Raw genomic sequence first — 112940 nt, 5'->3', positions numbered from 1 at the left:
AGCGACTTGGACGACACCACTTCGCCGAACAGCGAGGTGCGCAGCAGGAACTCGCGATGCTCCAACAGCCGCGAGACGCCCGAGAACACGTCGTTGTAGCGCACGAATTCCAGATAGAGCGAACAGGGGATGGCCAGGGCCTGGACGAAGCTGGCGGCGCGATAGGTCTCGGACGCCTGCGAGCCGAACAGCCCCGACAGCTCGCCGATCAGCGCGCCGGCCGACAGCACCGAACGCATCTCGATCTCGATGGGGATCATCTCGACGCTGCCCGAGAGCAGCAGGTAGATGTGGTCGTTGAGCATGCGCTCCTTGACCAGGATGGTGCCGGGATTGAACGTCACCACCGGATTGTTGAGCAGCACCCGGATCTGATGGCGGGGAATGCCGGGGAAATAGGCGTCCAGCGCCTCGAAGGCGTAAGGCCAGATGAAATCGTGGTTGGACGGGATCAAGACGTCCACCGTGCCGAACGAGGCCGACGAGCCGATGGCCTTCTGAGCGCGGGTGTTGCGCTGCGAGGTGTGCGCCAGGATGATCTTGTCCGACTGGTCGTCGCGGAAATCGTAGGCGTCGCCATGGATCATTCCGCCCCCCACGTCGATCTTCTTGACGTGGGCCGGGGCCAGGTAGTCGGCGGCCACCTTGTCGTACATGGCCTGGCTGATGCCCGGCGCCTCCGCGTCGTCGGTGACGAAGCTCTGCAGCACCGACAGGCGGCAGATATCGGCGAAGTGGGAATAGGTGCGATAGCCCCCCTCCCACATGGCGCGGAAGTGGAAGATGGTGGTCTCCACCGGATGGGGCGAGAAGACCGGCATCACCTCCAGCCCGTCGATGGCGTTCCACTCGCCTTCGACCAGCGGGCAGACGTCGAAATAATCCGAGAACGCGCCTTCCTCGATGGACAGCAGCGCCGCGACCTTCTTGGCCACCGAGGCCCGGACCAGCGGCGTCGAATAGTATTTCAGCTTGTGATCCGAGCGGATCAGCGTGGTCAGCCCGGCGAAATGGTCGTCGTGGGAATGGGTGTGGAAGATGCCCTCGATCTCGTTGACGCCGATGCCCAGCGCGTTGAGCGAGTAGAGGATGTTGGGTCCGGCATCCACCAGGAAGACCTTGCCCTGAAACATGATGATGGACGACATGGAGGGCCGGTTGATGTCCCAGCCGTCGCCCTCGCCCGAATGGATCACCGCGAAATACTCGCGGCGCAGGCGGTAGAAGCCGAGGGGATAGGGCGATTCGTAGGTCTCGAACGGCGGCAGGTTCAAATCCACCACGGCGATCTGGCCCTGGTAGGAGAACTCGAAGACGTTGAACAGCATGCGCCGCACGAAAACGCCGTTTCTGATCTCCACCGGGTCGTTGTCCACCACCAGGGTGTCGAGCAGGTCGCCGGGGTGGCGGATCGAGCCGAAGGCGAAGCGCAGCTTCATGCGCATCAGTTCGCGGGCCCGTTCGGGCGTCTCGCCGGCCTCGACGATCTCTTCCTCGTTCACCAGCCCGTAATTGCCGCGGTAGATGTACTGCATCTGGGCGCGCACCTGGTCGGCGCTGCCGATCAGCATGGGCTTGACCCCGGTATTGCCCGGATGGTCGGGCAGGATCATGCCCTGGCGATACAGCATCTGCAGGACGGGGAATTCGGCCAGATTGGAAAAGCTGCCGTTCTGGACCATGGCGTCGGACAGCAGGATCGCGTTGGGGCCGGTCTCGAACGGCACGCCGTTCTGCTCGGTCGACACGATCAGCCCGCGCTTCATCAGGTGCTTCACGGCGTCGGCCGGGCAGCCGCACAACACCGATACCCCTGCCTGGGGCGCCTCGATCCACCAGACCCCGGTGGTTACCTCGATTTTACGCAGCAAAGGCATGGCCCCCTCACAGTCCTTGCCGGATTCTACCCGAGGGGTTCCCGCCCGCCCAGCAGATCCATAATGCATATATAGCACGCCCGATCCGCCTAACCACCCCTGGGTATCCGCCATTCTTCGACGCTTTACATTTGTCCGGCAATGACCTATCTCAAGTATGTGGTTGATGCAATTCGCTCGCAATTGCATCGTCTGGTGCTATGGATACGATAGAGACCCCACAAAGTTTGCCCCTTCCAGAGTCAAAGAGGCCCCCATGCTGGCGTCAGCCGTGATCGTTTTCCGCGAAGTTCTCGAAGCCGCCCTCATCGTCGGCATCGTTCTGGCCGCGACCAAGGGGCTGGAGGGAAGCCGCCGCTGGGTGGCCGCCGGGGTTCTGGCCGGGCTGATCGGTTCCGCGGCCATCGCCGGTTCGGCCGAGGCCCTGTCCGACGCCCTGTCCGGCATGGGCCAGGAGGTGTTCAACGCCTCGATCCTGGGTCTCGCGGTGATCATGCTGGGCTGGCACACCATCTGGATGAGCAGCCATGGCCGCGAGATGGCCGCCGAGATGAAGCGGGTGGGCCACGCGGTCAGCATGGGCTCGCGCCCGCTGTCGGTCCTGGCGGTGGTGGTCGGCGTCGCCGTGCTGCGCGAAGGCGCCGAGACGGTACTGTTCGTGTTCGGCGTCTCGGCCTCGGGCGAAAGCGGCAAGCTGGCGACCATCACCGGCTGCGCCGTGGGCCTGGGCGCCGGCATCACCGTCGGCATCCTGCTCTATCGCGGCCTGCTGGCCATTCCGTCGCGCCACCTGTTCACCGTCACCACCTGGCTGGTCACCCTGCTGGCCGCCGGCATGGCGGCCCAGGCGGTGACCTATCTGTCCGCCGCCGGGCTGATCGAGATGCCGACCCAGCCGCTGTGGGACACCTCGTGGCTGCTGCCGGAAAACAGCATCGGCGGCCGTCTGCTCCACACCCTGGTGGGCTACATGGACCGGCCCAGCGCCGGCCAGCTGGCCGCCTACGGCGCCACCTTGCTGGGCATCACCGGCCTGGCCCGGGTGGTGAGCCGGCGCACCGCCTGAGGATCATTTTCCACCCAGCAGGCGCGACAGCCCTTCCCTGCCCACCGGATTGGCCGCCTGCCAGGGGACCAGGGCGACGCGGGAGTCCGGCTTGTCCGCCACCTTGCGGATGAACGGCTCCTCGTAGCGTCCCCGCCGGGCCAGAACGGGATGGGTCGTGCCGCTGGCCAGCAGGCTCTGGTTGACCACCCAGGCATAGGGGATGATGCCGGCGCGGGCCAGGTCCTGGCACAGGCGCTCGGCCTCGTGAACCGGGGTGGCCTCGGCCAGGGTGACGATCAGGATGCGGGTGAAGGCCGGGTCGCGCAGCCGGGGCAGCAACTGGCGCACCGATTCGGGCATGTCGGCCTGGGTGCGCATCACCTCGCGGTGATAGGCCTCGGCGGCGTCCAGCAGCAAGATGGTGTGGCCGGTGGGCGCGGTATCCAGGATGACGAAGCGCTCCAGCCCCTCCTCCACCGTGCGGGCGAAGGCGCGGAACACCGCGATCTCCTCGGTGCAGGGCGAGCGCAGATCCTCTTCCAGCATGGCGCGCCCGGCGGAATCCAGGCCAGAACCGGCCTTGGCCAGAACCTCGTCGCGATAGCGTTCCACCTCCACCTCGGGATCGATGCGTTCCACCCGCAATCCCTCGATGCCGCCCTCCACCGCCATGGCCACGTGGGCGGCGGGATCGGTGGTGGACAGGGTCACCGCGTGGCCGCGCGCCGCCAGCGCCACGGCCAGGGCGGCCGCCATGGTGGTCTTGCCCACGCCGCCCTTGCCCATGGTCATCACCACGCCGTGTCCCATGGCTTCCAGACCGTCGACCAGCGGCCCCAGGCCGGGCGGCAGCGAACCGGACGGGGAAACCTCTTCGTCCCCCCGCTCCTCGGCGCGGCCCAGCATCAGGCGCAGGGCGCCCAGCCCCACGGTGCCGCCAGCCAGGAAGGGAATGCTCTGGCGCGACAGGGCGGCCAGCCCCGCCGGCATGGCGGCCAGGGCGTCGGCGCCGCGCCGCTCCATGGCCCGCGCAATAGGATCGTCGCTCTCGCCCGCCGCGAAGATGCCGTTCACGGCCAGGCGCAGATTGCCGATCCCCAGCTCGGCCAGTTCACGCCTTGTGCGCTCGGCCTCGCGCAGGGCGGCGGTCTCGGGCCGCGCCACCAGCATGATGGTGGTGGCCGCCGCCTCGCCCAGTTGCGCCACGGTGGCGGCGTACAGCGCCTTCTGCTTCTCCAGCCCGGCCAGCGGCCCCAGGCAGGACGCGCCGCCGGTCGACGACGCGATGAAGTCATTCCAGGCCGAGGGCAGGGTCAGCAGCCGCAGGGTGTGGCCGGTGGGCGCCGTGTCGAAGATGACGTGGTCGAAGCCGGCGGTGGCATGGCGGTCGCCCAGCAGCTTGGCGAATTCGTCGAAGGCGGCGATCTCGACGGTGCAGGCGCCGGAGAACTGCTCCTCCATGCTGGCGATGGCGGCGGGCGGCAGGATGCCGCGATAGGGGCCGACCATGCGCTCGCGATAGGCATGGGCGGCGGCCTCGGGGTCGATGTTCATGGCGAACAGCCCGGGTGCGCCGACGATGGCGGTGGGGCTTTGCCCCAGCGCGGTGCCCAGCACCTCGTCAAGGTTGGAAGCCGGGTCGGTGCTGACGATCAGCACCTTTTTCCCGCCTTCCGCCAGGGCAAGGCCGGTGGCACACGACAGCGAGGTCTTGCCCACGCCGCCCTTGCCGGTGAAGAACAGGATGCGGCTGTAGCTCACTTCAGCAGCACCCGCTCTTGGGCGAGCAGCAGGACGAACTGCCGTCGGCCTTGATGGTGATGCGCGGCTTGGCCGCCAGTCCCAGCTTGGCGGCCAGCTGGTCGCGGGACAGATGCACGCCGGTGGACACGATATGGCCGTCCACGGCGATGATCGGCAGGCGGTCCATGCCCGCCTCCATTTCCTTGACCACCGCCGGGTTGGCGGCGAAGGCCTGGGGCTCGGTGCCCAGATTGTAGCGCCGCACCTCGATGCCTTGGGTGGACACCCAGGCTAGGTCGGCGGCGAAGGTGACCAGCACCGGATCCACCTCCGGCCCGCACACGCCGGTCGAGCAGCACATGGCGGGATCGTAGACTTCGAGCTTTTTCATGATGAGCTCCTCTCGTACCAGCCCTTGCTGGAATTGACGATTTTCACCACCGACAGCATCACCGGCACCTCGATCAGCACGCCCACCACGGTGGCGAGCGCGGCGCCCGACTGGAAGCCGAACAGCGAGATGGCGGCGGCCACCGCCAGTTCGAAGAAATTGGAGGCGCCGATCAGGGCCGAGGGACCGGCGACGCAATGGGCCACCCCCAGCTTCTTGTTGAGCCAGTAGGCCAGTCCTGAATTGAAATAGACCTGGATGGTGATGGGCACCGCCAGCATGGCGATGACCATGGGTTGCCTGATGATCTGCTCGCCCTGGAAGCCGAACAGCAGCACCAGGGTGGCCAGCAGCGAGACCAGCGACACCGGCCCCAGCCGGGCCAGCGTGACGGCCAGACCGCCGCTTCCCAGCAGCGCCTTGCGCCAGATTTGGGCGACGATCACCGGCACCACGATGTAGAGCACCACCGAGAGCAGCAGGGTGTCCCACGGCACGGTGATGGCCGACAGGCCCAGCAGCAGGCCGACGATGGGGGCGAAGGCCACCACCATGATCAGGTCGTTGACCGCCACCTGGGACAGGGTGAAATGCGGCTCGCCGTTGGTCAGGTTGGACCACACGAAGACCATGGCGGTGCAGGGCGCCGCGGCCAGCAGGATCAGCCCGGCGATGTAGGATTCGATCTGGTCGGCGGGCAGCCAGGGCTTGAACAGATGGCTGACGAAGATCCACCCCAAGAGCGCCATGGAGAACGGCTTGACCGCCCAGTTGATGAACAGCGTCACGCCGATGCCCCGCCAGTGCTCCTTCACCTGATGAAGCGCCCCGAAGTCGATCTTCAGCAGCATGGGGATGATCATCAGCCAGACCAGCACGGCGACGGGCAGGTTGACCTGGGCCACCTCCAGCCGCCCGATGGCCTGGAACGGCCCCGGCAGCCAATGGCCCAGCGCCACGCCGGCCACGATGCAGAGCGCGACCCACAGGGTCAGATAGCGTTCGAACAGGTTCATGCTAGGCCTCCCCGGCCCTCTCGGGCCCGAGTTCGATCAGGCGCTTCACCTTGGCCTCGATCATGGAATAGACCTTGCGGAACTCGGCCAGCCGCGCCTCGTGGCTGCCTTCGGCCGCCGCCGGGTCGGGAAAGCCCATATGGACCTTGGCCGGATGGCCCGGCCAGACGGGGCAGACCTCACCGGCGGCGTTGTCGCAGACGGTGACGACCAGATCCATCTTGGGCGCGTCGGCCCGGGCGAACTCGTCCCACGACTTGGAGCGGTAGCCCTGGGTCGGCAACCCCTTCTCGGCCAGCACCTCCAGCGACAGGGGATTGACCTTGCCCGTCGGGTTGGAACCGGCGCTGAACGCCCGCCATTTACCCCCGCCCAGATGGTTGATCAGGGCTTCGCCCAGGACGGAACGGGCGGAATTGCCGGTGCAAAGGACGAGGACGTTGATCATCGGGGAACCTCACAGCAGGACGAAACGGAAGCGGCACCGGCGGGCAAGGCGGAACGGCCCTGATCGCACAGCACCTGGACCGGAACCTGATTGACCATGGCCAGCAGCCGGCGATCCTCGGCGATGGTGGGGTCCTCGGCCAGCGAGGACCGGATCATGTCGAGGAAAGCGGGCGCGTAAGGATTGAGCCCCCGCCCCGCCAGCCGGTAATAGACCCACTTGCCGTCGCGGCGCTGCTGCAGCAGACCGGCGACCTTCAGGGCCGCTAGATGCTTGGAGATGGTGGCGGTCGCCAGGCCGAGGATCGTGGTGACCTGGCAGACGCACAGCTCGCCCTCTTCCAGCAGCTTGAGGATACGGATCCGGCTTGGGTCGGCGACGGCCTTGGCCACGGTTTCAAAGGTTTCGATCATGGGCGGACACTGCCATCATTTCGCCATACAGCAAAATGATACTTCCATGACGATTCCAATTCAAGAAAAACGGATGCTGTGCTTCGCACCGCTCGCGGATAGGCACGGATACACCTTTGCCTTGGCGATCATCCCGGGTTTGACCCGGGGGCCAGGGGGAGCCGCTCCTGGGGTCCAATATCCAAGTCCGGGACAACGATGAGGGATATTCAATTTCCGTGCTCATCCGTGGCCGCGAAGCGGCATCCGCGTCCATCCGTGTTCATGAAGGGGCCGAAAGCCGCCCTGCTCAGGCCATTCAGGTCTCGCGCCCGAATTTAAACCGGACAGCAGTGGGTCAAGCCCGAGGGTGACGAAACGGAAAATCGATTCCGCAAAACTCAGACAGACTCTAGTCCGTTCAGACGGCGGGAATCAGGCGCTTCAGTTCGGCCAGCAGGCTGTCCTTGTCGGCGGAGCCCTTCTGCAGGACCTTCTGGACGCAGCCGGCAAGGCGGTCGCGGTCTTCCTGGTTGATGTCCTTGGCGGTCAGCACCACCACGGGAATGGCATGCCATTCGGCGTGCCCGCGCAGTTCGGCGACGAATTCGAAGCCGTCCATCTCGGGCATCATCAGGTCCAGCAGGATCAGGTCGGGGGGCGCTTCGGCGACACGGTCGAGCGCGATCCGCCCGTTGGCCGCCTCGACCACCGACCAGCCCTCCTTGGCCAGCATGCGGCGCAGCATTTCCCGGTTGGTGTGGTCGTCCTCCACCACCAGGATGCGCTCGATGGGGCCGCGATCCTTGAAGCGCGACAGCACGGCGGCCAGCTGGTCGCGGTCGATGGGCTTGGACATGAAGTGATGGGCGCCCAGCGCATAGCCCAGCGCCTGATTCTCCACCACCGAGACCATGATCACCGGAATGGCCGCCAGTTCGGGATCGGTCTTCAGCGCCGTCAGCACCGACCAGCCGTCCATGCCCGGCATCATCACGTCCAGGGTGATGGCGGCAGGCTTGAGCGACCGCGCCATCTCGAGGCCCAGCGGGCCGTCGGCGGCGAAGCGGGCGCGAAAGCCGTTCTCCTCGAGGAAACGCCCCAGCAGGTCGCGGGCCACCGCATCGTCGTCGATCACCAGCACCAGGGGCAATTGGGCGGCGCCAGCCTCCGCCGCCGGGCGGGCCGTCTTGGGATCAGCGACCATGGAGGGCAGGCGGACGGTGAAGCTGGTGCCCTTTCCCGGCTGGCTTTCCACCGTGATGTCGCCGCCCATCATGCGGCAGAAGGTGCGGCTGATGGCCAGCCCCAGCCCGGTGCCGCCGAACTTGCGCGTGGTGGAGGCGTCGGCCTGCTGGAAGGCCTGGAACAGCCGGTCCAACTGCTCGGGCGTCATGCCGATGCCGGTGTCGCGCACCACGAACTCCACCCAGGAATCCTGGCGACGTCCCGTCAGGGTGATGGTGCCGTCATTGGTGAACTTGCTGGCGTTGCTCAACAGGTTGAACAGGGTCTGGCGCACCTTGGTGAGGTCGGCCTCCATGGTGCCGATGCCGGGGGCACAATCCACCTCCAGCCGGTTGGCGTTCTTCGCCACCAGCGGCTGGATGGTCGAGACCACGTCGCCCATCATCTGGGCGATGTCGAAGGCCTCGACGAACAGGTCCATCTTGCCCGCCTCGATCTTGGAGATGTCGAGGACGTCGTTGATCAGCGCCAGCAGATGGCGGCCGGCGGAATGGATCTTGCCCAGATCGGGAATCAGGTCGTCCTGTCCCAGATCCTCCATCTCCTCTTGCAGCATCTCGCTGTAGCCGATGATGGCGTTCAAGGGCGTGCGCAGCTCGTGGCTCATATTGGCGAGGAAGCTGCTCTTGGCCTGGTTGGCCGCCTCGGCGGCCAGCTTGGCCCGGTGGGCCTCTTCTTCCGCCCATTTGCGTTCGGTGATATCCATGGCCGCCGCCAGATAGCCCGCGACGCTGCCGTCGCCGTCCTTCAGCGACGTCACCGACAGGCTGACGGGAAAGCGGGTGCCGTCCTTGCGCCGGTAGGTCCATTCCCGCGCCGCGATCAGGCCGTGGCGGACATAGGTGGAGAACAGGTTGTCGGCGGCGACGGGCCGCCCGATCTCGGCGGCCAGTTCCACGGCATGGGCGGCCACCTCCTCGGGCAGCAGGAAGTCCAGCAGGGTGCATCGCCCCACCACCTCCTCGCTGGTATAGCCCAGCAGCGTCTCGGCGCCGCGGTTGAACAGCAGCACGCGCCCCTGGCGGTCGGTGGCGATGATCGACATCTGCAAGGCCGCATCCAGCACCGCCTGACGCTGGGCGTTGGCGCTCTGAAAGCGGTAGAGCAGCCGCTCGGTCTCCTCGAACTGCTTGACCACCAGCCGGGCGGTGATCTCGGCGGCCTCGCGGGCGACGCGGATCTCGTTGCGCAGCAGGGCGTTCTCGGCCGCCAGATCGTCGGTGTTCATGGCCGCAGCGCCTCCTTGAGAGCCCGGGCGGCCACCGCCTCCACCTCGGCCGGATGCCCGGCGCCGATCAGCGTCACCTCGGGCATTTCGCCGTCGCAGGCCAGCGGCAGCATGGCGAACAGATAGGGCAGCCCGGCATCGTGGCCCCAGGCGCCGTCCGCCAGATCCGCCACCTCGCCCCGCGCCAGGGTCACCACCTCGCCCGGCGGGGCGAAGCCCTCGACGCAATCGACGAAAACCGCCCGAGCCGCCCCCTCGACGGCGCGCAGGAGGTCCAGCCCGCGCAATCCGCCATCCACCAACTCGACGCCAACGGGCAGCGCCGACCCGGCCAGCAGGTCGTGGACGCGCGGCCCCAGATCGTCGCCGGGAACCAGCCGATTGCCCACGCAGATGATGCGGGCGGGGCGGGCCATCTCAGGCCCCCAGCCGGGCGCGGCCGATGGTCCGGCCCTTGCGTACCGTATGGACCGAGCAGACCAGGCAGGGGTCGAACGAGCGGATCACATGCCCCACCTCCACCGGATTGTCGGCATCGGCCACCGGCGTGCCGATCAGCGCCTCCTCCCACGGGCCGCGCACGCCGCCCGAATCGCGGGGCGAGCCGTTCCAGCCGGTGGGCGTGATGATCTGGTAGCGCTCGATCCGCCCATTGCGGATGGCGACCCAGTGGCCCAGCGCGCCGCGCGCCGCCTGGATCATGCCGCTGCCCTCGCCATCGGCGATGGGGCCGGGATTGGCGTAGACGTCGCACACGCCCGTGGCGATCACCTCGTCCAGCCAGACACCCATGGTCGGCAGCAAGGTGGCCGGACGGGTGAGGCGCGCCAATTCACGCGCCAGGGCGTTGGGGCCCTGGCGGGTCATCAGGTCGGCGAACAGGGGATCGCCCGCCACCACCCGCTCGGCCAGGGGGCCGGTTTCCGCCGGGCCGCCCCGGTAGCGCGCCGCCTTCACCCAGGAATAGCGCCGCCCCTCCTCGCCCGAGGCATAGGGCTCGGTCTCACCCTCGGACGGGTGCAGGCCGCCGCCATCGCCGGCATACCACGACGCCGCCACATGCTCGGAAATGACCGATTGATCGAAGGGCTCCACCGCGATTCCCCGGGCGAAGCCGGACGGGATCAGCATTCCGTCGCGGCCCCGGGCCGCCGTCTCGGCCGGCAGGTCCAGCGACCCGGCCGACAGGAAGGTCCCATGCCCCGCCCCCAGACGGTCGATGCCGATGGCGCGGCCGAAGCGCAGCAGGAAGCCCACATCGCTGTCGCGGTGCGCCGGGGATTCGTCCAGCCAGGCGTCCAGCGCCGCCAGACTGTCCACCGCCTGCCAGCGTTCGACGGAACAGCCCAGGATGCGCCGCTCGTACCAGGCCCGGTAGGCGTCCAGCACGTGGCGGCATTGCAGCATCTCGGTCACCTGCGGGCCATAGGCCAGCCCGCCCGGCACCATGAAGGACGAATGCGGCCATTGCCCGCCGATCATGGCGATCATCTCGATGATGCGCTTGGTCTCGCGCACCGCCTCGACCACCGTTTCCCCGGCCAGCGGCGCATAGCGGCGCACCGCCTCGTCGTACAGGGCGTGGCCGGCATAGGCGGGATTGGCGAAATCGGCCAGGAACATCAGGATTCCGTGACGCACGTCGCTTTGCACATGCTCGACCATCAGGGCCAGATTGCGCAGCCGCACCCCGTTGTCGGGCACCAAAGCCCCCGAGACGTCGTCCAGGGCCTTGGCCGCCGCCATCAGGTGGGTGGTGCTGCAGATGCCGCAGATGCGCGGCGTCACCACCAGCCCGTCGAGCGCGCCGCGCCCCACCAGCAACCGCTCGAAGCCCCGGAACATGGTGCCGGTGCTCCGGGCATCGACCACCACGCCGTCGGCCACCTCGAGACGGAGCTCCAGGTCGCCCTCGACCCGGTTGACGGGAATGTCGAGCATCTTGCGCACAGCCATGGCCCCCTCCTCAGATTTCCGTGCGGCGCTGGCGCAGGCGCTCGGGCGCAGCCGCCGCGGCCATGACCTTGTAGACCATGTAATGGGCGCGATTGACGCCATTGGGCAGGTCCAGCGGAATCCCCTCGATGTTGCGGGTGTGGAAGAAGGGATGGTTCTGCGGAAAATCCGGGCTGGTGCAGCCGAAGCAGGGCACCCCGGCCCGCGTCTTGGACGAGCGCTGGTTCCACAGGAGCTTGTTGCACGGCCCGGTGACCAGCGGCCCGTGACAGCCCATGTGGAAGAACAGGCAGCCCTTCTCGCCGAAGGTTTCCTCCTCGACGCGGTACTCGTGGTACTCGTTTCTGGTGCAGCCCTGGTGAACCATCATGCTGTACCACGACAGCGGCCGGTTCAGCGGGTCCAGCGCCAGTTCGGCCCCCGTGACCAGCGCGGTCAGGGTGCCCGCCAGCACGTGGGGATGGCAGGGACAGCCCGATAGATTGATCACCGGCAAGCCAGACTTGGAGCGGAAATCCGCCCCCAGGAAACCGCCGGGCTCGGCGCGCAGGAATTGCAGGCCGGTGGCCTCGATCTCGCCTTGGGCCCCGAAGCCGCCGAACGAGGCGCAGGTTCCCACCGCCACCACGAAGCGGGCCTGGCGGGCCAGCGCCGCCACGATATCCTTCTTCGGACGCCGCCCCCTGGTGTCGTACATGCCGGTGCCAGCCGGGCCGCGCAGCACCGCGCCCTCCACCACCAGGATGTCCAGCGGCAACTCGCCCGCCCCAAGAACCTCAAGTTGAGCGGCCTGCTCGGCAGGCGAGCTGTTGGACAGCGACGGGTGATGAAGAAGTGTGATCCCCAAACTTGAAAAGAGTTGCAGGATGTCGGGGCTCTCGGCGTTGAGGAAAGACATGGTATCACCACCACATCCACCACATTGTAACCAGAATAAATTCAACCCCATAGCACCCCCCAAAGGCTCTAATTCGTTAGCCCTATATTGCCTGTATGAAGATCAGGATTCAGAGAAAACGAGCGATTGATTATAGTTGCGCCGAAGGTTTGGATCAAATAGCTTTCCGATGAAATCTATCCCCTGGGTTGAGGGATGGCACCATCGGCTTGGCTGGGGCAGGGATGAACATGGCCAAGATTCTTCTGGTCGAAGACAACGAGATGAACCGGGACATGCTGTCCCGGCGCCTCCAGCGCAAAGGCTACGACGTGGTCATGGCGGTGGATGGCGAACAAGGCGTCGCCATGGCGTCAAGCCAGTCTCCCGACCTGATTCTGATGGATATGAGCCTGCCGGTCCTGAACGGCTGGGACGCCACGCGGCGGATCAAGGCCGATTCCGCGCTGAGCGGCATCCCGGTCATCGCGCTGACCGCCCACGCCATGGCCAGCGACCGCGAACAGGCGCTGGCGGCGGGGTGCGACGCCTACGAGACCAAGCCCATCGACCTTCCTCAATTGCTCGAAAAGATCGAGTCCCTGTTGCGGCGGGCCTGACGCCATGCCCCTTGCCTCCCGGATGAATGCCGTCGCCGAGCGGGTCCGGGCCGAGGTCGGCCCCACGGCCCGCGCCATCGCGGCCGCCGTCGAGGCGCTGGCGGCCGCGCCGTCGGCGGCGGCGCTGGCCGACGAGATCCACCAGATCGACAGCGCGGCCCGCCTGCTGGCCGAGATGGTGCGGACCTGCCGCCCGGAAGCCGACGAAGGCGGGATCGAGGCGGCCCACGCCCGCCTGCGCCATGACCTGCGCACGCCCCTGGTGGCGCTCAAGGGATATGGCGAGCTGACCCTGGAAATCGCCACGGACGAGGGGCTGGACGACGTGGTCTCGGCCCTCGGCCCGCTGCTCGAGCGCGTCGCCGACGTCATGGTGTCCATCGAGCGCGCCCTGCCCGCCCAGTCCCAGGCCATGGCCGCCGAGGATGGGGACGATGGGCAGGTCGGCCCGGTCTCCTATCCCGCCGGCCGCGTGCTGGTGGCCGACGACAGCCAGGCCAACCGCGACGTCCTCGTCCAATACCTGTCGCGGGAAGGACACGAGGTGGTGGCGGTGGGCGACGGCCTCGCCGCCATCGAGGCGGTCTTCGAGCAGCCCTTCGACGTGGTGCTGCTGGACATGATCATGCCCGGCATGAACGGCGACGAGGTGCTGAAGGCCATGAAGGCCGATCCCCGGCTGCGCTCGCTGCCGGTGATCATGATCTCGGCGCTGGACGCGCTGGACCGCATCGCGCGCTGTATCGAGGCCGGGGCCGAGGATTACCTGGCCAAGCCGTTCAACCGGGTGCTGCTGCGCGCCCGCATCGGCGCCTGCCTGGAAAAGAAGCGCCTGCGCGAGATCGAGCTGTCCTACCTCCAGGCGGTGGAGAAGGAGCTGACCATCGCCCGCGAGGTACAGCGCTCGATCCTGCCCAAGGACTTTCCAACCAGCCCGTCCCTGGCCGGCCACGGCCTGATGGACCCGGCGCGCGAGATCGGCGGGGATTTCTATGATTTCTTCGCCCTGGAGGACGGCCGGACCGGCATCGCCGTCGGCGACGTGTCGGGCAAGGGCGTGCCGGCCGCCGTCTACATGGCCATGGTGCGCACCCAGCTGCGCGCCATCGCCCCCTTCGGCCTGTCGCCCGCCGACTGCCTGGGGCGCCTGAACGAGCACTTAAGCGCAGACAATCCCGGCGGAATGTTCGTCTCGCTGTTCTACGGCATCGTCGATTGCGCCGCTGCCACCTTCACCTACGCCAATGGCGGACACAATCCGCCCGCCTTGCTGCGGGCCGGCGGAATGGTGGAGTGGATCAAGGGCACCAACGACATGCTGGTCGGCGTCATGCCCGGCAGCCCCTATCACGACGCCGTGCTGCCCCTGGCCCACGGGGACGGCCTGATCCTCTATACCGACGGGGTGGTCGAGGCCATCGACCCCGCCGAGGACGAATTCGGCAAGCAGCGGCTGGCCGAAGTGCTTGCGGCCCACGCCGCCTCTTCTCCGGCGGCCCTGTGCGAGGGTATTCTGGCCGCCGTCCGCGCCTTCGAGGCGGGGCGCCCCCACAGCGACGACCTGACCTGCGTCGCGCTGCGCTTTTCACACGACCCGAACCATTTGCCCAGGATTTCGCCCACATGAAGATTGCCGTCGCCCGACAGGAGGGCATCGCCATCGTGGCGGTTTCCGGCCGGCTCTCCAGCGCCCACGCCGACGAGTTCCAGGACCGCCTGATGGCCGAACTGGACGACACGCCCAAGGCGCTGGTGGTGGATTTCGCCGACTTGCGCTTCATCACCAGCTCGGGCCTGCGCTCGCTGATCGTCGCCGCCAAGCGGGCCAACACGGACGGCTACAAGATCCATCTGTGCGGCATGGCCGACGCCATCCACGAAGTCTTCGAGGTCAGCGGCCTGTTGCGGATCTTCGCCGTCCACCCGTCACGGGAACAGGCGCTGGCCGCCGTCCCGTAGCCTTCTAGGCGAAGACCTCGCGGGCGCGCTGGGCCAGCCCGGTGGCGACCGAGATGAACTCGCCGCCGGCGCTCAGGCGATCCTCGCCGAAGCGGCTGGCGAAGATGGCGCGCACCGCCGGCACCAGGGACGAACCGCCGGTGAGGAACACCCGGTCCACCTGGGCCAGCCCGGTGCCGGTGGCGGCGAGCAGGCCGTCGACGCAAGCCTCGATGGCGGCCAGTTCCTTGGCGATCCAGCCTTCGAATTCGGCGCGGGTGACGCGGCGCTCGACCAGCACCGGATCATGATCGAACCGCAGCACGGTCTCGTCGGCCAGGGACAGGTCGCGCTTGGCCTGCTCCACCGAGCGGTAGAGGTGATAGCCGAGATTGTGCTCGATCAGGTCCAGCAACTGCTCCAACTGGTCGGGATGCTCCACATGGCGCTTGAGGTCGCGCAGCAGGCGCAGCGTCGAGGGCGTGTTGAGGAAGGCCACGTGGTGCCAGCGCTCCAGCTTGGCGTAAATCCAGGCCGGCATGGGCAGGATCTTGCCGTTGCTGACATAGGTGGTGCGCTTGCCGAAATGCTCGGAGATGCCGTGCTCGACGATGCGGCGGTCGAAGGCGTCGCCGGCGATGCCGACGCCCGCGGTGCCGATGATGGCGTCTTCGGGCCGCGCCAGTCCGGCGCGCCCCGGCCCCAGGCGGATCAGGCAGAAATCGCTGGTACCGCCGCCGAAATCGGCCACCAGCACGGTCTGGTCCCGGCGGAGCGTGCTTTCGTAGTAATAGGCGGCGGCGATGGGCTCGTATTCGAACGCCACCTCGCCAATGCCGGCCCGGGCGAAGGCCTCGACCAGCCGGCCGGTGGCGTAGGAATCCTCCTCCTCGCCACCCTCGGCGACGAAGCGCACCGGACGGCCGGCCACCACCCGCTCGACCTGCCCGCCCCTGGCCTCGGCGGTCCGCCGCAACTGGGCGACGATCAGCGCCACCAGATCTTCCAGGGAATAGGTGGTTCCATAGACCGCGGTGCTGGTGAACGACCGGCTGGTCAGGTAGGACTTGAAGGATTGCAGGAAACGGCATTCGCCGTCGCCATGGAGATAAGCCTCGATGGCGTCGTGCCCGACCAGGGGCAGGATGCGGCGCTGGTCGTCGCGCCGGGCGTTCTCGAAGGCCAGCACCGAGCGCAAGGTCGGGGCCGGCCCCGCCGCCGTGGCGAGGTTCAGGACCTCCACGCCCCCATCGGCCCCGGCCAGGGCGACGGCGCTGTTGGTGGTGCCGAAATCCATTCCGACGAACATGCGGACTGCCTCACGTGTGGTGTAGCGAACCGGGCCTTGCGCGGCCCCGGCAAAAACAGAACGCCCGGCAAGTCGGTGACCTGCCGGGCGTTTCTCTGACTGTCTCGATGGTAGCGGGAGAGGGACTTGAACCCCCGACCCCAGGATTATGATGCCGTTTGGGGTCGTTTGTTTTCAATGGCTTATGGTCGGAATGTACCCTTTGAGTACCCATCAGCCGATTATGCTGCGCTCGGCTCCCCTGGCGATGGCCTGGGCTCCGACAGGGTCGTCCCACAGATGCCCATACCGATCCATGGTGAATTGAATGCTGGCATGCCCGGCCCAGGTCGATACCTGTTTCGGGCTGGCCCCCTGTTCAATCCATAGACTGACGGCGACGTGCCGCAGGGCATGAAGGGCGAAGTGCGGCCGGTGATAGTCGTCCTCCCCTTCCCGCTTCTCGACATCGGCCAGGCCGGCGGCCACCATGAGCGGAACCCAGGTCCGATGGTAAATGTTGGCGTAGCTCTCGACCGTCCCTGCGCCGGTGGGGAAGATCAGGCCGAGCTCGTTCTTGGGGACGGCCAGCACCCACCGCTTTAGCGCGACCACGGCCGCCGGCGGCAACGTGACGCTGCGTCGGGATTTCTTCGACTTCACCGTGCCGATCTTCTGCCAGTTGTCGGCCCGCTGCGACACCCGAACCTTGCTTTCGGAGAGAAGCAGATCGCGCCGCGGCAGCCCGCGCAGTTCCGAGGCGCGAAGACCGCCGAACATCAACAGCGCCACCATGGCGGTTGCACGCCCGGTGCTGTCGAATTTGGCCGCCGCTTCCCATAGGGCTTTGAGCGCCGCTTTGGGCGGTATCTCGACGCCCTCGTCTTCCCGCTCGCCGCTGGTACGGATCGACACCGCGGTGCCCGGATTGCTGGCGATCCAGCCGGCGCCCTGGGCATGTTTGAGGATCAGCCGGAACATGGCGAAGACCCGCGTCGCCATGGCGTCGGAAACGCTGGCCTCGAGCGCACGGCCATAGGTGACACAATCGGGGCCGGTCAATCGAGACAGCTTGAGCGCGGCCACGGCGTATGGCTCGAGGTGCCATTTGACCTGGCGCCGGTACGCCTCGAGCGAAGACCGCTCGCGCTTGCCCGACTGCACCAGATCGGCAAAGTCGGCCAGGAAAGCCTTGGCGGCGTCCAGCACCGTGATCGAAGCCTTGTCGGGGACATGCAGCCCGGTGGCAAGCTGGCCTTCGACCAAGACCCGCTCGGCCTCGGCGTCGGCCTTCCTGGCGAACTGCTTCATGTGGCGCTGGCCGTCCCGGTCATAGTAGCTCAACCGCCAAGCGGTTCTCGCCTCCCCTGCCCCGGTCGTCCATGTCCGCTTGGTGACTTTGGCCATGGTCACGCCCTCCGGTTGGCGTGGGCCCGGTCGGCCAGTCCCCGAAGGTCTTGAACCTTCATGTAGAGCTCGCCCAGCACCCAAGCCAGGCCCTCGGTGGGGCCGAAGCTCGCGCCGCGGCCGGATTGCTTCTGGTGGGCGCGGACATTGGCGAGGATGGTTTCGGTCATCGCATGCACGGCTTCAAAGGCGCATTCAATGTCGGTGACGGTGTAGCCCAACTCAGTGGCAAAGTCGGCGCTGACGGTGGTATCATTCGACTCGAACTTCTTCATGGTATCGCATCCTTGTTTGAGGTTCCCGGCCGGTATGGGGTTGCCGCCCCGTACCGGCCATTTTCGTCCCGGAAACCTCCGGAACACTCAAATAACTGTACGCCGCGATTTGAACGCTTGCAAGCCAAATCTCTTTGTGCTGTTATTAGGCATCCTGAGAGTGAGGTTTGATATGCTGGACCGTGCAAGGGTCTTAAACTGGTGGATCGGAAGGCTTACCGACGCAGAGCTCGCCGAATACGCCGGCATGACGCTTCGGAACGCCCAAATCGTTCTCAACGTCCCGGTGTTGAAGCAGGAGATAATCGGCGGTGGTCGGGGAAGCCGAGCCACCCGCCGCGTTCCGCAGCGAGTGCGCGCGGCAATGGCCTCGGTTCAAGCCCTGCACGACGCCGGCATGACCTTGGAGCTTGCTGCGAAGATCGTCGGAACATTCGGGACGCTTCTTGACGCGATCAATCGAACGTTGGATTTCGACCCGTACCCGGCGCTGGCTGTCCAACTGGCCGACTTGGCGCCCGATGACGGATTCATATCCGTTGACTTGGTTCCGCCGCACATTGCGCGCCACTGTTTCGTCACCGATGACCAGCCCGACACAGGGAACGCATTGGAGCCGAGCCGGGAAACCGGCGAATACGACCCGCTGGGTCTGCTCGCCCCCGATAGTCGCGGCGATGAAGGGTTGCCGTGGGACGTTCACCTCGAGATCATCGACGGTCGTTGGGCCTTCTTCCGGCGGTCAGTTCCGCCCGGAACGACAATTCTCGCCAGCGCGTTGAAAGGCATCGCCTTCGATACCAAGGCACTCAAATACGAATTTCGGTATCTCGGCGCTATATCCGAGGACCGGAAAGAGGTTTTCGTCTGCGACGATGACGACATCGTGCAGCGCGCCGAGCACCACAGGGACCATTTCGAGTCCCGCCTTGTGGTCAATCTTTCCCTCGCTGCACGGCGAATGAAACGGAGAGCCTTGGGCATCCCCACCCCCCGCTAGGAGCTACGAACATGATGGATCAAGCAGCGCACCGCGAGGTGCGAACAGTCGAACTTTGCCCGGAATTGGCCGACGACATCCTCCGCGGTGCCGATCAGATCGCGGCCTATTTGTTCGGCGATGTCCGCCATCGCCGCAAGGTCTACCACCTGGCCGAGAACACCAAGTTTCCGATGTTCCGGCTCGGCTCGATCCTCTGCGCCCGCAAGTCCACCTTGCGGCAATGGATCGAGGACCAAGAGAAGGCGGCACGGCGCTGACCCGAAGGGAACTATGGCCATGACGCCCGATTTCAAGCCACCAAAGCGGCCCGAGGAGTGCGGCAAGCCTGTCGGCGATCTGCTGTATCGCTGGCTGTTCTTCGCCTGGCTGTCGCGTGATCCGAGCTTGCGTCGATCCGACCTCGCTGTCGCATTCGCCATGCTGGACAATTGGTGGGAGAACAGGGGCAAGCCCGGAAACATCGAGGGCGCCGTCCGCTTCCTGGCGGCCAAAGCCGATCTGGCGCCCCGTATTGTCGCCGAGTCCATTAATCGGCTGGTAGACCGCGGCTATTTCGTCCGGACAAAAGAGAGCAAGGGCTGTTCGGCGGCCTGGTATCGAATCGGAGCGTTACCCCCGGGTGATACGCAAATCGAAATTGCGTCACCCCCGGGTGATACACAAGCGTTACCCCCGGGTGATACGCAAATCGAAATTGCGTCACCCCCGGGTGATACAAGAACCACTAAGAGGGTTCCTCGTAGCTCCAGCGGAGAGGAACCCAACTTAGTGGGAACGCCTTCGGCCGTAGGGGTCGGGTCTAAAGACCCTCCCCCCGTCCGGCGTTCCCCTAAAAGCCAAAACAAGACAGCCAAGCCCGCCAGGCCCGCCGACATGTTTGACGGAGTGCCCGGCTATGACGACTGACCACGATGGAGTCCACGCCATGACTGCCAACACCAAGCCGAAGCCTGAGAAGGCCACCACGGTTACGACGAAGATGCCGACCATGTTGGAGCCGCCAAAGAATGAGTTCAACGATTTCCCGGAGCTCATAGACCTTATACAACGCAAGCTGACCAAGCACGATTGGAAGGTCAATGCCGAGGATGTCTATCCCGAAGACCTACAGCCCATAATAGATTGGGTTCGTCGGTGGGAAGAAATCACCGATTGCGAGGCCGAATATGAGGGCCGGCGTGCATACGCTGAAAACCGAGTAGGCAAGCTCGTCGATGTTTTGCCCACGCCCAAGGTGGTTCGTGGCGTATTCGTGGCCGAGGCTGGCAGGGTGTTGGCTCGATATTCTGCCGACATTCTCAGGAAGATTTACGACGACGTTATCGATAGCGAAGTCCGACTTCCGACCATAGCCGAATTGCGGAAGCGAGCCGAGGCCGAGGCCGAGCATCGCCGGGTAATTGGCTGGGCGGCGAGGCGCGCGCTTCCTATCTCGACGAAATGTGAAAATGAGCGGCAGGCACATGAAGCGCATGTGGAGGCCATACTTGCGGATGCCAGAAAGCATCTCGGCGACAAGACCCCAGATGTGTGGGAGTTTGAAGGCGCCGCGTATTTTACCGGCAGGGCTGTAGCGGCGCACGATAGGTTTATCAAATTACGGAGCTGGTTCTGGCCAGCCGTAGAGCGGCGCCTTGCTGCCGGCTGCGCCCATACTGCCGAATGGGTCCGTCTCATGTATAACGAGCACAGGGCCGATTCGAAACTCACGCCCGTCATCGCTGCCGAACTGATGCTCAAGGTGTTCCCGTACATCAAGTCGGAGCGCCCCGCGAATGCCGAATGATCCCTTCTACAAGACGAAGGCATGGCGGGAACTGCGGGCGCAGCGGTTGGCGATCGACAACCACCGATGCACGGTGCCTGGATGCAACAGGGGCGCTGTCGTGGTCGATCATCTGGTGCCGCACTCGCTCTCGCTTGCCGATCTGCGCTCGCTCTGCCGTGAGCACGACAACCAGGTGAAGGAAGACCAGCACGGCCGACGGCGCCGCGGTGGCCAGTTCGTCGTGCATGGATGCGATGCCGACGGCAACCCAATCGACCCCAACCACTGGTGGAAGCGGCCATGAAGATGCACGGAAAAATCTCTAACAGTCGGGCCAAGGGACCGGGCGGGGGGTCGAGCATTCAGTTAGTTTCACTCATGGGGGAGGCTTGACATGGGCTTGCGTGGACCTGGCGCCCGGCCGAAGCCGAAGACAACCGCCCCCGCCACCCGGAAAAAGCGGCCGGCATGGAAGAAGCCGGGCTTGAGCCGTGCCGATCGCATGATCGCCTTCATCGAAGGGCTCAAGATCAGTTCGGGGATGCACGCCGGCCGCAATTTCCTGCTTCGCCCGTGGCAACGGGAGATCATCGCCAAGATTTATGCCACCGATGCCGACGGGCACCGCCCCGTGCGCACGGCGCTGCTGACCATGGCCCGGAAACAGGGCAAGTCTGCACTGGCCGCGGCCCTGGCCCTCGCCCATCTGGTCGGCCCCGAATCGGTGCAGCGTGGCCAGGTGTTCAGCGCCGCATCTGACCGCCACCAGGCCGGCCTGATCTTTCGTGAGCTTGTCGCCTTCATCGAGGCCGACCCCGAATTGATCGCCAGGTGCAACGTCATCCGGCACAACAAGAGCATCGAGGACATGGAAACCGGCAGCATTTACGAGGCGCTGTCGTCCGACGCCCACCGCGCCCATGGCCTGTCTGGCAATTTCGTCATCGCCGACGAGCTCGCGCAGTGGCAGGCCGGTGGCCGCGAACTGTACCAGGCGCTCGACACCGGCCAGGGCGCCCACGACGAACCCTTGATGGTGGTCATCTCGACCAAGAGCGCCGACACCAACAGCGTCATGTCCGAGCTTGTCCAGTATGGCCGCGAGGTGAACGCCGGCACCATCGTCGATCCCCACTTCGCCGCCTTCATCTACGAGGTTCCCGAGGCCATAGACGACGTGCGGCGCCTGCTGACCGACGAAAGCCTGTGGGCACTGGCCAACCCCGCCTTGGGGGACTTCCGGTCGCTTGCTGACCTCCGCAAGGCCGCCAAGATGGCATTGCGCCTCCCGGCCCAGGTGCCGGGGTTCCGCTGCTACTTCCTCAACCAAGAAGTCGATGCGACAGCCGAGCCGATCTTTCCCCGCGATCTGTGGGACGCTTGCGCCGGCCAGGTCGATCGGTCGGAGCTTTACGGCAAACGGTGCTGGGGCGGGCTGGATATGTCGTCGGCCGGCGACATGTCGGCGTTTGTCCTGTTCTTCCCCGACACCGGCGCCGTCATTGCCCGCTATTGGCTCCCCGGAGACGGCCTGGCCGACCGTGTCATGCGGGATAGGGCACCCTACGACGTATGGCGCGACAATGGCGTCCTTGACGCTCCGCCGGGCCGTGCGGTGGATAAGCGATCCATAGCCATGGCGATGGCCGAAGCCGCGGCCGAATTTGACATCGCCGGCATTGCGTATGACCGAGCCCGAATCAAAGACCTGATGAAGCTGCTCGACGACGAGGGCATCGACTTGCCCCTCGTCGATTTCGGCCAGGGGTTCATATCCATGGCCCCGGCGATCGACGCCCTCGAGGAGTGGGTTCTCAAGTGCAAATTGCGCCACGGCAATAATGCCATCCTTCGGTGGAATGTCGCGAATGCGAAAGTCGAGATCGATCCGGCCGGAAACCGGAAGATCACCAAGCGGAAATCGCTCGGTCGCGTCGATGGCCTTGTATCGCTGGCAATGGCAATTGGCTTGTTCACTCGAGAGCCGCCACCGCCGACATATGCCTTCACGGGAATGGTACTGAACGTCTCGTAATAGTCCGTAATCCGACCCTGCCGTCACTTGACTTTGACTTGTGGCGCGCGGAAGGATCAATGCGCTAGCCACGGATTTTCCCGCCGAGAGGCGGCACGTCCCATCGATGGAGTTCAATTCAAATGAAGCTCAAAGACCTCATGGAAACCCGCGCCAAGACCATCACCGCCATGCGCCAGATCGCCGATACCCCGGCCGGCCAGGGCGGTGAACTGTCTGACGAACAGGCCCACCAGTTCGACGAGATGCGCGGCAACCTGGCCCGTATCGAGAAGGAAATCGAACGCGCCGAAATGCTGGACGAAGCCGAGCGCCGTATGCTTGGCCAGACCATCACCGGCACCGGCGACAGCCACCTCGACAACGAGCTCCGCAACTTCTCGCTGATCCGCGCCATCGCCTCCCAGGTTCCCGACCTGGCCGGCAAGGTCGATTGCGGCCGCGAACGTGAGATGTCTGCCGAAATGCAGCGCCGCAGCGGCGTGACCGCCAAGGGCATGATGGTGCCGCTGAACGTGTTCGAACAGCGCGTCACCACCACCACCGCCCCGGTTGGCGGCCCCGGTTCCAATCTGATCGCCACCGACCATCTGGGCGGCCAGTATATCGACCTGTTGCGCGCCAAGCTGGTGATGCGCGGCCTTGGCGCTCGCGTGCTCAATGGCCTGGTCGGCAATGTCGAAATCCCCAAGCTCAAGCAGTCCACCACCTCGGCTTGGATTGCCGAGAATGGCGCCCTGTCGGCCAGCGACCTCGAGCACACCAAGGTGACGATGTCGCCGAAGCATGCCGGTTGCTTGACCGAGTTCAGCCGCAACATGCTGATGCAGTCGTCCCCCGACATCGAGCAGCTTATTCGCGCCGACTTCGCCGCGGTGCTGGCCGAGGCCATTGACCGCGTGGCGATCAAGGGCGGCGGCAGCAATGAGCCCACCGGCATCCTGGGCACCAGCGGCATCGGCAGCGTGGCCATGGGCACCAACGGCGGCGCGATCACCTGGGACAAGGTTATCGACCTGATCGCCGAATTGGAAACCGACAACGTCGAGGGCACCGCCTTCCTGACCAACACCAAGGTTCGGAAGTCTGGCCGCAAGGCTTTGAAGGTGTCCGGTGACGCGGCCGGCGGCTTCATCTGGACCGAGCCGGGCAGCCTGGCCGGCTACAATGCGGCCATCACCAATCTGGTGCCCAGCGACGGCACCAAGGGAACCGGCACCAATCTGTCGAGCATGATTTTCGGCAACTTCTCCGATCTGCTGATCGGCTACTGGTCGGCCTTCGATCTGCTCGTCAATCCCTACGAGGCGACGGCCTATGCCAAGGGCAATGTTCAGGTCCGCGGTATGCTGACCATGGACCTGGCCGTTCGGCACCCGGAATCGTTCGCCGCGATTACCGATCTGGTGACTTGATGAGTGGGGCCAACATTGAGCGGCGCGCGCTCGTCATGGAGATACGCGCCGCCGGCCGCCGCCTGGAAGGTTACGCAGCCACGTTTGGGACCGAGGCCAGGATCGCCGACTTTACGGAGGTGATCCAGCCGGGGGCCTTTCATGGCTCGCTCTCCCCCACCCGCGACGTGCTGGCGCTGGTCGATCACGACCCGAGCAAGGTGTTGGCCCGCACTCGTTCCGGCACGCTCCGCTTGTCGGAAGACCCGCGGGGCCTGTCGTTCTCTCTGGACCTCCCCGACACCCAGGCCGGCCGCGATGTGCTGGCCCTGGCCGAGCGGGGCGACCTGGGCGGGATGTCCTTTGGCTTCACGGTCCCCCAGGACGGGGAGCGGTGGCAAGGGAACCGGCGCGAACTGCGCAGCGTGCTATTGCACGAAATCAGCGTTGTGTCGGCCTGGCCGGCGTACAGCGGCACCAGCGTGCAAGCCCGTTTCGCCACTCCCAGACTGGCCCATGCAATCCGCTTTTTGGAGACATGCCGATGATCGGGCGCCTTATCTCCCGCCTCCGCGGATCGCAAGAAACCCGGTCCCGGTATTCCGGCGATGCCTATTCCCATTTCTCTGGCCACGTCAGCGCGTCCGGGCAACGTGTTGACGGTCGGGCGGCCGAGAACCTATCAACGGTTCTCGCCTGCGTTTCGGCGATCAGCACCGCTATCGCCAGCCTGCCAGCATACGTCTATCTCAAGATCGACGGCGGGCGCCAAGAGGACACGGGTCACCCCCTGGCCCGTCTTATCGCCAACGGGGTAAATCCCTGCCAGTCCTGGGCCGATTGGGTCGAATGGACGATGGCCTCGGCCTTGCTGCGCGGAAACGCGCTGTCCGAGGTGATCGTCGACGCATCCGGCGCCGTGGTCGAGCTTCGGCCGATCCCCTGGGATTGGGTGTCCGTCGTGCTGCTGCCCACCGGCCGCCTGGCCTATGACGTGGTCGAAGTGGCTGGGATGTATGGTGCCACTGGCCGCGTCCGCCGGCTGCTGTCGTCCGAGGTGCTGCACCTCAAGGACCGCAGCGACGACGGCAAGCTGGGCCGCTCGCGCATCTCTCGAGCCGCCGAAACCGTCGGCGGTGCCCTTGCCGTTCAAGACTTTTCCGGCAGCTTGTACCGGAATGGATTGAGCCCGAGCGGCGCTTTCCGCTTCCCTGGGCGGCTGGTGCAAGAGCAGATGGACAACATCCGCGAATCGCTCGACCGGCTGTTCCGCGGGCCGCACCTGGCCGGTAAGGCCATGATCCTCGAGAACGGCGCCGAGTGGCAGCCGATCAGCGTGAGCCCCGAGGATGCCGAGTTGCTTTCGTCCCGGCGGTTCTCAACCGAGGAGCTTGCCCGGCTCTATCAGGTTCCGCCCCCCATTGTCGGCATCTGGGACCATTCGAGCTTCACCAATTCGGAAACGGCCGGCCGGTGGTTCGCGCAATTCACGCTTACCCCCTGGATACGGAAATTCGAGGCCGAGTTTGCCCGATCGGTGTTGAGCTCGGCCGGGCGCGAAAGCCACATGATCGAGATGGACCTTTCCGGCTTCCTCCGCGGTGATCCGGCCCAGCGGTGGCAGGGCTATGACGTGGCCCTCCGCAACAAGGTGCTGACCCCGAACGAGGTTCGCCAGGCCGAAGGCTACAACGTCCGCGCCGGTGGCGACACCTGGGACGCGGGCGCCCAGACCATTGCATAGGGGGCGAAGATGGCCAAAGGGTACACCAACGTCGGCAAGCTGCGCCGTTTGCTGCGTCGCCTTCCTGACGATCTTACGGAACATGTGAAAGTGGCGATCAAGGAGGCCGCCGAAGCGGTTTATACCGACGCCGTATCCGCGGTCCCGAAGGATAGCGGGGAGCTTGCCCGCGCAATAAGCCTTTCGACAAGCCCCGACGGCCTCTCAACGCGGGTCGGGTTCTCAAAGAGGCTTTCCCGAACCGAATGGAACGAGGCCGGATGGCGCGCGAAATTCGTTGAATTTGGGACGAAGGGCTACCAGGCGGCCCCGATGGTCATCAGCCGACGAGTGAAGACCGATGTTCCTGGCGAGCGGAAATCCGAAACCCTGGAAGTCATCGGCTACATAAGGAAACGGGCGAATAGCAAGACGACGAGCATCGGTATGCGAGACGTGCCGGCCAGACCCGCCCAACCGTTCCTTGCGCCGGCGTTTGAAAGAAACAGGGAGTGGGCGGGCGCCCGTATCAGGGAGGCGATCCGGGAAGCTATCGCCCGTGCGGCAGCCGGCTAATCAGTTCTTCCCAGTCGGCGGGGCCGCTCCGCACGCCACGGAGCGGGAAAGCCGAATGCGGCGCAAACCTCCGAATTGCCACTGTCCGCACGGTGCGGACACGCCAATTCGCGGAACCACCCGTGAACAACGGGCCGTTTCCATGTACCCACCATGTACCCAGGAAAATATCGGAACCGATAGAAAGTGGCGGAAATGCTGGGATTTGCTCGATTTTTCTGGGAGGCCCCCAGAACGGAATCTGGGCAACGAAAAAGCCCGTAACTCATTGAAGTTACGGGCCTTTTCGATGGTAGCGGGAGAGGGACTTGAACCCCCGACCCCAGGATTATGATTCCCGTGCTCTAACCAGCTGAGCTACCCCGCCATCGCGTCGAGAGCGGTTCGTATAATAGCCTGGAAGGGCCCTGTCAAGACTCTCGCGCACGGCAAATCCAGCCGCCGCCCAGGACCCGTTCCCCCTGGTAGAAAACGCAGGCCTGGCCGGGGGCGACACCCTGCTCGGGCTCGTCGAGAATCACCAGGGCGCAATCGCCGTCCAGGCGGCGCAGCAAGGCCGGGGCGGGCGGGCGGGTGGAGCGGACCTTGACCGCGACGCGCAGTTCCCTCTCGTCGTCGCCCAGCCAGTTGACGCCCTCCACCTGGATCGTCAGGCAATTCAGGTCCTGGCGGCCTCCCACCACCACGCGGGCGGTTTCGGGCTCCAGCGCCACCACGTAGAGCGGCGGGCCGCCGCCCAGGCCCAGGCCCTTGCGCTGGCCGATGGTGTAGTGGATCAGGCCGGGATGGCGGCCCAGCACATTACCCGCGGTGTCGACGATCTCGCCCGGCCGGGCCGCGTCCGGGTGCAGGCGGGTGACCAGGGCGGCGTAGTCGCCGTCGGGCACGAAGCAGATGTCCTGGCTGTCGCGCTTGGCCGCCACCGGCAGGTTGTGGCGCGCCGCGATGGCCCGCGTCTCGTCCTTGCCCGCCATGTCGCCCAACGGAAAGCGCAGGAAGTCCAGTTGGGCCCTGGTGGTGGCGAACAGGAAATAGCTCTGGTCGCGATTGGGGTCGCGCCCGGTCCACATCTCAGGGCCCCGGGGGCCGGAGCGGCGGCGGATGTAATGGCCGGTGGCCAGGGCGTCGGCGCCCAGATCCCTGGCCACGCCCAGCAGGTCGCGGAACTTGACCGTGCGGTTGCACTCGATACAGGGCACCGGCGTGCGCGCCGCCAGATAGGTCTGGGCGAAGCGCTCGATCACGTCCTTGCGGAAGGTCTCCTCGAAATCCAGCACGTAATGGGGAATCCCCAGCGCGTCGGCCACGGCGCGGGCGTCATGGATGTCCTTGCCGGCGCAGCAGGTGTTGGGACGGCAGGCGCCGGGCTCTATGCCGCTGGCGGCCAGGTCGTAGAGCTGCAGCGTGACGCCCACCACGTCGTAGCCCTGCTCCTTCAGCAAGGCCGCCGTCGCCGACGAATCCACGCCGCCCGACATGGCGACCACCACGCGGGTGGCCGAAGCGGGCTTGTCGATGTCCAGAGTGTTCATGCCCCTGTTGTAGAAGATGGGCGGGGCGCGTTGCAACGGGGCCGTGCTGGCTGTAGAACTGGGCCGTCGGTTTTCCACTCTCTTTCGGATGCGTCATGGCCCCCAAGAAGAAGTCCGCCTCGTCCAGGAAGCTCAACCTCGGCTGCGGCCGCGACGTGCGCGAGGGCTGGATCAACCTGGATGCCATGGCCCTGCCCGGCGTCGACGTGGTCGCCGACCTGTCGAAATGCGCCACCACGCCGCTGCCCTTCGAGGGTTCGAGCATCGACGAGTTCCTGCTGTCCCATCTGCTGGAACACATCCCCGAGCCCCTGCCCCTGATGCAGGAATTGTGGCGCGTCGCCAAGCCCGGCGCCAAGATGCAGATCAGGGTCCCCCACGGCGCCCATGACGACGCCTGGACCGACCCCACCCACGTGAAGCCCTATTTCGCCCGCAGCTTCGGCTATTTCTCCCAGCCCTGGTACTGGCGGGCCGATTACGGCTATCGCGGCGACTGGCAGCCGGAACTGATCACCTATTCCGTCGCCCGCCGGCGCTTCAACGGCATGATGCCGCAGCAGGTCCTGGAGCAGATCGACGCACTTCGCAACGTGGTCAGCGAGATGATTGTCGATCTGGTGGCGGTCAAGCCGCTGCGCCAGCCCAAGAAGGAGCTGATGCAGGCCGCCAACATCAAGATCGCCCTGGTGGAATAGATGGGCTGCCGCCCATGCCCGCTTGGGGCCACGGGCCCCAAACCCCATTCGTGAAATAAAAGGGGGCTCGGGGCATAGCCCCGAATGGGTTTGGGCGATAGCCCAATCAAACCGGCGGCACCGCCGCGTTCAGCGCCTTCAGCGTCTTGGAGCGGAACTCACGGCGGTAAAGCACCGCCACCACGGCCGCCGTGGCGGCGACAAAGGCGCCGGCGTGGAAGAACCAGATCATCATGGCCAGGGCGAAGTAATAGGCCCGCAAACCCCGGTTGAAGCTGTTGGCGGCCAGGGCGTTGAGGCGGGACGCATGCTCGGCGAAGCGGTCCTTGGCCTCGGACGGGGCCGAGGGCTCGGGCGCGGCGCCCAGCAGGATGCAGCAGTAATTGAACTGGCGCAGCGACCAGGTGATCTGGAAGAAGGCGTAGACGAACACGCCGGCCAGCAGCATCACCTTGGCCTCGAAGGCGCCCTGGGCCATGGGCGCCACCAGGGGCAGGTCGCGCACCACCCCGTAGGCCCGCTCGCCCGAACCGATCAGCGCCACCAGACCGCCGAGGATCAGGATGGAGGCCGAGGCGAAGAACGACACGCTGCGCATCAGATTGCCCATCAGGGCGCTGTCGGCGACGCGGGCCTCGCGGTCGCACAGCGCCCGCATCCAGGTGCGGCGGTGTCTGGCCGTGGCGGCCAGCAGCGAGTGGCCACCCAGCGTCAGGCGGTCGGCGATGACGGTATAGCCCACCCACAGTACCAGGAAGGCCGCAAAGGCGGCGGTGTCGATGGGGGGCAGCAGGGCGAAGGGGTTCATTCCCGGTTTCCAATGGCAAGCGTCATGCCCGGATGTGTTCCGGGCATCCACGCCGTTCAGCGAACGCGACGTCTTTCAGGTGGCACCACGCGGATCACCGGGTCAAGTCCGGTGATGGCGACGGATGGGCCGGACGCTAATCCCGCTCGTCGATCCAGGCCATCTGGATGGCCTCGAGGATCTTTTCGTTGGACTTGGCGGGGTCGTCGGCGAAGCCCGGCAACTCGCAGACCCATTTGTGCAGGTCGGTAAAGCGCAGATTGACGTTATCGGCGTCGGGATGCGCTTCTTCCAGGGCGATGGCGATGTCGAGGGTATCGGTCCACTTCATCGCCATGGCCTCCGTCCTACTTCTTGTCCACCTGCATGTTGCGGGTGGCGGCCGGCAGGGTGACGGTCAGGCCGTCCAAATCCTTGCTCATGATGATCTGGCAGCCCAGCCGCGAGGTGGCGGTAAGGCCGAAGGCCAGGTCCAGCATGTCCTCCTCGTCCTCGGTGGCGGGCGACAGCTTGTCGTACCATTCCTTGGCGACGATGACGTGGCAGGTGGAACAGGCCAGCGACCCCTCGCAGGCGCCTTCCAGCTCGATCTTGTTGCGATGGGCCACTTCCAGCACCGACAGCCCCTCGGCGGCGTCGACTTCGTTGCGGGTCCCGTCGGGGGCGATGAACGTCATCTTGGGCATGAGCCGGCTTTCCTATCTATTCGCCGCTAAGGGCGTCGTCGAGCTTTTCCACCGCCATGCCGGCCAGGGCGGCCCGGATGCCACGGTCCATCCGCCGTTCGGCGAAGGTCTTGGTGGCGGCCTCCAGGCCCTCGGACGCGGCCGTCACGGCGTCGCGGTCGCCACCGGCGATGGCGGCATCGACGGCGGCAATAGCGGCATCGATACCCTTTCGCTCGTCATCAGACAAGAGGTCGGCGTCAACTTTCAGCGCCGCCTGCACCGCCAGCACCGAACGCCGCGCCTCCACCGCCGTCTCGGCGAACAGGCGCGACGCCATGTCATCCTTGGCGTTGACCAGGGAATCGCGCAGCATGTTGGCCATTTCGTCCTCGGTCAGACCGTAGGACGGCTTGACCGCCACCTGCTGCTCGATTCCGGTGGTGGCTTCCGAGGCGGTGACGGTCAACAGGCCGTCGGCGTCCACCGTGAAGGTGACGCGGATGCGGGCCGCACCGGCGGCCATGTTGGGAATGCCGCGCAGCACGAAGCGGGCCAGCGAACGGTTCTGGTCCACCATCTCGCGCTCGCCCTGGAGCACGTGGATGGCCATGGCGGTCTGGCCGTCCTGATAGGTGGTGAATTCCTGGGCCATGGCCACCGGGATGGGGGTGTTGCGCGGAATGACCTTTTCTACGATGCCGCCCATGGTCTCGATGCCGAGCGACAGCGGCGTCACGTCCAGCAGCAGGGTGTCCGAGCCGATGGTCAGCGCCTCGGCCTGCAGGGCGGCGCCGACCGCCACCACCTCGTCCGGATTGATGTCGGAGAGCGGCTCGCGGCCGAACAGCTCGCTCACCTTGCGGCGCACCAGCGGCATGCGGGTCGAGCCGCCCACCAGCACCACGCCCTGGACGTCGGCGACCTCGATGCCGGCGTCGGCGATGACGCCCCGGCAGATGGTCATGGTCTTTTCCACCCAGGGAAGGGCCAGGGCCTCCAGCTCGTCACGGGTCATGGCGTGCTTGGACGGCTTGCCGTCCACCTCGATCATCCAGTCGCCGTTGGCCCGGCCCGACAGGCATTCCTTGGCGACGCGGGCGGCGGCCAGGGCCTGCTTGGCCTCGCCCGCCGTGATGGTCTCGGCGCCATGCTCCTTGGCGCGCTCGGCCAGGAAGCGCTCGGCGATGGCGTGATCGATGTCGTCACCGCCCAGCGCGGCGTCGCCACCGGTGGACTTCACCTGGAATACGCCCTTTTCCATGCGCAGGATGGAGATGTCGAAGGTGCCGCCGCCCAAATCGTAGACGGCGTAAAGCCCTTCGGCGGCGTTGTCCAGGCCATAGGCCAGGGCGGCCGCCGTGGGCTCGTTGACCAGGCGCAGCACTTCCAGGCCGGCCAGACGGGCGGCATCCTTGGTGGCCGTGCGCGCCGCGTCGTCGAAATAGGCGGGAACGGTGACCACGGCGCGATCGACGCTCTTGCCCTGGGCCTCCTCGGCGCGGGCTTTGACGGCCTTCAGGATGTCGGCGGAGACCTCCACCGGTGTCAGCGTGCGCCCCGCCACCTTGAGGCGCACCATGCCGCCCTCGGCGGCCACGTCGAGCGTGTAGGGCAGCGTGCCGGCCAGGGTCTTCAGATCCTCGGCGCCGCGGCCCATCAGGCGCTTGACCGAGCTGACCACGTGGTCGGGAGATTCCAGGATCATGCGCCGGGCATCCGAGCCCACGGTGATCTCGCCGTCATCGGCGTAATACACCACCGACGGGATCAGGCCCTTGCCCTCGGCATCGCGCAGAACCTCGGTCTCGCCGTCGCGGGCCAGCGCCACCACCGAATTGGTGGTGCCCAGGTCAATGCCGACCGCCAGGCCGCGCTCGGATTCGTGGGGGGCCGGGCTCTCGCCGGGTTCGTGAAGCTGCAACAGCATTTAGGGAAGCCTCAGGGCACGGGTTTTCTTGGCACGGGCCTCTTCGGCCAGCTTGGCGAGGTATTTCAGGCGGATGGTCAGATGACCCGCCTCTTCCAGATTGTCGGCGTTGATAGCCGCCGAGATGTGGCACTGGCAGGCGATCACCTCGGATTCGGCCTGCATGGCCAGCTTGGCGATCTCGTCGGGCGTGGCGGCCTCGGCCAGGGCTTCGCGCTTTTCCATCTGCTCCATCAGCAACTCGCGGTCGTTGATGGTGCCGCAGGCGGTCAGGTCCACCGGATGGCCCAGATGGTTCAGCAGATAGGCGGCGCGCTTCAACGGATCCTTCAGGGTCTCGTAGGCCTCGTTCAGCGCGGTGGCCTGGGATTGGGACAGCGCCTTCTCCCTGGACGACTTGGCGGCGAAGCGGTCGGGATGCAGACGCTTCTGAAAGCCGAAATACTGGCGCTGCAGGGCGTCCAGATCCAGGTCGAAGGATGGCGGGATGCCGAGACGGGTGAAGTGGTCGATGGTTCCCGGCCCCTGGACGGCGCCGCACACCGAGCAGAACAGGGCGCGCGTCGCCACCGGCCCCTTGCAGGACCAACAGGAAACGATCTGGGCGGCGGCGGGGGCGTTCATCGTCCTCTCCGGTTCCTTCTTCTTCGAGCGATCGATTTCAAACGTGGCCGACTTCAAACGTGGAAAGACTCGCCGCAGCCGCAGCGCCCCTTCTCGTTGGGATTCTTGAAGACGAAGCCCGACTGCATCTTGTCCTCGACGAAGTCCATCTCGGTGCCGAGGATGAACATGGTCGCCTTGGGGTCGATCAGCACGGTGACGCCCTTGTCCTCGAGAATCTCGTCGAACTGCGACTTCTCGTCGGCATATTCAAGCGTATAGGACATGCCCGAGCAGCCCTTGGAGCGCACGCCGATGCGGATGCCCACGCTGGGCTTGCCGCGCTTGGCCAGCAGCGCCTTGACCCGCTCGGCGGCGGCGTCGGTGATGGTCATGGGAGCAGGAGGCATGATCTTCCCCTTCTTCTCGTATACCCGCGTTCCGCCGCTCAGCCCGACTTCTTCTTGTAGTCGGCGATGGCGGCCTTGATAGCATCCTCGGCCAGCACGGAACAATGGATCTTGACCGGCGGCAGGGCCAGTTCCTGGGCGATGTCGGTGTTCTTGATGGAAGCCGCCTCGTCCAGGGTCTTGCCCTTGACCCATTCGGTCACCAGGGAGCTCGACGCGATGGCCGAGCCGCAGCCGAAGGTCTTGAACTTGGCATCCTCGATGATGCCCTCGGCGCTGACCTTGATCTGCAGCTTCATCACGTCGCCGCAGGCGGGCGCGCCCACCAAGCCGGTGCCCACCGCGGAATCGTCCTTGTCCAGGGCACCCACGTTGCGGGGGTGCTCGTAGTGGTCGATAACCTTGTCGCTGTAAGCCATTACCGTTCTCCAACTTTACCATCGGGCCTCAGCCCGGAATCATTCTAAGGCAATTCGGTACCGAATTGCGCAGAAATTTAACTCAGTGCTCGGCCCATTCGATGGACTTGAGGTCGATGCCTTCCAGGTGCATGTCCCACAGGGGGCTCATGGCGCGCAGATGCTCGACCGCCTCGACGATGTGGTCGATGGCGAACTCGATGTCCTCGTCGGTGGTGAAGCGGCCCAGGCCGAAGCGCAAGGACGTGTGGGCCATTTCCACGTCGACGCCGAGCGCGCGGAGCACGTAGGAGGGCTCGAGCGAGGCCGAGGTACAGGCCGAGCCCGACGACACCGCCAGATCCTTGACCCCCATCATCAGCCCCTCGCCCTCGACGAAGGCGAACGAGATGTTCAGGTTGCCGGGGATGCGGTGGTCCAGGTCGCCGTTGACGTAGATTTCCGGCAGACGCTGCTTCAACCCACCCAGCAGGCGGTTGCGCAAGCCCATCAGCCGCTCGGCCTCGGCCCCCATCTCGGCCTTGGCGATGGCGCAGGCCTCGCCCAGGCCGACGCACAAGGGGGTCGGCAGGGTGCCCGAGCGCATGCCGCGCTCCTGGCCGCCGCCGGTGATCAGCGGCACCAGGCGGACGCGGGGGCGGCGGCGGACATACAGCGCGCCGATGCCCTTGGGCCCGTAGATCTTGTGACCCGAGATGCTCATCAGGTCGATGTTCATGGCGTTGACGTCCAGCGGGATCTTGCCTACCGCCTGGGCACAGTCGGTATGAAAGAAGGCACCCTTCTTGCGGCAGATGGCGCCGATCTCGGCCAGGGGCTGGATCACGCCGATCTCGTTGTTGACGGCCATGACCGAGACGATGGCGGTCTTGTCGGTGACGGCGGCCTCCAGTTCGGCCAGATCCACCAGACCGTCGGACTTCACCGGCAGATAGGTCACCGAGAAGCCTTCCTGCTCCAGGTGGCGACAGGTGTCGAGCACGCATTTGTGCTCGGTCACCACGGTGACGATGTGGTTCTTCTTGTCCTTGTAGAAGTGGGCGACGCCCTTGATGGCCAGGTTGTTGGACTCGGTGGCGCCCGAGGTGAAGATCACCTCCTTGGCATCGGCGCCGATGATCTCGGCGATCTGCTCGCGCGCCTTCTCCACCGCCTCCTCGGCTTCCCAGCCGTAGCGGTGGTTGCGCGAATGGGGATTGCCGAACTTCTCGGTGAACCAGGGCAGCATGGCCTCGACCACGCGGGGATCGCAGGGCGTCGTCGCCTGATAGTCCAGGTAGACCGGCGCCCCCGGCGCGCGGGGAAGGCTGGGGCGGGTCGTCTTGCCGAGAGCTGTCATTTGCAAAGATCCCTTACCTTTAGTCGTTTTGCTCAAGACGGCCGTCAGGCCGCCTCCGAAACCTTCAGTCCCCTGCGAGGCGGCTCAGGCCGCCTCGGAAACCTTTAATCCCTTGTGCCGGGCCAGATCGGCCCAGGCGGCAAGGAACGTGTCCACATCTTCCGGCCGGCTCGACCAGCCCAGGCTGACCCGGATGGCCGACCCCTTGAGCCGCTCCTCCAGGCCCATGGCCGCCAGCACGTGGCTGGGAGCGACCTTGCCCGAGGAACAGGCGGCTCCGGCGCTGACCGCGACGCCCGCCAGATCCAGCGCCATCACCTGGGTCCGCCCCTCGACGCCCGGCAGGACCAGGCACGAGGTGTTGGGCAGGCGGGGGGCGCCGGCCCCGATCACCACCGCGTCGGGAACCAGGCGCAGGGCGCCCTCTTCCAGACGGTCACGCAAGACCCGCACACCACATGTGGTGTCGGCTCCGGCCAAATCATCCCCCGCCAATTGGGCGGCGGTCCCTAATCCGACGATCCCCGCCACATTCTCCGTTCCGGCCCTGCGGCGGCGTTCCTGGCCGCCACCCAGCAAGATCGGTGCCAGTATCCGGCCGGATTCGGCGAGAATCAGCGCTCCCACGCCGGCCGGGCCACCCATCTTGTGGGCAGAAAGGGTGAGGATATCCGCCCCCAGCTGTCCGAGGGAAACCTTGATGCGCCCCATGGCCTGGGCGACATCGCAATGAAGCCATGCGCCGCGCGCATGAATGATGCGGGCGGCTTCCGCCACCGGCTGGACGATGCCGGTCTCGTTGTTGGCCAGCATCAGCGACACCAGGGCGGGACGGGTATTGGCGGCCAGCAAGGCGTCCAGGGCAGCCAGATCGATGATGCCGTCGGGGGTGACCGGCACCCGTTCGGCCTCGGCCGCCGAATCGAGAACGGAGGGGTGCTCGATGGACGACACCAGCAGGCGGGAGCGTCCGCTGCCCCGCAGCGCCAGGGCGTTGGCCTCGGTGCCGCCCGAGGTGAAGACGATGCCGGCGGGGTCGGCGTCGACCAGCCCGGCCAATTGCCGCCGGGCCGCCTCGACCTTGGCCCGCGCCGCCCGGCCATAGGCATGAACCGATGACGGGTTGCCGGGCTCGGCCAGCGCCTCGACCATCGCGGCCGCCACCTCGGGGCGCACGGGGGCGCCGGAATTGTAGTCGAGGTAGACGGCCCTGCTCACTTCACCTTGTCCTTTCGCTTGGACCCTATTGCGCGGCGGCGGTGCCGTGGAACATGCCCGAGCTGCCCAGGATGCGCCGCTCGCACACGTCGGCCAGCGAGACCGAGCTGAGATAGAGATAGATCTGGTTGCCCAGCTCTTCCCACAGGTCGTGGGTCAGGCAGCGGCCCTTGTTGTTGTGGCAGCCGGCCGGCGAACCGGGCGAGCACCGCGTGGTCTGGATCGGCTCGTCCACCGCCAGGATAATGTCGGAAATGCGCGTCTGTTGTGGGATTCGCGACAAAAGATAGCCGCCGCCCGGCCCGCGCACGCTTTTCACCAGACCGCCCTTCCTGAGCTTGCCGAACAGCTGCTCGAGATAGGAGAGCGAAATTTCCTGCCGCTCGGCGATGTCGGCCAGAGCCACCGGGCTTCCCTCGGAATGGCTGGCGAGATCGACCATGGCCATCACGGCATAGCGTCCCTTGGTGCTGAGCTTCACGATATGGTCTCCCGTTCCAGATGCCGGCCTGATGTCCCGCTGGCCGGCGTGTTTACCGCTTCGATGTGAATGGACTTTTCGCCCTTTTCAGCCCCATCGGGCTGGGAGAAGCGGGCGCAGGCCTGGGTCGGGTGGCCGTGCAGCTCGGTCTCCAGTTCCTTGACCCGCTCCATCAGGGTCGCAACCTGCGAGCGGACCGAATCGATGGCCCGGACCACCGGATCGGGCATATCCTCGCCCGGCAGGCCGTAGGCGCAGAACTCGCTTTCCTGGCGGCGCATCACCATGCGGGCGGGAATGCCCACCATGGTCACGCCCGGCGGCACGTCGGTCAGCACCACGGCGTTGGCGCCGATGCGCGCTCCCTTACCCACCGTGATGGGGCCCAGCACCTGGGCGCCCGAACCGACGATCACCCCGTCCTCCAGGGTGGGATGGCGCTTGCCCTTGTGCAGCGAGGTGCCGCCGAGCGTCACGCCGTGGTAGAGCGTCACGTCCGCGCCGATCACCGCCGTCTCGCCGATCACCACCCCGGTGCCGTGGTCGATGAAGAAGCGCTCGCCCAGTTGGGCGGCCGGATGAATCTCGATGCCCGTCAGGATCTTCCCCACATGCGAGACGAAGCGCCCCAGCACCCGCAGCCCATGGTGCCAGCACCAGTTGGACAGGCGGTGAAACAGTACCGCGTGCAGGCCGGGATAGCACAGCAGCACCTCCAGCCAGGAATGGGCGGCCGGGTCACGCTTGCGAATGGACGCAATATCTTCTTGAAGGCTCTTGAAAATCATAGCTCGCAATATGTTAATGTACGTCGCGACGGTCGCTTGCGATCGCCAGGGGAATGCCCAGCCGGGCGCTGACATAGCGAAGGTGAATATAGGATGCCCGACAAGGCCGGTCAAGATTGACGGGCTAAAATCCAATTTGTTGTTGTATTTTCCCCGACACTACCACTCAGGTTTGAGCGGGTGCCGGGCAAGGGAGACTGTACGCACGCCATGCCTGAAGTGATTTTCAATGGACCCGACGGCCGCCTGGAAGGCCGTTACCATCACGGCAAGTCGCCAAACGCCCCGCTGGCCCTCCTGCTTCATCCCCATCCGCAGCACGGCGGGACCATGAACAACAAGGTGGTCTACGCGCTGTATCACGCCTTCGTGCGTCGCGGCTTCTCGACGCTGCGCTTCAACTTCCGCGGCGTCGGCCGCAGCCAGGGCAAATTCGACAACGGCCAGGGGGAACTGTCCGACGCGGCCTCGGCGCTGGACTGGATGCAGTCCTTCAACGCCAACGCCTCGGCCTGCTGGGTAGGCGGCTTCTCGTTCGGCGCCTGGATCGGCATGCAGCTGCTGATGCGCCGCCCCGAGATCGACGGCTTCGTCTCGGTGGCGCCGCCGGCCAACGTCTTCGACTTCTCGTTCCTGGCGCCCTGTCCGTCGTCGGGCCTGATCGTCCACGGCACCAACGACGACCTGGTGCCCGAGCCGACCGTGGCCAAGCTGGCGGCCAAGCTGGCCACCCAGCGCAACATCAAGGTCCGCTACCAGACCATCGAGGGGGCCAACCACTTCTTCGGCACCCATCTCGACGCCCTGGACGGCATGGTGGACGCCTATCTGGGCGAATCCATGGTGGCGCGTCCGGCGACCCCGCCGCCCGCGCCCGAGCCGGAACTGGCCGTCGCCCTGTCCTGACATGGAACCCCCCGCGAAAGCGGGGGTTTTTCTTTACCCCATGCGGGCAAGATGCCCGCGCTCCGATGACCGGCCATTCATGGAGCGCGGCCGTCCCGGCCGCATCCCTAATTGATGGCCGCGCAATTGACCTGGGCCAGGCGCTTCCACTGGGCCGGCTTGGCCCCCTTGCCCACCGAGGTCATGTCGATGATGTGGGCCTGGAACACGCGGGCCTGATGGGGACGCACCAGCCGGCACATGGCGGCGCCGTACTGCTCCCACGACAGGGTCTCGTTCTTCACCACCACGTAGAGATTGCCGCGATCGTCGATGGAGGCGTCCAGCACCTTGGGCTGGGCGCGCACGGTGGCGATCGCCGTCGCCTGATCGGCCCAGGCCCCGGCGGCGAAGAGCGGCAGCAGGCACAGGGCGGCAAGGATGGGACGCATGGGAAATCTCCGCTCACGGGGTATGGAGGCGGCCGCCGGTCAGGGCGGCGGGCACGCCGGTGGTCTGGGGATAGGTCAGCGGCATGCCGGCCAGGGAACGCACCGCCAGGAAGGCGAAGGCCTGGGCCTCCAGCGCGTCGCCGTTCCAACCCACCGCCTCCACCGCCTCCACCGGGGCCGACAGGGCGCGGGTCAGCGACTTCATCATCTCGGGATTGCGGCGCCCGCCGCCGGTGACCAGCCAGCGCTTGACCGGCCGGGGAAAGCTGTAGGCGGCCAGGGCCACCGAGGCGGCGGTAAAGGCCGTCAGCGTCGCCGCCCCGTCCTCGGCCGAGGCCCCCTTGACCAGTTCCCAGGCCAGGGCGTGGAATTCGTCGCGGTCCAGCGATTTCGGCGGATGACGGTCGAAATAGGTATGGTGCAGGAAGGCCTCGATCGCATCGCGGTTGACCCGTCCGCCAGCCGCCAGCTGACCGTCCACATCCACCGGCTTGCCGGTATGGGCCAGGGCCCAATCGTCGATCAGGGCGTTGCCCGGCCCGGTGTCGAAGGCCAGCAGCGAGCCGTTTTCGGAAATCCAGGTGACGTTGCCGACGCCGCCCAGGTTGAGCACCGCCAGGGGCATCTCCAGCCCGGAGGCCAGGGCCCGGTGGAAAACCGGCACCAGCGGCGCGCCTTGGCCGCCCGCCGCCACGTCGGCGGAGCGGAAGTCGTTGACCACCCGGATGCCGATCTCGGCGGCCAGAAGGGCGCCGTCGCCGATCTGCCAGGTGCGGCGCTCGGCCGGCGCGTGCAGGATGGTGTGGCCGTGAAAGCCGGCCACCGCCACATCGGCGGCATGGATTTCGTGCTCGGCCAGGAAGTCCCGGACCACCTGGGCGTGGAACAAGGTAAGCTCGCGCTCCACCTCGGCCACCGGGCCGTCGCCGCCCAGCACACCCATCAGGGCCAGACGCTGTTCGGCCCCATAGGGAACGGTGGCGGCCGGCCCCACGCCGGCCACGGTCGCGCCGTCGGTGTCGAGCAGGGCGACATCGACCCCGTCCAGCGAGGTTCCGCTCATCAGCCCCAGCGCCAGCATTGCGTCCCCCCGATTGTGGCGTTCACCCAATTGTGATAAACGAGCGGCCTCTTCCCAGCAAGCCGAACGGGCGCGCCATGACCTCTCTCAAGTCCGATTTCCTGCGTATCGTCACCGAGCGCGGCTACATGCACCAGTGTACCGACCTGGAAGCGCTGGACAAGCGCCTGACCGAGGGGTGCCAGGCTGCCTATATCGGCTTCGACTGCACCGCCACCTCGCTGCATGTGGGCGGACTGATGCAGATCATGCTGCTGCGCTGGTGGCAGAAGACCGGCCACAAGCCCATCGTGCTGATGGGCGGCGGCACCACCCGCATCGGCGACCCGACCGGCAAGGACGAAGCCCGCAAGATGCTGACCGACGCGGTCATCGCCACCAACATGGCGGGCATCAGGACGGTGTTCACCAAGTACCTCAGCTTCGGCGAGGGTGCGACCGACGCCATGATGGTCAACAACGCCGACTGGCTGGACAAGCTGAACTACATCGACTTCCTGCGCGATTACGGCCACCACTTCACCATCAACCGCATGCTGACCTTCGATTCGGTCAAGCTGCGGCTCGAGCGCGAGCAGCCGCTGACCTTCCTCGAATTCAACTACATGCTGCTGCAAGGCTATGACTTCCTCGAACTGTTCCGCCGCAACAAGTGCATCCTGCAGATGGGCGGTTCGGACCAGTGGGGCAATATCATCAACGGCGTAGAGCTGGGCCGCCGCTGCGACCAGGCCGAGCTGTTCGGCCTGACCAGCCCGCTGCTGACCACCAGCTCGGGCGCCAAGATGGGCAAGACCGTCAACGGCGCCGTGTGGCTGAACGACGACATGCTGAGCGCCTGGGAATTCTGGCAGTACTGGCGCAACACCGAGGACGCCGACGTCGGCCGCTTCCTCAAGCTCTACACCGAGCTGCCGCTGTCCGAGATCGCCAAGCTGGAGGCCCTCCAGGGCGCCGAGATCAACGAGGCCAAGAAGATCCTGGCCAACGAGGTGACCCGTCTGTGCCACGGCGAAGCCGCCGCATTGCAGGCCGCCGAGACGGCACGCCAGACCTTCGAGCAGGGCGTGGCCTCGGCCGACCTGCCCACCGTCGAAATCCCGGCCGCAGAACTGGCGGCGGGCATCCCCGCCTTCGCCCTGTTCGTGCGCGCCGGTCTGGCCGCCTCCAACGGCGAGGCCCGTCGCCTCTTGAAGGGCGGCGGCGGCAAGATCAACGATCAGGCGGTGGACGAGGCCCGGCCGGTGGGCAGTGCCGACCTCAAGGACGGCGCCGTCAAGCTGACCGCCGGCAAGAAGCGCCACATCCTGGTGAAGGCCGTCTGAAAAGCGGGCGGGACGCCCGCGCTCCAAGCGATCTTCAAGCGACGGAGCGCGGGCGTCCCGCCCGCAACCTCACACCGCCACGCCGATCTCGGCCAGCAGCAGGCCCAGAAGCTCGATCTCGGCATTGCGGGTCGAGACCCAGCGCTCGCCGTTCCAGCCGAAATGATGGGCGCCGCTCCTGGGCGACGACAGCCAGATTTCCCGGTTGGGGGAATGCTTGTTGATGACGTACTGGCCGATGCCCGGCAGGGTGAGCGTCAGGATGCCCGCATGCAGGTCGGCGTCGGCGTCGTCCATGGTATCCTCGACCGCGTCGGCGATGCGTTCCAGCAGCGGGTCGGCGAGGCTGGCGAAGCGGCTTTCATCGAGGCTCATGGGGGTTCTCCGGATTGAGGGGAGCGGATGCTAACCCAAATTCCGTCCAAGGGTGAAGGACCGCTTGCACCCCGTCCCGCTTTTGGCTATATACGCGCCTTCGATTTGCGGAGCTTCAGGCCATGAAGGACAACATTCATCCCGACTACCACGAGATCAACGTGGTGATGACGGACGGCACCGAGTACAAGACCCGGTCCACCCTGGGTAAGGCTGGCGACACCCTGCGCCTGGATATCGACCCCAAGTCGCACCCGGCCTGGACCGGCGTGCATCGCATGGTCGATACCGCCGGCCAGCTCGCCAAGTTCAAGAAGCGCTTCGAAGGCTTCGGCATCAAGTCGACCAATTCCTAAGCGGGATTGGGAATGCCGGAATGGCCTCGGCCATCCGGCGTTTGCCTGCGCTAAATTATCAGACTGCATGATCGGCCGGCTTTATGCCGGCCGAAAGTGTTTGCAGTGGACTTCTTGACGTTCTGCGGGTAGAGCAAATTTTTAATAAGGGAGCTGCGATACTCCCTGGCCGAATTGTAATTGAGTCCAGACGGTGATTGGGCGGACATGATCATCGTTCATTTTGAAGTTTACGTCATGGAAGGCCGGGGGTGGATGCTGCACGCACGCTTCCCGCGGCTGGAGCGTGACGAGGCCGTCCGCGAGGCCAAGGAGTTGGAAAACACCCTTGGCGTGCGCACCAAAGTGCTGCGCGAAACCTACAACACCGACACCAACGTCTTCGACGAAGCCGAAGTCTACATGTCCGGCCACAACGTCCAGCCCAAGAAGGGGGCGGCTGTCGGCGGCGGCAAGGGCGGCGGTGGCGGCGGCTCCGGCAGGGATTCGGGCAAGACGGGCAGCGCCGCCAAGGCGGCGGCGGCCAAGAAGGCCGCCAAGGCCGCCAGGGCGCGGGCCAGCGGTCCCTCCATCGGGGCCGGCGCCATGATCGTGCGCCTGACCGTCATTCTGCTGGTGGCGTCAGGATTGGGGTTGGGGGCGCTGCGCCTGGTGCCCTCGGCCATCGTCGTCCTCTACGATTTCGGCTTCCGCATCACCCCCGACGAATACGGCCAGGTGCTGGTCCTGGTCTTCGGGCTGGTGTTCCTGATGACGGCGGTGCCGCTGGGCCTGCGCTTCATGCCGCGCAACGCCAACATCCAGTTCAACCGCGGTGGCTCCGTGGCCGCGCCCCCGCCCAGGCCGCAACCCTCCGAGGCGGTGAAGAAGTCGCTGAACAAGCTGGCCAAGAAGGCCGAGGCGGAGATGATCCCCGAGACCTGGGGCGACGACCCCGAGCCGGAACCGCCTCCCCCGCCGCCGGAGGAAGAGGCGCCGCCCCAGGCCACCCTGCCCGAGGAACCGTCCGCGGCGGAGGCGGCGGTGGACGCCATCCCCACCACCCCGGCCCTGGAGGCCACCAAAAAGGTCGCCGACCGCTTCGTGGACAAGTCCATGGAGATCGTCCGTCAGGTCGCTCCCAGCACCGACAAGTACACCACCTTCGGCCTCAACCTGTTCATGGCCGGCGCCGTCCAGACCATCGCGCGGGCCCAGAAGCTGGATTCCGCCGGCCAGCGCAAGCTGCTCAAAACCATCATCGAGAAGCTGGGAACGCCGGGCGACCAGGCGGCGCTTTTCTATGACAAGGTGCCGGGCTACATGGGCGAGCAGCGCTATGCCCGCATGTTCGAAGCCGGCAAGTCCTCCATGGAATCCTGGGCGGAAGGCGACGAAGGCACGCCGATGATCAAGCTCCAGTCCTCGCTGAAGGACTGGAACAAGCCCGCCACGGAGAAGAAGGCGTCGGGGCTGATGACCGTGGTCTTCACCGACATGGTGGGCTCCACCGACCTGACCCAGGCGCGCGGCGACCAGGCGGCGCAGGAAATCGTGCGCAAGCACAACGCCATCGTGCGCACCGCGCTGACCCAGTTCGCCGGGCGCGAGGTCAAGCATACGGGCGATGGCATCATGGCCTCCTTCGCCTCGGCGGCCAACGCCGTGGAGGCCATGGTGCAGATCCAGCGCCAGGTCACCGCCCACAATGAAAAGCAGCCCAACCTGCCCTTGCATCTGCGCATCGGGCTGAACGCCGGCGAGCCCATCCAGGAAGAGGACGACCTGTTCGGCTCCACCGTCCAGCTCTCGGCCCGCGTCTGCGCCGCCACGGATTCCGACCAGATCCTCTGCACCCAGTCGGTCAAGGAGCTGGCCGGGCCGGTCGGCACCTTCATCGACGGCGGCACCCACTCCCTGAAGGGCTTCAAGGAGAAGTTCCAGCTGTGGGAAGTGGTCTGGCGCTAAGACGGCCCTACCGGCCGGGAATTTCCGTGAACGCGAAGAACTCCACCGGCTCGACGCGCCCCTTCACCGTCACCTGATGGCGGGGCATGCCGGCGACGTCCAGGCCGCCGGCCAGGGCGGCGGCGGCCGACAGCACCAGCAGGCAATCCTGATCCTTGGTCAGCCCCTCCAGGCGGGCGGTGGTGTTGACCGTATCGCCGATGGCGCTGAGAATCTGGGCGCCGGGCGGCCCCATGGTGCCCACGATGGCCTCGCCGTAATGGATGCCGATGCCCATGCGCAGCGGAGCCGAAAGCTCCATGGCCAGTTCGGCGTTCAGGGCTTCGAGCCCGGCCACCATCTGGCGCGCCCCCGCCAGGGCTCCCCGCACCGCCCTGCCGGCGTCTCCCGCCTTCAGCCCGTAAAGCGCCATCAGCCCGTCGCCGGTGAAGTTGGAATAATGCCCCCCGGTCGCCGCCAGGGCGCGGGTCATCTGCTGGAAGAACCGATGCAGGATGAACAGCATGTCATAGGGCATCTTGGCCTCGCCCAGGGTGGTCGAGCCACGCAGGTCGACGAACATCACCACCACGTGGCGTTCGCGCCCGTCCATGCCGCCGTGCAGCCGCCCGTCGGCGGCGGCGGCGTCGGACGGCAGCAGCGGCAGAACCGCGAGATCGTGGTCGGGACGCAGCTGGCAGGCCAGCCGGACCTCGGGCGGGGCCTCGATGCGGGTGAGCGCCGCCACCTCCAGCGGGCCGGGCGGCGGCAACCGGTCGGCCCCGGCGCGGATGCGGACCCGGCAGGTGGTGCAGCGCGCCTTGCCGCCGCAGGCCGAGGCATGGGGAATTCCATGATCCTGCAGGGTCTCCAGCACCGACGCGCCAGGCATCATGCGCATCACCCGGCCGCTGGAATGGGTGAGCTGGGGGCGCTTGCCGCCGCCCAGCAGCCTCATGGCGCGACCGGCGAAGGGAAGCGCGATCAGCAGGACGTGAAGGCCCGCCCCGATCATCATCAGGCGCAGCGTGTCGGCCGCCGTAGAGGGCCCCATATGGGCCCCGGCCAGCACCCGGGCCGTCCACTGCGGATCGGCGGCGGCGCGGGTGACGAAGCTGCCGCCGGCGACCCAGCCGGCCAGGGCCAGGGTGGGAAACACCGCCGCCAGGGCCAGCAGCCCGGGCCGGGCCCGCTGGTACCAGGGGCGCCCGGCGAAACGCAGGTGCAGGCCGCTACAGGCGTGCCCCCAGACCACCAGGACGAGAATCCCCTGGACCACTCCCTTCCAGGGGCTCAGGACCCACTGGCTGAGCAGGACGGAAGGGTAGCCGGGCTCGAGGCCCAGGAACACCTCGCCCAAGGCGGTGCCGCTCAGATGGACGATCATCAGGAAGGGGATCGACAGCCCCAGCCCCAATTGCCAGGCCTCGGTCTCGCCCATGCGCAGGGTGCGGCGCTCAAACACCGCCCAAAGGGCGTTGGCGTAATGGCTCAATCCCGCGGTCAGCAGCAGCCCGGTGCCGATGGCGCCCTCCCACGGCTCCATCAGGATGTCGTGGCCCGCCAGGGCGACATCCAGCGACAGCAGGGCAAGCATGTGATTGGCGAGATGGCAGACGACGAAGGCCAGGATGACCGACGCGCCGACGAGGCGAAGGTCGGCGCGAAACCGCAACAGCATCATCTTGCCCCATCCCCCGATCGCACCGGCCTAATGCAGCACCCGCTGCACCAGCATCTCCTCCAGCCGCGCCACCCGGACGTACAGGCGGTAGGAACGGTCCATCAGGCTGCGCAGATGATTGGGCAGAGTTTCGTCGCAGTTGAAGCTTTCGTCCAGGCAGACATCCGCCCCCGACAGACGACATTCGTCGCGCAAGGTCTCCTCGACGCCCATCTCGCCCTCATGCACCGCCCGCTGCAGCATCAGCCACGCCATCACCTGGGTCAGGCGCGAGGTGACCCGCATGGCCTCGCAGCTCATGCGCAGGCCGACCATGCCGCCGACCCGCTCGCGCTCGCGCCGCTCGGCATAGGCCAGATAGTTCCGGGCCTCGACCATCAAGGTCATGGTCTCGTCGTAGGTTCTGCGAAAAAAAGCGGGCTGAGGCATGCGCTTTTCTCCAAACCATCGTCCGCAGGCCGCCGTGGCGACGACGGCCCGCGCGTTTGGCCCATACCTAATATGGTGACACTTCGGCCGAGCAACTTCAACCGTTGCCGTGCCGAAATTACTTTCCGTTACAGAGGATTCCCCGTGATTTCGTGGGGGCATTGCCGTGGCGGCAGGAAAATTTATAGTAAAAATTTACGTAAAATTTTATCTGTGAATACCATCATGGACATATGCCAAATAGAAATATAGGATAAACTCAATTGTTCACCTTAAACACGGCTGGGTCATCATGAGATACGTTATCCACGAATCATTTGACAAGAGTGAAATCAACCGCTGCTTCGAAGCGGACATCTGCCCGACCATCGGCAAGGCGCTGAGGACCCGCAGCGGCAAGTGGTACCGGATCAAGGACGTCGCCTGGTATCGCGACCCCTTCGACCACCACCCCAACATCCGTGTCCTGCTGAAGCGCATCCAGTAGAAGACCAGAGTGCAAGAGGGCGGAATCCCCGGCCAGCCGCGGGGATTCCGCCCTTGTCGCTTCTAAGCCCCCCGTCACAGACCCGGCGGCCGCACCTTCGACCCGGCATTGGCGAAGAACAGCGGGGCGCCGTATTCGGCACGCCCGTATTCGGCGATCAACCCTTGCGCCTCGTCGCCCACCAGCCAGTCGGCGAAGCGCTGAGCCCCGGCGGCGTTGGCCTTGGGGAAGCGTTCGGGATTGGTGCGGATCACGGCGATGAAGTTGAACAGGTCCGGGTGGTTCTCCACCAGCAGCGCCAGCGACAACTTGGCCTTCAGCACCAGCCAGGTGGCCCGATCCATCAGCACGTAGGCGCCGCGCTCGTCGGCATGGCGAAGGGTGGGGCCATTGCCGCTCGCGCCCTTCTCGAACACCTCGTACCAGGCGCCCTGGGGCTGCAGCCCGGCCCTCTCCCACAGGACCTTTTCCGCCACATGGGTGCCGGAATTGTCGCCCCGGGTCACGAAGCGGACCTGGGCCTCGGCAATGCGGCGCAACGCCGCCTTGGGATCGCTCATCCCCTTGATGCCGGCCGGGTCGGAGGCCGGCCCCAGCAAGACGAAGTCGTTGTACATGACGTCGCGGCGGTCCAGCCCGAAGCCGTCGGCCATGAACTTCTTTTCCAGCGACAGGGCGTGAACCATCACCAGATCGAACTCGCCCCGCTTGGACATCTCCAGGGTGGCGCCGGTGCCGGCGCCGACGAAGCGCACCACCACGCCGGTGCGGGCGTGGAAGGCCTTGGCCAAGGCGGGCACGATGCCGGCGTCGATGGGACCGATGGTGCTGGCCAGCAGCACCACCTCGGCGGGCTCCGCCGCCTGGGCGAGGGAAGCCGCGCCGACGGCCCCCATCGCCGCCCCCAGGAACATTCGTCTGTTCATGCTCCCCTCCCCTCTACTTGGCATCGCCGAAGAACAGCTGCTCGCCGTCGATCTTGAACGAGGCGATGGCGGCCTGGCCCTTGGGGCCGGTCAGCCACTGATGCCAGGTCTTGGCGTCGGCGGCCTTCACGCCCCTGTGCTTCTCCGGATTGACCAGAATCGAGCCGTAGGGATTGAACAGGGCGCGGTCGCCCTCCACCAGGATGGTCAGCGACTGACGGTTCTTGAAGCCGGCCCAGGTGCCCCGGTCGGCCAGGGCATAGGCGTTCATTCCGGCCGCCGTGTTGAGCGTCGGCCCCATGCCGGCCCCCAGCTCGCGGTACCAGGTGCCGCCGGCCTTGACGTCCACCCCGACCTTCTTCCACAGCCGCAACTCGCTGCGATGGGTGCCGGAATCGTCGCCGCGCGACGCGAAGGGCGCCTTGGCGGCGGCGATCTTGCCGAAGGCGGCGGCGGCGTCCTTGCCGCCCTTGATGCCGGCGGGATCGGCGGCCGGGCCCACCACCACGAAGTCGTTGTACATGACGTCGCGGCGGTCGATGCCATAGCCTTCGGCCACGAACTTGTCCTCGCCGGCCCGGTCATGGACCAGCAGGGCGTCGGCATCGCCGCGCTCGCCCAGCTTCAGCGCCTGTCCGGTGCCGACCGCCACCACCCGGACCTCGATGCCGGTCTCGGCCTTGAACATCGGCAGCAGATGGCCGAACAGCCCCGACTGCTCGGTCGAGGTGGTGGACGCCAGGGTGATGAAGCGCTCCTCGGCCACGGCGGAAGACGCGGCGAGCGAAAGCGCCGCAAGGGCGGCAAGCAGCAGACGTTTCATGGATTGGCTCCTTACGTTAGCAGACCAGTTCGCCGGCCAGGAAGGCCCGCGCCTGGGGCGATCTCGGCCCCTTGAAGAATTCCCCCGCCGGTGCGTGTTCCAGCAGACGGCCACGGGACAGGAACACCACCTCGTCGGCCAGGCGGCGGGCCTGGCCGAGATCGTGGGTGGTCATCACCACCTTGGTCCCGGCGGCGTGGAACTCCTGCACCGCCATCTCCACCTGCAGGGCGGCGGCCGGGTCCAGCGACGAGGTGGGCTCGTCCAGGAACAGCACCTCCGCCCCCGCCGCCCAGGCCCGGGCCAGGGCCAGGCGCTGTTGCTCGCCCCCCGACAGAACGCGGGCGGGACGCGGAGCCAGATGGGCAAGGTCGAAGCGCTCCAGCGCCGCCATGGCCTGGGCATGGCGGCGGCTCCACGGCACGCCGCGCAGGGCCAGGACATAGCGGATATTGGCGATGGCCGAACGACGCAGCAGCACCGGGCGCTGGAACACCATGGCCTGGCGGCGGCGAAGCGCGTCGCCGTCGGCGGCGGCGCTCCAGCGGATCGTGCCGGCGCTGGGCTCCAGCAGGCCGTGGCACAGGCGCAACAGCAGGCTCTTGCCCGCCCCGTTCGGCCCCAGGATCACCGTGCGCAACCCCGCCTCCAGCCGCAGGGTGACGTCGCCCAGCAGCATCCGTCCGTCGGCGGTGAAACCGACCCGATCCAGTTCCAGCGGCAGTATGGTGTCGGGCGCCCTCATCCCATCCTCCGCCGCGCCCATTGGCCCAGCACGAACACCGCCGCGTTGACGGCGGTCACCAGGGCGATGAGGATCAGCCCCAGCCCGAGCGCCAGCGGCAGGTCGCCCTTGCTGGTCTCCAGCGCGATGGTGGTGGTCATGGTGCGCGTCACCCCCTTGATGTTGCCGCCGACGATCATCACCGCGCCCACTTCCGCCGCGGCGCGGCCGAATCCGGCCAGCACGGCGGTGGCCAGGCTGAACCGCCCGTCCCACAGCAAGGTCGCCATCCGTCCCGGACCCGACACGCCCAGCGAGCGCAGCTGCTCGCCGTATTCATCCCACAAATCGGCCACCACCTGCCGGGCCAGGGCGGCGACGATGGGCAGGACCAGAAGAGTCTGGGCCACCACCATGGCGGCGGGCGTGAACAGCAATCCGGCATCGCCCAGCGGCCCGGCCCGCGACAGCAGCAGGTAGACCGCGAGGCCCACCACCACCGGCGGCAATCCCATGAAGGCGTTGAGCATCACCACCAGCGCGCCGCGCCCGGGAAACGCCCCCAGCGCCAGCAAGGCCCCCAGCGGCAGGCCGATCAGGGCGGCCAACAGCACCGCCAGCCCGGACACCAGCACCGACAGCCGCACGATGCCCAGCACCTGCGGATCGAAGGAGACGACAAGATCGACGGCCAGCGACAGGGCCTGGGACAGATCGGACATTTCGCGCCTTTCCTGTCCCATTGTGCATTCTTTCCGCAATCCTGTTAAGAAACGAATGTCCTTGCAGGAAATATGGAAAATTCGGCGCGACGCTTGCTTTTCCCCCGGGATTTCCGCTAAGTCACGGCGAATTCCTCAAGACAAGCGCGGATCCCCATGACCAAGACGAATCCCAAGGTTGGCATCGTCAGCCTCGGCTGCTCCAAGGCCCTGGTGGATTCCGAGCGCATCCTGACCAAGCTTCGGGCCGAGGGCTACGACATCACCGGCGAGTACGACGGGGCCGACGTGGTGATCGTCAACACCTGCGGCTTCCTGGACTCGGCGCGGGCCGAATCGCTGGAAGCCATCGGCGAGGCCATCGCCGAGAACGGCAAGGTGATCGTCACCGGCTGCATGGGCGGCGACGAGAAGGCCATCCGAAGCGCCCACCCCTCGGTGCTGGCGGTCAGCGGCCCGCACCAGTACCAGGCGGTGGTCGAGGCGGTGCACGCCACCGTGCCGCCGCTGCACGACCCCAAGCTGTCGCTGGTGCCCCCCGAGGGCCTGCACCTGACGCCACACCACTATGCCTATCTGAAGATTTCCGAGGGCTGCAACAACAGCTGCTCGTTCTGCATCATCCCCGACATCCGCGGCCCGCTGGTCAGCCGCTCCGCCGCCGACGTGCTAGGCGAGGCCGAACGCCTGGCCGAATCGGGGGTGCGCGAATTGCTGGTCATCAGCCAGGATACCAGCGCCTACGGCCTGGACCTCAAGCATGCGGAAAGCAGCTGGCGCGGCCGACCGTTACGCGCCCACCTCACCGATCTGGCCGGCGCCCTGGGCGAGCTGGGGATCTGGATCCGCATGCACTACGTCTATCCCTATCCCCATGTGGACGAGATCATTCCGCTGATGGCCGAAGGCAAGATCCTTCCCTACCTGGACATCCCGTTCCAGCACGCCAGCCCCAACGTGCTGAAGTCCATGCGCCGCCCGGCCAACCAGGAAAAGGTGCTGGGCCGTATCCGCTCGTGGCGCGAGACCTGCCCCGACCTGACCCTTCGCTCGACCTTCATCGTCGGCTTCCCCGGCGAGACCGACGACGATTTCGAAGCGCTGCTGGAATGGCTGGAGGACGCCCAGCTGGACCGGGTCGGCTGCTTCAAGTACGAGGACGTCAAGGGCGCGCCGTCCAACGCCTTCGCCGATCAGGTGGACGAGGACGTCAAGGAGGAACGCCACCAGCGCTTCATGGAGGCCGCCCGCCAGATCGCCGACGAGCGCGGCGCCGCCAAAGAAGGCACCCGCATCGAGGTCATCGTCGACGAGGTGGACGAGGAAGGCGCCATCGGCCGCTCCAAGGCCGACAGCCCCGAAGTGGACGGCGCGGTGTTCATGAACGGCGAGACCGATCTGGTGCCGGGCGATCTGGTGATCGTCGAGGTGGAAGCGGCCGAGGATTACGACGTCTGGGGCGAGGTGGTGGAACGCCTGCCCCCGCCCCGTCCGCGCCGCCCCTAAATTATACCTTATTCAGTTTCACGATTTTATCGCCCCATGCGACAATTGACGGTCGTCGTATGGGGATCGCCGATTTTGACACATGCCGCCCATGGCACCTTTGCCAACTCGCCGCGCGCCTTGGCCATCCTTGGTCCGGACGGCAATCTGACCCATGTGGGCGAAACACTGTCGCGGGCCCTGGGCGTTCCGGAAAGCCGCATGGTCGGGACACGCCCCGACTGGGTGGATGGCCCCGATTCCTCCCACACCCCCCTGCCCGGCGGCCAGGTTCTGGTCGAGCTCGCCCCCGAAGCGGAGACCCGGCTGCGCGACAGCCTGCGCGTCAACGTGGAAATGCGGGCGATCATCGAGAACACCTTCGAATTCATCGGCCTGCTGTCCCCCGACGGCCGGCTGCTGGACGCCAACCGCACGGCGCTGGCCTTCATCGGCCTGGATTCCATCGCGCCGGTGCTGGGCATGCACTTCGCCGAGACGCCCTGGTGGGAGCACTCGCCCGATGAGCGGGCCCTGCTGCGCGACGGCATCGGCCGGGCGGCGGAAGGCGAATTCGTGCGCTTCGAGACCACCCATGTGGACGCCGGCGGCGGCATCGCCTATGTGGATTTCTCGTTGAAGCCGGTGCCCGATCACGACGGCAACATCCTGTTCATCGTGCCCGAAGGCCGCGACATCACCCAACGCAAATGGGCCGAGGCCGCGCTGATCTCCGCCAAGCAGGAGGCCGAGGCCGCCAACCGGGCCAAGTCCCAGTTCCTGGCCACCGTCAGCCACGAACTGCGCACGCCCCTCAACGCGGTGATCGGCTTTTCCGAAGCCGCCCTGGCCGGCGCGGTCGGCACCATGGATCTCAACCGCTATCTGGAATACATGGATCTCATCCATTCCGCCGGACTGCATCTGCAGGCCCTGATCGAGGATATCCTCGACGTGTCGCGGATCGAGGCGGGACGCACCGAGCTGGACGAGGACGAGGCCGACCTGGCCGACCTGATCCGCGGCACCTCCCGCCTGCTGGAGCACAAGGCCGCCGTCACCGGCGTCAATCTGGTGGTGGACATTCCCCCTGCTCTGCCGCCCATGCGCCTCGACCCCAGGCGCATCCGCCAGATCCTGCTCAACCTGACCGGTAACGCCCTCAAGTTCACCCCCGGCCCCGGCACGGTGACCATTGCCGCCCACCAGCGCCCCGAAGGCATCGAAATGACGGTGAGCGACACCGGCATCGGCATCGCCCCCGAGCATCACGCCAAGGTCTGGCAGGCCTTCTACCAGGCGGATTCCTCCCTGTCGCGACGCCACCAGGGATCGGGCCTGGGGCTGGCCATCGTACGCCACTTCGTCGAAGCCCATGGCGGCAGCGTCGCCCTGAACAGCGCGCCGGGCAAGGGAACCAGCATCACGGTGATGCTGCCCCCTTCGCGCATTCTCGCCTAACCAAAGTCAAATACCAAACTCGCACGCTCGGATATTCTTCCTCAACGACACCCGCTCAGAGGAGGCACGCATGCGTAATTCCGACAATTCTGCTAAGGTTTTCCCCGCCAAGCTGTGGCAAGGCGCGGCGCAGGCCGCCTATCTGCTGGCGGTAGGCGCAAGTTTCACCCTGGCCCTGGCCGCCGGCATCACCCTGCTGGAAGGGTGACTCAAGGGACGAAATACATCCAGCGGCCGAAGGCGTAGCCCAGGCAGAAGCCCAGCAGGATCGCCATGATCCCGACGCCGATCTTCCAGCGCAGATTGGAAACCTCGGGCAGAAGATCGACGCTCTCGTCCAGTTGCTGGTCCCAGTTGGGACCAGGCTGCGGCCCGGGTTCGAGCGGCGGCGATGGACGCACGGGGGGCAACTCCTCGTCCTCCTCCCCGTCCGACCGCATCCCGGCCGCCGGTCGCGCGGCGGCAGGCGGGCGCGGCTCCAGCATGTGGGCGTCGACGAAATCGGCCAAATGGACATAGGCCCTGGCCGCCGGGCTTTCGGGCTCCAGGATGACCAGCGGCAGGTCGCGGGCCGCCGCTTCCACCACCTTCATGTCGCGCGGCACCCTGACGGGAAGCACCCGGCCGCCGAACGAGGCGACCACCGCATCGGTGATGCGGTGCATGACGTCGCTGTCCTCGGTCATGGTGAACAGGATGCCCATGGTGTCCAGTTCACGGTTGAAATGGGTGCGCACCCGCTGGATGTTCCACCACGCCTTGTGCAGGCCGTCGAGCGCCAGCGGCGCCGGCACCACCGGCAGGATCACCGCGTCGGCAGCCACCGCCGCGTTGACCGACAGGATGCCGAAGGCGGGCGGGCAATCGACCACCACCACGTCCACGTCGGAAGGCGTGGTTTCCAGGGCGCGCTCCAGCACGTATTGCGGTTCGGGCTTGACGGCGATCTCCACGTCGGCCCACGACAGGTCGTCGGAACCGGCGACGAGGCGCAGGTTGGGATAAGGGGTGGGGCGAGAGGCGTGGGCCACGTCCACCTCGCCGCGCAGCAGCTGGTAGGCGCCGGTGGCCGCCGGCGAGGTCAGCCCGACGCTGGTCGAGGCGTTGGATTGGGCGTCCAGGTCGATCAGGATGACCTTGCGCCCCAGTTCGGCCAGGCAGACCGCCAGATTGACGCTGGTGGTGGTCTTGCCGATGCCGCCCTTCTGGTTGAACACCACCACGATTTTGGGCCTGGCGCTCACCGCTCGATCCTTTCGCAAAATCCGCAAGGGACAATACCCGCGCTTGCGGGCCGACCGCAACCATCGGCCTGTAATAGGCAGTTGTCGATCCAAAGGAATGCCCCTATACTCCGCCCCCGTGAGCCAGCCATACTTCGACATAATTCGCTTGATCGAGCGCCTGCACAGACATTTCCTGGATGTCTTGCGCACGGAGTTGCGTCGTCTGGGCATCGAAGACATCAACGCCGTCCAGGCCTTGCTGCTCTACAATATCGGCGAGAACGAAGTCGTGATCCGTGATCTCAAGGATCGCGGTTACTATCAGGGTTCCAATGTTTCCTACAACATCAAGGCGCTGACCGAGTGCGGTTACTTGATGCAGGAACGCTCCACCCACGACCGCCGCTCGGTTCGTCTGAAGCTGACCGACAAGGGTCTCAGCCTGTGCAATTCCATCCGCAAGCTGCAGGACGACCTGTCCGGCGTGCTGGGCGGCGACGACAAGACGGCGGCCCAGCTGGACACCACGCTGGAGACCATGCAGCGTCTGGAGCGCACCTGGACCGATTTCGTCCATTACGGGCGCATCCGCGGCCTTTAATCCCGGCCCTCTTCGTGCTATTTCCCCCTCCTTGCTTGCTCGAGGAGGCTAGGCTGCCATGATCCCCCGCTATTCCCGCGCCGAAATGACCAAGATCTGGGAGCCGGAAAACCGCTTCCGCATCTGGTTCGAGATCGAGGCCCACGCCTGCGATGCCCTGGCCGAGATCGGGGTGATCCCCAAGGCCTCCGCCAAGACCATCTGGGAAAAGGGCGATATTCCCTACACCCCTGCCCGCTCGGCCCGTATCGACGAGATCGAGGCCGAGACCAAGCATGACGTCATCGCCTTCCTGACCGAGCTGGCCGAGCATATCGGCCCCGAATCCCGCTTCGTCCACCAGGGCATGACCTCGTCGGACGTGCTGGACACCTGCCTCAACGTGCAGCTAACCCAGGCCGCCGATATTCTGCTGGCCGATCTCGACCGGGTGCTGGCGGCGCTGGAGAAGCGGGCCTTCGAGCTGAAGGACGTGGTGTGCATGGGCCGCTCCCACGGCATCCATGCCGAGCCGGTGACCATGGGCCTGAAATTCGCCACCTTCCACGCCGAGTTCCAGAGGAACCGCCGCCGCCTCAAGTCGGCGCGCGAAGACATCGCCACCTGCGCCATCTCGGGCGCGGTGGGCACCTTCGCCAACATCGACCCCCGGGTCGAGGAGCATGTGGCGGCCAAGCTGGGCCTGAAGCCCGAGCCGGTCTCCACCCAGGTGATCCCGCGTGACCGCCACGCCCAGTTCTTCGCCACGCTGGGCGTCATCGCCAGTTCGGTGGAGCATCTGGCCATCGAGATCCGCCACCTGCAGCGCACCGAGGTGCGCGAGGCCGAGGAGTATTTCTCCCCCGGCCAGAAGGGCAGCTCGGCCATGCCGCACAAGCGCAACCCCGTGCTGACCGAGAACCTGACGGGTCTGGCCCGCATCGTGCGCGGCATGGTGATCCCGGCCATGGAGAACGTGGCGCTGTGGCACGAACGCGACATCTCCCACTCCTCGGTGGAGCGCATGATCGGCCCCGACGCCACAATCACCCTGGATTTCGCCCTGAACCGGCTGGCCGGCGTGGTGGAAAAGCTGGTGATCTATCCCGACGCCGTCGCCAAGAACCTCAACCAGCTGGGCGGTCTGGTGTTCTCGCAGCGCGTCCTGCTGGCGCTGACCCAGGCGGGCATGAGCCGCGAGGATTCCTACAAGGCGGTGCAAAGGAACGCCATGAAGGTCTGGCTCGAATCCGCCAACTTCCTCGACCTGCTCAAGGCAGATGCGGAAGTGGCCGCCAAGATCCCGGCGCGTACCCTGGAAGAGCTGTTCGATCTCGGCTACCACACCAAGCATGTGGACACCATTTTCAAGCGCGTCTTCGGCCGCGCCTGACCCATGCCCGGCCATGCCGCCCCCGACCGGGGCGCGGCATGGCCGCAATGCATTGCACGCTTGAGTTTTTCGCCTCCGTCACCCCCATGGACAGAGGACGACCTCTGGGCTAATAATCCAGATGGTATTCAAGGGATTCAAACGGCATCCGCCGCCACCGCTCCACCTCGCCCGCTCCCATTCCGACGCTCCCGCGTGGGCGAAGGGTTGCGCCGTGAGGACGGAACCGGGGCCCGGACGGAAGGCCGCCCCTGCAACTCGATACGGGTATCTCGCGCATCATGCGTCTTTCCGGCTTCGTGGTTCTGCTCCTGATCGTGCTGGGCAATCTCGGCTTCTGGGCGATGATGAATCGCCCCCAAAGCGGCCTGCCCTGGTCCGGCACCCTCAATTCCGTCTCGTTCAGCCCGGGACGCGCCGACGATGATCCCACCATCGTGCGCAAGCTGCCCTACATGGACGAGTGGCTGCTGCCCACGCGGGCCGAGATGGACGAGGACCTGGCCATGCTGGCCGGCAAGGTCCATCAGGTGCGCACCTACTCCACCCTGGAAGGCCTGGACCAGGTGCCCGAGCTGGCCGCCAAGTACGGCCTGAAGGCCCTGCCCGGCGCCTGGCTGGACGAGCGCCTGGGCCGCAACGAGGTGGAACTGGCCAACATCGTCCGCATCGCGCGCGACAATCCCAACGTCGACCGGGTGATCATCGGCAACGAAAACCTGACGCTGCACCGCCTGACCCCGGATCAGATGATCCGCTACCTGCGCCGCGCCCGCGCCCTGCTGCCCGACCGGGTGAAGATCAGCACCGCCGAGGCCTGGGCCATCTGGCTGGACTATCCCGAGCTGGCCCGCGAGGTGGACTTCATCACCATCCACACCCTGCCCTTCTGGGAGCCCGGCGGCGTCCGCATCGAAAACGCGCTGGACTTCACCAAGCGCATGGTCCGGGACGTGAAGGCCCAGTATCCCGACAAGCCCATCTTCATCGGCGAAGTCGGCTGGCCGTCGGCGGGACGCAATTACGGCGTTTCCGAGCCGTCGCTGATCAACCAGGCCATGTTCCTCCGGAACTTCGTCAACTGGGCGCACGAGGAGAAGCTCGACTACAACATCGTCGAGGCCTTCGACCAGCCCTGGAAGGTGAACCTGGACAACACCGCGTCGGAAAAGCACTGGGGCATCTACACCGTCGACAGGAAGCCCAAGTTCAGCTGGATCAATCCGGTGCTGGAGTTCGAGGAATGGCCGGTCCAGGCCATCACCGCGACCCTGATCGCGCTTTTGCCGGTGGTGTGGTTCCTGGGTAAGTGGAAAAGCCTGCGCCTGCCGGGCAAGATCTTCTTCGCGCTGCTGGTGCAGTTCGCCTCCACCCTTTTGATCTGGACCATGTCCACCCCGGTCATCCGCGACGTGTCGCCCGGCACCGGGCTGATGCTGGGACTGATGCTGCCGGCCCAGCTATTGCTGCTGATCGTGGTGCTGATCGCCGGCATCGAGGTGACCGAACTCACCTGGGCCAGCAAGTTCAAGCGCCGCTTCACGGCGCTGCCGCCCGACCACATCAAGCGCTTCCCCAAGGTCTCCATCCACCTGCCGTGCTACAACGAGCCGCCGGCCATGGTGAAGCTGACCATCGACAGCCTGATGGCGCTCGACTACCCCAACTTCGAAATCATCGTGTTGGACAACAACACCAAGAAGGAGGAGGTCTGGCGCCCCGTCGAGGAGTACTGCAAGTCCCTGGGCGAGAAGGTGAAGTTTTACCATCTGGCCCCCTGGCCCGGCGCCAAGGCCGGCGCGCTGAACTTCGGCCTCACCGTCACCGACCCCGAGGCCGAGATCATCGGCGTGGTGGATTCCGACTACATCGTCGACAAGAACTGGCTGCGCGGTCTGGTCCCTTATTTCGAGGACCCCAAGGTCGGCCACGTCCAGGCGCCCCAGGATCACCGCGAATGGGAACACGACCTGTTCAAGGAGATGATCAACTGGGAATATGCCGGCTTCTTCGACATCGGCATGGTGTTCAGAAACGAGGCCGACGCCATCATCCAGCACGGCACCATGACCCTGGTGCGCAAGAAGACGCTGGAGGATGCCGGGCGCTGGGGCGAGTGGTGCATCGTCGAGGACGCCGAGCTGGGCCTTCGCATGATGAAGGCCGGCTACCAGTCGGTCTACGTCCAGGACCGCCTGGGCCACGGCCTGGTGCCGGATTCCTTCATGGCCTACAAGAAGCAGCGCTTCCGCTGGGCCTATGGCGCGGTGCAGATCCTGAAAGCCCACTGGCGCTCGCTGATCCCCTTCAAGAAGACGGGGCTGACCACCGGCCAGAAGTACCATTTCGTGGCGGGCTGGCTGCCGTGGTTCGCCGACGCCTTCTACCTGCTGTTCGCCGCCGCCTCGCTGGCCTGGTCGCTGGGCATGATCGTGGCGCCGCGCTATTTCTCGACGCCACTGCCCTTCTTCACCCTGCCCACGGTGGGCGTGTTCGTGGCGAAGATCTTCCACCATTTCTTCCTCTACAGCACCCGGGTGAATTGCGGTTTCAAGCGCCGCGGCCTGGCCGCCATCGCCGGCATGGGACTGACCTATTCCATCGCCTGGGCCATGTGGCAGGGCATCTTCACCAAGTCGACGCCCTTCATGCGCACGCCCAAGATGGCCAACAAGGCGGCCTTCACCCAGGGCTTCCTGATGGCGTCGTCCGAGGCGATCCTGGCCCTGCTGCACTACGTCGCCGCCGTCGCCGTGCTGATCCCCAGGAACAACTTCACCGATCCGGACGTGCGCATCTGGTCGCTTACCCTGGTGGTGCAGGCCATGCCGTTCCTGGCCGCCCTGGTGGCCTCGCTGATCAGCGTCATGCCCTCGGACGGTCCGGAGCAGCCGGCCCACAGCCACAGCGACGCCAAGCCGGAAGCGGCGCAATAATACGACCGCATCCACTATGGACGACAAAGGGCCTGTGCTCCGGCACAGGCCCTTTTTCTCACCGCCATGCTACATTTCGCTATGCGCCCTGACAATTTGCGGGGTGGTTTTGCGATGCAGCAACGTGCTACTCCTAAGCATTATTACGAACAATACCTAAGGTGTAGGAATCATGCTTGTTTCGCTCCGCCGCCGCATCGCTACCATGGGCATCGTCCCGCGCATCATGACCCTGGCCGTGTCCGGTGTCCTGCTGCTGGGCGTAAGCGTCACCCTGCTGAGCCGGACATTGCTGCACGCCAGCGCCGCCGACGCGGCGCGTGAGCGGGTCGACACCAACATGAAGGTGGCCTGGGACGCGCTGAAGGCCAAGGGCGCCACCTTCTCCATCGCCGACGGCAAGATGCTGGCGGGCGATCACGTCCTCAACGGCAATTTCGAGGTCGTCGACAAGGTCAAGGCGCTGGTCGGCGGCACCGCCACGGTGTTCATGGGCGACACCCGCGTCACCACCAACGTGATCAAGCCCGACGGCGGCCGCGCGGTCGGCACCCAGCTGGCCAAGACCGCCGCCTATGATTCGGTGTTCAACAAGAAGACTCCCTTCCGTGGCGAGGTGGAAATCCTGGGCGAGCCCTACATGACCGCCTACGACCCCATCCTCGATGCCGGCGGCAACGTCATCGGCGTGCTCTACGTCGGCATCAAGAAGGCCGAGTTCCTGACCGCCGCCAACCGCACCCTGCTCTCCATGGTGGTCGCCACCATCCTGGTCGGCCTGCTGACCATCCTGGTCAGCTGGACCATCGCCCGCCGCAGTCTGGCTCTGCCGCTCAAGCGCAGCATCTCGACCATGCGCGAGCTGGCCGACGGCAATCTGGCTGTGGAAATCCCCACCAACGGCCGCCAGGATGAAATCGGCGAGATGATCCGGGCGCTGGAAATCTTCAAGGAGAACGGCCTGGCCCGCCAGCGCCTGGAGGCCGCCCAGGCCGCCGAACAGACCGCCCGCAACCGCCGCCAGGAGGCCATCGAGCGCCTGACCGCCGATTTCAACACCAGCGTCTTCGCCGTGCTGCAGAGCGTCACCGCCACTGCCCATCAGCTGCGCGATTCCGCCCAGTCCATGACCACGGTGGCCGAGGACACCTCGCGCCAGTCCACCGTGGTGGCCGCCGCCGCCGAGCAGGCCTCGGTCAATGTGGAAACCGTGGCCGCCGCCGCCGAGGAACTGGCGGCCTCCGAGCAGGAGATCGCCCGCCAGGTCGCCTCGTCGACCGAAATCTCGCGCCGCGCCGCCGAGGAGGCCGAGCGGGTCAACGGCATCGTGCTGTCGCTGTCCGAGGCCACCAGCCGCATCGGCGAAGTGGTGACCCTGATCAACGACATCGCGTCGCAGACCAACCTGCTGGCGCTCAACGCCACCATCGAGGCGGCGCGGGCCGGTGATGCCGGCAAGGGCTTCGCCGTCGTCGCCAACGAGGTCAAGAACCTGGCCAACCAGACCGCCAAGGCCACCGACGACATCGTCGCCCAGATCAATTCGGTACAGGCGGTGACCAAGGACGCGGTTTCCGCCATCGGCGGCATCGGCCACACCATCTCCAGCATCACCGAAAGCGCCTCGGCCATCGCCGCGGCGGTGGAGGAGCAGACCGCCGCCACCGGCGAGATCGCCCGCAACGTCCAGCAGGCCTCCAGCGGCACCCGCGAGGTCACCTCCTCCATCACCCTGGTCAACGAGGGCGCCGCCACCACCGGCGGGGCCGCCCACCAGTTGCTGGGCAGCGCCGACGAGCTGTCGCGCCAGTCGGACCAGCTGGCCACCGAGGTGCGCGACTTCCTCACCGCCATCAAGACCGCCGGCGACCGCCGCCACAGCCAGCGCCGCGCCTGCCGGACCCCCATCCAGGTGCAGGTCGGCGGCGCGCCGCGCGCCACCGTCACCATGGTGGACGTCTCCCATGACGGCTGCCGCATCGAAACCATGCTGCCCCAGCCCATCGGGACCCAGGTGGAGATCACCATCGACGGCGTCGCGGTGAAGGCCCGCATCGTCGGGGCGGAAAACGACGTCACCCGCTTCCAGTTCGCCCTGGACACCGCCACCCAGGACCGTCTGGACGGAACCCTGACCCGGATCGCCGCCTGATCCGGCACAGGACGGCATTGCCGACCGGCCCGTCGCCCGCAAGGGTGGCGGGCCGGTTGCGTTTCCGGATCAGCAATATACCCGCAAGACGCGAATATGCATATTTATGTGTTTTTGCCTTGAACCGCTTGTAAAAAGCGCGCTAGGCCGCATCACGCCTTTCTTTTATACCCACAGGAAGCCCCCCGTGCTAGAGTATCTTGGGTTGAAAATTCTGGGAGCATCAGGGGAAGGATCAAAGGGCCGCAAGCCACCGTTCACGGCCCCCCCCTGACTGGTCCCACCGCGCGCCCGTGCCTGGGCGCCCTTTGCGGAAGGGGAGACGTCGGATGGAGAAGTCGCTACTCATTCAACCGGCCAAATGCACCGGCTGCCGCCAGTGCGAGATGGCGTGCTCGTTCGAGAAGGAGCGAAGCTTCAATCCGTCCAAGTCGCGCATCCGCGTCTTCGACATCCATTCCGAGGCCCGCTTCGTCCCCTATACCTGCACCCAATGCGCCCAGGCCTGGTGCCTGCAGGCCTGTCCGGTGGACGCCATCAGGATCGATGCCTCCACCAAGGCCAAGGTGGTCAACGACAACACCTGCGTGGGCTGCAAGGTCTGCACCATCGCGTGCCCCTTCGGAACCATCAACTATGTGGCCGATAGCGGCAAGGTGGCCAAGTGCGACCTGTGCGGCGGCGATCCCGCCTGCGCCAAGGCGTGCCCCACCGGGGCGATCACCTATGTGGATTCCGAGCAGACCGGCTACGACAAAATGCGCGCCTGGGCGGTGAAGACCGACACCCAGTCGCACGCCCACGCCTGACCGGGGAGGAACGAGACATGAGCTGGACCGGCAAGTTTCTCCGCGTCGACCTTTCCAAGGGCACCGTCAAGACCGAGGAGCTGAACCGCGACTGGACGCGGCAGTACCTGGGCCAGCGCGGACTGGCCACCAAGTACTTCACCGAGGAGGTCGACCCCAAGGTCGATCCCCTGTCGCCCGCCAACAAGCTGATCTTCACCACCGGACCGCTGACCGGGACCGCCGCCTCCACCGGCGGACGCTATTCCGTGGTCACCAAGGGGCCGCTGACGGGGTGCATCGCCTGTTCCAATTCCGGCGGTTTCTTCGGCAACGAGCTGAAGAACGCCGGCTGGGACATGATCATCGTCGAAGGCAAGTCGCCCAAGCCCGTCTACCTCTCGGTCGAGAACGAGACCGTTGAAATCCGCGATGCCTCGGATTTCTGGGGCAAGACGGTATGGGAGACCGAGAACGGCCTGAAGGCCCGGCACCAGGACCCCATGCTGCGCGTCGCCTCCATCGGCGCCGCCGGCGAGAAGGGCGTGCTCTACGCCTGCATCGTCAACGACCTGCACCGCGCCGCCGGGCGCTCGGGCGTGGGCGCGGTGATGGGCTCCAAGAACCTGAAGGCCGTGGCGGTGCGCGGCACCAGGGGCGTCACCGTCAAGGACCCCGACCGCTTCATCAAGGCCGCCACCGAGCAGAAGAAGGTGCTGGCCGACAACGCCGTCACCGGCCAGGGCCTGCCCAAATACGGCACCCAGGTGCTGATGAACGTCATCAACGAGATCGGCGCCATGCCGACCCGCAATTCCCGCGAGGTGCAGTTCGAGGGCGCCCACAAGATCTCGGCCGAGGCCATGCACGAGCCGCGGCTCTCCGACGGCAAGACCAATCTGGCCACCAACGGCGCCTGCTTCGGCTGCACCATCGCCTGCGGCCGCATCTCGCGCATGGATCCCGGCCACTTCTCCATCGCGTCCAGGCCCGAATACAAGGAGCCCTCGGGCGGCCTGGAATACGAGGCGGCCTGGGCGCTGGGCTCGGCCTGCGGCGTGGATGACATCGAGGCCTGCACCTTCGCCAATTTCATGTGCAACGAGCACGGCATCGACCCCATCTCCTTCGGCTCGACCCTGGCGGCGGCCATGGAGCTGTATGAGATGGGCGTATTGACCAAGGAACAGACCGGCGGCATCGAGCTGAAATTCGGCTCCGCCGAGGCCCTGGTCAAGACCGCCGAGCTGACCGGCAAGGGCGAGGGCTTCGGCCTGGAACTGGGCCAGGGCTCAAGGCGCCTCACCGCAAAATACGGCCATCCGGACCTGTCCATGACGGTCAAGAGCCAGGAATTCCCCGCCTATGACCCGCGCGGCATCCAGGGCATGGGGCTGACCTACGCCACGTCCAATCGCGGCGCCTGCCACCTGCGCTCCTACACCGTGGCGTCCGAGGTGCTGGGCATTCCCTTCAAGACCGATCCCCTGGCCACCGACGGCAAGGCGGCCCTGGTCAAGGCGTTCCAGGACGCCACGGCGGCCTTCGACGCGTCGGGCATCTGCATCTTCACCACCTTCGCCTGGAGCCTGGAAAACCTGGCGCCCCAGATCGACGCCGCCTGCGAGGGCGAATGGACGCCCGAGGTCCTTCTCGAGGTGGGCGAGCGCATCTGGACGCTGGAGCGCCAGTTCAACCTGGCGGCCGGCATGACGGCCGCCGACGACACCCTGCCCAAGCGCCTGCTGAAGGACGCGGCCAAGACCGGCCCGGCCAAGGGGCTGGCCTCGGGGCTCGACAAGATGCTGCCCGAATACTACCAGCTGCGCGGCTGGACGCCCGACGGCGTGCCCACCGCCGAAACCTTGAAGCGCCTGCATCTGGCCTGAAGCACAAGGGGGCGCCATTAAAAGCGCGCCCCCTTTCCGTCAAGAGGAATGAACCGGTGCGTCACGTCATCGTCGGAGCCGGCCCCGCGGGGGTCACGGCGGCTGAAACCATCCGCGAACTGGACCCTGGGGCCACCATCACCCTGGTGGGCGACGAGCCGGAACCGCCCTATGCCCGCATGGCTATCCCCTATCTGCTGACCGGCAAGGTCGGCGAGGAGGGGACGTACCTGCGCAAGGGCCCCAACCACTACGAACGCTTAGGCATCACCCTGATGCCCGGCCGGCGGATGACCGGCCTGGAGCCAAAGGCCAGGCACATCGTCCTGGAAAACGGCGAGACGCTGGCCTATGACCGCCTGCTGCTGGCGCTCGGCGCCCGGCCGATCAGGCCCGCCATCGACGGTCTGGGCCTGCCCGGCATCCACACCTGCTGGACCCTGGACGACGCAAGGCGCATCGCCGCCCTGGCGGTGCCCGGCTCGCACGTGGTGCTGCTGGGCGCCGGCTTCGTCGGCACCATCGTGCTGGAAGCCCTGGCGCTGCGTCAGGTCAGCCTGACCGTGGTCGAGATGGGCGACCGCATGGTGCCGCGCATGATGGACGAGGTGGCGGGCGGCATGCTGAAACGCTGGTGCGAGGCCAAGGGCGTGCGGGTGCTGACCGGCACCGCCATCCGCCGCATCGCCAAGGCGCAAAGCCCGGCGGCCGAGGCCCGCGACGCCCTGGTGGTGGAACTGTCGGACGGCACCAGCCTGCCCGCCCATCTGGTGGTCGTCTCGGCGGGCGTGCGCTCCAACACCGAGGCGCTGGAGGGCTCGGGCATCGATCTGGACAAGGGCATCCTGGTCAACGACCACATGCGCACCAGCTTGGCCCACGTCTATGCGGCGGGCGACGTGGCCCAGGGCCGCGACTTCATCAGCGGCGAGGCCCATGTCCACGCCATCCAGATCACGGCGGCCGCCCATGGCCGCGTCGCCGCCCACAACATGGCGGGCTTCGACCAGACCTATCACGGCTCGCTCAACATGAACGTGCTGGACACCCTGGGCCTGATCACCTGTTCCTTCGGGGCGTGGCAGGGCAATGGCGGCGATTGCGCCCGTCTGACCGACGAGGCGGGCTACCGCTATCTCCGCCTGGAATTCGACGGGACCAGCGACGTGGTGATCGGCGCCCAGGCGGTGGGCACCACCGACCATGTGGGCGCGCTGCGCGGCCTGATCCAAAGCAAGCGCCGCCTGGGCGCCATGAAGGAGAAACTGCTGGCCGACCCGGCCCGCTTCATGACCGGATTCGTCCAGACCCTGCATCGTTGAACCAGAGGGGGGAACCGCCATGGAACGTCGCTACGTCGTCGTCGGAGGCGGCCCGGCCGGAGTGGTCGCCGCCGAGACACTGCGCCGCCAGGATTCCCAATGCTCCGTCACCCTGGTCTGCGGCGAGCCCGGGCCGCCCTATGCCCGCATGGCCATTCCCTACGCCATGGCCGGCAAGATCGACGAGGCCGGCACCTGGCTGCGCAAGGAGCCGGGCCATTACCGGGCGCTGGGCATCACCCCGCTCCACGACCGGGTGAGCGGTGTCGAGCCCGCCCTGCGCCGGGTGCGGTTGGCCGGCGGGGGCGAGCTGGCCTATGACGCCCTCTTGATCGCCACCGGCTCGTCGCCGGCCCGGCCGCGCATTCCCGGCCTGGACCTGCCCGGCGTCCATTCCTGCTGGACGCTGGAGGATCTGCGCCGCATCGCCCCCCACCTTAAGCCCGGCTGCCGGGTGCTGCTGCTGGGCGCCGGTTTCGTGTCGTGCATCATCCTGCAATCCCTGGTGCAGCGCGGCGCCAAGGTCACGGTCAGCTGCGGCGCGTCGGGGCGCATGGTGCGCTCCATGATGGACGAGACCGCAGGCGCCATGATCATGCGCTGGTGCCGGGCCAGGGGCGTCGAGGTGCTGACCGCCGGGCGGCCCGCCGCCATCGAACAAGCCGGGCCGGGGTTGCGTGTGACGCTGGATTCGGGACGCACCGCCGAGGCCGATCTGATCATCGTCGGCACCGGGGTGAAGACCAACACCGCCTTTCTCGAAGGTTCGGGCATCGCGGTGGAGGACGGCATCGTCGTCGACCAGTATCTGCGCACCAGTGTGGACGATATCTGGGCAGCGGGCGACGTGGCCCAGGGCTTCAACTGCTGCACCGGCCTGCGCGAGGTCCACGCCATCCAGCCCACGGCGGTGGAGCACGGCCGCGTCGCGGCGCTGAACATGGGCGGCACGCCCACCGCCTATCCCGGCTCGCTGGCCATGAACACGCTGGAGACCCTGGGGCTGATTTCATGCTCGTTCGGGCAATGGTCGGGCCGCGAAGGCGGCGAGCAGGCGCGCATGGTGGACGAGGAGCGCTTCCGCTATCTTCGCCTGGAATTCTTCGCAGACCGCCTGATCGGAGCCAACACGGTGGGCATGACCAGCGAGATCGGCATCATCCACGGCCTGATCCAGACCAAGGTGCGGCTGGGGGCCTGGCTGGAGCGCCTGAAGCGCGACCCGTCGCGCCTGGCCGAGGCCTATGTGGCCTGTGAGCACGGAGCTTAAGGCCGCCATGCAGGTGACGCTGAAGCTGTTCGCCCTGCTGGGCCGCTTTCTTCCGCCCGGCTCGGCAGCCAACGCCGCCCCGGTGGAGGTTCCCGAAGGATCGGACATCGCCGCCCTGATCGCCCGCTTCGATCTGGCGGAGAAGGACTGCCATCTGGTGTTGCTCAACGGCAATTTCGTGCCCCCCGACGCCAGGGCCTCGACCCGGCTGGCCGAGGGCGACGTGGTGAGCATCTGGCCGCCGATCGGAGGGGGATGAGCACCGAGCGAATCGCCTCCATGGCCCTGGACGAATTGCGCCGCCACCTGCCGCTGGCCCTGCGCGGCCGCGCCTATGACTGGACCGACGAACGCACCCTGATGGTCGAGGGCGGCGTCACCGTCACGGTGGACGAGATCGAACCGCTGGTTCTTTCGGCGGTCGTAAGCCTTCCCCGCCTGCGCATCACCTTCGCCTTCGCCGAGGGTGACGGGGCCGCCTTCCTGGCCGCCTGGGACCGGGCGTTCCAGCGCGGCGGCGGGTGATCAGACGATGGGCGCGCCATAGCCCCAGGAATAGGGCACCGGCCCGGACAGGGCCACCTCGTCGCCGTCGTCCAGTTCGCGGTCCAGGTTGACCGGCGCGCCCAGCTGGCGGGTGACGTCCTTGCCGTTGACCAGGACCAGGAAGATCTTGTCGGCGGGCACGCCGAAGCGGCGGACCAGATCGCCGATCACCGTTCCCGCCGGCACCTGCATGGCCAGCGGCGCGCTGCCGCCGGCATAGGGCGACAGGCTGTTGAACATCTTGAGGCGAATGGCGATGGTCGCCGCCTGCCCGGAATTGTCGCCCATACCGCGATCTGAAATGCCTGTTTCGAGGCGCGGGCCGGAATGCGATTGGTTCATGGTCTTCCCCTTTGGATCGGCGATGATGGCCCCGCCGCCCCCCGGAAGGGAAGAGGGAATTCAGCCCGGCGGCGACCGGCCGATGATGAAGGCCGGCACCTCGCCGGCGGGCATGGGACGGGCGTGGAAGAAGCCCTGCACGCCCTCGCAGCCCACGGTGCGCAGAAACTCCATGTGGGCCTCGGTCTCCACCCCCTCGGCCACCACGGACAGGCGCAGCCGGTGGGCCATGGCGACGATGGCCTCGGCGATGGCCACGTCATTGATGTCCCCGGGGATTCCCTCGATGAAGGCGCGGTCGATCTTCAGGCGCTGGATGGGCAGGCTTTTCAGCGAGCTGAGACAGGAATAGCCGGTGCCGAAATCGTCGATGGCCAGCGTCACCCCCAGCTGCTTCAGGGCATGCAGGGTGGCGATGCATTCGTCCTCGTTCTGCAGCATGCTCTCGGTGATCTCGATCTCCAGCATGTCGGGCGAGATTCCGGTCTCGGCCAGGGCGTCTTGCACCGCGCGCAGCAGGCGTCCGTTGCGCATCTGCTGGGCCGAGGCGTTGACCGCCACCCGGAAGGACGGCAACCCGGCCTCCTGCCATTTCCGGATCTGGCGGCAGGCCTCGGCCACCACCCAATCGCCGATATCGATGATGAAGCCGCCCCGCTCGGCGGGCGGGATGATCTGGGCCGGCCCCAGCAGCCCCTGTTCGGGATGGTTCCAGCGGATCAGGGCCTCGACCCCTTCCACCTCGCCCGATTCCAGGGAAATCTGCGGCTGGTAGAACAGCACCAGCTCGTCGGCGGCCAGCGCCCGGCGCACGTCGCTGTCGGAAGCCACCGCCTGGATCACCCGCTCGGTCATTTCCCGCGTGTAGAAGGCATAGCCGTTCCGCCCGGTTTCCTTGGCGGCGTACATGGCGGTGTCGGCCGCCTGGATCAGCGCCTCGCGGGTCTGGCCGTCCTCGGGGAACAGGCTGATGCCGATGCTGGCCGAGGTGGCCAGCTCGCGGCCGTTGACCATCAGGGGCTGCTTGACCGCCGCCCGGATCTTCATGGCCACGGCGGCGATATCGTCGGGATTTTCCGCCTGTTCCAGGATCACCATGAACTCGTCGCCGCCCAGCCGGGCCACGGTGTCCTCGGCGCGCACCGCGCCCCGCATGCGCTGGGCCACGGTCTTCAGCACCACGTCGCCGACGCTGTGGCCCAGGGTGTCGTTGATGCGCTTGAAGTAATCCAGGTCCACGAACAGCACGGCCAGGGTCTTGCGGTCGCGGCGGCCGCGTTCCATGGCGTGGTCGAGCCGGTCGCCGGCCAGCAGCCGGTTGGGCAGGTCGGTCAGGGGATCGTAATGGGCCAGGTGTTGCAGCCGCTCCTCGGCGGCGCGGATGGCCGTCAGGTCGGTGAAGGCCGCCACGTAATGGACGACGCTGTCGTGTTCGCTGCGCACGGCGGCGATGTTCATCAGCAGCGGCAAGATTCCGCCGTCGCGGTTCCTGGCGGCGATCTCGCCGCGCCAGCGTCCGCCTTCCTTAAGGGCCTCCATGATCTCGTCGTGCAGGTCGGTGGGCTGCGCGCCCACCTCCAGCATGTGCGGACGGCGCCCCAGCAGGTCCGCCTCGTCGTAGCCGGTGATGGCGCAATAGCCGGGATTGACGGTGACCACCCGCAGCAGGGGATCGAGGATCAGCAAGCCGTCGCGGGTCGCCTCGAAGACGGTCAGGGCCTGGCGCTGGCGGTCCTCGGCCGCCTTGTGGTCGCTGACGTCCTGCAGGACGCCGATGATGCGCTGGGGCCGCTCGGCCCGGGACGGAATGGCCTTGCCCTGGGCGCGCAGCCACCGCACGGTGCCGTCCGGCCGGATGCCGCGGAATTCCACCTGAAGCGGCGCGGTCTCGTTCAGCAGGCGCTCGTAGGCCCGGGCCAGCACCACCCGGTCATCCTCGACCACATGGTCGAGAAAGCGGTCCAGGCTGCCGCCGAAGCCTTGCCCGACGCAGCCGAACACCCGTTCGATATGGCCGGCACGGACGATGCGGCGCGACTGGGCGTCCACTTCCCAGGCCCCCATGCCGGCGGCGTCCAGCGCCAGGGTCAGATGCTCCTCGCTGTCGCGCAGGGCCTCCTCCACGTTGCGGCGCTCCAGGGCCATCTGGATGGTGGCGTGCAGTTCACGCTCGGAGAACGGCTTCAACAGGAAGCCGAACGGCTTGGTGGCCCGCGCCCGGGTCAGTATGGCTTCCTCGGAATAGGCGGTCAGGTAGATCACCGGAATGTGCAGTTCGGCCGGCAGCCGCGCCACCGTCTCGATGCCGTCCAGGTCGCCCTCGATATGGATGTCCATCAGGATCACGTCGGGCCGCAATCCCTCGATCTGCCGCAGCACCTGCTCGCCCGACGACGCGATGAACACCACGTCGTAGCCCAGCTTGAGCAGTTGGTGCCGCAGATGCAGGGCGACGATCCGCTCGTCCTCGACCACCATGATCCTTATCGCTGACATGGCTCCGGTCCTTCCCTCAGCGTTGAATGGGAAAATGCAGCCCGAACCGGGTGGGCGACGCCGCCCCGATCCGGATCTCCCCCCCCAATTGGTCGGCAAGCAGACAGACAAGCTGCAAGCCGAGCGTGGCGGTATTCTTGGCGTCGAGATCGGGCGGCAGGCCGATTCCGTCGTCGACCACCTCGAGTTCGACCGCGTTTTCCTCTCCGTTGGCCAGACGAACCCAGACGCCGCCGCGCCGCCCGTCGGGAAAGGCGTGCTTGAAGACGTTGGTCACCAGTTCGTTGACGATCAGCCCGCAGGGTATGGCGGTGCTGAGCGGAAGCTGCACGTCCCTGGCCTCGAGGGTCAGCGTGATGCGGTTGGAATCCAGCCCGTAGGACGCCACCAGGGTGGGAAGCAGGGAATCGAGGAAGGCGGCAAAATCGACGCGAGCGAAGTCCTTGGACTGGTACAGGGTCTGATGGATCAGCACCATGGAGCGGATCCGGCTCTGACTGTCGCGCAGCATGCCGGCGACCAGGGGATCGTCCAGCTTGGACAGTTGCAGGTCCAGCAGGCTGTCGATGATCTGCAGGTTGTTCTTGACCCGGTGGTGGATCTCGCCCAGCAGGATCTCCTTCTCCCGCAGGGCGGCGCGGATCTTCTCCTCCTTCTGCTTGCGGTCGGAGATGTCGACGATGGCCGACAGCACCATGGGGCCGTCCTCGGTGTCGATGGGGTTGAGGCCGATCTCCACGGGAAACTCGCTGCCGTCCTTGCGCCGGGCGTAGAGGTCGCGCCCGGCCCCCATGGGGCGCGAGTGGGGATCCGCATTGAAGGTGGCGCGCAGGCCGGGATGGTCATGCCGGTAGCGCTCGGGCACCAGCATCTCCACCGACCGGCCCAGCATCTCTTCGCGGGAATAGCCGAACACCCGCTCGGCCTGGGCGTTGACCATCTCGATCAAGCCGGCGGCGTTGACCATCACCATGGCGTTGGGAGCGGCTTCGACCACCCGCCGGAAGCGCTCCTCGCTCTTGTGCAACGCCGCGTCGGCCGAAACGGCCCCAACCTTTGCCACCCGGCAAACCTTTCACACCGCGCCCATCTCAGCGAGAGACATGGTCACGGCGAAGGAACGACGCAATGGGGCCTTCCCCTTAGGGGCAAAGCGAATCGATCAGGGCAGGACGCCATGGGGCAGCCCGCGGCAGGCCAGATCGCCGGCCGCCAGGACGAAGGCCCTGGCGCTGCGCCGCGCGGCCCGGGCCTCGCCGGCCAGGACGGCCCGGACCACCTCGGCCTGCCGCGCCGAGCCCAGAGCCGGCCAAGTGTCGGCCGACGCCCCCAGCAGCCGCCAATAGGGCAGCAGACGGCACCGGATGGCTGCCCCCGCCTCGGCCAGCAGGCGGTTGTTGCACAGGCGGAAGAGCTCGGAGAACAGGTCGTCCTCGCCGCCGGCGCCGGCCGGAATGGCGGCCGGCGGGCTCTCCCGCTCAGCCAGGCCCCGGCGGGCCATGGCGGGACGGGCGGCGGCAAGCCCGGCACAGGCGGCGGCGACCTCGGCCAGGGCCTCGAAAAGCTCCAGCATCATGGCGCGCTCCAGCCGCACCACGTTGCCACCGCGATTCTTCTCGAAATTGGCCAGCCCCAATGCGCCGAGATGGCGGAACGCCTCGCGCACCGGGGTACGCGAACACCCCAGCCGGGTGGCGATCTTCACCTCGCACAGCTTCTCGCCCGGCCGTAAGCGGCCGGCGACGATGTCCTCGATCAATTGCTGACGAACCCACTCGGCCGCCGACAGTTCCGTGGGGTCTTTGGGCCTGCGCACCCGAGTCATGCCGTTCGTACCCAATCCCATGCCGCCATTGCAACCAAATGCACGTATTGCATGTCATTTGCCATAGGCAATAACAACGCAACGGATGCATTGGGATAGATTGCATGCTGAGATTGTATACATCAAGCATTTTACGCGTTATGCACGCCTTTTGCGTGCACGGTCTTTTTCACGGCCCCGCTTCAGGATGCTCCGTCCGTCACCCGGGCCCGCAAGGCCTCGGCGACGCGGGCGATGGGCACCTCCCACCCCTGCTGGGGTTTGCGGCGGAACAGCCGGAAGGCCGGATACCACTCGGTCTCGTCGCCCTCCATGCGCCAGCGGAAGTCGGGCACGGACGGCAACAGCACCCAGACGGGCTTGCCCAGGGCCCCGGCCAGATGCACCACGGCGGTGTCGACCGAAATGACCAGATCCAGCCCCTTGAGCATGGCGGCGGTATCGCAGAAATCGGCGCAAAGATCGGCGGCCTCCACCAGGCGCTCGGCCGGCGGCCTGCCGATCCGCGGCCCCACCGCGCCGCGCTGAAGGGAATAGAAGGTGACGCCGGGAACGTCGAGAATGGGATCGAGCATGCGGGCGGGAATCGAACGGTTCCAGTCGTCTCCGTGCGTGGGCCGCCCGGCCCAGGCAAGACCGACCTTAAGCGTTCCGGCGGGACCATCGGGCAGTTTCGCCTTCACATCCTTGGGAACGCCGAGATAGGGAAAGTCCTGCGGAGCCGGCAGGCCGGCCAGCAGGCCCGGCAACGACAGCAGCGTCACCGCCCTGTCGAACGCCGGCAAGGCCGCCGTCTCGCTCACCACCAAGTCCAGGCCGGGGGCGGTCTCCATCAGGCGGATCAGTTCGGGCTGGCAGGCCAGCGCCACCCGGGTGACGCCGCGAGACTTGAGCAGCGGGGCGTAACGCACGAATTGCAGCGTGTCGCCGTAGCCCTGCTCGGCCTGCAGCAGCAAGGTGCCGCCGGCGGGCAGGTCGGGGGCCAAGGCCTCGCCTTTCCAGGCGCGCTCGATCAGATAGGACGGCAGGTTCGGATGGTCGCGCCAGCGCCATTCGTATTCCTTCCACCCTTCCTCCATGCGCCCCGAAAGCAGGAGGTTGAGCGCCAGATTGGTGTGGAACTTGGCGCCCTCGGGATTGATCTGGATGGCGCGGCGATAGGCGGAATCCGCCTCGTCCAGCCGTCCCTGCCGATGCAGCGAGTTGCCCAGGTTGCTCCACGTCTCGGCTCCCCTGGCGCCCAGCGCCAGAGCCTTGCGATGGCAGGCTTCGGCCTCCTCGGCCCGCGCCGTGCCCAGCAGGGCGTTGCCCAGATTGTCGTGGATGGCAGGCGAATCCGGCCGGATCAGCGCGGCGGAACGGATCATCGCCACCGCCTCGTCGCGCCGCTCCAGGCGCTCCAGCGCCACGCCCATGTTGTTCAGCATGTCCGCCGGGTTGGGATCGACGGCCAGCGCCGTGGCGGAGCGATAGGACGCGACGGCGTCATCGTAGCGCTTGCATCCCATCAGAACGTTGGCCAGGGCGTTCAGCGGCCGGGGATCGCGGGGCATCAGACCGCAGGCGCGCCGCAATGCGTCAACCGCCGGCTGGATCTGGTCCGGCGCCTGGGCCAGCACCTCGCCCAGATGCATCCAGGCCACGCCCAGCCCGGCATCCAGTTGAACCGCCCGTTCCAGACTGGCGCGCGCCTCGGCGATCTGCCGGTTCCGGGCCTGGACCTGACCGAGCGCGGCATGGGCCTCGGCCAATCCCGGCGCCAGTTCCACCGCCCGCTCCGCCAGGGTCCTGGCCACGTCCACGGCCCCCTGGCGCAACCGCAGCGCAGCCAGGCGCGCCAGGATCTCTGCGTCGCCGGGCATCCGATCCGCCAGCCGTGTCAGGAAACGCTCGTCTTCCACATCCAAGCCGGCCATGCCATCACCCGATATTGAGGTCTATTAGCGCTTAAGGCGATTCACAAACTAGATAATCCGGTGTATATCAGAGCCATAGATTGGGGACCAGAGACGTGCATTTCCTGGGGGAAGCGATAATTCGGCCGCACACCTTCAAGCGCTGGGCTTTGCTCGGCACCGTCCTGGCCGGCTGCTGGACGCCGGCGTTCGCCGGCTCGCTGGAAGACGAGATGCGCGACCTCGTCGCCAACCATCCCCAGATCCAGGCCAAGATGAAGGGTGTCAAATCCGCCGACGAGGGCATCCGCAGCGCCCGGTCCGGATACATGCCCACGGTGAAGCTCTCCGGCGACCAGGGCCACGAATACGTGGACAGCCCCGACCGTCGCGGCACCCAGGGCAAGGCCTTCCTCGACAAGCGCAACACCAGCGGCCTTACCGTCACCCAGAAGATTTTCGACGGGTTCGCCACCGATTCGACGGTGGATTCGGCCAAGACCTCCCGGCGCATCTCGGAATCCGAGCTGCGCAACACCCGCCAGTCGGCCCTGCTGGAAGGCGCCATCGCCTATCTCGACGTCATGCGCAACACCAAGCTGGTGGCGCTGTCGCGCGAAAACGAGCGCAGGCTGGCCGAGCAGCAGAACCTGGAGGACGAACGCGTCCAGAAGGGATCGGGCATCGCCTCGGACGTGCTGGCCGCCAAGCAGCGCCTGCAGGTGGCAAAGGAGCGCCGCGTCAAGTACGAGGGCGACTTCCACACCGCCGTCGCCAAATATACCCAGGTGTTCGGCCATGCCCCCGACGTGGCGGCGTTGTCCGATCCGCCGCTGCCCCTGGACCTGATCCCCTCGACCGTCGACCAGTCGCTGGAAGTGGCCGAGAAGGACAATCCGGCCCTGGAATCGGCGACCAACACCATCGACCTGACCAACGACAAGCGCAATATCGCCGAGGCCGGCTACTGGCCGACCCTCGACCTGGTGGGCAAGGCCAATTACGAGCACGGCAAGAACGCCACCGTCGGCGTGCGCCGCGACTGGTCGCTGATGCTGGTGGCCAGCTGGGAAATGTTCTCCGGCTTCAAGACCGACGCCACCGTGGCCCAGGCGTCATGGGACCATGGCGCCAGCAAGGACAACCGCTTCCACACCAGCCGCAAGATCGCCGAGCAGGCCCGCACCGCCTGGCACAAGCTGCAGACCGCCCGCCAGCGCCTGGACCTGCTGGAAAACGCCGCCGTGCTGGCCGAGGAAGTGTGGGAAGCCACCAAGAAGAAGCTGGACGCCGGCAAGGCCACCGTCACCGAGGTGCTGGACGAAGCGACCCGCATCAACGAGGCCCGGATCAACTATACCGGCGCCTATTACGACATGTACCAGGCGTCCTATGAATTGCTGACCGCCATGGGCCGCCTGGAAGTGGACAACCTGAGCCGCGCCAAGCCCGCCACCTCGCTGGACGTCGCGCCGCTCCGCGCCGCCGAATTCACCTATCCCAGGGGCCAGGCCCCCAAGGCGGCTCCCCGTGGCGCCGCCAAGGCGCCCGCGGTTCCGGCCCCCGCCGCCCCGGCTCCCGCCGCCGCCCCTGCCCCGGCCCCTGCCGTGGACACGCCGCCGCCCGCAGCCAAGGCGCAGGCCGCCGACGCCGCGGTCATGGAGCGGGTGCGCGATCTGGTCGCCTCGCAGCAGCAGCCCGACAATTCCTTCTGGACCGTCCGCTGACGGCATTCCCAGGCCGGGGGCGGGGGCGGGCAGGATGCCCGCCGCCTACAACGCTCCCCAGATTTCCCGGGCGTATTCGGCCACCGTTCGGTCGGACGAGAACTTGCCCATGCGCGCCACGTTGAGGATGGCCTTGCGCGTCCAATCCTCCGGGTCACGATAGGTCTGGTCGACGCGTTCCTGCGCCGCCATGTAGAGCGGGAAATCCGCCGACAGCAGGTAGTGGTCGCCGCCGGTGGTCAGGATGTCCACCAGTTGATGGAAGCGGTCGGGCTGGTCGGGCGAGAAGAAGCCGCCGGCGATCATCTCCAGCGCCCAGGACAGGTCGGGATCGGCCTTCACCGCGGCTTTCGAATCGTAGCCGTCCACCCGGCGGCGCGCCACTTCCTGGGCCGACAGGCCGAACAGGAACATGTTCTCCTCGCCCACCTCCTCGCAGATTTCCACGTTGGCGCCGTCCCAGGTGCCGATGGTCAGCGCCCCGTTCATGCTCATCTTCATGTTGCCGGTGCCCGACGCCTCGGTGCCGGCGGTGGAGATCTGCTCGGACAGGTCGGCGGCGGGCATCACCAGTTCGGCGGTGGATACGTTGTAATTGGGCACGAAGACCAGCTTCAGCTTGCCGCCCACCAGGGGGTCGTTGTTGATCACCTCGGCCACATCGTTGACCAGCTTGATGATCAGCTTGGCCACGTGATAGCCCGGCGCCGCCTTGCCGCCGATGATCACGGTGCGTGGCACCGGATTGAGCAGCGGGTTGGAGCGGATGCGGCCATAGCGGGTGATGACGTGCAGGATGTTCAGGAGCTGGCGCTTGTATTCGTGGATGCGCTTGACCTGGACGTCGAACAGGGAATCCACGTCCACCTCGACGCCCAGGCGAAGCGACAGCATGGAGGCCAGGCGCTCCTTGTTGGCCCGCTTGACGGCGGCGAAGGCCTGGCGGAAGGCCGGGTCGTCGGCCAGGGGCTCCAGCTTGTGCAAAAGGTCGAGATCGGTAATCCAGCCGTCGCCGATCTTGGAGGTGATCAGCGAAGACAGCGCGGGATTGGCGGCCAACAGCCAGCGCCTCGGCGTCACGCCGTTGGTCTTGTTGGTGATCTTGCCGGGCGACAGGTGTTCGAAGTCCGAGAAGATGGTGCTCTTCATCAGGCCGGTATGGATGGCGGCGACGCCGTTGACCTTGTGGCTGCCGATCACCGCCAGATGGCCCATGCGCACCCGGCGCTCGGCGCCTTCGGCGATCAGCGAGACGCGGCGCAGCAGCTCGGAATCGCCGGGATGGCGATAGCGCACGCTTTGCAGGAATTCGTGATTAAGGGCGTAGACGATTTCCAGGTGGCGCGGCAGCACCCGCTCGAACAGATCGGTGGACCAGGTCTCCAGCGCCTCGGGCAGCAGGGTGTGGTTGGTGTAGGCGCAGCAGCCCCGCACCAGGTCCCAGGCCTTGGACCACTCGATCTGGTGCTCGTCCACCAGCACCCGCATCAGTTCGGCCACCACCAAAGCGGGGTGGGTGTCGTTGAGCTGGATGGCCACCTTGTCGGGCAGCAGGGTCCAGTCGGAATGGCTTTTCCTAAACCGGGCCAGGATGTCCTGGATGGAGGCGGCGACGAAGAAGTATTCCTGCTTGAAGCGCAGCTCCTTGCCCCGATCGGTCATGTCGGAGGGGTAGAGCACCTTGGACAGGGTCTCGGATTCGTTCTTGTCCCTCACCGCCTCGATGTAATTGCCGGCGTTGAAGTATTTCAGGTCGAACTCGCGGGTCGACTTGGCAGACCACAGGCGCAGGTTGTTGACCACCTTGCCGCCGTAGCCGGGAACCGGCACGTCGAAGGCCATGGCCATCACTTCCTCGGCGTCCACCCATTGCGAGCGGGTGTGGCCCAGAACGTCGCGGAAATGAATGACGCGGCCGCCGAAGCGGACGGGGAAGATCACGCCGGGGCGGGGAAATTCCCAGGGATTGCCGTAGCGCAGCCAGTTTTCCGGGCTTTCCACCTGCCAGCCGTTGTCCACGTGCTGGGTGAACATGCCGTAATCGTAGCGGATGCCGTAGCCGAAGCCCGCCACCCCGATGGTGGCCATGGAATCCAGCAGGCAGGCGGCCAGACGCCCCAGGCCGCCATTGCCCAGCGCGGCTTCCACCTCCCAGGCGGCCAGTTCCTCGAAATCCTGGCCCAGCTCGGCGATGGCCTGGCGCACCGTGTCGTAGAGCCCCAGGTTGATCAGGCTGTTGACCAGGGTGCGGCCGATCAGGAACTCCATGGACAGGTAGTAGACCCGCTTGGAATCTTCCCGGTAATAGCGGTTCAGCGTGGGCATCCAGTGCTCGGTCACCCGGTCGCGCACCGCGTGGGCGGCGGCCATGAACCAGTCACGCGCCGTGGCGTTGATGGGTTCCTTGCCGACCGTGTAGAGCAGATGGCTGCTGATGGCCTCCTTGACGCTTTCCACATCGTCGGCCAGCAACCGCACCACCGGGGGCTTCGCCTTCTTCATGCCGGTCTTCCCGCCAGTTCCATCCATCGTCATTCCGCCATGAAAAGGGAACGCGGGCAAGGCCGGTCATACCGGCGGCCAGGACATTCATTATGAATTTTGTCGTACGCTACGGAAGTTCAACCACCCAGCGAGCAGATTGACGCGCCCCGCGCCGACCGAATAAGCTGCGCCCCGCATGCATATTCCACGGACCGTGCCGTAAGATGCGACTGAAGAAGCTTCCCAAGCACTATGCCGGGCTGGTCCAGCCCCTGGTGCTCACCATGCTGATGACCTGCGTGGTCTCGGCCATCAGCGTGCTGCGCTCGCGCGGCTTCGATTCCGGATTCGTCGAGGTCTGGCCCACCGCCTGGATGATCTCCTGGGCGGTGGCCTATCCGGCCATCCTGATGATCCTGCCGGTGGTGCGGCGCATCGTGGCGGCGACGGTGGAAAGCTGAGGGATCAGCGCCCCGCCTCTCTCAACCCCTCCGCCGTCGCCAGCATCCGCCTGTCGGCCAGGATTTGGGCGGTGTCGGCCTTGTAGCGCAGGCGCCAGTTGGGATGCTGGGTGGTGGTGCCGGGCAGGTTCATCTGGGTGTCCAGGCCCAGGGCGTCCTCCATCTGCACCATCATCAGCTTTGACGCCGAGCGCCCCAGATAGGCATGGACGGCGGTGGCCAGGGCCACCGCCTGGGCGTCGGCAAGCGCCGGCGTGACCGGGAAATCGGCGGCCAGCAACCCTTCCCCCACCAGGGCGGCGGCCAGGGCGGCACGGTCGGCGGCGCGCGCCGCCCGTTCCTCGGCCGCCTGACCCTCGCGGGGATAGAGGTCGAGCTTTTCCCGCCGGTCGATGTCCTTGCCCGCCCACCAGCCGCGCAAGGACGGCAGGTCATGGGTGGCGGCGATGGCCAGGGCCTGGGCGTCGAACTGGCCGGGAGCGCGGAAGCCCCCCTCCTTGGTCTTCTCGAACACCATCACCCGGTAGGCGAAGATGCCCATGCGGTCCATACGCTCGCGGAAACCGTCAGGAACGGTGCCCAGATCCTCGCCGATCACCAGGCAGCGGTTGCGCCGGCTTTCCAGCGCCACCAGCCGGAACAGGTCCTCGGCCGGATAGCGCACATAGGCCCCCTGGTCGGCGGGCTGGCCCGGCGGCACCCAGTAGAGCCGCGCCAGACTCATGGCGTGGTCCAGGCGCAACGCCCCGGCATGGCGCATGTTGGCTGCCATCACCTCGATGAAGGGGGCGTAGAAATGTTCGCGCAGCGTGATGGGATTGAACGGCACCAGCCCCCAATCCTGGCCTTTGAGCGCCAGCGGATCGGGCGGCGCGCCGACCGAGACGCCAAGCGCCAAGGAATCCTGCTGCGCCCAGGCCTCAGCGCCGTCGCCGGCGATGCCGACGGCCAGATCGCGGTAAAGGCCGATGGCGGCGCCGGCGTCACGGCCCCGGCGCTGGGCCTCGGCCAACTGCTCGTCGGCGATGAACTGGAGCCACTGGAAGAACTCCACCTGCTCCACGTGTTCCAGGATGAAATCGGCAATGGCGGGCGAATCGGGCCGGCGGTACGCCTCGGGCCACTGCCGCCAATAGGAATTGCCGTCGCGCGTGAATTTGTCGTGCAGCGCCTCGAACGTGGCGAAAAGCCGCCCCGCCTCGCCGTCCCTCGCCTGGAAGGCGCGGAACGCCTGGCCACGCGGATTGTCGTCACCCATGGAGGTGCGGCGGAACCAGCGGTACAGCACGTCCAGCATGGGCCGGGCCAGACGCATGACGTCCGGGTACTCGATCAGGGAATAGCCGCGCAACCGGGCGAGCGTCGCCTGATAGCCGGGCGAGGCGAACATGCGCTTGGCTTCCAGGCACTCGCGGAACTCGGGGATGGCCTCGACGTCGATATAGCCGATGTTGAGGAAGCGCCGCGACGATGGCGAATAGGGGCTGAACCGCTCGGGATCGGCGGGAAACAAGGCGTGCAGCGGGTTGATGCCGATTGCGGCCGCCCCGGCCCGCGCCGCGCCCTCGGCCAGCTCGGCCAGATTGCCGTAATTGCCCACCCCCCAGTCCCGCTCGGAGCGCAGAGAATAAATCTGGGTGGCGATGCCCCAGCATCCCGCCCCCTGCTCCACCGCCTCCGGCACGAAGGCCCTGGGCGGGGTGACGATCAGTGCCATCTCGGCCAGGACGCCATTGGGGCCCGACAAGGTCAGGCGGTGGTAACCCGCGGGCGGCAAAGCGGGCAGGTCCAGCCAGCGGCGATGGATCAGCCTTCCGTCCAGCTGATACTCCTCGCCCCAGCGCAACTCGTAGGGAATGAAACCGCCGCTGTGGCTGATGCCCAGTTCCTCCTCCAGCACCCAGGAATGGGGGATGTCGTCGGAATCGGCGGCCAAGGTGACGGCGATGGAGGGCGGCGCCCCGTGCTCGTCGGCCAGCAGCACCGGCTCCAGCGCCCGGCGCCAGGAACGGGTCTCCAAATCCTTGAGGCTGGCGCGGACCTGTTCATCGCTGTCGGCGGGCAGGCCCATGGCGGCCAGGAAGACGCGCTTGGTCTCGGGCGGCACCACGCGCCACTGCCCAAAGAAATCCCACCAGCCGTCCTCGATGCCCGCCAACCGCGCCAGACGGTCCAGGGCGTCACTTCCGCTCATGCCTTGCATTCCTCTTCACTTTGGTCCCTCTGGACGCCCCGCACGCCGCCCGAGCGCCGCAGCACCGCCACCGAGCGGCTGCCCAGCGGATAGGTGATCCCCGCCGCCCAATGGGTGCCCGACTGGCGCCCCGCCGGATCAAAGGTGTCGAGCACCAGCTCCCACGAGCGGCCCAGGCTGGGCGGCGGCAACACATAGGGCACCGCCTCGTGATAGGCGTTGAGCAGCACCAGGAAGGTGTCGTCCATCTCTTCGCGGCCCGTCAGATTGTCCACGGCGCAGGATTCGCCGCCCAGCACGAAGCCCAGAGAGCGGGCGAAGGGCGTGGTCCAGTCGCCGTGGCCCATCTCGCGGCCCTCGGGCGTGACCCACACGATGTCCTTCAAGGGCGAGTTGGGCAGCCGCTTGCCTTCGAAGAAGCGCGGACGGCGGAACACCGGATGGTCCTGGCGCAGGCGGATCAGCCGCTGGACGAAGGCCAGCAGGTCCTCGTCCACCTGTCCCCAGTCCAACCAGCCGATCTCGTTGTCCTGGCAATAGGCATTGTTGTTGCCCCGCTGGCTGCGGCCCATCTCGTCGCCGGCCAGCAGCATGGGCACTCCTTGGGACAACAGCAGGGTGACCAGCAGGTTGCGGCATTGCCGCGCCCGCAATTCCCGGATCTCGGGGTAGGGCGACGGGCCTTCGTGGCCGCAATTCCAGGCGTAATTGGCGTCGGTGCCGTCCTTGTTGCCCTCGAGGTTGGCCTCGTTGTGCTTGCGCTCAAAAGTGACCAGATCCGCCAGGGTGAAACCGTCGTGGCAGGTGACGAAGTTGAGGCTGGCCCACGGCCTGCGCCCGCCCCAGCCGAAGATGTCGGAGGAGCCGGTCAGCCGCGAGGCCAGATCGCCGATCAGCCCGCCCTCGCCGGTCCAGAAGCGGCGCACCGTGTCGCGGTAGCGGCCGTTCCATTCCGACCAGCCGGGGGGAAAGCGCCCTACCCGGTAGCCGTCTCCGCCCAAATCCCAGGGCTCGGCGATCAGCTTCAATTTGGACAGAACCGGATCCTGGCGCACCGCGTCGAGGAAGCCCGACGTGTGGTCGAAGCCCCCCTTGCCGCGCACCAGCGAGGCCGCCAGATCGAAGCGGAAGCCGTCCACGTGCATTTCCTCGGCCCAATAGCGGAGCGAATCCATCACCATCTGCAGCACGCGGGGATGGGCGAGGTTGAGCGTGTTGCCGCAGCCCGAATAGTTCTCGTACCAGCGCTTGCCGTCGGGCCCCAGGCGGTAATAGCTGAGGTTGTCGATGCCCCGGAACGACAGGGTCGGCCCCAGGTGGTTGCCCTCGGCGGTGTGGTTGTAGACCACGTCGAGGATCACCTCGATGCCCACATCGTGCAGGCGGGCCACCATGGTCTTGAAATCGCCGTGCGGGCTGGCCGAATAGGTGCGCGGATCAGCGGCGAAGAAGCCGATGGAATTGTAGCCCCAGTAGTTGCGCAAGCCCTTCTCGGCCAGATGCTTCTCGTCGATCATGGCGTGGATGGGCAGCAATTGCAGGGTGGTCACGCCCAGGCGTCGCAGATGGTCGATGACGCCCGGCTGGGTCAGGCCCAGGAAGGTGCCGCGCATGCCGTTGACCACGCCGGGATGCTTCATGGTCATGCCGCGCACATGGGCCTCGTAGACGATGGTCTCGGGCCAAGGCACGTTGGGGCGACGGTCGTTGCCCCAGGTAAACGCGGTGTCCAGCACCCGGCACTTGGGCATGAAGCGGGCGTTGTCGCGCCGATCCGCGATCAGGTCCAGCTTGGGCGTTCCGGGGCGAAAGCCGAAATGGGTGTCCGACCACTCGAAACCGCCCACCAGCGCCTTGGCGTAGGGGTCGATCAGCAGCTTGTGGGCGTTGAAGCGATGCCCCTCGTTGGGATCGTAGGGGCCGTGGACGCGGTAGCCGTAAAGCTGGCCGGGGCGGCAATCGGGCAGATAGCCGTGCCAGACCTCGTCGGTGTATTCGGGAAGGGTGATACGCTCGACCTCGCGCAGGCCGCGCCGGTCGAACAGGCACAGCTCCACCCTCTCGGCATGGGCCGAGAACAGCGCGAAGTTCACGCCATTGCCATCCCAGGTCGCCCCCAGGGGATAAGGAAGGCCGGGCAGGATGCGGCGGCGCGCGGTCATTCAGTCCTCGCCCGCCATGACGTCACGGGCACCGTGGCGAATGTGCAGAACGGACACGATCCGGTTGCCCTCGTCGATTTGATAGATGATCCGGTACACATGCGGCCGCCGCCCGTAAAGCAATTGCCGTAGCCTCCCATCTTCCGGAACCACCCCGCCCCGGCGGGGAAGCCGGGCCAGATTGGCGAGCTTGGCCTCGAGGCCGTTGAACCAAGTGGCCGCCGCGGGAACATGGCGGGCGGCAATAGCCTGATAGAGCTGGCGCAGGTCACGGATGGCCCGCGCCGACAACTCAACGCGGTATGTCATGCTCGGCCCGCAGCATGGCGAAGGCCTCGGCAGCTCCCATTGTCCGGCCGGCGGCGACGTCCTCGCGGCCCTGGCGGATTCCCTCGGCGGCATTGGCCGAGGCGGCCATGTCGAGCAAACGCTGATAGGCCTCGGCATCCTGCAAGACGGCCGCCGCCTTGCCGTTGACCGTCAGGACCAGCGGGCGGCCGGTCTCCCGGATATGGCTGAGAAACTCCGCCGAGTGGTTGCGGAAGGTCGTCAGCGGTTGAATATCCTTGACGATATCCATGGGGCACCCTTCGAACAAGATTACCTTTAAAGGTAATTTAGATTCCGCGCCGGGTAAAGCGCCCGTCGCCCATCACCGCTCCCGCTTGAACACGCAGGTGGCGAGCGGCGGCAGGCGCAGGCAAACGGACCAGTTATGGCCGTGCCAGGGAACCTCTTCCGCCTGGACGCCGCCAGAATTGTGGATGTTGGCGCCGCCATACCATTCGGAATCGGTGTTGAGCAGCTCGCGGTACCAGCCGGGCTCGGGCACGCCGACGCGGTAGGATTCCCGCACCATGGGGGTGTAGTTGCCCGCCACCACCAGGAAGTCGCCCGGATCAAAGCCCTTGCGCAGCCAGGTCAGCACCGAATTGTCGCGGTCGTTGCAGTCGATCCAGGCGAAGCCCGCCTGCTCGTTGTCCAACTGGTGCAGCGCCGGTTCGGTGCGGTAGAGGCGGTTCAGGTCGCGGATCAGCCGCCTTACCCCCTCGTGCCGCCCGTCGCCCAACAGGTGCCAGTCCAGGCTGGCATCCTCGTTCCATTCGCGCTCCTGGGCGAATTCCGAGCCCATGAACAGCAGCTTCTTGCCCGGCTGGGTCCACATGAAGGCGTAATAGGCCCGCAAATTGGCGAAGCGCTGCCAGGGATCGCCCGGCATGCGGCCGAAGATGGAGCCCTTGCCGTGGACCACCTCGTCATGGGACAGCGGCAGCACGAAATTCTCGTGATAGGCATAGAGCTGGGCGAAGGTCAGGCTGTCGTGGTGATAGCGGCGGTGGATGGGGTCCTTGGAGAAGTAGCGCAGCGTGTCGTGCATCCAGCCCATGTTCCACTTGAAGCCGAAGCCCAGCCCGCCCAGATGGACGGGGCGCGACACCATGGGCCAGGCGGTGGATTCCTCGGCGATGGTCATGGCTCCGGGATGCTCGGCATAGACCACCTGATTCATGCGGCGCAGGAAGTCGATGGCCTCCAGGTTCTCGTTGCCGCCGTGGCGGTTGGGAATCCATTCGCCCGGCTGGCGCGAGTAGTCGAGGTAGAGCATGGAGGCCACCGCGTCCACGCGCAGGCCGTCCACGTGATACTGCTCCAGCCAGTACAATGCGTTGGCGTAGAGGTAGTTCACCACCTCGGTGCGGCCGTAATTATAGATCTGGGTGTTCCAGTCCTTGTGCACGCCCAGACGCGGGTCCTCGTGCTCGTACAGATGGGTCCCGTCGAAATGGTGCAGGCCGTGGGGATCGTTGGGGAAGTGCCCGGCCACCCAGTCGACGATCACTCCGATGCCCTTCTGGTGCAGGCGCTCCACCAGGGTGCGGAACTCGTCCGGCGTGCCGTAGCGCGAGGTGGGCGCGAACAGCCCCACCGGCTGATAGCCCCACGAGCCGCCGAAGGGATGCTCGTGAACCGGCAGGAACTCCACATGGGTGAAGCCCAGATCGGCGACGTAATCGCCCAGCTGGTCGGCCAGTTCCAGATAGGAGAGCGGGCGGTTCCAGTCCTCGGGCACCCGCTTCCACGAGCCCAGATGCACCTCGTAGATGCTGACCGGGGCATGGCGGTCGTTGCGCGCCCTTTGCGCCGCCATCCACTCGCCGTCGGCCCAGTCGCGGCGGCCCATCTCCCACACCACCGAGGCGGTCTTGGGCGGCACTTCGGCGAAATGGCCGTAGGGATCGGCCTTCAAGGGCAGCAGACGCCCGTCGGCGGCGACGATCTCGTATTTGTAAAGCGTGCCCTGGCCCAGGCCGGGAATGAAGATCTCCCACAACCCGGCCTCGTGGCGCAGCCGCATGGGATGGCGCCGCCCGTCCCAGAGGTTGAAGTCGCCCACCACCGAGACCCGCGACGCGTTGGGGGCCCACACGGCGAATTCCACGCCGTCCACGCCATCCACTGTGCGCACCTGGGCGCCCAGCTTCTCGAAAGTGCGCAGATGGGTGCCCTCGCGCAGCAGATGCAGGTCGAGCTCGCCCAGAACCGGCGGGAAACGATAGGGGTCGTCGAACTCCTCGACCGCGCCGTCGTGGCGCACCACCCGCAGACGATAGGGCGCGGCCTCCTTCAGCTTGACGGCGAACAGGCCGTCGTCGTGGACCCGCTTCATCTCGGTGGCGGCGCCGCCGGCCAGGATGAAAACGCTCTCGGCCTGGGGCTGGAAGGTGCGGACCACCGTGCCGCCCTTCACCCCGTGGGGCCCCAGCACGGCGAAGGGGTCGCCGTGGCGTCCCCGGGCGATGGAATCGGCGTCGCCGGGACGGATCAGTCTTGCCGCGTCGGGCATCAAGTCCCCTCCTGCCAGTCGAGACGACAAGTGTCTCCGCCTTTGGCCGGAAAGACAAAGGACGATTTCGCGGGGCCGGGTTTTCGCAGGCTAGTTTTTAAATAGTCTGATTGGACCTTCCGCAAAGCCCCTAAATCTGGTAGTAGATCAGCCTGAGGGGACCGGCCTCGTTCAAGGCCGGTTAGACAATTCGTGCGGCCCGTAGGGGGCGGCACCGCAAATCATGGAGCGTGTTATGGGCGTCCTTCCGAAGGTTCTGGGTCTCACCGTGGCCGGCGTGCTGGTCATCGCTCTGTATCTGGCCGTTCCCGTGCTCAGCGCCCTGTTCGGCGGCGTCGCCGATCCGAGCCCGGCCCACAGCCCGCTGGGCTTCTCGGTCTATCTGGGCTTGGCTCTGACCGCCGTCTTCACCAGCCTGGTGATGTATCTGGCCTCGACCGGCGGCGGCTCGCAGAGCTAAGCCAGTCCGTCAGGAAAGTTCGAAGCGCCCCGGCCCGACAAGGCCGGGGCGTTTTCGTTTGAGGTCACAGGATGGCCTTAAAGCTCGCCTGCTTCAGGTGGAAACACTCTCTCCACTCGTCATGCCCGGACTTGTTCCGGGGATCCACGTGGCTCCACCTGGCACCGTAGCGAACCGCTCCACGTGGATGGCCGGGTCGAGCCCGGCCATGACGCAAAGGGGGGGGTCTTATTTAACGCGCGGCCTCTAAGCGGCGCGCACGTCGGCCAGGAACTGGCGCACCTCGTGCTCCAGGGCGGCGCTTTCCTCCAGCAGGCCGTTGGCCGACTGGAACACCGCCTGGGCCATGCGCCCGGTTTCCGACGCCGCCAAGGCCACGCCCGAGATGTTGCTGGCCACCTCGCGGGTGCCCTCGTTGGCCTGATCCACGTTGCGGGCGATTTCCGCCGTGGCGGCGCCCTGTTCCTCGACCGCGCCGGCGATGATGGTCGCCAGCTCGTTGATGCGCGAGATGGTCCCCGAGATGCCGGAGATGGCCGCCACGGCCGATTGGGTCTCGGTCTGCACCGTGGCGATCTGCTGGGTGATCTCGTCGGTGGCCCGCGCCGTCTGCCCGGCCAGATGCTTGACCTCGTTGGCGACCACGGCGAAGCCCTTGCCCGCCTCGCCCGCCCGGGCGCTTTCGATGGTGGCGTTCAGGGCCAGCAGGTTGGTCTGGCTGGCGATGTCACTGATCAGGTTGACCACGTGGCCGATCCGCTGGGCGGCCTCCACCAGGCCGGAAATCTTGCGGGTGGCCTCCTCCGCCTCGCTTTCGGCGGCCTTGGCGATGTCCGAGGACTGACGCACCTGCCTGGAAATCTCGTGGATGGAACTGGACAGCTGGGCGCTGGCCGAGGCCACCGTTCCCACATTGGCGGTGGCCTCGTCGGTGGCGGACGAGACGGCGCCGCTCTGACGCTGGGTCTGCTCGGCATTGGCCGACAGGGTGTCGGCCGAGCCGTGCAGCTCCTCCACCGCCGCCTTGACCCGCCCCAGGGTGGCCTCGATGGATTCGTCGAAGCGCTGGGTGGCGGTCTCGATGGCCTTCTGGCGGGCCTCGCGCTGGGCCAGGGCCTTCTGCTCCTCGGCCTCGCGGGCGGCCGCCGCGATCAGGCCGACCCGCCAGCCGTCCAGGGCCTTGGCCAGCGGCCCGAACTCGTCCAGACGCTCGGCCCCCGGAACGGTCAGCGCGGTGTCGCCCGCCGCCAGACGCCGCACCGCCTCGACCAGCCCGCCCAGGGGCCGGGTGATGCCGCGGCCGATGGTCACCGCGAAGATCAGCCCGACCACCAGCGCGACCACGCCGATGACCATGGACAGGGTTCCAAAATTGCCGATCCGGTCATGCACCTCGGCCGCCTTCTCGTCGGCGGTGGAGCGATAGCCCTGGGACAGGGAATCGCCGATCTTGTCGATGGCGGCGCTGATCTTGGCGGCGCTGACCCTCGATTCCACGTATTCGGGATTGTCGAACGGCACCTTGCGGGCCTTCAGGTCGCTGATCTTCTCGACCCGGACCTTGTAGTCGGCGATCAGCCCGGCCAGTTCCTTCACCTGGGCCTGACGGGCGGGAACGATGGTGGTGGTGGCGGCCAGGCTGTCCACTTCCTTGATCAGGTCGCCGACCAGGGCGTTGGCGCGCTGATAGCGGCTGATGTCGTCGGTGGCGAAATAGACCCACATGTTGAAGCGGGCCTCGTAGATGTGGCGCTCGATGCTTTCCAGCTTCAGGGCGTTGTCGCTGGCGCGCCGGCTGGTCGAGACAATCTGGGCGATGTCGCTGGCCGACAGGACGGCGAAGGCCGACAGCCCGGCGATCATGACGATCAGCACGGCGAAGCCGGCCAGAAGACGCGTGGCGATACCCAGTCTTGTCAGCATGGTGTCCTCGTGGTTTCGGCTGACCCCAGGAGATGGCCAAGTCCGTGAAGGTGGTCGGAGCGCTTGAAACATGCCTTCACAAGGCAACTACAGTAACCATATGGATTACAAAACACTTCACCTGCCATACTAAGATATAGACCTGGCAATTCGACATATTTACCAGACTATAACTTCGCAACGACCATAGGCAAAAGCACGTATACTTCTTAATTCAAGCAATATCCAAGCTCATCATGCCTGTAACACATCTTCATTGTCCGCGAGGAGTCACAAAATACGATTGCGCGTATACCGTTTTCGAATACGCCAGGGGCAATGGAGAACAGCCGCCGCCGACCCGGCTCCGGTGGAGCAAGGTTTCGGTACAGTCGGGGATAGCGGTTGTGTGACGCCTACTGGCAGACCTTGTAGTCGTCGGTCACCTGGTTGCGCACCACCTTGGACAGCTTGGTGAAGGCGGCGAAACCGCGCTTCTCGATGGTCTGCAGCAGGTCGTCGATATTGTCGCAGAAGCCTTCGGTCAGCGAGATGTTGCGGGCATAGGTGACCAGCCGGCCGTCGGCATAGTTGATCTGGTACTTCCAGTCGTCGGGAAATTCCCGCTGCCAGGCCTTCTGGCGCCGGTCCACGGCCGAGCGGAACTTGGCGCCGTTGGCGCCCTCGATCTTCTGCCAGCGGTCCCTGGCGCCCGGCAGCAGGCGTTCGTTGCAGCGGTTGGCGGCCTCGCGCAGGAAGATGCCCTGGCGCACTTCCTGCTCGGCCTTGATCTCGGTCGTGGAAAAGCACTTCTTGGGCTTGGCCGCCAAGGCGGCGACCGGAGTCAGGACGAGGGCGAGGACGATTGCGGCGCGGAACATGGGGCAGCCCTGGAAGTGGAGGCCGGGCCAGTATGCCGCAGCCGCGCCCAGGCCGCCAGCCGCCAGCCGAGCAGCACGGCCAGGATGGCGGCGTGGATGGCCGGCTCGGTGATGTCCTTCTTGACCATCATCCAATGGTGGGTCACGCCCAAAGGCGCAATGACGTAGACCAGCCGGTGCAGCGCCCGCCAGCGCCGCCCCCCCAGACGCCGGACCATGGAATCGGTGGAGGTGACGGCGAGCGGGATCAGCAGCACCACCGCCAGCATGCCCAGCGTGATGTAGCGCCGCTTGACGATCTCGCGGCCGATGGCGTTCCAGTCGAAGAACTGGTCGAGCCCCACATAGGAGCTGAAATGCAGCACCACATAGGTGAAGGCGAACAGCCCCAGCATGCGCCGCCAGCGCCCCAGCGCATTCCAGCCGGTCAGTTGCCGCACGGGCGTCACGGCAAGCGCGATCAGCAGGAAGCGCAGCGCCCAGTCGCCGAGAGTGCGGTTGGTGGCCTCGATGGGATTGGCCCCCAGCCCGCCGGAAGTGCCGCGCCAGACCAGCAGGGCCAAGGGCAGCAGGCAGAGAAGGAATACCAAGGGTTTGACCCAGGCTTGGCGCAGCAGCTTGTCCATCAGTAGTTCACCGCCAGATCCATGCCGGCATACAACGACGCCACCTGCTCGGCGTAGCCGTTGAAGGGAAGAGTCGGGCGCCGGCGGAACTCGCCGATGCGCCGCTCGTTGGCCTGGCTCCAGCGCGGATGGTCCACCGCCGGATTGACGTTGGCGTAAAAGCCGTATTCGCGCGGCGCCGCCTTCATCCAGGCGGTCCTGGACGGCGTCTCGCTGAAGCGGATGCGCACGATGGACTTGATGGATTTGAAGCCGTACTTCCACGGCACCACCAGACGGATGGGCGCGCCGTTCTGGGGCAGCAATTCCTCGCCATAGAGGCCGACCGCCAGCAGGGCGAGCGGATGCATGGCCTCGTCCATCCTCAGGCCCTCCACATAGGGCCACTCGATCACCCGCGTCCGCTGGCCGGGCAGGCGCTCGGGGTCCTGCAGGGTGGTGAACTCCACGTATTTGGCCTTGGAATTAGGCTCGAAGCGCTTCAGCACCTCGGCCAGGGGGATGCCCACCCAGGGAATGACCATGGACCACGCCTCGACGCAGCGCAGGCGGTAGATGCGCTCCTCCAGCCTGTGGGGATTGATCAGGTCCTCGTAGCCGAGCGTGCCCGGCTTGGCGCATTCGCCGGCGACGGTGACGCTCCACGGCTTGGTCTTGCCGAAATAGCTGGGCGCCAGTTGGGCGGGATCGGACTTGTCCACGCCCAGCTCGTAGAAGTTGTTGTAGGTGGTGACGTCCTTCATGGGCGTCGGCGGCTCGTCGGTGGAAAACGGCCCCTTGACGGTGGAAAGCCCCGCCTCGGCCGGAAGGCCGGACAGCGCCAGGGCGCCCGCCGCGCCCAGGGCGAGAAAGCGCCGGCGGTCCAGCCACAGCGCCTTGTCGGTCACGTCGCAGTCGCGCAAGCCGCCGCCGGATCTGATCAACATGTCGGTTCCTCCACCACTCTCTTCCGAAGACGGGTTCGCCGCCCGTCTTCGGAAGGTTACATGGGGATCACGCCTTGGGTTTGGAACAGACCCGCTTCACCGCCTGCCAGTCGGAATCGGACAGGGCCGGCAGCCGGGGCGCGGGCAGCCGCCGCGCCTCGATGGCCGCCGCGCGGCGGCCCGATTCGGGATGGGTGCCCAGCCAGGCCAGCGCCTGGGTCCGCCCGCCCTCCATGACTTCCAGGCGGCGGAAGAAGCGGGCGAGACCGTCCGAGCCGATGCCCGCCGCCTCCAGCAGGGCCAGCGCCCCCAGATCGGCGGCGCTTTCGTCCTCGCGGGAATAGGCGCCGGCCAGCGCGGCGCCCAAACCGCTGGCCACCAGGCCCGAGGCGTCGCCGGTGATCATGGTGGCGAACACGCCGACGCCCAAGGCCCGGATCATGGCGGCGCTGACGTGGCGCTCGCCGATATGGGTCAGCTCGTGGGCCAGCACTCCGGCCAGTTCATCCGGCTCCTCGGCCTTGCCGATCAGGCCGGAGAACAAGATGATCTCGCCGCCCGGCAGGGCCAGGGCGTTGACGTCCCGAGAATGCAGCACGTGAACCGTGACCTGACGGCGTTCCGGCGGCAGCGCCTCGGCCAGCCGCCGGGCCAGGGCGTCCAGCACCCGGAGCCCTTCGCGCCCCTCGCAAGGCGTCATCTGGCCTTCCAGGCCGGCGGCGATGGACTGGCCCCACTGGCGCTCCAGCCCGGCGGGCACCAGATGGGCCAGCAACTTGGACATGGGCGCCAGCCCGATCAGCAGGCCGGCCAGCACCCCCGCCCCCAGCAGGCAGGCCAGCACCAATCCCATCCGCCGGGGCCGCGGCGGCCTGACGGCCCGGGGCAGCACCTCGCGGATGACATAGGCATCCTCCACCGCCAGCCGGGCGTCGGGCTCGGAGGCACAGCGCAGCCGCACGCCGCGCTTTTCCGGCCACTCGCCGTCGGCCAGCAGGTCCTCGGACTTCCACACGGCGATGAGGAAACCGTCCACCCCCCGGATCTCCAGGCCGGTGGTCAGCACGCGCACCACCACCTTGCGCGCCGCCGCGCTGCGTCCGTCGCTGAATCGTCCCGGCCGGTCGGCTTCCAGCCCGTTCAAAACTCGCCCGCTCCGTCGAGGACGGCCACCAGCCCCTCGCCGGTGGAGGGGCCGGCATCGGCCGAGCGATGCACGGCGGCGAAATCGGGCTCGCCCTCGACGCCGATGACCGCGCAGGCGTAGCGGAAGGTGCGAAGCGAGGCCCAGGGGCGCAGAATCCCCAAGCTGAACAGCGAGATGATCATGTTGCCCGCCACCAGACGCATCAGCCGCCACGCGCCCGTGTCGGCCGAAAAGCGGCTGCCCTCGAATTCGATGCCCGCCGCCAGGTTGCGGTAGAAGCCCGCCCGGTACCACGCCCAGGGCAGGGCCAGGATCAGCACCGCCAGCACCATGATCACCAGGGTGAAGGACAGCCCGGCGGCGGCCTCGTCCAGCGCCCCCTGCTCAACCATGGTGAAGGTTGCGCCGCCCAGCCCCATGGCCGCCACCGCGAACACCAGCCCGCTGATCCACACCAGGAAGAAGCGGCCGTAAAGACCGGACGCCGTGGCCTCGCATTTCAGATGGGTGTCGCCGAAGGTAGTGTTGCCGAAACGGTAACGGGCCAGCCACATCTCACCGGCCGGCCAGGCCCAGCCCAGGCTGAGCGGCACGGCGACCCACACCAGCAGCGAACGAAACGCGTAGCTCCAGCCCGAGCCGGTCTGGCCGCCCTTGATGCCGCGCCAGCGGGTGCGGCTCAACTGGTAGCGCCGCGCCCGAAAGAGCCCCACCGACACCAGCAGCACGGTCAGCAGGTACAGCACCGAAATCACCGCCCCGCCCAGGGGGTTTCCGGCGGTGACCAGAACCTGCGCCCAGCCGAAGCCGGCGACGATGGGCAGGTAGATCAGGACCAGGACCAGCAGGAAGCCGACGAACAATTCCTTGCCGGTGCCGGTGTATTCCACCGGATCATTCCAGGCCTGGGTGCCGCCCCACAGCAGGCGGCGCACCCTTGTCTTGCCCCAGAACCGGTAGAGCGACAAGGTCAGGATCGACAGCAGCAGGTTGACCAGGGCCAGCCGGACCATCCCCCCCGTCCCGGCTAAATGGGCAAAGGGGCGCTGGATGGTTGCGGTATCGCTCATGGCTTTCTCTCCGGCCGGATCATCGCCCAAGGTAACCGGGGCCCCCGATCTTGTCGATAACGCCCGGTGCGGGCCGCAACCGGCGCTGCTACACTGTCCATCGGCTTTCCATCCGACCAGGAGGCGAATGTGAGCGATTTTCCCGCCCTGATGCTTGACGAGACCGGCGGCAAGGTGACCGCCTCCATCCGCCGGCTGACCGAAGCCGACCTGCCCGAGGGCGAGGTGCTGGTCAAGGTCGAGTACAGCACCCTGAACTACAAGGACGGCATGATCCTGGGCGGACTGGGCCGTCTGGTGCGCAAATACCCGCACGTGCCCGGCGTCGATTTCGCCGGCACGGTCGAGGCCAGTTCCTCGGCCGAATTCAAGCCGGGCGACAAGGTGATCCTGACCGGCTGGCGGGTGGGCGAAACCCATTGGGGCGGCTACGGCGCCAAGGCCCGGGTCAAGGCCGAATGGCTGGTGCCCCTTCCCGCCGGACTGTCCACCCGCCAGGCCATGGCGGTAGGCACCGCCGGCTTCACCGCCATGCTGGCGGTGATGGCGCTCGAGGATCACGGCCTTCGCACCACCGACGAGGGCGAGGTGCTGGTCACCGGCGCCGCCGGCGGGCTGGGCAGCGTCGCCGTGCTGCTCTTATCCAGGCTGGGCTACCGGGTGGCGGCGTCCACGGGGCGCGAAAGCCTGGGAGATTATCTGCGTTCGCTGGGGGCGACCTCCATCGTCGACCGCGCCGAGGTGGGCGCGCCGCCGCCCAAGCCGCTGCTGTCGGAACGCTGGGCGGCGGCCGTGGACTCGGTCGGCGGCGCGACGCTCGCCAATACCGTCGCCTCGCTTCGCATGCGGGGTGCGGTGGCGTCGTGCGGCAATGCCGGCGGCGTCGAGTTCAATATGACGGTGCTGCCCTTCCTGCTGCGCGGCGCCAGCATCCTGGGCATCGATTCGGTGATGTGCCCGAAGCCCAGGCGCATCCTCGCCTGGAAGCGTCTGGCCGAGTTGCTGCCCTTGGACAGGCTCGACGCGCTGACCACCGAAATCCGTCTGGCGGAATTGCCCGAGATGGGAGCCCGAATCCTCAAGGGCGACGTCAAGGGCCGCGTGGTGGTCGACCCTAACCGGTAACGGTCCGGCTGCGCCGCCGCACCGCCCAGATGAAGGCGATGGCGGTGAGGTTCATGACGAAGGCGTAGACGATGCTGGGCACCATCATGGCGGGGTTGCCCAGCAGCGTCACCGCCACGAAGATGCCCAGCGCCCCGTTCTGCAGCCCGTTCTCCATCACCACGGCGATGCGGTCGGCCAAATCCAGGCGGGCGAACGCGCCCAGCGCCCAGGCCCCGCTCATGGCCGCCAGATTGAGCGCCAGGGCGGCCGGCACCACGTCGCCCACATGGTCGATCAGCGACTGGCGCTGGCTGACGAAGGCGCCCACCACGATCAGGGCGAACAGCAAGGTGGCGACGGGCCGCGCCAGGCGCCCCATCCGCTCGGCCGCCTGCGGCCACAGGCGCTGGATGGCCAGCCCCAGGGCCAGCGGCACCGTGTCTACCAGGAAGATCCCCAGCGTCATCTTGCCCACGGGAATCTCGACCGACCGGTCATAGCCGGCGAACAGGGCCAGACCGAAATTGACCAGCAGCGGCACGGTCACGGTGGCGGCCAGGGAGGTGAGCGCGGTGATGGTGGCGGCCAGCGCGATGCGCCCGCCGGCATGATGGGTCAGCAGGGCCGAGGTCACGCCGGCCGGACAGGCGGCCAGCAGGATCATGCCCACGGCGAAATCGGGCTGGGGCTTCCAGGCCAGCACCAGGGCGAGGCCGAGCGCGGGCAGCAGCACCAGCTTGGCCGCCAGCCCCACCGCCATGGCCTTGGGCTGGCCAAATACGACGCGGAAATCGCGCCCGTCCATGGTCAGGCCCATGGCGAACATGATGAAGGCGAGCGCCAGGGGAAGCGCGGCCTGGGTGATCACAGCAGCACTCCCACCGCCAGCAATCCGGCCAACAGCAGCTGGAAGCGCGCCGTGGACGCCAGGATGGCGTTGAAGGCCGGACCACGCGGACTCGTGGCGAATTTCAGGATCAGCCACAGGGCGAAAGGCAACGCGCCCAGACACAGCCAGCCGCCCTTGGGGCCCAGCGGCGAGGCCAGCAAGCCGACCGACGCCAGCAGCAACATGCCGTAGACCGCCTTGGACGCCTCGATGCCGGCGCGGATGGCCAGGGTGCGGCGTCCGGCCAGCCGGTCGGCCTCCATGTCGCGGTAATTGTTGGCCAGCAGCACCGCCGCCGCCACCGCGCCGATGGCAATGCCGACCATGATCGACTGACCGGTCAGGGAAAGGGTCTGCAGGTAATAGGTCCCGCCCACCGCGCCGATGCCGAAAAAGGCGATGACGAAGGCTTCGCCGCTGGGGGTATAGGCGATGGGCTTCGGCCCGCTGGAATAGGCCCAGCCGGCCAGCAGCGAGGCCAGCCCCAGGGCGATGATGGGCCAGCCGCCCAGCCAGACCAGATAGAGGCCGACCAGGGCGGCCAGGGCGAAGCTGACCAGCGCGGCGCGGCGCACCCGCTCGGGCGTCGCCCAGCCCAGCGCGGTGACGCGCGGCGGTCCCTGGCGCAACGGCTGGTCGCCGCCACGGACCGCGTCGCCCACGTCGTTGTAGAGATTGGTGCCCGCCTGGATGGCCAGCGCCCCCAGCAGCGAGGCGGCGAAGGGCCTGGGATCGAGGCCGCCGGTATCGGCCAGCGCCAGGGCGCTGCCCGCCACCACGGGTGCCACGGAAATGGTCAGCGTCTTGGGCCGGATGGCCAGCCACCACAGCCGCCAGCCGTCCGGCGGCTGGTCGACCCGGCTGGCATGCTGTCCATCGATGACCAGCGACGGGCTTTCGGGCTGGCCGGACTCGAGCTTCATGACGCGGGCTTCACGCCGGAATGCAGGCAGGCGATGCCCATGGACAGATTGCGCCAGTCGATACGCTCGAACCCGGCGACGCGCATCAGCCCGGCCATTTCCTTTTGATCGGGGAAGCGGCGGATGGATTCCACCAGATAGGAATAGGCAGCGGGTTCGCGGGCGATCCAGGCCCCCAGGCGCGGAATCACATGGAAGGAATAGGCGTCGTAGAACGGACGGATCAGCGCCCAGGGCTTGGAGAATTCCAGGCAGACGAACCAGCCGCCGGGCTTTAAGACCCGGAAGATCTCGGCCAGGGCGGCTTCGGGGCTGGTGGCGTTGCGCAGACCAAAGGCGATGGTCAGCGTGTCCACCGAATTGGTCTCGAAAGGCATGGCCTCAGCCTTGCCCTCCACGAACTGGACGCCGAGGCCCCGGCAGCGCTTCTCGCCCACCGCCATCATCTCGGGCGAGGGGTCGCAGACCATCACCCGGCGGTCGGGCGCCGCCAGCAGACGGGCCACGTCGCCGGTACCACCGGCCAGATCGACGATCACCTGTCCCGCCGCCGGGCGGGCCGCCCTGACCATCGCCCGCTTCCACAGGCGATGGATGCCGAAGCTCATCACGTCGTTCATCAGGTCGTAACGCGGCGCCACGGCGTTGAACACCGCGCGGATGCGCTGCTCACGCTCTTCCGGCGTGACCGACTGGAAGCCGAAGGTGCCCGAAAGCGATGAGGTCAAGGAAGATCACCCCGACGGAACAGGAAGTAGCCGACCCCGGCGCTGAGCGTGCCCAGCGCGATTGGATAAGCAAGTGCGAATGTAAGATAGCCGCTGCGGCCCAGCGCGTCGAGGATCACATAGGAGCTGGGCCCCAGCACCACCATCTGCGGGTCGAACAGCAAGATGGCGGCGGTGCGGAAGCTTTGCAGCGGATTGGCCACCGCGATGCCGACGATCAGTTCCAGCGGCAGCCTTTCGCGGACCATCAGGCCCAAAAGGATCAGGTCGAGGAACAGGAGCAGCACCAGCCAGGTGAGGAAGGCGCCGGTCTGCGCCACGTCGGGGGTGCGCGCCAGGGTGGAGATCAGCATGCCGATGCCGAGAAACGCCCAGGCCAGGGCCACCAGCAGGGCGGTGTAGAGCACGAACAGGCTCCAATCCACCTCGATGCCGCGCAGCGCGGCATAAATGGCCGCCACCGCCATGGCGCCGAACACCGGCAGGAACACCACCACGAAACGGCCGAGCATCTTGCCCCAGAACCAGGCGTAAAGCGGCACCGGCAGGGACAGCATGTATTCGAACACGCCGGCGTCGCGGTCGCCCGCCACGGATCTCACCGTGGTGATCAGGATGAACACCGGCAGGATGGCGACACAGAGCTGGATATACGTGACCAGCAGGCGCGACAGGCCGGTGAAGCCCAGGATGCGCGATTCGGTCAGGCCAAAGACGAACAGCAGCACCACGATGCCGCCGAACACGATGGAGTAGAACATGAACCAGCGGGACCGCAGCGATTCCGCGATGTCCAGCCGGGCGGTGAGATAGAGCGCGTTCATCAGCCGTCTCGCGTCGTGGGGTTCGAGGGGGTCTCCGAGGGCTCGCAACGACTGGTGGAGCCCCGGGCCAGCACGGCGTTCTTCATGGCGACGTAATCGACCGCCCCATTCCGCCCCTGGCCCAGCGCGCCGAAGCCGTGGGCCATGGGAGTATGCTGGCCATCGATGTAGAAGGCCTTGCGGCCGTCGATCCACTTTTCCGTCTCGACGCCGCCGACCCAGAACTCCACCGACGCGTCGTCGGCCCAGCCCTGCTTGGCCATCCACAGCACCGCGTCGCCCAGATCGTCGAACTTGCGGACCTTACCGTCCTTGCCCCGCACCTGGGCGGCGAAGCGGGGATCGTCGATGATCATGCCGCAATATTCGCAGGTCTCGCGGCCCCACTTGATCTCCACCGGCCCGGTGGATTGCTGGCCGCAGGCCGACACGGCGATCGCCATGCCCGGCACCAGGGCCAGGAAGCGGCGGCGATTGACGCTATGACGCTCGCACATTTCGTCCGCTCCTATTTCATCTCGATGCCGGCCACCAGACCGGCATAGCGGGCCAGCACGCCCAGGAAGCGCAGCCGGTCGGGGCCGTTGACCACGCCCCGCCACGCCGTGCCGTCCTGCTCGGGCTGGAAATGCCAGTCGCCCATGGCACGCGCGAAGGCCGGCTCGGCCCGCGTCAGGCGCACCACGCAGTCGAGGCGCGCCGTCATCTCCACGTCGTCGGCGACGCGGTCGTCCAGCGCCACCTTTCCCTGGTCCATCTCGACCACGCGGTTGACCAGCGCCGCCACCTCGTCCAGGCGGTGGCTGGTGATCAGCATGACGGCGTTGTCCTTCCGCTCGTGCAGCAGGTGGAAGAAGATGTGCCGCGCCTCGGGGTCCAGATTGGCGGCGGGCTCGTCCATGATCAGCAGGTCGGAATCGCGGCCCAGCGCGATGCCGATCAGCATCTTCTGCTTCATGCCGCCCGACAGCTTCACGAAGGGGCGGCCCCGCACCATGTCCCAGTCCAGGCCCAGTTCGCGCACCATGGCGATGATACGGTCCGGGTCCGAGCCGCAGACGGCGGCCGAGAAGTTGACCAATTCGCCCACCGGCATCTTCAAGGGCGGCGGAATCTGCGGCACGAAGCCCACATGGGACAGCACGGTCTTGCGGTTGCCGCGCGGCGGCAAGCCGTTGACCGTGACCGATCCCTCGTGCAGGTACTCGCCCAGCAGGCAGCGGATCAGGGTGGTCTTGCCCGCGCCGTTGGAGCCCACCAGGGCGATCCGCTCGCCCTTGTCGATGGACAGGCTGACGCCGTCCAGCACCCGGTGGCGCTTGAAGGTCTTGGAGACGTTCTCGAAAACGATCATTCCCGCTGCATGTCCTCTTGCCCTCGCCCATCCCGGCCCAACTCCGGGAACGGGCTTCAACCTACAACAGCTTGTCCAAACCCTTGACCTCGAATTTCAGCGAGCCGGTGGGACAGGCGTCGATGCACAGGCCGCAGCGGGTGCAATCGGCGCCGATGGCGACGTTGACATCCTCGGCATAGGTCTTCTTGGTGCATTCCAGCACATGGGGCACCAGGCAGACCTTGCGGCAATCGCCCTCGTTCAGGCAATTCTCCATGTTGTAGGTCACCCGGAGCGGCGAGACCGCACCGACGAAGCCGTAGGTCAGCCCGATGGGGCAGATGTAGCGGCACCACATGCGGCGGATGAAGATGATCTCGTAGACCAGAAGGCCCAGCACCCAGACCATGGCCAGGCCGGGCCCGTAGATCAGGGCGCGGCTGACGATGCCGGTGGGCGAGATGGATTCGAACACCGTATAGCCGCTGACCACCGCCAGCAGGGCGAACACCACGTAGAGCACGGTGCGCGAGCCGCGGTGCAGGGGGTAGTCCACCACCATCTTGCGCTTGGCCAGCGCCAGATGGATCTTCTCGGCGATCTCGGCCAGCAGGTGGTAGGGGCAGGTCCAGGAGCAGAAGGTGCGCCCGCCCAAGAGCCACCACATGAACAGCACCGTACCGGTGCCGATCACCAGGTTGATCAGGATGACCTTGTAGGCCAGCATCACCTGGATGGCGGAATTCAAATCGGCGAAGTGGAAGCCGATGACGCGCGACGCGGTCAGCGCGCCTTCCACCAGCTGGACGTCGAAGCGGAACGACAGCACGAAGATCATGTTGACCATGATCAGCGTCGCCCAGCGGATGTTGCGCCACTTGTGGGAGTGCTTCTCGGCGTGGGCTTCCTTGATCTGGCGGGCCCGCTCGGTCCCCTTGACCTGCCGCTTGGCCTCCATCATGGCCTGGGCTTCGGGGGTGTAGCTGGCGGGCTTTTGCGGCGCCGCGCCCAGCATGATCTTGAAGGATCGGAGGAGCTTCATCACGCGTCTCCCCACTTGCGCCGGATGTCGATGACGATGGAGGCCGGCTCGGTCGGGCAGATCATCTCGCACATGCCGCAGCCGACGCAGGCCTGGTGCACCACCGGGGTCCTGCGCTTGTCGGCGGGATCCTTGCTCATGGGCTCCATGCTGATGGCGTTGGGAACCGGGCATTCGCGGACGCACAGGTCGCAAAGCTCCAGGTCGTACTTGTATTCGGCCAGCTTGACCGGCTTCCAGCGGTCGATCTCGGTATAGCGGTGGACGCCCTTGAAGGGCGCGGGCCGCGCCGGGCCCTTCCAGCCCTCGCCCTTGCGCGCCAGGCAGGCGTTGGGGCGGTCCAGGCGGGCGAGGCCCATATGGACCTCTTCCTTCTTGCTGATCTTGTGGCTGAGCGCCCCCGTGGGGCAGGCCAGCACGCACTGCACCGCGTCGCACGAGAAGTCGCAGGCCTGTTCGCGGGCCGGAACATAGGGCACGCCGACGCCGAAGCCCTCGTCCAGATCGCCGAGCGCGATGGCGCGCACCGGGCAGACCTGGACGCACTGGCCGCACTTGATGCAGGCCGCCAGGAACTCCGCCTCGTCGATGGCGCCCGGCGGCCGCAGCCGGGGCGTCCACTTGCGCAGCACCGGAAAGAATCCGAACAGCGAAGCGCCAACCACGGCCCCGCCCATGGCGATGGAGCGCATCACCATGCGGCGCGTCTTGTTGTTGGCGTGGGGAACAGGGGCCGCCGGCTTGGGCGTGCCAACCTCGTCAGTCATCATCCTTACTCCCAGCGGAGGAGGGTCGTTGCGGTTCAAGAGCCCCCCGACGCCTCTGGAATGCCGGCGCGGCGTCCGAAGCGTTGCCTGGCGCGGCAGGAATCAGGGTGGCGGGAGGCGGCGCGGGCTGGGCCGGAGCAACCGGCGGAGCCACGGCGGGAGCAGGCGGCGGAGCCACGGCCGGAGCCGTCGGCGGGGTATAGGGCGCCACGTCGAGCTTGGGCGCGAAGACCGCGCCTGCGGCACGCTCGGACTGGCCGGACGCGCCGCGGTCGTGGGCCATGGGCGTCTCGCCCGCAGGCTTGGGACGGTCGGCGTTCTTGCGCAGGTCCTCGGTGGCCTCCAGCGTCGAGCCGGCGCGAACCTTGGCGTCGGCCGCCACCAGGGGATGCTTGTCCTCCAGCATCAATACCGGCTCGGAAAAGGGCGCCAGGCGGTCGAGGAAGTCCAGAACCTCGAGCAGCGGCGTGCCCTTGAAGAAACGGGTGTTGGGCTTGTCCATCCACACCCGTCCGGCATAGTTGAACAGCTTGTGCGGCTTGTCGCCCACGCCGTTACCGTCGCGGTCGAAGCCCTGGTAATCCTCCCAGCGGTTGGAATCCCAGACATTGCGCTTGGCGCTGCCGCCGCCATAAACCGCCACCTCGGTGATGTTGCCCGAGAACAGGTTGCCGGTGAACTCGTTGTCCTTCCAGTCGTTGAGGAAAGACACGCCGATGTCGTTGTAGGCGATGCGGTTGCCGCGGATGTGGTTCTTGCTGTCGGGTTCGTAGGGCGCCACGTCGATGGCGATACCCTGGGAACAATAGAGAATGTCGTTGTTCTCGATCACCACGTCGCTGCTTTCCTTCAGCGAGATGCAGACGCCCTGGGCGCCCACCGCCTTGGCGATGACGTTGTTCCGGAGTTCGTCACCGGTGTCGTACATCATGGAAATGCCGGTGGAATTGTCGAAGAAGTAGTTGCTTTCGGCGATGTTGTACTGGGCCTGCATCAGGTGCAGGCCATAGCGCCCGCCGCTCTGGCGGTTACCGACGAAGCGATTGTGGGTGGAATACCAAAAGACGATGTCGCGCCCGTTGATGAACTGGTTGTTCTCGATCAGGTTATGGTGCGAGTACCACAGCTTGATGCCGTCACCGCGCCTCCCTAAGCTGATCTTCTTGCCTTCCACCACGTTGTTGCGGACCACGTTGCGCTCGGACTGCTCCAGGCTGAAGCCGAACAGCACGTTGTCCATGCGGTTGTCTTCGACCAGGTTGTCCTTGCCGCGCACCTGGATGCCGGCGTCCTGCTGGGCGTGGCTGGGTCCCGAATTGGTGATGCGGAAGTTGCGCACGGTGGCGCCATCGGTCTTGATCCACAGGACGGAGCCCACGCCCTCGCCGTCCAGGGTCACCTGGTTCTTGCCGTCGAAGACGATCGGCTTGCTGACCACCAGATGGGATCTGTAGCGCCCCGGCGGCGGCGTGATCACCTGGCCCGGCTGGGCGATGTCGATCAAGGCCTGCAGCAGGGTGGAATCCAGCAGCGGCTCGGAATCCTGGCCCTGTGGCGCAGCCCCGGCGGGGGCCAGGCCGGCGGCGAAGACGAATGCCAGTGTCGCCAGTCTAGACTTTGAAAAGGTCTTGAACCAAACAACCATGGACCTCGTCTCCGCTCCTTGCCCTTAATGCGAACGGGACTACTTCGACTTCAGGGCCTTGCGCTGCAGCAGCAACGCCACGATCAGGCACAGCGAGGCCAGCAGCAGCATGCCGAAGCCGTAATGGGGATAGGAGAAAGTACCGAACTGCGCCACCTTGCCCTCGCCGAACACGGTGGGCATGAAGGGCTTGACCGAGAAGGCCGCCCACGAGCGCAGGTTATGGCCGAACCACCACAGCCAGGCGGAATAGTCGACGACGAAGGCCACCGGGATGACGATGCCCGACAAGGGCAGCACCCACCAGAACGGCCCCGCGTAGACCAGGAAGGCCAGCAGCATCACACCCACCAGCGAGAACAGGTAGGGAGCCGCCTTGATCTCGTACTTGGCGCCCACCTCGATGGGCTCCATGCCGATGAAGTGGTTGATGACGTTCATCTCGTGGACGCAGTCCAGGCCGCCTTCCTCGTCGCCCCAGGCGGCGTCCTTGGCGTCCTTGGGCTTTTCCTGGCTAGTGCAGCCGTTGAACACGCCGTTCATGTGGAAGTGGATGCGGATGCCGTCGGGGAAGGTCTCGGCCGGATAGTTGGGAGCCTTCAAGGCCACCCACCAGATGGGCGAGAAATACGCGCCGCCGATAAGAAGCGCAGCGATCACGGTCAGGATTCGCACGAGCGCCGGCTTGCTCTTGCTGTTGTTATTGGCCATGGAAATCAACCCCGTAGGCTTGTCAGGTGGATCGGAGGGAGGGCGGCGACCCGAAGAATTCCGGACGCCGCCCCATTGTCCACCTTATATCAGAAAAATCTACTGGAAGTCAGGATTTTTCCAGCCCTTGGGCGCGACGAGATTCGCCGGGGGCTTCAGGCGCGAGGTGTAGTCCAGCACCGCCTTGGTGTCGCGATCCGTGAAGGTCTGGATCTGCTTCATCATGTCGGGGTTGGCGTTGCGGCGCTTGCCTTCCTTGATCCACTGGTACTGGCGCAGCAGGTATTCGTAATGCTGGCCCTGGATGCGGGGATAGAACTTGTCGTTGTCGCCGGCGCCGTCGGCGCCGTGGCAGCGGGTGCAGTTCTCTTCGTACAGCTTCTTGCCGAGGGCCAGATCCTTGCCGTCGCCCACGCCGGGCTCGGGGTTCATCTTCAGCTTGACCGCCATGTAGGCGGCCACGTCGGCGATGGCCTGCGGGCCGCCGATCTGCGACGGCAGGGCGAAGGGATACATGGTGGGGTTGTCGCGGTTGAGCGCGCGGATGTCGGCCAGCTGCTTGATCACCACCTTGGGATGCTGGCCAGCCAGCTGCGGGAAGGTGCCGTCGGTCAGGCCCCAACCTTCCATCTGGTGGCAGGCGGAGCACACCTCGTAGACTTCCTTGCCGTTAGCCAGGTCGGGCTTGAGGTGGAGAGCCTCGTCTTCCTCGCCGCCGCCGGCATGCCACTGGTAGCCTTCCTCGCCGAGCGACTTGCCCTTCTGGGGGGTAGCGCCACCGGCGGCGATGGCGGCGCCACCGACCACGAGAGCGGAAACAGCGACCATGGCGGCCAGACTGTGCTTAAGCTTCAACATCGTTCTATCTCCAGGGTCTAGCGAACTGGGCCGCACACTAGCGCAGCCCAATCCGGCCTCACTTGACTGTGGACAAGTAATCCGCAATCTGGGCGATTTCGTCGTCATTGACCAAGTGCATCACAGGCTGCATGGCGTTGGCCTTGCCGTTGGCGCGGGTGCCGCTCTTGATGTCCTTGGTCTGGGCCAGGATATAGGCCTTGTCCTGGCCGGCGATCATGGGATAGCCGGGCAGCGGCTTCTTGCCTTCCTTGCCGTGGCAGGCCACGCAGGTCTTGGTCAGGAACAGGGTCTTGCCCGGGTGCGGCGCACCGGCGGCAGCGGCGGCGGCGGCGGGCGCCTCCTTCAGGCTGGCCAGGTAATCGGCCACCGCCTTCATGTCGTCTTCCGCCATGTCCTCGACGATGGGCTTCATGGAATCGGCGCTCTGGCCGTTGGCGCGCGCGCCGGCCTTGATGTCCTTCATCTGGTTGAACATGTACTCGGCGCTCTGGCCGGCCAGCTTGGGGAAGCCTTCCTGCAGCGGGGTCTTGGCGTCCTCGCCGTGGCAGGCGGCGCAGCCCTTGTCGGCATAGATCGCCTTGCCATCGGCGGCGAGCGCGGGCGCCAGGGTGACGGCGCCAAAGGCGGCGGCCAAAGCCATGACGGGAAGCTGCCGCTTGATGGTCTTGAACATGTCTGATCCTCTCCAGCTCGGTACGACCGAGGGCATGGCCCAGCCTGCCCCCGAATTTCCACGGAAACTACGCTCCGGACGCGACCGTCCCCATGACTTTGGTTAAGTATTGATCTGTTCGGAAGCGTCGGCGTGACAAAGGTACAAAAGACGCTTCGGTACAAAAAGAAAGGCGGAGCGGGCAAGCCCACCCCGCCAGATCCTTTGCGCGGCTACCGGGGCGGGCGAACCCGCCCCGGCCATACCGCAACCGCTTACTTGGCCGGAGCGGCCTCCACCTTCTTGGCGCCGTTCTGCTCCAGGAAGGTCTTGGCACGCAGGCCGATGTCGGCGGCCTTGACCTGATACTGGAACCACTGCTCGGCCCACAGGAAGGCGCTGTTGTAGTCGCCCTTGGCGGCGAACTCTTCAGACTTCTTCTTGTTCTGCTCGGCGTAGCCCAGCTGCTCGGTGGCGTCCTCGACCATGGCGACCACCTGCGGGAAGTCCTTGAAGTTCACGCTGGTGATGTAGCCGACGACGCTGTTGATGACGGCCTGGGTATCAACGTTGGCCTTCACGCGGGCGTCGTAGTCCTTCTGGCCGTAAACCTGGCCTTCCTTGCCCTTGGCTCCCGAAGCCTTGTAGTTGGCGGGCTGAACCAGCAGGTAGCCTTCCATCTCAAGGTGCAGCGCCGAGCAGAACTCGGTGCAGTAGTACGGGTACACGCCGGCCTTGTTGGCCTTGACGGTCAGCGAGGCGGTCTTGCCCGGCTCGATCGACAGGTTGCCGTTGTGCTTGGAGATGGCGAAACCATGGGTTTCGTCCTGGGCACGCTCGAGGTTGGTCAGGTGGACGGTGATTTCGTCACCCTCGTTCGCCTCGATGATTTCCGGCGTGATGTGCGAGCGGATCACGGTACCGAACACTTCGACCTTGCCCGGCTTCTTCTCGATGCGCTCCTGGCCGGGGCGAACCGCGAACGGCGACTTCTTCTCGGTGCGAGAATCGGTGCCGAACGGATAGCGGACGTTGGTCTTCAGCTTCTCCACCGCGATGGAGACGGCGTAGTGGGGCTCGCCCAGCGGCAGCGGCATATCGTACAGCAGCTGCATCTTGTCGCCGGAGATGTCGATCAGCTGGTGGTTCTGCGGATGCAGCGGACCCACCTGAGCGAAACGATCGATGGCCAGCTTGTTCAGAGCGATCAGGTACTTGCCCGCCGGCTTGGCGGTGTCGCCCTGCATGGCCATCAGGTGGCCGATGTTGTAGTGGACGGAAATTTTGTCCAGCACCTTGCCTTCACAGTAGTCCCACTTGGCGACCATGGAGTCCACGTACAGCGAGGTGTACGCGACGCAGGGCTTGGAGTCGTACTGGGTGTGGAGCGGGCCGAGGCCCAGCGCCACCTGCTTGTGGGCAACGGTCTCCAGCGCGATGATCGGAATGCCGTACTCGTCCTTGCCGGCGAAGGTGCCGGCCTTGATCGCGGCCTCGATCTTGGCGATGTCGTAGACGGTGGTGTGGCTGTCCAGCTTGCCGGACACCGTAACGTACTTGCCGTCCGGAGTGACGTCGGCGCCGTGGGGGCTCTTGGGCTCGGGGATGAGCACCAGGATGCCTTCCTTGACCGCCGTGTCGATGGTCAGCACGTTGTGGCCGTTGATCTTCTTGGCCTTGCCGGCCTTGACCAGCTCGGCGGCCTTCTTCCAGTTGATCACGTGCAGGTAGTCGTGGTCCTTGGCCGAGCAGCCCGCTTCGAAGGGCGGACGGCCGCGCTCGATGCCGCCGACGTAACGCTCGGTGCAGAAGGAGTTCACGAAAGCCCAGCCGTCCGACGGACCCTTGCCGAAGTCGGACAGATCCTGGCTGTAGGGGGGCAGCTCGAGGGAGAACGAGTTCTCGGGCTCGATGCGGCCGTGCTCGCGGTTGAACTTCCAGAAGGTGGTCGCGCCGCGATACTTCTCGTTGAACTGCTCCAGCGGAGCGAATTCACCGCCCAGCGGGGCGGGGTACTGGGCCGGCTCGATCACGTAGTCGGTGTTCGGGCTGACGAAGGCGCCGCCGTGCTCGGACTGCATGATCGGGTTCTGGACGATCTGCTTGGTCTCGAAGTCGCGCAGGTCGACCACCGCGATGCGGGGCGTGTTCTTGTCGTTGATGAACAGCCACTGGCCATCGCTCTCGCCGTTGGTCTCGGACAGCGCCGGGTGGTGGGTGTCGCCCCACAGAACCTGACGGCCGGAAACCTCGGAGCCCTGCTTCAGCACGGCCTTGGATTCGTCGTCATAGCCGTAGCCCTGCCAGGGCTCGGGGGTGAACACGCCGATGTACTTCAGAATGCGCATCGAGGGCACGCCGTACACGATCACCTGACCGCTCTGGCCGCCCGAGCTGAACACCATGAATTCGTCAAGCTTGCCGGTCGGATTGTAGGTCTTGGCCGCGGCCATCAGGTCGTTTTCGGTCAGACCACGGCGCTTCATCACATCCTGCAGCGACTCGGCCGAGGCAGCACTGGCCACAAGGGCGCCAAAGCTGACAGTAGCGAGCAGAGTCGCCAGTTTGCGGCTTCTATGCATCTTCCCCACCTTTTGAATTGTTGAAACTAAACAAATGATACCCAACCTTCGCCGAAGACGATGGGACCGGGGCGGACCAAAAGCCTTAACTTTCGTCAAGAAAGCCTACGTAAATTCCTCGCGCCCTCGGCATGGCCGCCGGGCTATGATCACGCTTCCCAAATGCCGGAATGAGAGGCATCAAGGGGCGTGACGAGGACTAAGGGACCCATGGACATGCGACGGTTGCTGCTTACTCTCATGATGTGCCTGGCCATGCTTCCGGCCGCCCGCGCCGAAGAGGATTCCAGGGTTTCGGGGCGTTTCCTGCTGACCGACATGGACGGGCGGACCGTCACCGACGAGATGTACCGGGGGAAGGTCCGCCTGGTCACCTTCGGCTACACCTTCTGCCCCGACATCTGCCCCACCGTGCTGAACACCTTGTCGGTGGTTCTTGATCAATTGGGCCCGGACAAGGCCAAGGTGGCGACGCTGTTCATCTCGGTGGACCCCGAGCGCGACACCCCGGCCCATCTCAAGGAATACCTGAACGCCTTTCCCGACATCACCGGCCTGTCGGGCACGCCCGAGCAGGTCGCCGCCGCCGCGCGCAATTTCAAGGTCCGCTACGAGCGCCAGAAGCCCGAGGGCGACGACCCCAAGAGCTATGCCGTGGACCACACCGCCTCCATCTTCATCATGGATCGCGAGGGCAATTTCCTGGCCAAGATGCCGCACATGTCGGCGCCGGACCGGGTGGCGGACCGGGTGCGCTCGTACCTGGCGCCGCGCCGGGCGGAGAACTAGACCATGAAGCGCCGCGCCTTCGTCATGGCCGCCGCCGCGGCCCTTTCCCTCCGCCCGGCCGCCGCCGCCCCCAAGGGATTGCGCGGCCTGGTCATCCACGACCAGCCCAAGCCGGTGGCGGCGCTCGACATCCGCGACGCCGAGTCCCGCGCCGCCGGCCTGGATACGCTGAAGGGCAAGCCGATCCTGCTCAATCTGTGGGCCAGCTGGTGCATGCCCTGCGTCGCCGAGCTTCCGGCGCTGGACCGGCTGAAGCCCGCCCTCGACGCCAAGGGCGTCGCCCTGGTCGCCCTGTCGCTGGACCGCGGCGGCAAGCTGACGGTGGTCAACACCTTCGCCCGCTTAGGGATCAAGAACCTCGACATCCGCACCGACGAGAACCGCGTGGCGGCGGAAAAGCTGGACGCTCCCGCCTTGCCGGTGACGCTGCTGATCGACGCCCAGGGGCGCGAAATCGGCCGCTTCATCGGCGCCGCCGAATGGGACGGCCCGCCGGCCGCCCGCCTGCTGGACGCCCTGGCGGCGGGAAGCCCCCTGACGCCGGACATGGCGCCGCCCCCGGTCAAGATGGGAACGGCGCCTTAGGCTTTCCGCGTGCTTGGCCGCGGCCTCAATGGCCGCTGGTCCATCCGCGCGCCACTACGGACGCGCGGATGGACGAAACCGACCGGCTCAGTGCTTGTGCATCATGCCGCCCGGCATGGCCGCGCCGGGGGCCATGGCGCCGGGCGCCTGGACCGGAACCTGGACCACCACCGCGCCGGCCTTCTCGAACTTGAGCGTCAGCTGGACGGCGGCGCCTTCCTTCACCGGGGCGTTGAGGCCGATGAACATGATGTGGTCGCCGCCCGGCTTCAGCTCGACCGTGCCGTGCTCGGGCAGCGCCAGGGACTCGACCTTGCGCATGCGGTAGATGTCGCCGTCCTTCACATGGGTATGCAGTTCCACGCTCTTGGAAATGCCGGCCTCGGCCGCCACCAGACGGTCGGCGCCGCCGTGGTTGTGGATGGTGAGGAAGGCGGCTCCGGTGCCGCCGGTCATGGGAGCGGCCCGCATGAACGGATTGACCACCTCGATATCGGCGGCGGCCGCCTGGCCCGAGACGGACAGGCCCAGCAGCAGGGCGGCGGCAATGGCAAAGGACTTCATCGGGAAACTCCAGACAGTAGACAGGTGCAATCGCCCCCGACGGATGGGGACGGCGAAAAGTTCGCGATGGGACATTTCAGGGATGGCGGCGGGCGACGTCAAGCCGCCGCGATCGGAGGGCCGCGGGCGAGCCGGTGGCGGGATGCCTGCCCGTCCATGCGTGACGAGCCCGTCGCGGCGATGCGAAGCCCTGCCGTACCTGCGGTGGGTACTTTGAAGGTTGGGGACGGCAAAGCCCCTTTCGCCGGCGACGCGGCCTGACACACCAGGCAGCATCCATGGCTTTCGGACTGCTCCTCGTCGCCCATGGGGGATGGAACCGCCGTACGCTCGGTTCCGCCCGCGGGTGACGCGTGGCAGATTCCAGTCCGCGCAGCCAGCGTCACCAGGAGGGTTTCCCCCCTGAACGCCAGATCGAGACCGGGAAGCAGCCCCTGGAAGACAAAGCCCGCCGCCACCAGCGCGACCGCCAGCAGCCGCGCCATGGGGCTGCGGCCGAAGCGGAAGATGGACGGAACGGCGGGGCCAGAACGCAAGGCGGTCCTCCTCGGGGGTCCTACAGGAACGCACGCCCGGCGACCACAGACATTGACTCCGATCAAGTCGCGGGGACTCCGATCAGGTCGCCGACGAACCGGGGGCGCTCAGACCCGCGCGGCGGCGGCGGCCGGACGGCGGGCGGCGGCGGCGGCCCGGATATAGGGAGCCAGCTTGGAATCCTCCCCCAGGATGTGGGCCATCACCCACTTTTCCATCAGGCTGCGGACCGCCGAGACGAATTCTTCGTGGTTGACGGACGAAAGCAGCGGCAACAGCAGCACCCGGCGCAGGGCGGCCGCCATCTCGGCATGCAGCGCCTTGTGCCGTACGTAATCGGGAAAACCGCAGTGAAGCATCTGCTGCTCCTCGCGGATGAAGTGCTCCCCCGCCTCGCCCATCAGCCGCGCCGCCGCCGATTTGGCGGCGTCCAGCGTCCGGCTGGCTTCCAGTTCACGCCAGATCGCGATCATGCGATCATGGTCGTCGTCGAGGATCTGGTGTCCAATGCTGTAGCTTGATGCCATGTCCACCCCCCGTGGAAGTACAATGAAATAGTCCTCCAATTTTTGTGATCAATCAAACGACGCTCTGTAACGCTTTCCCGCTGCAAGATGACAGTTTTTTGCCAAAATCGAGCCGATCGTCGTAGAAGAATTCGTCGCGCATACCAAAGGTTATGATCCATGAGTCAGTACCTATTCTTTTCCTCCATGCTTCGCTTCGTCGCCGCCAAGACCGCCGCCGCCGCCCCAGCCGCCCTGGATGCGCGGACGGCCGACATGATGGCGGTCCTGCGCCGTATCGCCGACACGGTGGAGCAAGGCCCCGATTTCGAGATTCCCGGCGACGGGCTGGAACTGAGCGCCCGCGCCCTGGCCGGCTTCGCCGCCTTCTTGCAGAAGAGCATCCTTCCCGAGGCGGTGGCGCACGGCAACCAGGGGGGCGAGGTCCAGATCCGCTGGGCGGTGGACCGCGCCATGGACGCCGTCAACACCTTGCTGTCGCGCGCCGCGCTGCAGGAAGGCCTGCCGGTCCGCATCACCCTGCCGCCACCTCCCGGTTGATAGGTAGTCCACCTTATTCTTGCCCGGCGGCCACCGGGCATGGTTCACTACCCATTCATATTCGACGGGCGTTTCGCGGAGCGGACGAGGGCATGCTGACCAGGGATGTTGCGGCGGGCGAGGTGATCTTCCGCCAGGGTGATAGCGCCGACATGGCCTATCTGATCGAGGCGGGCACCATCCAGATCCGCCATGACGGCCCGGGAGAGTGCGAAGCCCGCCCCCTGGCCCTGCTGGGGCCGGGCGAGGTGTTCGGCGAATTGGGCGTCATCGACGGCGAGCCCCGCTCGGCCACCGCCATCGCCCAGACGCCGGCGCGGCTGGTGACGGTGCGCGCCGAGAAGATCCAGCAATCCATCGCCCGCTCCGACCCGTTCTTCGCGGAACTGATGCGCAAGCTGGTGGGACGGCTGCGCAATTCGCGCAGCCTGGACGAAGCCGCGGTCATGGCGGCGCTGCAAAGCTCGGAATTCGGGCCGGGCTTCGAGGAAATCCTGCGCGAGCGCGACATCGCCGAAGGCATCATCCGGGGCGAGATCGAGCCGTTCCTCCAGCCCATCGTCGATCTGCGGAGCGGAGCCATCCGGGGATACGAGACGTTGGCGCGCTGGCGCTCGGACAAGTTCGGCCTGATGACGCCTTGCGCCTTCCTGCCGCTGGCACGGCGCACCGGCCTGATCCGCCGCATCGACCTGACCATGGCCGACCGGGCGCTGAACATCTGCGCCGGCTTCGGACGGGGCGAGGGCTCTCCTTTCGTGGCCATCAACATCTCGGCCTGGCACCTGCGCGACCGCACCCTGGTCGACACCCTGAAGCGCATGCTGGCCCAGCACCGCCTGCCGCCCAGCCGCATCTGCGTCGAGATCACCGAGACCATGCTGATCGACGAGACCTCGGACGCCGACAGCCTGCTGGCCGAGTTGCGCGATTGCGGCATCCGCATCGCGCTCGACGATTTCGGCACCGGCTTCTCGCCGCTGGCCTTCCTCTATCGCCTGCCCATCGACATCCTGAAGATCGACGGCAGCATGGTGGAGGGCATCGAGTCCTCGCCCCGCCAACGCGGCGTGCTGGAAGGCCTTAAGGATCTGTGCGCCCGGCTGGGCATCGAGGTCATCGCCGAAGGCATCGAATCGGGAGAAGCCGCCGGCGCGCTGCTGGAAATGGGGTTCACCCTGGGCCAGGGCACCCATTTCGCCGCCCCGGCCGCGGTGGACGAGACCCTGGGGAGCCTGGCGTCATGACCAGCGAGCCCGAGGATTCCACCCAGATCCATGTTCAGACGGAACAGGTCTTCGCCAGCCTCGCCGCCTATCAGCACGCCCTGACCAGCCATGTGGACTGGCTGCAATCCTGGTACAGCTCGGTCCTCAACTGGGACGACCAGGCCCGCCCCACCCCCGGGGCCGGGCACTGCCGGTTCACCAACTGGTACGAGGGCGCCGGCCAGTCGGCCCTGGCCGGCTATCCCGCCTTCGCCGAGCTGGGACAGCTGCACCTCGAGATTCACGCCAAGGCCGAGCAGATCACCGAGCGGGCGGCCGACGGGCACACGGTCACCACCTCGGACTACGAATCCATGATGGCCCTGGTCCTGGCCTTCAGCACCACCGCCCAGGGGCTGGAGCGCGACACATGGCGCACGCTGGCGACGGTGGACGCGCTGACCGGGCTGGGCAACCGCCAAACCATGATGAGCCACCTGATCGGCGAGCGCGACCGCGCCATCCGCCTGAAGCAGCCCTGCTGCGTCGGGCTGGCCGACATCGACCATTTCAAGCGGATCAACGACACCCACGGCCACGCGGTGGGCGACCGGGTGTTGCGGGCGGTGGCGGAGGCGCTGCGCCATACCGTGCGGCCTTACGACGTCCTGTACCGCTATGGCGGCGAGGAATTCCTGGTCTGCCTGCCCGCCGCCACCCAGGAAGCGGGACTGCACGTGCTCGAACGCATGCGGGCCGCCGTCGCCGGGCTGAACCTCACGACCGCCACGGGCCAGCCCATTCCCGTCACGGCCAGCTTCGGACTGGCCGAACTGTCCGCCGACCTGTCGGTGGAGGAATCCCTCGACCGCGCCGACATCGCGCTGTACGACGGCAAGCGCGGCGGACGCAATCGGGTTATCGCCTGGAGCCAGGACGACAAATCCGACAAGCCCGGTTGAAGCGGCAATTGGACACCCCAAACTATTGATGTATAATCGCCCTAACAAAGGCCAAGGCCGCATGCGACGCCTCATCGCCCGACCTTGAGGGCCTATCCGGCCTCGCCGCGAGCGTGAGGGGGCTTCATGGCTGGCTTGATCAAGGTTGACATCGCCGCAGGCCTCTCCTGGGTGGAAGTCCCCGATCGCGACCTGCGGGTGCTGTGCGGCTGTCCCGCCGATTCGGTCAAGCACATGATGCTGCGCGGGCTGATCCGTCCCGCCGAGGTGGCGGGAATCCGCTGCGAGACCGGTCCGTCGGCCATTCTGCTCTCCGACGTGATGATCCAGAACGGCGCCTTCTGCAATCTGGCCGAATTCCCGGTCCTGCAGATGTTCTACCGCCAGGGCATGCTGTTGCCCGGCCACCCCAACAACACCGGGCGCCGCCCCCTGCTGATCGGCCGCAACGAGCAGCTTCAGGCGCAGTTCCAGTACATCTACCGCGGCAATTACGGTCTGATCTCCATCGAGGAGCTGATGGAGGCCGGGCTGGACGAGGCCACCGCGCGGGAGATGATGCGCCTCAAGCTGCGCTTCGCCTTCGGCCGCATCCAGCATCCGCGGGAATTGCTCGCCACCAAGGCCCTGGACGACGAGCCCATCGAGATCGCCGACGGCGTCACGCTTCGCCGCACCGCGCTCAATCAATTCGAGTTTTCCTATGGCGGCGAGAGCGTCAACGTCGACCTCAACCTGCCGCCCTTCGAGATCCATGAATGCCCCTACACCCTGGGCTTCCACCAGATCCCGCGCGAGTACTTCGCCGTCATCCATTCCGGCGACGGCGACGGCTGGGACATCCGGCGGCCCAGCATGGGGGCCATCCTGGTGTTCCAGGGCCGCATCTACCTGATCGACGCCGGCCCCAACCTGATCTACTCCCTCAACTCGCTGGGCATCGGCATCAACGAGGTGGAAGGCATCTTCCACACCCACTCCCATGACGACCACTTCGCCGGGCTGACCACGCTGATCCGCGCCGACCGGCGCATCAAGTACTTCGCCACCCCACTGGTCCGCGCCGCGGTGACCAAGAAGCTGGCCGCCCTGCTCTCCATCGAGGAGGAGGACTTTTCCGATTATTTCGAGGTCTGCGACCTGGTGATGGGCGAGTGGAACGACGCCGGCGGCCTGGAAGTCCGCCCCGTCTTCTCGCCCCACCCGGTGGAGACCACCCCCTTCTACTTCCGCGTCCTGGCCGAGGGCGGCTACCGCACCTACGCCCACATGGCCGACATTTCCGGGCTGGACATCCTGGAGGGCATGATCTCCGAGGACCCGGACAAGCCGG

The 112940-nt window shown here is 66.5% G+C and carries 111 protein-coding genes and 1 tRNA gene (2 of these 112 cut by a window edge); 43 read left to right on the top strand and 69 right to left on the bottom strand.

The features are described 5' to 3' along the window. Positions 1 to 1877 carry the 5' portion of a bacteriohemerythrin gene (locus XM1_RS10525; protein ID WP_068433317.1) on the bottom strand. It extends 739 nt beyond the left edge of the window, so the window shows 1877 of its 2616 coding nt (coding positions 1-1877); it begins with the start codon at positions 1875 to 1877; the stop codon falls past the left edge of the window. 256 nt (positions 1878 to 2133) lie between these two features. On the opposite strand from XM1_RS10525, the gene XM1_RS10520 reads away from it, so the two are divergent. Beyond that, the gene (locus XM1_RS10520; protein ID WP_068433314.1) at positions 2134 to 2943 is read left to right on the top strand and encodes an FTR1 family protein; all 810 of its coding nucleotides are present in this window, start codon (positions 2134 to 2136) and stop codon (positions 2941 to 2943) included. A 3-nt stretch (positions 2944 to 2946) separates the two neighbouring features. On the opposite strand, the gene arsA is transcribed toward XM1_RS10520, so the two are convergent. From arsA to XM1_RS10475, 9 genes are all read right to left on the bottom strand, one after another. Beyond that, positions 2947 to 4686: an arsenical pump-driving ATPase gene (gene arsA / locus XM1_RS10515; RefSeq protein WP_068433312.1), complete on the bottom strand. Its 1740-nt coding sequence runs from the start codon at positions 4684 to 4686 to the stop codon at positions 2947 to 2949. Position 4687: 1 nt separating this feature from the next. Beyond that, entirely contained in the window at positions 4688 to 5059 is a 372-nt protein-coding gene (gene arsD, locus XM1_RS10510) for an arsenite efflux transporter metallochaperone ArsD (RefSeq protein WP_068433311.1), read from the bottom strand. Further along, positions 5056 to 6075, bottom strand: coding sequence for an ACR3 family arsenite efflux transporter (gene arsB / locus XM1_RS10505; protein WP_068433310.1), 1020 nt, complete (start codon positions 6073 to 6075; stop codon positions 5056 to 5058). The genes arsD and arsB overlap by 4 nt, the downstream gene beginning before the upstream one ends. Position 6076: 1 nt before the next feature. After that, complete coding sequence (locus XM1_RS10500; RefSeq protein WP_068433309.1) at positions 6077 to 6523, bottom strand: arsenate reductase ArsC; 447 nt, start codon at positions 6521 to 6523, stop codon at positions 6077 to 6079. Continuing rightward, entirely contained in the window at positions 6520 to 6936 is a 417-nt protein-coding gene (locus XM1_RS10495) for a helix-turn-helix transcriptional regulator (RefSeq protein ID WP_068433308.1), read from the bottom strand. Before XM1_RS10495 ends, XM1_RS10500 begins: the two co-directional genes overlap by 4 nt. A gap of 400 nt (positions 6937 to 7336) precedes the next feature. Further along, positions 7337 to 9391, bottom strand: coding sequence for a response regulator (locus XM1_RS10490; protein WP_068433307.1), 2055 nt, complete (start codon positions 9389 to 9391; stop codon positions 7337 to 7339). Continuing rightward, positions 9388 to 9807, bottom strand: a complete 420-nt coding sequence (locus XM1_RS10485) for a hydrogenase maturation protease (protein ID WP_068433306.1) — start codon at positions 9805 to 9807, stop codon at positions 9388 to 9390. Before XM1_RS10485 ends, XM1_RS10490 begins: the two co-directional genes overlap by 4 nt. Position 9808: 1 nt before the next feature. Further along, the gene (locus tag XM1_RS10480; RefSeq protein WP_068433304.1) at positions 9809 to 11347 is read right to left on the bottom strand and encodes a nickel-dependent hydrogenase large subunit; all 1539 of its coding nucleotides are present in this window, start codon (positions 11345 to 11347) and stop codon (positions 9809 to 9811) included. A gap of 10 nt (positions 11348 to 11357) precedes the next feature. Beyond that, positions 11358 to 12296 carry a hydrogenase small subunit gene (locus tag XM1_RS10475; RefSeq protein ID WP_068433302.1) on the bottom strand — a complete coding sequence of 313 codons (939 nt, stop codon included), beginning with the start codon at positions 12294 to 12296 and terminating at the stop codon, positions 11358 to 11360. A 179-nt stretch (positions 12297 to 12475) separates the two neighbouring features. Here XM1_RS10475 and XM1_RS10470 point away from each other — a divergent pair, with 179 nt between their 5' ends. Genes XM1_RS10470 through XM1_RS10460 form a run of 3 tightly spaced genes read left to right on the top strand, consistent with a single transcriptional unit; the run spans position 12476 to position 14803 of the window. Continuing rightward, on the top strand, positions 12476 to 12844 hold the full coding sequence (locus XM1_RS10470; protein WP_068437701.1) for a response regulator: 369 nt from the start codon (positions 12476 to 12478) through the stop codon (positions 12842 to 12844). Positions 12845 to 12848: 4 nt separating this feature from the next. Next, entirely contained in the window at positions 12849 to 14471 is a 1623-nt protein-coding gene (locus XM1_RS10465; protein WP_068433300.1) for a PP2C family protein-serine/threonine phosphatase, read from the top strand. Continuing rightward, positions 14468 to 14803, top strand: a complete 336-nt coding sequence (locus tag XM1_RS10460) for an STAS domain-containing protein (protein WP_068433298.1) — start codon at positions 14468 to 14470, stop codon at positions 14801 to 14803. Before XM1_RS10465 ends, XM1_RS10460 begins: the two co-directional genes overlap by 4 nt. A gap of 4 nt (positions 14804 to 14807) precedes the next feature. Here the strand turns inward: XM1_RS10460 and XM1_RS10455 are convergent, their stop codons facing one another. The 3 genes from XM1_RS10455 to XM1_RS10445 form a co-directional block, all read right to left on the bottom strand. Then, a complete protein-coding gene (locus XM1_RS10455; protein WP_068433296.1) occupies positions 14808 to 16091 on the bottom strand; it encodes an Hsp70 family protein in 1284 nt (427 codons plus the stop codon). Between the two features lie 213 nt (positions 16092 to 16304). Further along, entirely contained in the window at positions 16305 to 17477 is a 1173-nt protein-coding gene (locus tag XM1_RS10450; protein ID WP_082700442.1) for a site-specific integrase, read from the bottom strand. 2 nt (positions 17478 to 17479) lie between these two features. Beyond that, a complete protein-coding gene (locus tag XM1_RS10445; RefSeq protein WP_068433292.1) occupies positions 17480 to 17752 on the bottom strand; it encodes a hypothetical protein in 273 nt (90 codons plus the stop codon). 172 nt (positions 17753 to 17924) lie between these two features. On the opposite strand from XM1_RS10445, the gene XM1_RS10440 reads away from it, so the two are divergent. The 10 genes from XM1_RS10440 (at position 17925) to XM1_RS10405 (ending at position 26251) form a co-directional block, all read left to right on the top strand. Next, positions 17925 to 18752 carry a hypothetical protein gene (locus XM1_RS10440; protein ID WP_068433291.1) on the top strand — a complete coding sequence of 276 codons (828 nt, stop codon included), beginning with the start codon at positions 17925 to 17927 and terminating at the stop codon, positions 18750 to 18752. 11 nt (positions 18753 to 18763) lie between these two features. Then, positions 18764 to 19012 (top strand): hypothetical protein, encoded by a 249-nt coding sequence (locus XM1_RS10435; RefSeq protein WP_068433289.1) that lies wholly within the window; start codon positions 18764 to 18766, stop codon positions 19010 to 19012. A 19-nt stretch (positions 19013 to 19031) separates the two neighbouring features. Beyond that, positions 19032 to 19661, top strand: coding sequence for a hypothetical protein (locus XM1_RS23935; RefSeq protein WP_156428693.1), 630 nt, complete (start codon positions 19032 to 19034; stop codon positions 19659 to 19661). A gap of 19 nt (positions 19662 to 19680) precedes the next feature. Further along, positions 19681 to 20541, top strand: a complete 861-nt coding sequence (locus XM1_RS10430; RefSeq protein ID WP_156428692.1) for a hypothetical protein — start codon at positions 19681 to 19683, stop codon at positions 20539 to 20541. Beyond that, entirely contained in the window at positions 20531 to 20827 is a 297-nt protein-coding gene (locus tag XM1_RS23185) for a hypothetical protein (RefSeq protein ID WP_082700441.1), read from the top strand. The genes XM1_RS10430 and XM1_RS23185 overlap by 11 nt, the downstream gene beginning before the upstream one ends. 180 nt (positions 20828 to 21007) lie before the next feature. Beyond that, complete coding sequence (locus tag XM1_RS10425; RefSeq protein WP_197603112.1) at positions 21008 to 22558, top strand: terminase large subunit; 1551 nt, start codon at positions 21008 to 21010, stop codon at positions 22556 to 22558. Between the two features lie 122 nt (positions 22559 to 22680). Next, positions 22681 to 23973, top strand: a complete 1293-nt coding sequence (locus tag XM1_RS10420; protein ID WP_068433283.1) for a phage major capsid protein — start codon at positions 22681 to 22683, stop codon at positions 23971 to 23973. Next, the gene (locus XM1_RS10415) at positions 23973 to 24500 is read left to right on the top strand and encodes an HK97 family phage prohead protease (RefSeq protein WP_068433281.1); all 528 of its coding nucleotides are present in this window, start codon (positions 23973 to 23975) and stop codon (positions 24498 to 24500) included. Before XM1_RS10420 ends, XM1_RS10415 begins: the two co-directional genes overlap by 1 nt. Continuing rightward, a complete protein-coding gene (locus XM1_RS10410) occupies positions 24497 to 25696 on the top strand; it encodes a phage portal protein (RefSeq protein ID WP_156428691.1) in 1200 nt (399 codons plus the stop codon). The genes XM1_RS10415 and XM1_RS10410 overlap by 4 nt, the downstream gene beginning before the upstream one ends. A gap of 9 nt (positions 25697 to 25705) precedes the next feature. Then, a complete protein-coding gene (locus XM1_RS10405; protein ID WP_068433277.1) occupies positions 25706 to 26251 on the top strand; it encodes an HK97-gp10 family putative phage morphogenesis protein in 546 nt (181 codons plus the stop codon). 290 nt (positions 26252 to 26541) lie between these two features. Here the strand turns inward: XM1_RS10405 and XM1_RS10400 are convergent. Together XM1_RS10400 and mnmA are read right to left on the bottom strand one after the other, a co-directional pair. Then, a tRNA-Met gene (locus XM1_RS10400) sits at positions 26542 to 26618 on the bottom strand. Positions 26619 to 26661: 43 nt separating this feature from the next. Further along, positions 26662 to 27783, bottom strand: a complete 1122-nt coding sequence (mnmA, locus tag XM1_RS10395) for a tRNA 2-thiouridine(34) synthase MnmA (protein WP_068433276.1) — start codon at positions 27781 to 27783, stop codon at positions 26662 to 26664. A gap of 95 nt (positions 27784 to 27878) precedes the next feature. Between mnmA and XM1_RS10390 the strand changes: the two genes are divergently transcribed. After that, the gene (locus XM1_RS10390; protein ID WP_068433274.1) at positions 27879 to 28481 is read left to right on the top strand and encodes a methyltransferase domain-containing protein; all 603 of its coding nucleotides are present in this window, start codon (positions 27879 to 27881) and stop codon (positions 28479 to 28481) included. A 106-nt stretch (positions 28482 to 28587) separates the two neighbouring features. Here XM1_RS10390 and XM1_RS10385 read toward each other — a convergent pair whose 3' ends face one another. From XM1_RS10385 to cysE, 11 genes are all read right to left on the bottom strand, one after another. Further along, positions 28588 to 29289: a DUF599 domain-containing protein gene (locus XM1_RS10385; RefSeq protein WP_068433272.1), complete on the bottom strand. Its 702-nt coding sequence runs from the start codon at positions 29287 to 29289 to the stop codon at positions 28588 to 28590. 136 nt (positions 29290 to 29425) lie between these two features. Next, positions 29426 to 29626, bottom strand: coding sequence for a Fe-S cluster assembly protein IscX (iscX, locus tag XM1_RS10380; RefSeq protein WP_172821905.1), 201 nt, complete (start codon positions 29624 to 29626; stop codon positions 29426 to 29428). Between the two features lie 10 nt (positions 29627 to 29636). Further along, complete coding sequence (locus tag XM1_RS10375; RefSeq protein WP_068433268.1) at positions 29637 to 29975, bottom strand: ferredoxin family 2Fe-2S iron-sulfur cluster binding protein; 339 nt, start codon at positions 29973 to 29975, stop codon at positions 29637 to 29639. Between the two features lie 16 nt (positions 29976 to 29991). Next, positions 29992 to 31884 carry a Fe-S protein assembly chaperone HscA gene (gene hscA / locus XM1_RS10370; protein WP_068433267.1) on the bottom strand — a complete coding sequence of 631 codons (1893 nt, stop codon included), beginning with the start codon at positions 31882 to 31884 and terminating at the stop codon, positions 29992 to 29994. Next, positions 31885 to 32508 carry a Fe-S protein assembly co-chaperone HscB gene (gene hscB / locus XM1_RS10365; protein ID WP_068433266.1) on the bottom strand — a complete coding sequence of 208 codons (624 nt, stop codon included), beginning with the start codon at positions 32506 to 32508 and terminating at the stop codon, positions 31885 to 31887. A gap of 53 nt (positions 32509 to 32561) precedes the next feature. Beyond that, positions 32562 to 32897: an iron-sulfur cluster assembly accessory protein gene (locus XM1_RS10360; RefSeq protein ID WP_040476647.1), complete on the bottom strand. Its 336-nt coding sequence runs from the start codon at positions 32895 to 32897 to the stop codon at positions 32562 to 32564. A 38-nt stretch (positions 32898 to 32935) separates the two neighbouring features. After that, positions 32936 to 33316: a Fe-S cluster assembly scaffold IscU gene (gene iscU / locus XM1_RS10355; protein ID WP_009867410.1), complete on the bottom strand. Its 381-nt coding sequence runs from the start codon at positions 33314 to 33316 to the stop codon at positions 32936 to 32938. Between the two features lie 82 nt (positions 33317 to 33398). Next, positions 33399 to 34655 (bottom strand): IscS subfamily cysteine desulfurase, encoded by a 1257-nt coding sequence (locus XM1_RS10350; RefSeq protein ID WP_068433265.1) that lies wholly within the window; start codon positions 34653 to 34655, stop codon positions 33399 to 33401. An 84-nt stretch (positions 34656 to 34739) separates the two neighbouring features. Continuing rightward, complete coding sequence (locus XM1_RS10345) at positions 34740 to 35873, bottom strand: cysteine desulfurase family protein (RefSeq protein WP_068433263.1); 1134 nt, start codon at positions 35871 to 35873, stop codon at positions 34740 to 34742. 25 nt (positions 35874 to 35898) lie between these two features. Then, positions 35899 to 36354, bottom strand: a complete 456-nt coding sequence (locus XM1_RS10340; RefSeq protein WP_068433258.1) for an Rrf2 family transcriptional regulator — start codon at positions 36352 to 36354, stop codon at positions 35899 to 35901. Continuing rightward, positions 36351 to 37142 (bottom strand): serine O-acetyltransferase, encoded by a 792-nt coding sequence (gene cysE / locus XM1_RS10335; protein WP_068433256.1) that lies wholly within the window; start codon positions 37140 to 37142, stop codon positions 36351 to 36353. The genes XM1_RS10340 and cysE overlap by 4 nt, the downstream gene beginning before the upstream one ends. Positions 37143 to 37352: 210 nt before the next feature. On the opposite strand from cysE, the gene XM1_RS10330 reads away from it, so the two are divergent. Next, positions 37353 to 38048, top strand: coding sequence for an alpha/beta hydrolase (locus tag XM1_RS10330; protein WP_068433254.1), 696 nt, complete (start codon positions 37353 to 37355; stop codon positions 38046 to 38048). Between the two features lie 107 nt (positions 38049 to 38155). On the opposite strand, the gene XM1_RS10325 is transcribed toward XM1_RS10330, so the two are convergent. Both XM1_RS10325 and XM1_RS10320 read right to left on the bottom strand, forming a co-directional pair. Then, positions 38156 to 38479 (bottom strand): hypothetical protein, encoded by a 324-nt coding sequence (locus XM1_RS10325; RefSeq protein WP_068433252.1) that lies wholly within the window; start codon positions 38477 to 38479, stop codon positions 38156 to 38158. A gap of 13 nt (positions 38480 to 38492) precedes the next feature. Beyond that, positions 38493 to 39560, bottom strand: coding sequence for an anhydro-N-acetylmuramic acid kinase (locus XM1_RS10320; protein WP_068433250.1), 1068 nt, complete (start codon positions 39558 to 39560; stop codon positions 38493 to 38495). A gap of 77 nt (positions 39561 to 39637) precedes the next feature. On the opposite strand from XM1_RS10320, the gene tyrS reads away from it, so the two are divergent. Then, a complete protein-coding gene (gene tyrS / locus XM1_RS10315) occupies positions 39638 to 40885 on the top strand; it encodes a tyrosine--tRNA ligase (RefSeq protein WP_068433249.1) in 1248 nt (415 codons plus the stop codon). 69 nt (positions 40886 to 40954) lie between these two features. Here tyrS and cyaY read toward each other — a convergent pair whose 3' ends face one another. Then, positions 40955 to 41260, bottom strand: coding sequence for an iron donor protein CyaY (gene cyaY / locus XM1_RS10310; RefSeq protein WP_068433247.1), 306 nt, complete (start codon positions 41258 to 41260; stop codon positions 40955 to 40957). 122 nt (positions 41261 to 41382) lie between these two features. Between cyaY and rpmE the strand changes: the two genes are divergently transcribed. Together rpmE and XM1_RS10300 are read left to right on the top strand one after the other, a co-directional pair. Further along, positions 41383 to 41616 (top strand): 50S ribosomal protein L31, encoded by a 234-nt coding sequence (rpmE, locus tag XM1_RS10305; protein ID WP_068433245.1) that lies wholly within the window; start codon positions 41383 to 41385, stop codon positions 41614 to 41616. A 255-nt stretch (positions 41617 to 41871) separates the two neighbouring features. Continuing rightward, the gene (locus XM1_RS10300) at positions 41872 to 43563 is read left to right on the top strand and encodes an adenylate/guanylate cyclase domain-containing protein (protein WP_231920767.1); all 1692 of its coding nucleotides are present in this window, start codon (positions 41872 to 41874) and stop codon (positions 43561 to 43563) included. 7 nt (positions 43564 to 43570) lie between these two features. On the opposite strand, the gene XM1_RS10295 is transcribed toward XM1_RS10300, so the two are convergent. Both XM1_RS10295 and XM1_RS10290 read right to left on the bottom strand, forming a co-directional pair. Further along, complete coding sequence (locus XM1_RS10295; protein WP_068433242.1) at positions 43571 to 45226, bottom strand: adenylate/guanylate cyclase domain-containing protein; 1656 nt, start codon at positions 45224 to 45226, stop codon at positions 43571 to 43573. A 27-nt stretch (positions 45227 to 45253) separates the two neighbouring features. Continuing rightward, entirely contained in the window at positions 45254 to 45655 is a 402-nt protein-coding gene (locus XM1_RS10290) for a DUF1465 family protein (protein ID WP_068433240.1), read from the bottom strand. 292 nt (positions 45656 to 45947) lie between these two features. Between XM1_RS10290 and XM1_RS10285 the strand changes: the two genes are divergently transcribed. Continuing rightward, the gene (locus XM1_RS10285; protein WP_068433238.1) at positions 45948 to 46142 is read left to right on the top strand and encodes a hypothetical protein; all 195 of its coding nucleotides are present in this window, start codon (positions 45948 to 45950) and stop codon (positions 46140 to 46142) included. 74 nt (positions 46143 to 46216) lie between these two features. Here the strand turns inward: XM1_RS10285 and XM1_RS10280 are convergent, their stop codons facing one another. From XM1_RS10280 to XM1_RS10265, 4 genes are read right to left on the bottom strand one after another with little or no spacing between them, the layout of a single operon-like run. After that, positions 46217 to 47068, bottom strand: coding sequence for a substrate-binding domain-containing protein (locus XM1_RS10280; protein WP_068433236.1), 852 nt, complete (start codon positions 47066 to 47068; stop codon positions 46217 to 46219). A gap of 13 nt (positions 47069 to 47081) precedes the next feature. Continuing rightward, entirely contained in the window at positions 47082 to 47891 is an 810-nt protein-coding gene (locus tag XM1_RS10275) for a substrate-binding domain-containing protein (RefSeq protein ID WP_068433234.1), read from the bottom strand. 16 nt (positions 47892 to 47907) lie between these two features. Further along, on the bottom strand, positions 47908 to 48636 hold the full coding sequence (locus tag XM1_RS10270) for an ATP-binding cassette domain-containing protein (protein ID WP_068433232.1): 729 nt from the start codon (positions 48634 to 48636) through the stop codon (positions 47908 to 47910). Then, positions 48633 to 49337, bottom strand: a complete 705-nt coding sequence (locus tag XM1_RS10265) for an ABC transporter permease (protein ID WP_068433230.1) — start codon at positions 49335 to 49337, stop codon at positions 48633 to 48635. Before XM1_RS10265 ends, XM1_RS10270 begins: the two co-directional genes overlap by 4 nt. A gap of 156 nt (positions 49338 to 49493) precedes the next feature. Here XM1_RS10265 and rimO point away from each other — a divergent pair, with 156 nt between their 5' ends. The 3 genes from rimO to XM1_RS24515 all read left to right on the top strand — a co-directional run bounded on the left by rimO (position 49494) and on the right by XM1_RS24515 (position 52491). Next, positions 49494 to 50843: a 30S ribosomal protein S12 methylthiotransferase RimO gene (gene rimO / locus XM1_RS10260; RefSeq protein ID WP_068433228.1), complete on the top strand. Its 1350-nt coding sequence runs from the start codon at positions 49494 to 49496 to the stop codon at positions 50841 to 50843. Positions 50844 to 50918: 75 nt separating this feature from the next. After that, positions 50919 to 52283: a cell wall metabolism sensor histidine kinase WalK gene (locus XM1_RS10255; protein WP_068433226.1), complete on the top strand. Its 1365-nt coding sequence runs from the start codon at positions 50919 to 50921 to the stop codon at positions 52281 to 52283. A gap of 70 nt (positions 52284 to 52353) precedes the next feature. After that, positions 52354 to 52491, top strand: a complete 138-nt coding sequence (locus XM1_RS24515) for a hypothetical protein (RefSeq protein WP_172821903.1) — start codon at positions 52354 to 52356, stop codon at positions 52489 to 52491. Between the two features lies 1 nt (position 52492). Here XM1_RS24515 and XM1_RS10250 read toward each other — a convergent pair whose 3' ends face one another. After that, the gene (locus XM1_RS10250) at positions 52493 to 53527 is read right to left on the bottom strand and encodes a ParA family protein (RefSeq protein WP_068433224.1); all 1035 of its coding nucleotides are present in this window, start codon (positions 53525 to 53527) and stop codon (positions 52493 to 52495) included. A gap of 97 nt (positions 53528 to 53624) precedes the next feature. Here XM1_RS10250 and XM1_RS10245 point away from each other — a divergent pair, with 97 nt between their 5' ends. The 10 genes from XM1_RS10245 to XM1_RS10200 all read left to right on the top strand — a co-directional run bounded on the left by XM1_RS10245 (position 53625) and on the right by XM1_RS10200 (position 66364). Next, positions 53625 to 54110 carry a MarR family winged helix-turn-helix transcriptional regulator gene (locus XM1_RS10245; RefSeq protein WP_068433222.1) on the top strand — a complete coding sequence of 162 codons (486 nt, stop codon included), beginning with the start codon at positions 53625 to 53627 and terminating at the stop codon, positions 54108 to 54110. Positions 54111 to 54168: 58 nt separating this feature from the next. Beyond that, positions 54169 to 55482, top strand: coding sequence for an adenylosuccinate lyase (gene purB / locus XM1_RS10240; RefSeq protein ID WP_068433216.1), 1314 nt, complete (start codon positions 54169 to 54171; stop codon positions 55480 to 55482). 281 nt (positions 55483 to 55763) lie between these two features. Then, the gene (locus XM1_RS10235) at positions 55764 to 58418 is read left to right on the top strand and encodes a glycosyltransferase (protein ID WP_068433212.1); all 2655 of its coding nucleotides are present in this window, start codon (positions 55764 to 55766) and stop codon (positions 58416 to 58418) included. Between the two features lie 172 nt (positions 58419 to 58590). Continuing rightward, positions 58591 to 60570: a methyl-accepting chemotaxis protein gene (locus XM1_RS10230; protein ID WP_068433211.1), complete on the top strand. Its 1980-nt coding sequence runs from the start codon at positions 58591 to 58593 to the stop codon at positions 60568 to 60570. A 329-nt stretch (positions 60571 to 60899) separates the two neighbouring features. Next, positions 60900 to 61379, top strand: coding sequence for a 4Fe-4S dicluster domain-containing protein (locus tag XM1_RS10225; protein ID WP_068433210.1), 480 nt, complete (start codon positions 60900 to 60902; stop codon positions 61377 to 61379). 17 nt (positions 61380 to 61396) lie between these two features. Beyond that, positions 61397 to 63247 (top strand): aldehyde ferredoxin oxidoreductase family protein, encoded by a 1851-nt coding sequence (locus tag XM1_RS10220; RefSeq protein WP_068433209.1) that lies wholly within the window; start codon positions 61397 to 61399, stop codon positions 63245 to 63247. Between the two features lie 56 nt (positions 63248 to 63303). After that, positions 63304 to 64569: an NAD(P)/FAD-dependent oxidoreductase gene (locus XM1_RS10215; protein WP_068433208.1), complete on the top strand. Its 1266-nt coding sequence runs from the start codon at positions 63304 to 63306 to the stop codon at positions 64567 to 64569. A 19-nt stretch (positions 64570 to 64588) separates the two neighbouring features. Then, complete coding sequence (locus XM1_RS10210; protein WP_068433207.1) at positions 64589 to 65839, top strand: NAD(P)/FAD-dependent oxidoreductase; 1251 nt, start codon at positions 64589 to 64591, stop codon at positions 65837 to 65839. Continuing rightward, on the top strand, positions 65823 to 66098 hold the full coding sequence (locus tag XM1_RS10205; RefSeq protein WP_197603111.1) for a sulfur carrier protein ThiS: 276 nt from the start codon (positions 65823 to 65825) through the stop codon (positions 66096 to 66098). Before XM1_RS10210 ends, XM1_RS10205 begins: the two co-directional genes overlap by 17 nt. After that, entirely contained in the window at positions 66095 to 66364 is a 270-nt protein-coding gene (locus tag XM1_RS10200) for a hypothetical protein (RefSeq protein ID WP_068433204.1), read from the top strand. The genes XM1_RS10205 and XM1_RS10200 overlap by 4 nt, the downstream gene beginning before the upstream one ends. On the opposite strand, the gene XM1_RS10195 is transcribed toward XM1_RS10200, so the two are convergent. The 5 genes from XM1_RS10195 to XM1_RS10175 form a co-directional block, all read right to left on the bottom strand. Continuing rightward, on the bottom strand, positions 66365 to 66727 hold the full coding sequence (locus tag XM1_RS10195) for a MoaD/ThiS family protein (protein WP_156428690.1): 363 nt from the start codon (positions 66725 to 66727) through the stop codon (positions 66365 to 66367). It abuts the gene before it with no gap. Positions 66728 to 66787: 60 nt separating this feature from the next. Further along, the gene (locus XM1_RS10190) at positions 66788 to 69223 is read right to left on the bottom strand and encodes an EAL domain-containing protein (RefSeq protein WP_068433200.1); all 2436 of its coding nucleotides are present in this window, start codon (positions 69221 to 69223) and stop codon (positions 66788 to 66790) included. A 16-nt stretch (positions 69224 to 69239) separates the two neighbouring features. Continuing rightward, positions 69240 to 70286, bottom strand: coding sequence for a sensor histidine kinase (locus XM1_RS10185; protein WP_068433198.1), 1047 nt, complete (start codon positions 70284 to 70286; stop codon positions 69240 to 69242). Positions 70287 to 70385: 99 nt separating this feature from the next. Beyond that, complete coding sequence (locus tag XM1_RS10180) at positions 70386 to 71048, bottom strand: GntR family transcriptional regulator (protein ID WP_068433196.1); 663 nt, start codon at positions 71046 to 71048, stop codon at positions 70386 to 70388. 182 nt (positions 71049 to 71230) lie between these two features. Next, a complete protein-coding gene (locus XM1_RS10175; protein ID WP_068433194.1) occupies positions 71231 to 72964 on the bottom strand; it encodes a tetratricopeptide repeat protein in 1734 nt (577 codons plus the stop codon). 95 nt (positions 72965 to 73059) lie between these two features. Between XM1_RS10175 and XM1_RS10170 the strand changes: the two genes are divergently transcribed. Next, on the top strand, positions 73060 to 74670 hold the full coding sequence (locus tag XM1_RS10170) for a TolC family outer membrane protein (RefSeq protein ID WP_068433192.1): 1611 nt from the start codon (positions 73060 to 73062) through the stop codon (positions 74668 to 74670). Between the two features lie 45 nt (positions 74671 to 74715). Here XM1_RS10170 and XM1_RS10165 read toward each other — a convergent pair whose 3' ends face one another. Continuing rightward, the gene (locus XM1_RS10165; protein ID WP_068433190.1) at positions 74716 to 77172 is read right to left on the bottom strand and encodes a glycogen/starch/alpha-glucan phosphorylase; all 2457 of its coding nucleotides are present in this window, start codon (positions 77170 to 77172) and stop codon (positions 74716 to 74718) included. 206 nt (positions 77173 to 77378) lie between these two features. Between XM1_RS10165 and XM1_RS10160 the strand changes: the two genes are divergently transcribed. Then, on the top strand, positions 77379 to 77615 hold the full coding sequence (locus tag XM1_RS10160; protein ID WP_068433188.1) for a DUF2798 domain-containing protein: 237 nt from the start codon (positions 77379 to 77381) through the stop codon (positions 77613 to 77615). Positions 77616 to 77619: 4 nt separating this feature from the next. On the opposite strand, the gene malQ is transcribed toward XM1_RS10160, so the two are convergent. From malQ to glgB, 5 genes are all read right to left on the bottom strand, one after another. Next, complete coding sequence (gene malQ, locus XM1_RS10155) at positions 77620 to 79809, bottom strand: 4-alpha-glucanotransferase (protein ID WP_068433186.1); 2190 nt, start codon at positions 79807 to 79809, stop codon at positions 77620 to 77622. Continuing rightward, a complete protein-coding gene (glgX, locus tag XM1_RS10150; RefSeq protein ID WP_068433184.1) occupies positions 79806 to 81971 on the bottom strand; it encodes a glycogen debranching protein GlgX in 2166 nt (721 codons plus the stop codon). The genes malQ and glgX overlap by 4 nt, the downstream gene beginning before the upstream one ends. Continuing rightward, complete coding sequence (locus tag XM1_RS10145) at positions 81972 to 82280, bottom strand: type II toxin-antitoxin system RelE/ParE family toxin (protein ID WP_068433182.1); 309 nt, start codon at positions 82278 to 82280, stop codon at positions 81972 to 81974. Continuing rightward, positions 82264 to 82551: a type II toxin-antitoxin system Phd/YefM family antitoxin gene (locus XM1_RS10140; protein WP_068433180.1), complete on the bottom strand. Its 288-nt coding sequence runs from the start codon at positions 82549 to 82551 to the stop codon at positions 82264 to 82266. The genes XM1_RS10145 and XM1_RS10140 overlap by 17 nt, the downstream gene beginning before the upstream one ends. Before the next feature lie 72 nt (positions 82552 to 82623). Beyond that, entirely contained in the window at positions 82624 to 84816 is a 2193-nt protein-coding gene (gene glgB / locus XM1_RS10135; protein WP_068433177.1) for a 1,4-alpha-glucan branching protein GlgB, read from the bottom strand. Positions 84817 to 85051: 235 nt separating this feature from the next. Between glgB and XM1_RS10130 the strand changes: the two genes are divergently transcribed. Beyond that, positions 85052 to 85276, top strand: a complete 225-nt coding sequence (locus XM1_RS10130; RefSeq protein ID WP_068433175.1) for a hypothetical protein — start codon at positions 85052 to 85054, stop codon at positions 85274 to 85276. A gap of 246 nt (positions 85277 to 85522) precedes the next feature. Here XM1_RS10130 and XM1_RS10125 read toward each other — a convergent pair whose 3' ends face one another. The 6 genes from XM1_RS10125 to XM1_RS10100 all read right to left on the bottom strand — a co-directional run bounded on the left by XM1_RS10125 (position 85523) and on the right by XM1_RS10100 (position 91828). Continuing rightward, positions 85523 to 87199: a methyl-accepting chemotaxis protein gene (locus tag XM1_RS10125; protein ID WP_068433173.1), complete on the bottom strand. Its 1677-nt coding sequence runs from the start codon at positions 87197 to 87199 to the stop codon at positions 85523 to 85525. A gap of 395 nt (positions 87200 to 87594) precedes the next feature. Next, entirely contained in the window at positions 87595 to 88059 is a 465-nt protein-coding gene (locus XM1_RS10120) for a hypothetical protein (RefSeq protein WP_068433171.1), read from the bottom strand. Continuing rightward, positions 88023 to 88685 carry a sulfite oxidase heme-binding subunit YedZ gene (locus tag XM1_RS10115; RefSeq protein WP_068433169.1) on the bottom strand — a complete coding sequence of 221 codons (663 nt, stop codon included), beginning with the start codon at positions 88683 to 88685 and terminating at the stop codon, positions 88023 to 88025. The genes XM1_RS10120 and XM1_RS10115 overlap by 37 nt, the downstream gene beginning before the upstream one ends. After that, entirely contained in the window at positions 88685 to 89611 is a 927-nt protein-coding gene (gene msrP, locus XM1_RS10110) for a protein-methionine-sulfoxide reductase catalytic subunit MsrP (protein WP_068433168.1), read from the bottom strand. Before msrP ends, XM1_RS10115 begins: the two co-directional genes overlap by 1 nt. 67 nt (positions 89612 to 89678) lie before the next feature. Continuing rightward, the gene (locus tag XM1_RS10105; protein ID WP_068433166.1) at positions 89679 to 90755 is read right to left on the bottom strand and encodes a M48 family metallopeptidase; all 1077 of its coding nucleotides are present in this window, start codon (positions 90753 to 90755) and stop codon (positions 89679 to 89681) included. Beyond that, positions 90752 to 91828 carry a YjgN family protein gene (locus tag XM1_RS10100; protein ID WP_082700439.1) on the bottom strand — a complete coding sequence of 359 codons (1077 nt, stop codon included), beginning with the start codon at positions 91826 to 91828 and terminating at the stop codon, positions 90752 to 90754. Before XM1_RS10100 ends, XM1_RS10105 begins: the two co-directional genes overlap by 4 nt. 150 nt (positions 91829 to 91978) lie before the next feature. On the opposite strand from XM1_RS10100, the gene XM1_RS10095 reads away from it, so the two are divergent. Continuing rightward, on the top strand, positions 91979 to 92953 hold the full coding sequence (locus tag XM1_RS10095) for an MDR family oxidoreductase (protein ID WP_197603123.1): 975 nt from the start codon (positions 91979 to 91981) through the stop codon (positions 92951 to 92953). Here XM1_RS10095 and XM1_RS10090 read toward each other — a convergent pair. From XM1_RS10090 to nosZ, 13 genes are all read right to left on the bottom strand, one after another. Next, a complete protein-coding gene (locus tag XM1_RS10090; RefSeq protein ID WP_068433159.1) occupies positions 92943 to 93803 on the bottom strand; it encodes a bile acid:sodium symporter family protein in 861 nt (286 codons plus the stop codon). The genes XM1_RS10095 and XM1_RS10090 overlap by 11 nt on opposite strands. Further along, entirely contained in the window at positions 93800 to 94747 is a 948-nt protein-coding gene (gene menA, locus XM1_RS10085) for a 1,4-dihydroxy-2-naphthoate octaprenyltransferase (RefSeq protein WP_082700438.1), read from the bottom strand. Before menA ends, XM1_RS10090 begins: the two co-directional genes overlap by 4 nt. Next, positions 94744 to 95475, bottom strand: coding sequence for a bifunctional demethylmenaquinone methyltransferase/2-methoxy-6-polyprenyl-1,4-benzoquinol methylase UbiE (ubiE, locus tag XM1_RS10080; RefSeq protein WP_068433157.1), 732 nt, complete (start codon positions 95473 to 95475; stop codon positions 94744 to 94746). The genes menA and ubiE overlap by 4 nt, the downstream gene beginning before the upstream one ends. Next, positions 95472 to 96299 carry an ABC transporter permease gene (locus tag XM1_RS10075; protein WP_068433155.1) on the bottom strand — a complete coding sequence of 276 codons (828 nt, stop codon included), beginning with the start codon at positions 96297 to 96299 and terminating at the stop codon, positions 95472 to 95474. Before XM1_RS10075 ends, ubiE begins: the two co-directional genes overlap by 4 nt. Further along, positions 96299 to 96796: a hypothetical protein gene (locus tag XM1_RS10070; RefSeq protein ID WP_068433150.1), complete on the bottom strand. Its 498-nt coding sequence runs from the start codon at positions 96794 to 96796 to the stop codon at positions 96299 to 96301. The genes XM1_RS10075 and XM1_RS10070 overlap by 1 nt, the downstream gene beginning before the upstream one ends. A gap of 11 nt (positions 96797 to 96807) precedes the next feature. Beyond that, entirely contained in the window at positions 96808 to 97653 is an 846-nt protein-coding gene (locus XM1_RS10065) for an ABC transporter ATP-binding protein (protein ID WP_068433148.1), read from the bottom strand. A gap of 61 nt (positions 97654 to 97714) precedes the next feature. Further along, positions 97715 to 98677, bottom strand: coding sequence for a NapH/MauN family ferredoxin-type protein (locus tag XM1_RS10060; RefSeq protein WP_068433145.1), 963 nt, complete (start codon positions 98675 to 98677; stop codon positions 97715 to 97717). After that, positions 98677 to 99444: a 4Fe-4S dicluster domain-containing protein gene (locus XM1_RS10055; protein WP_068433143.1), complete on the bottom strand. Its 768-nt coding sequence runs from the start codon at positions 99442 to 99444 to the stop codon at positions 98677 to 98679. Before XM1_RS10055 ends, XM1_RS10060 begins: the two co-directional genes overlap by 1 nt. Further along, on the bottom strand, positions 99437 to 101089 hold the full coding sequence (nosD, locus tag XM1_RS10050) for a nitrous oxide reductase family maturation protein NosD (protein WP_231920766.1): 1653 nt from the start codon (positions 101087 to 101089) through the stop codon (positions 99437 to 99439). Before nosD ends, XM1_RS10055 begins: the two co-directional genes overlap by 8 nt. 39 nt (positions 101090 to 101128) lie before the next feature. Next, positions 101129 to 101800: a hypothetical protein gene (locus XM1_RS10045; protein ID WP_068433142.1), complete on the bottom strand. Its 672-nt coding sequence runs from the start codon at positions 101798 to 101800 to the stop codon at positions 101129 to 101131. Between the two features lie 99 nt (positions 101801 to 101899). Then, positions 101900 to 102658: a c-type cytochrome gene (locus XM1_RS10040; protein ID WP_068433140.1), complete on the bottom strand. Its 759-nt coding sequence runs from the start codon at positions 102656 to 102658 to the stop codon at positions 101900 to 101902. Between the two features lie 58 nt (positions 102659 to 102716). Beyond that, a complete protein-coding gene (locus XM1_RS10035) occupies positions 102717 to 103334 on the bottom strand; it encodes a c-type cytochrome (protein ID WP_068433138.1) in 618 nt (205 codons plus the stop codon). 254 nt (positions 103335 to 103588) lie between these two features. Then, positions 103589 to 105895 carry a Sec-dependent nitrous-oxide reductase gene (gene nosZ / locus XM1_RS10030; RefSeq protein WP_068433136.1) on the bottom strand — a complete coding sequence of 769 codons (2307 nt, stop codon included), beginning with the start codon at positions 105893 to 105895 and terminating at the stop codon, positions 103589 to 103591. A 216-nt stretch (positions 105896 to 106111) separates the two neighbouring features. Here nosZ and XM1_RS10025 point away from each other — a divergent pair, with 216 nt between their 5' ends. Together XM1_RS10025 and XM1_RS10020 are read left to right on the top strand one after the other, a co-directional pair. Then, entirely contained in the window at positions 106112 to 106684 is a 573-nt protein-coding gene (locus tag XM1_RS10025) for an SCO family protein (RefSeq protein ID WP_231920765.1), read from the top strand. A 3-nt stretch (positions 106685 to 106687) separates the two neighbouring features. Next, the gene (locus XM1_RS10020) at positions 106688 to 107269 is read left to right on the top strand and encodes a TlpA disulfide reductase family protein (protein ID WP_068433132.1); all 582 of its coding nucleotides are present in this window, start codon (positions 106688 to 106690) and stop codon (positions 107267 to 107269) included. An 87-nt stretch (positions 107270 to 107356) separates the two neighbouring features. Here XM1_RS10020 and XM1_RS10015 read toward each other — a convergent pair whose 3' ends face one another. From XM1_RS10015 to XM1_RS10005, 3 genes are all read right to left on the bottom strand, one after another. Next, positions 107357 to 107833 carry a copper chaperone PCu(A)C gene (locus XM1_RS10015; protein WP_068433130.1) on the bottom strand — a complete coding sequence of 159 codons (477 nt, stop codon included), beginning with the start codon at positions 107831 to 107833 and terminating at the stop codon, positions 107357 to 107359. A gap of 98 nt (positions 107834 to 107931) precedes the next feature. Beyond that, positions 107932 to 108369 carry a hypothetical protein gene (locus tag XM1_RS10010; RefSeq protein WP_231920764.1) on the bottom strand — a complete coding sequence of 146 codons (438 nt, stop codon included), beginning with the start codon at positions 108367 to 108369 and terminating at the stop codon, positions 107932 to 107934. Between the two features lie 108 nt (positions 108370 to 108477). Next, positions 108478 to 108897 (bottom strand): bacteriohemerythrin, encoded by a 420-nt coding sequence (locus tag XM1_RS10005; protein ID WP_068433128.1) that lies wholly within the window; start codon positions 108895 to 108897, stop codon positions 108478 to 108480. A 159-nt stretch (positions 108898 to 109056) separates the two neighbouring features. Between XM1_RS10005 and XM1_RS10000 the strand changes: the two genes are divergently transcribed. The 4 genes from XM1_RS10000 to XM1_RS09985 form a co-directional block, all read left to right on the top strand. Then, positions 109057 to 109437, top strand: coding sequence for a hypothetical protein (locus XM1_RS10000; RefSeq protein WP_068433122.1), 381 nt, complete (start codon positions 109057 to 109059; stop codon positions 109435 to 109437). A 92-nt stretch (positions 109438 to 109529) separates the two neighbouring features. Next, a complete protein-coding gene (locus XM1_RS09995; protein ID WP_068433120.1) occupies positions 109530 to 110684 on the top strand; it encodes an EAL domain-containing protein in 1155 nt (384 codons plus the stop codon). Further along, entirely contained in the window at positions 110681 to 111607 is a 927-nt protein-coding gene (locus XM1_RS09990; protein WP_068433118.1) for a diguanylate cyclase, read from the top strand. Before XM1_RS09995 ends, XM1_RS09990 begins: the two co-directional genes overlap by 4 nt. Before the next feature lie 126 nt (positions 111608 to 111733). Continuing rightward, positions 111734 to 112940: the beginning of a bacteriohemerythrin gene (locus XM1_RS09985; RefSeq protein WP_068433116.1), read on the top strand. The gene runs 1406 nt beyond the window's last position; 1207 of the gene's 2613 nt are visible here — the first part of the coding sequence; its start codon is at positions 111734 to 111736; the stop codon falls past the right edge of the window.

The organism is Magnetospirillum sp. XM-1 (genome assembly GCF_001511835.1).
GTDB lineage: Bacteria > Pseudomonadota > Alphaproteobacteria > Rhodospirillales > Magnetospirillaceae > Phaeospirillum.
This window is presented reverse-complemented; position numbering and strand designations above follow the sequence as displayed.

Excerpts from the sequence above, each read along its gene's own strand:
- XM1_RS10475 (WP_068433302.1), bottom strand. The coding sequence starts at position 12,296 with ATGGGGTTGAATTTATTCTGGTTACAATGTGGTGGATGTGGTGGTGAT.
- XM1_RS10120 (WP_068433171.1), bottom strand. The coding sequence starts at position 88,059 with ATGTTCCGCGCCGCAATCGTCCTCGCCCTCGTCCTGACTCCGGTCGCC.
- XM1_RS10275 (WP_068433234.1), bottom strand. The coding sequence starts at position 47,891 with ATGAAACGTCTGCTGCTTGCCGCCCTTGCGGCGCTTTCGCTCGCCGCG.
- XM1_RS10200 (WP_068433204.1), top strand. The coding sequence starts at position 66,095 with ATGAGCACCGAGCGAATCGCCTCCATGGCCCTGGACGAATTGCGCCGC.
- XM1_RS10500 (WP_068433309.1), bottom strand. The coding sequence starts at position 6,523 with ATGATCAACGTCCTCGTCCTTTGCACCGGCAATTCCGCCCGTTCCGTC.
- XM1_RS10290 (WP_068433240.1), bottom strand. The coding sequence starts at position 45,655 with ATGCCTCAGCCCGCTTTTTTTCGCAGAACCTACGACGAGACCATGACC.
- XM1_RS10455 (WP_068433296.1), bottom strand. The coding sequence starts at position 16,091 with ATGTTCGTCGGAATGGATTTCGGCACCACCAACAGCGCCGTCGCCCTG.
- XM1_RS10480 (WP_068433304.1), bottom strand. The coding sequence starts at position 11,347 with ATGGCTGTGCGCAAGATGCTCGACATTCCCGTCAACCGGGTCGAGGGC.
- XM1_RS10450 (WP_082700442.1), bottom strand. The coding sequence starts at position 17,477 with ATGGCCAAAGTCACCAAGCGGACATGGACGACCGGGGCAGGGGAGGCG.
- XM1_RS10065 (WP_068433148.1), bottom strand. The coding sequence starts at position 97,653 with ATGATCGTTTTCGAGAACGTCTCCAAGACCTTCAAGCGCCACCGGGTG.
- XM1_RS10350 (WP_068433265.1), bottom strand. The coding sequence starts at position 34,655 with ATGACAGCTCTCGGCAAGACGACCCGCCCCAGCCTTCCCCGCGCGCCG.
- XM1_RS23935 (WP_156428693.1), top strand. The coding sequence starts at position 19,032 with ATGACGCCCGATTTCAAGCCACCAAAGCGGCCCGAGGAGTGCGGCAAG.
- tyrS (WP_068433249.1), top strand. The coding sequence starts at position 39,638 with ATGACCTCTCTCAAGTCCGATTTCCTGCGTATCGTCACCGAGCGCGGC.
- XM1_RS10225 (WP_068433210.1), top strand. The coding sequence starts at position 60,900 with ATGGAGAAGTCGCTACTCATTCAACCGGCCAAATGCACCGGCTGCCGC.
- XM1_RS10295 (WP_068433242.1), bottom strand. The coding sequence starts at position 45,226 with ATGATGCTGTTGCGGTTTCGCGCCGACCTTCGCCTCGTCGGCGCGTCG.
- XM1_RS10405 (WP_068433277.1), top strand. The coding sequence starts at position 25,706 with ATGGCCAAAGGGTACACCAACGTCGGCAAGCTGCGCCGTTTGCTGCGT.
- rpmE (WP_068433245.1), top strand. The coding sequence starts at position 41,383 with ATGAAGGACAACATTCATCCCGACTACCACGAGATCAACGTGGTGATG.
- XM1_RS10520 (WP_068433314.1), top strand. The coding sequence starts at position 2,134 with ATGCTGGCGTCAGCCGTGATCGTTTTCCGCGAAGTTCTCGAAGCCGCC.
- glgX (WP_068433184.1), bottom strand. The coding sequence starts at position 81,971 with ATGACCGCGCGCCGCCGCATCCTGCCCGGCCTTCCTTATCCCCTGGGG.
- nosZ (WP_068433136.1), bottom strand. The coding sequence starts at position 105,895 with ATGCATAGAAGCCGCAAACTGGCGACTCTGCTCGCTACTGTCAGCTTT.
- XM1_RS10100 (WP_082700439.1), bottom strand. The coding sequence starts at position 91,828 with ATGAGCGATACCGCAACCATCCAGCGCCCCTTTGCCCATTTAGCCGGG.
- XM1_RS10040 (WP_068433140.1), bottom strand. The coding sequence starts at position 102,658 with ATGTTGAAGCTTAAGCACAGTCTGGCCGCCATGGTCGCTGTTTCCGCT.
- XM1_RS10325 (WP_068433252.1), bottom strand. The coding sequence starts at position 38,479 with ATGCGTCCCATCCTTGCCGCCCTGTGCCTGCTGCCGCTCTTCGCCGCC.
- XM1_RS10125 (WP_068433173.1), bottom strand. The coding sequence starts at position 87,199 with ATGCTGACAAGACTGGGTATCGCCACGCGTCTTCTGGCCGGCTTCGCC.
- XM1_RS10045 (WP_068433142.1), bottom strand. The coding sequence starts at position 101,800 with ATGGCCAATAACAACAGCAAGAGCAAGCCGGCGCTCGTGCGAATCCTG.
- XM1_RS10410 (WP_156428691.1), top strand. The coding sequence starts at position 24,497 with ATGATCGGGCGCCTTATCTCCCGCCTCCGCGGATCGCAAGAAACCCGG.
- XM1_RS10070 (WP_068433150.1), bottom strand. The coding sequence starts at position 96,796 with ATGTGCGAGCGTCATAGCGTCAATCGCCGCCGCTTCCTGGCCCTGGTG.
- cysE (WP_068433256.1), bottom strand. The coding sequence starts at position 37,142 with ATGATTTTCAAGAGCCTTCAAGAAGATATTGCGTCCATTCGCAAGCGT.
- XM1_RS10015 (WP_068433130.1), bottom strand. The coding sequence starts at position 107,833 with ATGAAGTCCTTTGCCATTGCCGCCGCCCTGCTGCTGGGCCTGTCCGTC.
- XM1_RS10445 (WP_068433292.1), bottom strand. The coding sequence starts at position 17,752 with ATGAAGAAGTTCGAGTCGAATGATACCACCGTCAGCGCCGACTTTGCC.
- XM1_RS10000 (WP_068433122.1), top strand. The coding sequence starts at position 109,057 with ATGAGTCAGTACCTATTCTTTTCCTCCATGCTTCGCTTCGTCGCCGCC.
- mnmA (WP_068433276.1), bottom strand. The coding sequence starts at position 27,783 with ATGAACACTCTGGACATCGACAAGCCCGCTTCGGCCACCCGCGTGGTG.
- menA (WP_082700438.1), bottom strand. The coding sequence starts at position 94,747 with ATGAAGCTCGAGTCCGGCCAGCCCGAAAGCCCGTCGCTGGTCATCGAT.
- XM1_RS10375 (WP_068433268.1), bottom strand. The coding sequence starts at position 29,975 with ATGCCCAAGATGACGTTCATCGCCCCCGACGGGACCCGCAACGAAGTC.
- XM1_RS10470 (WP_068437701.1), top strand. The coding sequence starts at position 12,476 with ATGGCCAAGATTCTTCTGGTCGAAGACAACGAGATGAACCGGGACATG.
- XM1_RS10005 (WP_068433128.1), bottom strand. The coding sequence starts at position 108,897 with ATGGCATCAAGCTACAGCATTGGACACCAGATCCTCGACGACGACCAT.
- XM1_RS23185 (WP_082700441.1), top strand. The coding sequence starts at position 20,531 with ATGCCGAATGATCCCTTCTACAAGACGAAGGCATGGCGGGAACTGCGG.
- XM1_RS09995 (WP_068433120.1), top strand. The coding sequence starts at position 109,530 with ATGCTGACCAGGGATGTTGCGGCGGGCGAGGTGATCTTCCGCCAGGGT.
- XM1_RS10320 (WP_068433250.1), bottom strand. The coding sequence starts at position 39,560 with ATGCTGGCGCTGGGGCTGATGAGCGGAACCTCGCTGGACGGGGTCGAT.
- XM1_RS10115 (WP_068433169.1), bottom strand. The coding sequence starts at position 88,685 with ATGGACAAGCTGCTGCGCCAAGCCTGGGTCAAACCCTTGGTATTCCTT.
- XM1_RS10190 (WP_068433200.1), bottom strand. The coding sequence starts at position 69,223 with ATGTCAGCGATAAGGATCATGGTGGTCGAGGACGAGCGGATCGTCGCC.
- XM1_RS10130 (WP_068433175.1), top strand. The coding sequence starts at position 85,052 with ATGGGCGTCCTTCCGAAGGTTCTGGGTCTCACCGTGGCCGGCGTGCTG.
- XM1_RS10280 (WP_068433236.1), bottom strand. The coding sequence starts at position 47,068 with ATGAACAGACGAATGTTCCTGGGGGCGGCGATGGGGGCCGTCGGCGCG.
- XM1_RS10460 (WP_068433298.1), top strand. The coding sequence starts at position 14,468 with ATGAAGATTGCCGTCGCCCGACAGGAGGGCATCGCCATCGTGGCGGTT.
- msrP (WP_068433168.1), bottom strand. The coding sequence starts at position 89,611 with ATGTTGATCAGATCCGGCGGCGGCTTGCGCGACTGCGACGTGACCGAC.
- hscA (WP_068433267.1), bottom strand. The coding sequence starts at position 31,884 with ATGCTGTTGCAGCTTCACGAACCCGGCGAGAGCCCGGCCCCCCACGAA.
- XM1_RS10495 (WP_068433308.1), bottom strand. The coding sequence starts at position 6,936 with ATGATCGAAACCTTTGAAACCGTGGCCAAGGCCGTCGCCGACCCAAGC.
- XM1_RS10025 (WP_231920765.1), top strand. The coding sequence starts at position 106,112 with ATGCGACGGTTGCTGCTTACTCTCATGATGTGCCTGGCCATGCTTCCG.
- rimO (WP_068433228.1), top strand. The coding sequence starts at position 49,494 with ATGACCAAGACGAATCCCAAGGTTGGCATCGTCAGCCTCGGCTGCTCC.
- XM1_RS10035 (WP_068433138.1), bottom strand. The coding sequence starts at position 103,334 with ATGTTCAAGACCATCAAGCGGCAGCTTCCCGTCATGGCTTTGGCCGCC.
- XM1_RS10095 (WP_197603123.1), top strand. The coding sequence starts at position 91,979 with ATGCTTGACGAGACCGGCGGCAAGGTGACCGCCTCCATCCGCCGGCTG.
- XM1_RS10385 (WP_068433272.1), bottom strand. The coding sequence starts at position 29,289 with ATGAACCCCTTCGCCCTGCTGCCCCCCATCGACACCGCCGCCTTTGCG.
- XM1_RS10180 (WP_068433196.1), bottom strand. The coding sequence starts at position 71,048 with ATGACTCGGGTGCGCAGGCCCAAAGACCCCACGGAACTGTCGGCGGCC.
- XM1_RS10285 (WP_068433238.1), top strand. The coding sequence starts at position 45,948 with ATGAGATACGTTATCCACGAATCATTTGACAAGAGTGAAATCAACCGC.
- XM1_RS10390 (WP_068433274.1), top strand. The coding sequence starts at position 27,879 with ATGGCCCCCAAGAAGAAGTCCGCCTCGTCCAGGAAGCTCAACCTCGGC.
- XM1_RS10020 (WP_068433132.1), top strand. The coding sequence starts at position 106,688 with ATGAAGCGCCGCGCCTTCGTCATGGCCGCCGCCGCGGCCCTTTCCCTC.
- XM1_RS10430 (WP_156428692.1), top strand. The coding sequence starts at position 19,681 with ATGACTGCCAACACCAAGCCGAAGCCTGAGAAGGCCACCACGGTTACG.
- XM1_RS10220 (WP_068433209.1), top strand. The coding sequence starts at position 61,397 with ATGAGCTGGACCGGCAAGTTTCTCCGCGTCGACCTTTCCAAGGGCACC.
- malQ (WP_068433186.1), bottom strand. The coding sequence starts at position 79,809 with ATGAGCGGAAGTGACGCCCTGGACCGTCTGGCGCGGTTGGCGGGCATC.
- XM1_RS10265 (WP_068433230.1), bottom strand. The coding sequence starts at position 49,337 with ATGTCCGATCTGTCCCAGGCCCTGTCGCTGGCCGTCGATCTTGTCGTC.
- XM1_RS10300 (WP_231920767.1), top strand. The coding sequence starts at position 41,872 with ATGCTGCACGCACGCTTCCCGCGGCTGGAGCGTGACGAGGCCGTCCGC.
- XM1_RS10435 (WP_068433289.1), top strand. The coding sequence starts at position 18,764 with ATGATGGATCAAGCAGCGCACCGCGAGGTGCGAACAGTCGAACTTTGC.
- XM1_RS10195 (WP_156428690.1), bottom strand. The coding sequence starts at position 66,727 with ATGAACCAATCGCATTCCGGCCCGCGCCTCGAAACAGGCATTTCAGAT.
- XM1_RS24515 (WP_172821903.1), top strand. The coding sequence starts at position 52,354 with ATGCGTAATTCCGACAATTCTGCTAAGGTTTTCCCCGCCAAGCTGTGG.
- XM1_RS10360 (WP_040476647.1), bottom strand. The coding sequence starts at position 32,897 with ATGCCTCCTGCTCCCATGACCATCACCGACGCCGCCGCCGAGCGGGTC.
- glgB (WP_068433177.1), bottom strand. The coding sequence starts at position 84,816 with ATGCCCGACGCGGCAAGACTGATCCGTCCCGGCGACGCCGATTCCATC.
- XM1_RS10060 (WP_068433145.1), bottom strand. The coding sequence starts at position 98,677 with ATGAAGCTCCTCCGATCCTTCAAGATCATGCTGGGCGCGGCGCCGCAA.
- XM1_RS10245 (WP_068433222.1), top strand. The coding sequence starts at position 53,625 with ATGCCCCTATACTCCGCCCCCGTGAGCCAGCCATACTTCGACATAATT.
- arsB (WP_068433310.1), bottom strand. The coding sequence starts at position 6,075 with ATGAACCTGTTCGAACGCTATCTGACCCTGTGGGTCGCGCTCTGCATC.
- XM1_RS10465 (WP_068433300.1), top strand. The coding sequence starts at position 12,849 with ATGCCCCTTGCCTCCCGGATGAATGCCGTCGCCGAGCGGGTCCGGGCC.
- XM1_RS09990 (WP_068433118.1), top strand. The coding sequence starts at position 110,681 with ATGACCAGCGAGCCCGAGGATTCCACCCAGATCCATGTTCAGACGGAA.
- XM1_RS10145 (WP_068433182.1), bottom strand. The coding sequence starts at position 82,280 with ATGACATACCGCGTTGAGTTGTCGGCGCGGGCCATCCGTGACCTGCGC.
- XM1_RS10235 (WP_068433212.1), top strand. The coding sequence starts at position 55,764 with ATGCGTCTTTCCGGCTTCGTGGTTCTGCTCCTGATCGTGCTGGGCAAT.
- XM1_RS10140 (WP_068433180.1), bottom strand. The coding sequence starts at position 82,551 with ATGGATATCGTCAAGGATATTCAACCGCTGACGACCTTCCGCAACCAC.
- cyaY (WP_068433247.1), bottom strand. The coding sequence starts at position 41,260 with ATGAGCCTCGATGAAAGCCGCTTCGCCAGCCTCGCCGACCCGCTGCTG.
- XM1_RS10420 (WP_068433283.1), top strand. The coding sequence starts at position 22,681 with ATGAAGCTCAAAGACCTCATGGAAACCCGCGCCAAGACCATCACCGCC.
- XM1_RS10230 (WP_068433211.1), top strand. The coding sequence starts at position 58,591 with ATGCTTGTTTCGCTCCGCCGCCGCATCGCTACCATGGGCATCGTCCCG.
- XM1_RS10415 (WP_068433281.1), top strand. The coding sequence starts at position 23,973 with ATGAGTGGGGCCAACATTGAGCGGCGCGCGCTCGTCATGGAGATACGC.
- nosD (WP_231920766.1), bottom strand. The coding sequence starts at position 101,089 with ATGGTTGTTTGGTTCAAGACCTTTTCAAAGTCTAGACTGGCGACACTG.
- XM1_RS10175 (WP_068433194.1), bottom strand. The coding sequence starts at position 72,964 with ATGGCCGGCTTGGATGTGGAAGACGAGCGTTTCCTGACACGGCTGGCG.
- XM1_RS10330 (WP_068433254.1), top strand. The coding sequence starts at position 37,353 with ATGCCTGAAGTGATTTTCAATGGACCCGACGGCCGCCTGGAAGGCCGT.
- XM1_RS10270 (WP_068433232.1), bottom strand. The coding sequence starts at position 48,636 with ATGAGGGCGCCCGACACCATACTGCCGCTGGAACTGGATCGGGTCGGT.
- XM1_RS10440 (WP_068433291.1), top strand. The coding sequence starts at position 17,925 with ATGCTGGACCGTGCAAGGGTCTTAAACTGGTGGATCGGAAGGCTTACC.
- XM1_RS10165 (WP_068433190.1), bottom strand. The coding sequence starts at position 77,172 with ATGAAGAAGGCGAAGCCCCCGGTGGTGCGGTTGCTGGCCGACGATGTG.
- XM1_RS10210 (WP_068433207.1), top strand. The coding sequence starts at position 64,589 with ATGGAACGTCGCTACGTCGTCGTCGGAGGCGGCCCGGCCGGAGTGGTC.
- purB (WP_068433216.1), top strand. The coding sequence starts at position 54,169 with ATGATCCCCCGCTATTCCCGCGCCGAAATGACCAAGATCTGGGAGCCG.
- XM1_RS10055 (WP_068433143.1), bottom strand. The coding sequence starts at position 99,444 with ATGACTGACGAGGTTGGCACGCCCAAGCCGGCGGCCCCTGTTCCCCAC.
- XM1_RS10160 (WP_068433188.1), top strand. The coding sequence starts at position 77,379 with ATGCGACTGAAGAAGCTTCCCAAGCACTATGCCGGGCTGGTCCAGCCC.
- XM1_RS10485 (WP_068433306.1), bottom strand. The coding sequence starts at position 9,807 with ATGGCCCGCCCCGCCCGCATCATCTGCGTGGGCAATCGGCTGGTTCCC.
- iscU (WP_009867410.1), bottom strand. The coding sequence starts at position 33,316 with ATGGCTTACAGCGACAAGGTTATCGACCACTACGAGCACCCCCGCAAC.
- arsD (WP_068433311.1), bottom strand. The coding sequence starts at position 5,059 with ATGAAAAAGCTCGAAGTCTACGATCCCGCCATGTGCTGCTCGACCGGC.
- iscX (WP_172821905.1), bottom strand. The coding sequence starts at position 29,626 with ATGGCGATGAAGTGGACCGATACCCTCGACATCGCCATCGCCCTGGAA.
- XM1_RS10490 (WP_068433307.1), bottom strand. The coding sequence starts at position 9,391 with ATGAACACCGACGATCTGGCGGCCGAGAACGCCCTGCTGCGCAACGAG.
- XM1_RS10075 (WP_068433155.1), bottom strand. The coding sequence starts at position 96,299 with ATGAACGCGCTCTATCTCACCGCCCGGCTGGACATCGCGGAATCGCTG.
- hscB (WP_068433266.1), bottom strand. The coding sequence starts at position 32,508 with ATGAACGCCCCCGCCGCCGCCCAGATCGTTTCCTGTTGGTCCTGCAAG.